Genomic DNA, 115343 nt, shown 5'->3' with positions numbered 1-115343 from the left:
TTCGGTTACCTGGTGTTTCTTCATGATGCGGCGCAGCTTGTAGTCCTGCTGGCAGTAGTGGTAGATTTCCGTAATGAGCGCGGGGTTCTGCAGGTCGTCGCGGTAGGCCTGGATCAGGCGGTAGGATTCTGCGGAGCGCCGCAGGGAGTGGCGCATTTCGGCTGCGAACAGCAGGCTGATGATGATAAGCAGGATAAGGATGATGATGGACATAGATAGCACCTCGGTTTTGTCGCTAGAGTTTCAAGGGGAGGGGAGATTCAAGGGGCATGGCTGAGTTCTTCACAGATCTGCTGGTATTCTGCCGTATAGATGCTGTCCTTTTCCCAGATGAAGGTGAAGTCATGTTCCATGGAAAAGTTCTTGAGCGGGATTTCCCGCAGGCGGCCACTGGCTAATTCTGCCTGCACGGCGCGGCGGTAGAGAAAGGAAATGCCGCAGTCATGGGTGAGCAGGCCGATGATGGTGTGCATGTTTTCGACTTCCATGTTGTGGATGAAGTCTGTGGTCTTGAGGCCATGCAGGGCCAGATTGCGCTCGAGGATTTCCCGTGTGCCGGAGCCCTTCTCCCGCAGCAGCAGGCGCTCCCCGAGCAGATCGTGGAAGGTGGCGGGCTCGCCGGAGGGGAAAACGTGGCTGCTGGCACAGACGCCGATATAGGGCTCGGTGCTGTAAGGGCGGCAGAAGTAGTCCTGGGGCGGGAAGTAGCCCTCGACCAGGGCCATCTGGATGCGGCCGGCAGTCAGCTGGGCCAGAAGCTCCTGGGTGTTGCCGAAGCGCAGCCGGATGTTGATGCCAGGATGCGCCAGCTGATAGGCGGCCAGCGGCGATATGATGGCATACTCGCCAACGGTCATCGTGACGCCGAGCGACAGTGTGCGGATGCCGGATTGGCTGCTGAGGAGCTCAGCGGAGAGAGCGACCTCGTCGTTCTCCATGGTCTTGCAGCGCTCGTAGAGTATCCTGCCAGCGGCAGTGAGCTCGAGTTTTTTGTTCGCATAGCGGAAGGCCTTGATTTGATAATAGTCTTCCAAAAAGCGGATGTGCTGTGAGACGGCGGGCTGAGTGATATTTAGGAGCTTGGCGGCCTGTGTGTAGTTCATGGTCTGGCAGACGCAAAGAAATGTCTTGATGCGGAAATCGAGCAATGGCCTCCTCCTTTCTGTGGGGATGTGCAGGTATCGATAAGATTATGTTATAGGTACATCATAACATATAATTTTACATTTTTGAGAAATCTTTTTATAATACAGGACATCAGCTGAAATCAAAGGCCTGTTTTGAGGTGTATCATGACATTCTTGCAAAATAATTCACTCGGTATCATAATCTGTTTTCTCATTGCACTGCCAGCCTGGCTGCTGGGACAGCATTTCCCCGTGGTGGGCGGTGCTGTCCTTGCCATTCTGGCCGGCATGCTTATTGCTGCGGTCTGGAAGGACCATGGCCGCGCCCAAGGGGGCATCAGCTGGACGTCCAAGGTGGTGCTGCAGTCGGCGGTGGTGCTGCTGGGCTTTGGGATGAACCTCGGCGTCATCATCCAGACGGGGCTGTTTTCGCTGCCGATTATCGTAAGCACCATCACGACTTCCCTGGTGGTGGCCTGGGTGCTCATGCGCCTGTTACGGATTTCGCGCAACACGGCCGCGCTGATCGGTGTCGGCTCCTCCATTTGCGGTGGCTCGGCAATCGCTGCGGCGGCGCCTGTCGTCAAGGCGGACAGCAACGAGGTAGCGCAGTCGGTCGCCGTCATCTTTTTGTTCAATGCGCTGGCCGCGCTGCTGTTTCCAATCCTTGGCCATCTGCTGGGCTTTGACACGACGGCTGGCGAAGCCTTTGGCATCTTTGCGGGGACGGCCATCAACGATACTTCGTCCGTAACGGCTGCGGCGGCCACTTGGGACAGCATGTGGGGGCTTGGCACGCAGACGCTCGATGAGGCCGTGACCGTCAAGCTGACGCGGGCCCTGGCCATCATTCCCGTGACCATGCTGCTGGCATTCGTCGTTGCGCGCAAAGAGGCGGCAAAGGCGCAGGGCGGCTCGCTGGCTACGTTCAGCTTCTGGCGGGTGCTTCCCAAGTTTATCCTGTATTTTTTGCTGGCGGCAGTATTTACGACAGTCTGCTTGCAGCTTGGGGTAAGCGGCGAAGTCTTTGCACCGCTCAAGGAGCTGGCGAAATTCCTCATCGTCATGGCAATGGCGGCCATCGGCCTCAATAGCGATATCGTAAAACTTGCCCGCTCGGGCGGCAAGCCCATCCTGCTCGGCGCCTGCTGCTGGGCAGCCATCACGCTCGTGAGCCTTATCATGCAGCATTTCCTGGGCATCTGGTAAATCGCAAAACAAAGAAATTTTGACTGGTCAAATGACCAGTCAATTTTTTTTGTCATGGAAGTGACAATGCAGCCGTATAAGACAGGATTTTTGCCAGCAGCCACGAATACTATAGGAAAACAAGGGGAAATGGCATAGCAAAGAGAGGCTTATCATGAATTGGCTCGAGGATTGCAAAGAGGCGCTGACCGCAATGGCAGAGCTATATGTGTTCGTACAGATTATCGATTTCAAAGCGGATAAGATTTATTCCATAAAGGCGAATCGCGAGGTGGATGCCGTCCTGCAGGCGGACATGCCGCTGCAGGATAGGCTGGCGCGTTTGATGGCTAAGGCGACCGTGCGCGGGCAGCATCAGCCGGTGGAAAGTTTCATCGATTTGCAGACATTGCCGCAGCGCATGTGCGGCAACAAGCGGCTGTCACTGTCTTGCTATTGCGCGGAACACGGCTGGGGACGCGGGGATTTTATCCGCATGGGCGATGCAGATCCCCTCACGCGGGTGATTTTCGCGCTGGAGGACATCAACAGCCAAAAGGAGCATGAAGGGCTGATGCAGCAGACGGTGGATCTTTTGGCGGAAAGCTACAGTGCCATCTACTATGCCAACCTTTTGGATCAGTCGGTGCAGCCTGTCCGCATGAACGAGGTCGCGCAGTGGGTGGTGAGCCGTCAGAAGGAGAAGCTGTCGCCGCGCTCCTTGATGAAGACGTATATCGATTCTTTTATCCATCCCGACGATGCCGCCGATATGATGCGGCTTATCGATCTTGACTATCTGCAGGAACGGCTCAAAACCGAACCGTGCATCTTCCACGTATATCGCACGCATACGCAGGGGGTGGATACGTATTATCGCATGAAAATCATGAAGCTGGCCGAGCGGCAGATCCTTGTCTGCGCGTTTGAGAATATCGACCAGGAAGTCAAGGGGAAAATCAAGCTGGCGCAGGAACAGGAACGCTACAATATGCTGATCAACGGCCTGTCGCGTGAGTACAGCTCGGTATGGTATATCGATGCGGCGCTCGATACCGTGTCGCTGGTGCGCAGCAATGCCAACTCCCAGACCACGAAGGCGGTCCTCGCAAGCGTCAAGGATGTCAGCTATGAAAAGGTCATCCGCGCATATATCGATACGTTTGTCGTGCCTGAAGACCGCGAGCGGTTGTACCAGCAGACCAGCATCGCGGAGCTTTTGCGGCAGATTCCTGACGATGATGTCTACCGCATCGATTATGCGCGGCAGAACCTTGATGGGCAGCAGTGCCACTTCCAGGCCTGCTATGCGCGCGATATAAATGCCACGGGAAGCCAGTGCTTCATCGCGGGCTTCCGTGATGTGCAGTCGATGTTCATGGCCGAGCAGCGCAAGCAGAAGGAACTGGCCGAGGCGCGCCGCGTCGCTGAGGCCGCCAATGCTTCGAAGACGAACTTCCTCTTCAATATGAGCCATGATATCCGCACGCCGATGAATGCTATCATGGGCTTTCGCGACCTGCTCGAGAAATATCAGGACGATCCTGCGCGCCGCAAGCGCTATCTGGATAAAATCAAGGGCGCGAGCAAGGTCTTGCTGTCCATCATCAACAATGTGCTGGAGATGGCGCGCATCGAAAAGGGCAAGCTGGCCTTGGAGGAGGCGGCCTATAATGTCCATGAATTCGCGGCGAGCCTCTATGTGGTCCTTGAGGATATGATGCAGGCCCGGAAGATTACGGTCACGTATGAGCTTAAAGTCGAACATTCTTGTTTGTATGGCGATACGACGAAGTTGCGGGAGATATATCTAAATATCCTCTCCAATGCCTGCAAATATACGGAGCCGGGCGGCAGGGTCACGGTGGTCTGTGAAGAACTGCCGGCGGCAAAGCCCGGCTGGGGCCTCTTCCGTTCGACGATTACCGATACGGGCATCGGTATGGCGGCGGATTTCCTGCCGCATGTGTTTGACGAGTTTTCGCGTGAGAACAACACGACGAGCACCAAGATCGAGGGCACAGGCCTTGGCATGTCCATCGTAAAGCGGCTCGTGGCCTTGATGGATGGCACCATCGAAATGCAGAGCGAGAAGGGCGTGGGCACGACCTGCATCGTCAGCATCCCGCATCGCTTTGCTGCGGCCGCCGAAATATCCGGCGAGCAGATACCGGCCGCGGCGGTCAGCTCACTTAAAGGCGTGCGCATCCTGCTGGCCGAGGATAATGAAATCAATGCGGAAATCACGATGACCATTCTGCAGGAAGCGGGAATCCTCATCGAGCATGCTGTGGATGGCAGGATTTGCGTGGATATGCTGCGGGAGGCGCCGGACGCTTATTATGACTTGATACTCATGGATGTCCAGATGCCAAATCTCAATGGCTATGAGGCGGCGCGGCAAATCCGCGCGCTGCCCGATGCGGCCAAGGCCGGCATTCCCATCCTGGCCATGACGGCCAATGCCTTTGAAGAGGATCGGCAGGAGGCACTCAAAGCCGGCATGAATGGCCATCTGGCCAAGCCCATCGAGACGAAGTTCCTGCTGCAGACGCTGGCGGATCTCTTTCACGCGGAGTCTTCAATCGGCGGGGTCTGAGCTGCTGTCCGATTTGACAGACGGCAAGGCTTGTGATAGCCTAAAAAAGATGGACGGTATTCCGCATAGGAAACTGTACTGCAAGCCTTGGATTTGCGCCTGGGAACGGCGCAGTGCATCACCGAAAGAGGTGATGAGTATGAAGATTGGTTTTATCGGAGCCGGCAAGGTCGGCTTTTCGTTAGGGAAGTATTTCCACGAGCAGGGATTTGCGCTCGCAGGCTATTACAGCCGGACGTTTCAGTCTGCCGCGGAGGCAGCAGCATTTACGGCATCAGACGCTTACGAGGATCGAAGCGAGCTGGTCAAAGCTAGTGATGTGCTGTTCCTGACTGTTCCCGATGGGGCCATAGCCGCAGCCTATGCGGCAGTGTGCCAACAGCCAATCCAAGGAAAGATCATTTGTCATTGCAGCGGGGCGCTGACGGCTGCGTCAGCCTTTCCCGATATCGAGCAGCGCGGAGCCGCAGGTTTCGCCGTTCATCCGCTGGTTGCGGTCAGCAGTCGCAAGACTTCTTACCGTGAGCTGGCGGATGTTTTTTTTACGCTTGAGGGAACGGCGGCCAGATTTGCAGAGATGCAGGCATGGCTTATGCGTGCCGGCCTGCATGTGCAGCCAATCGCTGCGGCGGCCAAGGCTAAGTACCACTGTGCGGCCGCGATTGCGAGCAATCAGGTGGCAGCGCTCTTTGCGCAAAGCCAGCAGCTGCTCGAAGACTGCGGCTTTACGCCTGAGAATGCGCGGGCGGCACTTGGCCCGTTGTTTCTCGGCAATGCGCGCCATGTGGCTGAAGCTGGCCCGGTGGCGGCACTTACCGGTCCCGTGGAGCGCGCTGACCTGGGCACGGTGAAAAAGCATTTAAAAACGCTGCCGGATGATGATGACAGATTGCTGTACCTGCTGCTGTCGGCGCGCTTGCTGCGCATCGCGAGGCAGAAGCATCCTGCGCGTGATTACCAGTCCATCCAGACGTTTATCGATGCGGAGACCGCAAGGCTCCGACAGAAAGGATGATTCCAATGAAGAACACCGTAGCAACTTTTGCCAAGATGAAGGCGCAGGGCGAGAAAATCTCGATGCTGACCTGTTACGATTATTCGACGGCCAAGCTCGAGGAGGCGGCGGGCATCAATGCCGTGCTGGTCGGCGATTCGCTCGGCAATGTCATGCTCGGGCTTCCCGATACGCTCTCGGTCACGATGGAGGATATGATTACCTTTGGCCGTGCCGTAGCGCGCGGCTGCCATGATACGATGGTCGTCATCGACATGCCGTTCATGTCGTATCAGGTCTCGATCGAGCAGGCCGTGATGAATGCAGGCCGCCTGATGAAGGAAGGCCGTGGCAATGCCGTAAAGCTTGAGGGCGGCGCCACAGTCTGCCCGCAGATCAAGGCTATCACGTCGGCGGGCATCCCGGTCATGGCCCATCTGGGCATGACGCCGCAGTCGGTCAATGCGTTTGGCGGCAACCGCGTGCAGGGCAAGAGCGAGGAGGCTGCCCGGCAGATGATTGAAGATGCATTGGCCGTACAGGCAGCTGGTGCCTTTGCCGTGGTGCTCGAATGCGTGCCGGCAAAGCTGGCGGCATTGATTACCGCAAAACTTGATATTCCGACGATCGGCATTGGCGCTGGCGAGGGCTGCGACGGCCAGATTCTCGTCTATCAGGATATGCTGGGCCTGTTCAGCGACTACACGCCGAAGTTCGTCAAGCATTTTGCCGAGCTCGGCGAGAAGATGCAGGCCGCGTTCAAGGCCTATGATGAAGAGGTCAAGGCGGGGACATTCCCCGATGCGGCCCACTCGTTCAAGATTGACGATGATGTCATGGAGCGCTTGTATTGACAGCAAGGCGCATGGCGTGAAGGTACCGCCCGCCAGGGGTTGCCCCTGGCGGGCTTTTGTTGTCCTATTGACTATTCGGCGGGGGCAGTGTTTAATATAGCAGGGGGGATTTATTTGGAAAAGAATCTTACGACCGGCAGTGTCCTGCGGAATATTTTCCTTTTTGCACTGCCGTTTTTCTTTTCATACTTCCTGCAGACGCTCTATGGCATGGCGGATCTGTTCATCATCGGCCAGTTCGAGGGAGCGGCCAGCATCACGGCCGTGGCCGTCGGCAGCCAGGTCATGCATATGCTCACGGTCATGATCGTGGGGCTGGCGATGGGCACGACGGTCTGCATTGCGCAGGCTGTCGGTGCGCGCGACGGGGCGCGCCGTGCGGCAGTCATCGGCAATACGGTCGTCTTGTTCTTGTGCGTGTCGGTGCTGCTGGCGGCAGGCTGCCTGCTGCTGACCGATCAGATCGCGGCGTGGATGAAGACGCCTGCGGCGGCCGTAGCCGATACGGAAGCATACCTGGGGGTGTGCTTCCTGGGCATACCACTGATCACGGCCTACAATATCATCAGCGCGGTTTTCCGCGGGCTTGGGGATTCGCGCCGCCCGCTGTATTTCGTGTCCATAGCCTGCGGTGCCAATATCGTGCTCGACTATCTGTTCATGGGGCCGCTGCATCTGGGGCCTGTGGGCGCGGCCCTGGGCACGACGCTTTCCCAGGCCGTCAGCGTGGTGGTGGCCCTTATCTATATGCGCCGCACCCGGGCCGTGGAAATTGACCGGTCCGCCTGGCGGCCTGAATGGCAGGTCCTTGGCAGCATCCTGCGCATCGGCGTGCCCGTAGCCTTGCAGGATGGCTTTATCCAGATTTCGTTCCTCGTTATCACGGTCATCGCCAATATGCGCGGGCTCACCGATGCGGCGGCAGTCGGCATCGTCGAGAAGTTCATCAGCTTCGTGTTCCTCGTGCCCTCGGCGATGCTGGCGACGGTATCGGCTCTGGGCGCACAGAATATTGGGGCGGGGAAGAGCGCGCGGGCGCGGCAGACCCTCTGGTATGCCCTCGTCATCTGTGCGGTCTTTGGTGTGGCAGTATCTGCGGTCACACAGTTCACGGCCGCGGCGGTCGTCGGCTGGTTCACGCTGGATGCGGCGGTCATCACCGCTGGTGCGGCTTACCTGCAGGGCTATATCTTCGATTGCATTTTTGCCGGCCTGCATTTTGCGTTCAGCGGGTACTTCTGCGCTTGCGGCCGCTCGGAATTTTCGTTCCTGCATAATGTCATCGCCATTGTCACAGCGCGGATACCACTGGCGTATCTCGCCTCGGTCTGGTATCCGGACACCCTGCTGCCGATGGGCCTGGCAACCTGCCTGGGCTCGGTGGTATCGGTGGTCATCTGCGTGGCCGTCTACCGCTGGCTGCAGGCCCGGAGCTTGCGCCTGCATACGGGGCTCTCATAGAAGGAAGGTATATATGGTAAAAGAAATCATACACGATGAATTTTTCTTGCAGCAGAAATCGGCCAAGGCCGTCAAAGAGGATATCGCGGTGGCGCAGGATTTGCTCGACACCCTGGCAGCGCATCGCGAGCACTGCGTGGGACTCGCGGCCAATATGATCGGCGTAGCCAAGTGCATCATTGCCGTGAATACGGGGGCAGGGAATCTTGCGCTGCTCAACCCCGAAATCGTCAAGCATTCGGCCAAAACCTATAAGACGACCGAAGGCTGCCTGTCCCTTTCGGGCGAGCGCGAGACGGAGCGCTATGAGACCATCGAGGTCAAGTACCGCGATATGGCCTTTGCCAAACAGCGGCAGAAGTTTTCGGGCTTTACGGCCCAGATTATCCAGCATGAGATCGATCACTGTCAGGGAATATTGATTTAATCGCAGAAAAGAAGGTAGGATATTTGATGAAAGCAATGGTACTAAGCAGCGGCGGCGTGGATTCGACGACGGCATTGGGGCTGGCCATCAAGAAATATGGCCGCGAAAATGTCATCGCCCTGTCGCTGTCCTATGGGCAGAAACACGAAAAGGAAATCGAGGCGGCCAAGAAGGTGGCCGCGCATTATGGCATCGAGCAGCTGTTTTTGGACCTCAGCAAGATTTTCCAGTACAGCAACTGCTCGCTCTTGAAGCAGTCGGACGAGGAAATCCCCGAGGAAAGCTATGCGGAGCAAATCAAGGAGACGAAAGGCGAGACGCCGGTCAGCACCTATGTGCCGTTCCGCAACGGCCTGTTCCTGTCGACGGCAGCCAGCATCGCGCTGAGCAAAGGCTGCGGCATCATCTACTACGGCGCCCATGCTGACGATGCAGCAGGCTTTGCCTATCCCGACTGCTCGCCGGTATTCAACGAGGCGATGAACAAGGCCATCTGGGAAGGATCGGGCCATCAGCTGAAAATCGAAGCACCGTTCGTGAACATCAACAAGGCCGAAGTCGTGAAGATCGGCCTGGAGCTTGGCGTACCCTATGAGCTGACCTGGTCATGCTACGAAGGCGGCGACAAGCCCTGCGGCAAATGCGGCACCTGCATCGACCGCGCGGCTGCCTTCCGCAAAAACGGCGTTGCCGATCCGGCTATCGGCTAAAGAGATTTATGTTTAGCTAGGGAAATAATCCTGTGTCCACCTCATTGGAAAAAATCTGATGGGGTGGACTTTTTTTTATAAGTTGGCATGGTTTTTGCACTCTATTAGCTTGAAAACCAAAAAAGGAGTTGATAGAAGTGTATGAAGTTTTGACGATGGGAGAACCGATGGGGTTATTGGCTGCTGAAGAGGAAAAACAGCTCAAGGATGTGTCGCGATTTACGCGATATATCTGCGGAGCTGAGGTGAATTTTTGCATTGGCCTGGCTCGTCTTGGCCATATCCCCGCCTACGTATCGCGTATTGGCAAGGATCCTTTTGGCCAGCACATTCGCGAGTATCTGGGGGATAGTGGCATTGCCGAAGATTATCTTTGGACCGATGACACGTATCTGACGGGAATGCAGTTGAAGGCGAAGAATGCCAAAGGTGATCCCGAGGTTATCAACTATCGGCATGATACCGCATTTGCGCATTTTAAGCCGGAAGATTTAGCGAAAATCAATTGGGACGGGGTACGTCATGTGCATCTGACAGGAATTCCTGCAGCGCTGTCGATGAATTGCCTTACGGCAACGGAGCTGTTGATGGGGATGGCCCATGCAAGAAATGTGCGGATTTCGTTCGATCCGAATTTGCGGCCGGCATTATGGCCGGATAAAGCTGAGATGGTGACCATCATCAATTCGTTGGCACAAAATGCCGATATAGTCCTGCCAGGGATAAACGAAGGCGATATCCTTACGGGGTCGCGTCAGCCAGAAAAGATTGCCGATTTCTATCTTGAACGAGGCGTCAAGACTGTCGTAGTGAAACTAGGGGCAGAAGGCGCTTATGTGAAGACAGCCCATGAGAAAGGTTTTGTCGTACCTGGTTATCCTGTCAAGAAAGTCGTTGATACGGTCGGAGCAGGCGATGGCTTTGCCGTTGGCGTCGTGAGCGCACTGCTGGAGGATGAGCCGCTTTTTGATGCGGTGCAGCGTGGGGCCGCAATTGGAGCACTGGCGGTTATGTCAGCTGGAGATAACGAAGGCCTTCCTGATCGGAAAACCTTGACAGAGTATATGCGAAAATTACATTGAGAAAAGAGGCTGGATCATGGATAGATATGATAAAATTGAAACGATGCAGAAAATTAGCAATCAGGGGATAATAGCAGTTGTGCGCGGACAAACGCTCGAAGAAGGGCTTAAGATAGCTGATGCCTGTATTGCTGGAGGTGTAAAGGTGATTGAAATGACGTTTACGACTCCCTTGGCGCACGAGGCAATAGCTAAGCTTCAAAGAAAATATCAAAAAGATGAAGAGGTCATCATTGGTGCGGGAACCGTTCTTGAGGCAACCACGGCACGGCTGGCTATATTAGCAGGTGCAAGATTCATTGTGTCACCTGCGTTTGATGAAGAAACGATCCGTTTGTGCAATCTTTACCGGGTGGTATCTTGTCCGGGTGTAATGACACCTGGAGAGGCTGCGAAGGCATTAGCGGCAGGCGCTGATATTATAAAGATTTTTCCTGGCGATATCGTCGGGCCCAAAATCATCAAGGATATTCATGGACCCTTGCCACAGGCAATGCTTATGCCTTCGGGTGGTGTAGCCGTCGATAATGTTGCCGATTGGTTGAGAGCTGGCTGTGTAGCTGTATCTGCTGGTGGAAGTCTTACTAAAACTGCTAAAAGCGGCGATTATGCTGGTGTTACAGCCATGGCCCAGAAATTTATCGAGGCTGTTCGTAGGGCGAAAAATGAGCTGCACAAACAATTTCATATTCGAACAGCATGAAATACAAACATGAAATATAAATGTCAGAGCTAAAGAAATAATATAAAAAGCGAGACAATACGCTGTAAAATCACGGGGAAATAAAAGAATTTAAAGTTGGCATGCTATATGCATTTAGTAATGGATGTAAGACGAAAAAAGTCGAGATGTCAATGGCAGAGGAGGGGTTGGATATTGCAGGAAATTATCGATACACATAATCATCTTTGGCAATACGAAGACAACGATTTTTTTTCCTGGATTCAGGAAGGCATGGATGTTTTACGGCAGGATTTCTCAATCAATCAGTTAGAACAAACCTTGCAGGCAAATGGCGTGGCTGGGTCATTACTGGTGCATGCTGTAGCAAGGCTTGATGAGTCAAAGGTTTTGCTGGCTTTGGCCGAGAAACATAATATGGTTCGCGGTGTGGTAGGCTGGTGTGATATCGTTGCAGGTGCGGAAACGGTAAAGGCACAGATACAGGAACTCCGTGCTTGTGGCAACAAGCTCAAGGGAATCCGCTATCTTTCGCAAGGTCTTCCCCCAGAGCACTTGCTGAGCGATTCGTTTGTGGAAGGCGTGCGTGAGGTCGGACGGGCAGGGCTGGTTTATGAACTGCTTGTTACAACAGAGCAGCTTGACGCAGCGGCAGAGCTTGTAAAGCAAGCGGAAGAGACAAATTTCATCTTGGAGCATATTGCAAAACCTCCCATCAAAGCACGGGAAATACATCCTTGGGCCGAGAAAATAAACGGCTTAGCAGCTTCACCACGTGTGGCTTGCAAGATTTCCGGAATGGTTACCGAGGCCGATTGGCAGCAATGGAAACCTGCAGATTTTGTGCCATATCTGGATACCGTTTATGAAGCGTTTGGGCAGGAACGACTGATCTTTGGCTCGGATTGGCCGATGCTACTAGTGGCAACTGATTATGGTGGGGTCAAGGGAATTATCACAGCTTGGGTAGCAACACATAAAGAAATTGATTCAGATAAGATATTTGCTGGCAATGCCCGCCGGATTTATCATCTGGATTGACTGAATGAAATAGGAGGAATGTGTATTATGATTACGATGAACAAAATCAAGCGCGTAGATCTGAAGGTGCCTTCATTGATTTTGGGGTGCTCAGGTATGGCGAATATGTATCATCGGATGACGAATGCCGAGGCAATCGGGATTGCGGAAGGTGCCATTGAGCTTGGCTATCGCGGCTTTGATGTTGCTCCGCATTACGGGGCAAGTTTGGCGGAAATCCGCCTGGGACTGGCATTGCGTAACTTAGAGCGCGATGACTTCGTCCTTTCGACGAAGGTAGGACGGCTGCTGTATCCGCGGCAAGAAGAGGGCTTACAGAATGGCAATGAATTTTATGATGAGAATCCGATGAATCGAGTCTTCGATTATTCTTATGATGGTATCATGCGTTCGTATGAAGATTCGATTCGACGCTTGGGCACGCGCCGGATTGATATCCTGTATGTTCATGACATTGGTACCTATGCCCATGGCAAGACTCCGGAGGAGCGTCAGCATTTCAAGACACTTTGTGATTCAGGCTTCAAAGCGCTCGAAGAGCTGCGGAAAAACGGGCAGATCAAGGCCTTTGGCATTGGCGCAAATGAAGTGGATATTATGGTTGAAGCCATGGATTATGCGGATATGGATATCATGCTGGTCGCTCAGCGCTATAATCTTTTGGAGACACATCATGAAGAATTCTTCCAGAAATGTGAGCAGCGTAATGTATCGGTAGCGGTAGCGGCACCGTATGCATCGGGGGTCCTGGTGAAGAAAAGCATTACCGAGGGTCATTACGAATATGGCAGTGTGCCGAAGGAAATCTTCGATCGTGTCATGGAAATCCGCAAGGTTTGCGATGAATATGATATTCCTATCGGTGCAGCCGCCTTGCAGTATCCGCTGCGCAATAAAAATGTAGTGGCGGTTGTCTGCGGAGCTACTTCGCAAAAACAAGCAGCGAGCAATTGGGAATGGGCGCAGACAGATATTCCTGAAGGGGTATGGAAAGCGCTTTCCGATATTGGTATCAACTGACAATGAGCTTTCATGCTTTGCTAGGATGACAAAAGGAGAGATATGATATGTCAAAAAAATGGAATCAGCTTCCCAATGGTTATTTGACGAGTACTCCGTTCTTGCAGTTTGTCCTCATGACGATGCTTTTCCCTCTGTGGAGTGTCGCAAATGCTTTGAATGATGTTTTGATTACACAGTTTAAGTCTATTTTTGAATTGAGCAATTTTGCCAGTGCCTTTGTCCAAAGTGCATTCTTTGGTGGCTATTTTGTCATGGCTATTCCCGCCGCGCTCGTCATGAAGAAGAAATCCTATGTATCGGCTATCCTTTGCGGTTTGGCCTTCTACATTGTCGGTTGTCTGTTGTTCTTCCCAGCATCGCATATGGCAACCTATACGATGTTCCTCGTAGCAATCTTTGCTATTGCCCTTGGCTTGAGTTTTCTGGAAACTTCGGCTAACACCTATGCTACGATGATTGGGCCGGAGAAGACATCGACTTTTCGTATCAATTTAAGTCAGACTTTTACACCGATTGGCAATATTTGCGGTATTCTTCTCGGTAAGTTCTTGATTTTCCAGGAAGGTGAAAGCCTTTCCAGCAAGATGGCTGCTATGTCGCCAGATCAGATTGCTGCCTTCCGTCTCGAAATGCTGCAGCATACGTTAGTTCCCTATAAATATATTGTCCTGATTCTTGTCGCATTGTTCCTCGCCTTTGTATTTATCAAATTCCCGTCCTGTAAACCGCAGGTCAAGGAAACGGCAGAAGCAGTCAAGAATAAAGTCAACCTGCTCTCGATGAAAACGGCAAAATTCATGATGGGAGTGCAGCGTTTCCGCCGCAGCCTGCTCGCTATGTTCCTCTATAATGGCATGCAGGCAGCTGTTTGGTCGTTTACGATCCGCCTGGCACTTTCCTTAGATGGCTCGATGAATGAACGTGTGGCAGCGAATTACATGATTGCCAGCTTTATCGTGTTCTTCCTGGGCCGTGTCGTGGCAAGTACGCTGCTGACGAAGATGTCGGCCAATAAACTTCTGTTCATCTATTCGGTATTGGGCTGCCTCTGTCTGGCTTATGTCGCAGGCGTCAATGATTTCTCGGTCATGTATCCAGTAATTCTGGTCAGTGCTTTCATGGGGCCGGTCTATCCGACAATTTACGATACGGGACTTAAGACTGTACCGGCAGAGTATCGTGAATCAGCAGCTGCTGCGATGGTCATGTCAATTGTCGGTGGTGCTATGATGCCGCCAATCCTGGGGCTGGTAGCCGATGCTACAGGTATCCTTCATGTGGGTTATGTCATTCCATTCCTTTGCTTTGTCGTGATTTCCTGGTTCTTCTACACAGAAATGCATATTGAAAATGAGAAACATGAAACGGAGCTGAAGGAAGTACATCAGCTCTAAGCAGAGAAGGAATAGGTGATTGGCATGTTACTGGGCATTCCCGCAATTTTGCCCCCAGATCTTTTGAAAGTTCTGTGCGAGATGGGGCATGGTGACCGCATCGTTATTGCAGATGGCAATTTTCCTGCGGCATCTGTCGGAAAAGATCATATCGTTATCCATTGTGACGGTCATGGCATTCCGGAAGTCTTGGAGGCAATCCTGAAACTCATGCCGTTGGATCAGTATGAAGAAAAGCCTGTGAGTCTGATGGAGGTCGTTCCAGGCGATCCGGTAAAGACCCCGATATGGGATACGTATAAGGAAATCCTGGCGAAATACGATTTGCGTGGTGCTGAGGGGATTCGCACCGTAGAACGATTCGCCTACTATAAGGAAGCCGCGAAGGCATATGCGATCATCACTACAGGCGAACGCGCACAGTATGCCAATGTCATGTTGCAAAAGGGCTGTGTGTTGGAAGGTAAAAAATAGCAGGTGTTTATAATTCTGTGATTTTCTGGCAAAAGGCAGCACACTGATGAGGTGTCTGCCTTTTTGCTATGTTTATGATGTGTTAGAATAAGGAATGGATCAATTTTTCCGATAGTATAAAGCAAAGGAGTTCTGGTACCATGTCTCTGATTTTGTTCGTTGCACCAACCTTAGCCATCGATAAGAAGGCAAAAAGTATTATCAAACAGCGGAATTTGGATATAGATGTCATTTATTCACAGGATGCCAAGGTAATCATGGATGTAGCGCCTTTTACAGAGACACAGATTATCATCGCCCGTGGTGGTATGGCCAAAACATTGGAGGCACAGGGCAAACATACTATTGTGCATATTGGGGCAGCGTTCCATGATGTCATGCAAGCCATTGAGGAACTGGTGCAAAAAGGCTGCCGTCGGATTGCGGTAGTTATGCGCAGCAATATCATTCACGATGTACGGAGGCATTTCCGGTTAGGAGATATTTATGTGGAAGTTATTCCCTGTGACAGCCGCGAGGAAATCAATGCAACGATTGAACGGCTGGCTGCTGAACAAAGTGTAGACGGAATTGCAGGCTGCAATATTGCAGCGGCCTATGCATCAGAATGTGGCTTTCGTCATACACTGATTGATTCAAGCCGTGAGGCAATAAGCAGTGCGATTGATGAGGCGCAGCTTATCCTGAAGAACAAAGAACAACAGACGCTGCGCTTGCAACAAGTCGATGCAGTCATCCAGAATATAACCGAAGGTGTTGTTGTCCTGAGTGAGGAGGGCGAACCTGTTTTTTCCAATCGGTTGAGCCATAAAGTCTTTGGCGAGAATTTTGCGGCATGGAAAGATGAAGTACTGCCAAGACTCCAGGGAACAAATGGCGAACAGATTCTCGAAGTCGGCAAGACGAAAATCCTTTGTCATAGGATTCCCTTGCTGGTCAATCAAAGGACGCAGCGTCAAATCGTGATTTTCCAGGAAGTAGAACACATCGAAAAAAATGCGCGCACGGTACGGTCATCGCTATATCAAAAAGGCCTTTATGCGAAAATGCATTTTTCCGATATCATGACGTATGCGGATACGATGCAGCGGACTATTCAGCTGGCAGAGCGTTTTGCACGTACCGATGCGAATGTCTTGATCCTGGGGGAGACAGGTACCGGTAAAGAGGGGATGGCGCAAAGTATCCATAATGCGAGCCGCCGGGCAGATAAGCCGTTTGTCTCTGTGAACTGTGCCTCGATTCCGCCGAATCTGATGGAAAGCGAGTTCTTTGGCTATGTGGATGGTGCTTTTACAGGCGCTCGTAAATCGGGGAAAAAGGGATTGTTTGAATTGGCTCATCAAGGTACGATCTTTCTGGATGAGATTGGTGAATTGCCGCTTGATATCCAGGGCAGATTATTGCGTGTCCTGCAGGAGCATGAAATACGCCGTATCGGTGATGAACGGATATTGCCGCTCGATATTCGCATTATCTGTGCAACAAATCGCGATTTGGTGAAGATGGTGCAGGAAGGGACGTTCCGCGAGGATTTGTATTACCGCATCAATGTATTGCGTTTGCCACTGCCACCGTTAAGAGAGCGTCATGGCGACGCAATACCGTTGCTTGACTACTATTATCGTGCCTTTACCGATGGCCGTTCTTGGGAGAAAGCAGTAACGCCAAAAGCCAGAGAGTTACTGAAACGCTATGATTGGCCAGGCAATATCCGTGAGTTACGGAATGTGGCTGAGGTTTTGTCCTGCTATGACGATATGCTCGTAGATGAATCACAGATGCAAGCTTTTTTGTCTGGCGCGTTAAGGCAGGAGGATACGGATAAGCCGGATCAAGAATCGATTGTCTTGCCATTGAAAACGACTTTGCCCGAGGCGGAGCGTGAGATCATCCGGCAGTTGTTGTTACATTACTCACCAGAGGAGGTATGCGCACAGCTAGGAATCAGCCGTGTGACTTTGTGGCGGAAAGCCAAGCCAAAGGAATAAGACAAAAACTTAATCGTATGCATTTCAAAAATGAAACAAATATGTTCAGAACAAGCGTAAAAGGAAGCAACTCTTCTGTTTTACGCTTGTTTTTTTTGGCACGAAAAATGCATATCTTTAGGGTAGTGATATTTAGAAAGGATGATCAGTGATGAAAGCAATTCGTATCAATGAGCCTGGTAACGTTGAATTATTTGATATGCCGATGCCTGTGCGCAAGCCAGGTGAAGCCCTGCTGAAAATCTTGTATGGTGGCATCTGCGGCAGCGATCTTGGCACCTATCGGGGGACCTTTGCCTATGCTGGCTACCCGCGTATTCCCGGTCATGAGTTTTCCGCACAGATTGTAGAAATCGATGCGAATGACCGTGGCTTGGAAAAAGGCATGATCGTTACCTGCAATCCCTATTTCAATTGTGGAACATGTTATTCTTGTGAGCGGGGGTTAGTGAATTGCTGTGAACATAATGAAACCATGGGAGCACAGCGTGATGGGGCCTTTCGGGAATACATTACGATGCCTGTAGAACGCATTTATGATGGTCAAGGATTATCTCCGCGGCAACTAGCACTGATTGAGCCTTTCTGCATCAGCTATCATGGTGTAAGCCGGGCAAATATCCAGCCGGGAGAAAAGGTCCTGATTGTCGGTGCAGGTACGATTGGCGTGCTGGCAGCGGCAGCAGCACGGGCCGCTGGCGCGGAGGTATATATTTCCGATATTGCTGATAAGAAACTTGACTATGCAGTAGAGAAGTTTGGACTGGCGGGAAAAATCCTCAATGATTCGCCGGAGCATTTTCATGAGGCTGTAGCGAAAATCACTAATGGTAATGGTTTTGATGTAACGATTGAGGCTGTGGGCTTGCCGGCAACATTTTTGCTCTGTATTGATGCAGCGGCTTTTGGCGCTCGTGTTGTCCAGATTGGTGTGGGCAAGAAGAATGCCGACTTTGATTTCACGTTGTTGCAGAAGAAAGAACTCAATGTGTATGGCTCACGCAATGCGTTGCAGAAGGATTTTCTCGCATTGATTGATTTGGTCAAAGCAGGTAAGGCCAATATAGAATGCGTCGTGACGAATGAATATGAATTTGCTGATGCCCCTAAAGCCTTCCAGGAGTTTTCGGAGCAGGCAGCATCGATGCTCAAAGTCGTTATTCATTTTGCTGACCCTGAATAAGAAGGAGGGGTTTTGGATGAAAAAGATACAGGAAGTCTATCAAAGACAGGCGTATCCTGTTCGTGTTCTGCAGATTGGTGAAGGAAATTTTTTGCGGGCATTTGTCGACTATGGCATTGATTTGGCTAACGAGAAACGTGGATTTAATGGCAGTGTTGCCGTTGTCATGCCGCGGGCAAAGACCAATACACGGTTTGCTGCCCAGGACAATATTTACTCGGTTTGTGTCCGAGGGAAAAAAGCAGGGAAGACCTATAAGGAAAATCGCGTGATTTCTTGTCTGGATCGTGTAGTCAGTGCTTATTCGGATTATAAGGAATTCCTGCAGCTGGCGGAGCTGCCTTCCTTAGAGTTTGTTATCTCGAACACGACAGAAGCTGGCATTGTATATAGTGATGATGATGCGTATGAAGATAAGCCGCCCAAAAGTTATCCGGCAAAATTGACAAAATTCTTATTTACGAGGTTTGAGCATTTTTCGGGGGCAAAAGAAAAAGGCTTGGTCATGCTGCCGGTAGAACTTATTGACCACAATGGGCAGATGCTTAAGAAGTGTGTAAAAGCGTATGCGAAGAAATGGATGCTTGGGGACGCTTTTGCAGCATGGCTTGATGAATCCTGCCTATTTGTCGATACGCTGGTTGACCGTATCGTTACTGGCTATCCGCGAAACGATGCTGCCAAGTATGAACAGGAGCTTGGTTATGAGGATGCCTTACTGGATCAATGTGAGCCGTTTGCCTTTTGGGCCATTGGTGAGCCTTCACTGGAAAAACGGTTCCCAATTGCGACAGAGGATTTTCCTATCGTATTTACCAAGGACGTGGATGCCTATAAACGCCGTAAGGTACGTATCTTAAATGGCGCACACACTTCGATGGCGCTGGGGGCCTATCTGGCAGGCCTTGATTATGTAGGCGAATGTATGAAAGATGCCGATATACGCCGGCAGCTTGAGCAGCTGGTTTATCAGGAAATCGTACCAGCCTTTCACAAAGAAGATGATTCGTTGCGTGATTTTGCTGCATCTGTGTTTGAGCGGTTTGAAAATCCATTTGTGAATCATTCCTTGCTCGCGATTTCCTTGAATTCCATTGCCAAATGGCGGGCTCGTGTACTGCCAAGCCTGATGGATTATGAGCAAAACACCAAGGTGCTGCCCAAATGGTTAACCTTTTCCTTGGCGGCCTTGCTGGCCTTTTATCATACGGTGGAGAAAGGCAATGGCTGTCTGATTGGTTATCGGAACGGCAAGCCGTATGAGATACACGATGATGCCGAAAAACTTGATCGTGTGGCCAGTTGGGCAGCACTGCCCGATGAAGTATATGTCAGGAAATTTTTGCAGGCAGATGATTTTTGGGGCATAGACCTGCGGACAATTCCTGGTTTTTATGATGCGGTATTGCATCATTATGAGTTATTGCAGCTGATGGGCATAAAGTCGTATATCAAGAAATTGGGAGAGTATATGGCATGAAAAAGTATTTGCAGATTCATCCGCAGGATAATGTCGCTGTGGCCATCGAATCACTTCAACCGGGCGAAGCGATTGCAGCAGGTGCTAAAACCATCACGGTCAAAGAAAGTATCCCCGCTGGGCATAAAGTAGCGATTGCGCCAATAAGCAGGGGAAGTGATGTGGTAAAATACGGTTTTCCGATTGGCGCTGCGAAAGTAAATATTGAACCAGGTGAGTGGGTTCATACCGAACGGCTGCAAAGTAAGTTGGCGGGACTTGTCGATTATCGTTATGAACCCAATAAAAACAGTGCATGGCAGCCGGATGGTTTTGCGCCTAAGGAGAAAAGTTTTTGGGGTTATGAGCGTCCGGACGGCCAAGTAGGGATACGTAATGAAGTCTGGATCATACCGACAGTTGGATGTGTCAATGCCATTGCCAGGGAAATAGAATCGCGGGCTCAAGCAATGCTGACGGGCAAAGAGCATATTGATGGCATCTTTGCCTTTAATCATCCGTATGGCTGTTCGCAAATCGATGAGGATTTGGAGAAAACGCAGCAGTTTTTGGCAAGTCTCGTCCATCATCCCAATGCTGGTGCGGTATTGGTACTATCCTTAGGCTGTGAGAACAACACGCTTGCCAGTATGCAAAAAGCTATTGGCAGTTTTGCTGCGGGCAGGGTAAAGTTTTTGGTATGTCAGGATTGTGAAGATGAAATCGAGGCAGGGGTAGCGGCAATTCGTGAGTTGATTGACTATGCCGATAAATGCCAGCGTACTTTGCAGCCGGCAAGCAAGCTGGTCATTGGCCTAAAATGTGGCGGCTCGGATGGCTTTTCAGGCATTACGGCCAATGCCTTGGCAGGGCAGGTGTCCAACATCGTTGCTGCAGCTGGCGGAACAGCAATCTTGACCGAGGTGCCCGAAATGTTTGGGGCAGAAACCTTGCTGATGAATCGGGCCGTTAATGGAAAAATCTTTCAGAAGATTGTGCAGCTTATCAATGGCTTCAAGGAATACTATATGCGCTATGGAAAACAAATCAATGAAAATCCATCGCCGGGCAATAAAGCTGGTGGCATAACCACGCTGGAAGAAAAATCCTTGGGTTGTGTGCAAAAAGGAGGCGTGGCGCTGGTTACGGATGTATTGGCTTATGGACAGAGAGTGAAAAACAAGACGCAAGGATTGCTGCTGCTTGAGAGTCCTGGCAACGATCTGGTGGCAGCAAATGCTTTGGCCGCAGCGGGTGCGCAGTTGATCTTGTTCACGACAGGGCGTGGTACTCCGTTTGCAGCGCCTGTGCCAACGGTGAAGATTGCCAGCAACTCGAAGTTGGCAACACGGAAAAAGAACTGGCTTGATTTCAATGCAGGGATGCTGCTGGAAGGTGCATCATTAGAAGAACTGGGAGAACGATTTTGGAATTATATGCTGGCAGTTGCTTCTGGACAGGAAAAAACAGTATCGGAGCATCTGGATAAGCATGAATTGGCAATCTTCAAAGACGGAGTTTGTTTATAGAAGAATTTTGACATGTCAAGTGAGTCTCTGGTTGATGGGCGAGCAATCTCTGCTTTTTTATGAGAGCGAAATTTTTTTTGCAAAAGTCTATAACACTTTGGCTACCTCGGGGATATAAAGAACAAATAGCAAAACAAACCAAACCGCACAGCGGGATATGCAAGGAGGAATTTATCATGAAAACGCGTATTATGACTTTGCTGGCTGTTCTGATGATGGGGCTTTCGAGTATCTGCATGGCACATGTTTCGGGAGGAAGCATCGATGGCATGATCAATACTTCAGTAGGGCCGAAGGTTGCGATCTATACCTGTGAAGGGTATTCGGTCGGCACCATCGTGGAATACCCGGGCGATTATCCGCTCGAAGACCATGATGTCATCGAGGCACTCAATGGCGGCTATCTGACGCAGGTCGGTTATGTAAGCGTCAAGGATTTGCGCACGGGTTCGAGCGGTAATGTATTCCGCATCGATGCAGTAGGCCTGAGCGAATATACGGCGAAGGCATGGCTGGCAAATGGCGGGTCCTTCTAAGCGCGAGATGGGCAGCAGCTGCAAAAGACTTGACAAGTCAAACGTCAATGGTTAAACTAAGCTTACAAGTCGATAATGCCGTGCAGGACTGACGGATTAGTGGAATCGACCACATGTACTGCAAGGTTTAACAAGCCGACCGTCTGGGCAGAGAGTTTTTGTCCAGACGGTTTTTTGTTTGGATGAAAGCTCTTTTTCTCGTTGCTGCGCAGGCAGCAGAAAGGATGGTTTTCATGCGGAATCGTTGGCTCATTGCTTTGGCTGCGGTGGGAATCCATATTTCCATCGGCAGCGTCTATGCCTGGAGTGTCCTGACGCGCCCGATTATGGCACAGCTGGGGGCTACGCTCGCGCAGACGACATGGGCGTTTTCCCTGGCAATCCTGTTTCTTGGCATGTCGGCAGGTTTCTTGGGCCGGTTTGTGGAAAAACATGGGCCGAAGAAGAGCGGGCTGCTGGCCATGCTGTTCTTTGGCACGGGCATGTTCGGTACAGCGCTGGCGCTGCACTTGCACAGTTTGTTGCTCTTGTATCTTTTCTATGGCGTCATCGGTGGCATCGGCCTTGGTGTCGGCTATATCACGCCGGTATCGACGCTCGTCAAGTATTTCCCGCAGCACCGCGGCTTTGCGACGGGGCTTGCCATCATGGGCTTCGGCTTTGCCGCGCTGATTGCCGGCCCTGTCATGCAGGCGCTGACGGCAAAGGCCGGCCTTGTGGACACTTTCCTGCTGCTGGGCGCAGCCTACATGCTGCTGATGGGGGCGTCAGCGCTTTATCTGAAGCCGCCCGTGCAGCCAGCTGGCATGGCAAAGGTCACGCAGATCCAGCATGGCGCCACGGCTGCTGAGGCTGTGAGGACCTGGCCGTTTGGCATGCTCTGGTGGGTGTTCTTTGTCAATATCACTTGCGGCATCGGCCTGCTGGCGGTGGCTTCGCCGATGGCCCAGCAGGCCGCGGGCATGGATGCGGCGCAGGCGGCGTCGATGGTCGGCCTCATCGGGCTCGTAAATGGCGGCGGGCGCATTGTCTGGTCGACGCTTTCGGATTATTTGGGGCGCGGGCTTACCTATATGGCCTTTTTCGCGCTGGAGGCCGGTGCTTTTTACTTGCTGGCGGGCACAAGCGATGCGCTGGCGTTCCAGCTGCTCGTGTTTTTGATCATCAGCTGCTATGGTGGCGGCTTTTCGTGCATGCCGGCTTATCTTGCCGATATCTTCGGCACGCGTGAGTTAAGCGCGATCCACGGCCGTGTGCTGACGGCCTGGGGCATTGCTGGCGTGGCCGGTCCGACCATCGTTTCGTGGTTCTGGGAGCATACGCACAGCTATACGGCGACGCTGCTGTTCTTTGCCGGCTGCTTCGTGCTGAACTTCCTGCTGGCGACGGTGCTCAAGCTGCATGGCAGCCGTACCTCCGGTGTGGTCAAGACCGCAAATACTTAAAGAAATATCGTGGGCCTCCCTTGGCAGGACTTTCGGATCCGGACGCGAATACTAGCGTATGACAGGAAAGATTTTATTGCTAAGGGAGGTTTTTTTATGGGAATCTTGGAGTCCATGGGCAAGCGCCGCACCTATTACCAGATCAATAAGGAGCTGCCGGTCACGGCAGAGAAAATCCGCGAGGTGGTGGAGCAGGCAACAGAGCTGACGCCTGATGCGTTCAATATGAGGTCGGCGCGTGTCGTGGTGGCGCTCGGCAGGAAGCAGGATGTGCTTTGGGACGTGATTTACGATGCCTTTGATGGCAAGGTAGCACGTGAGAAGATTGACGGCTTCAAGGCTGGCGCGGGTACGGTGCTCTATTTCTACGATGAGGATGTTGTAAGGAACTTGCAGGGGCAGTTTCCCATGTATGCGGAAAACTTCCCGCTATGGGCGCAGCAGGCTAACGGCATGCTGCAGTTTGCTGTCTGGACAGCCTTGCGTGACCTGGAGGTCGGGGCTAGTATTCAGCACTACAATCCGGTCATTGACGAGGCCGTGCATACCCTGTTTGCCCTGCCGGCTTCCTGGAAACTCATCGCCCAGATGCCGTTTGGCGGCATCGCTGCCGGGCCGGAGCCTAAGGAGAAGGAAGACATCGCGCAGCGGGTCAAAGTGCAGACGTGACTTCAAGGGGCCTGGCCAAGCTGACGGCGGAAGAGAAAAAGCGCATCGAAAGTTTCATGGACGAGATAAAGGGCGAAGCCTATGAGCGGGACAGCCGGCTGTTCAGCCAGAGCTGGTTCAATGCGCCGCTCATCCGTATGTCGGAAAATCAGACGCTGGCTGGCGGCAAATCATATACGTACTATTTCACGCCGGAATCCTCGCTGCCGATCGTGAAAAGCGGGCATTCGATAGAGCTCGCCTCGGTGTTCAATCATCCCGAGATGACCGCTGACACGGGCAGGATATTGGATCAGACCTTTGCCAAGACCATGCGCAAAATGTGGGTCCAGTTCGCCAAGACAGGCAATCCGTCCCTTAGCGCAGACCTTTCGCCCGATGGCAGGGCAAAGGTTTGGCCGCTCTACGACCTGAAGCAGAAGCAAGTGATGGTCTTTGACGAGAACAATATCCATCCGGAACGCGAAGCCTCGCGGAAGATCGTGGATTGGGACAGAACCTATTTCCTTACCAAATACTATGTATTTTGACCAGTAAGACTGGGAAAGGAGAACTATCATGAGGCAATGGATGCGCATGCGTATCATGAAGCTTTTGGCAGGCATCGTGGTGTTAGGCTTTATGCTCGGGACTGGCGGGCTGGCCAGTTGCAGCGAAAAGACGAAGGCTGACCTCGTGGTTTATGGCAAGATATTCACTTCGGATAACAACAAGGTGGCAGAGGCTTTTGCCGTGAAGGATGGCAAATACATCTATGTAGGCGATAAGAAAGGCGCTGCCGCACTGGTCGAAGCAGGAAGGACCGATGTGGTGGACTATACGGACAAGGGGCTTGTGATGCCTGGCTGCGGCAACGGGCATGCCCATTATCCGATAGCTTATGCCATGACCGAAATCGGAGCGCAGGTTGGCGATAGTGATGATGCAAACAAGTTTTTGACAGAAATCCTTCCCGCGGCTGTCAAGAAGGCCAAGGCCGCAAATTTCAAGGCTGTTTTCGGTTTAGGGTGGAACCTCGATACTTTCAAGGGCAATATGCCTACCCGTCAGCAGATCGATGCGGTTTGCAAGGATCTGCCGGTATTCTTTATCGATGAGGAAGGCCATAAGAGCCTGGTGAACACGCTTTCCCTGGTCCATGCAGGCATTATGAAGGAAGATGGCACTGTACTGAAAAAGGAAAATGACATAAGAGGCGGCGAAATCGTGATGGGAGCTGACGGCACGCCTACAGGCTATCTGAAGGAGCAGGCAGCCACTTATGTAAGGGCATTCCTGGACGGTGATAACCTCTTTACGGCTGACAGAGCCAGGACAACCTTGCGCAAGGTTCAGGATACCTTGTTGTCAGAAGGATATACGATGTATCTCGATGGGTATTCTTCGTATTTCCGCAACAATAACCTGTATAAGGCCGCCAGCGAGATGGACAAGGCCGGAACTATGCATTTTGTGCTGGGCACCGCCTATGAGATCGAAAGCTGGATGGATGTGGATGCAGAACTGGCCAAGGCGGTTGAAGCCCAAAAATATGCGTCCAAGCATGTAAAGACAAACTGGCTGAAATTTTACATGGACGGTACCGTGGAAAGCGGAACCGGCTTTATCGATCCGCCCTATACGGATGGGCATCAAGGGCTGGTCAACTGGACGGAAGATGAATTTACCCGCATTACGCGCAAGGCGAATGAAAATGGTTTGACCATGCACGTGCATGCACTGGGCAATCAGGCAGTCCATCGTACCATAAACGCCTTCGGCAATGGGGGAAAGGATGAAATGCGCAATACGCTGGTGCATCTGCGCAACGTCAATCCGCCGGATTACGAGCGGATGGCAAGACATAACATACAGGTCACCGCTGGTTTGCTTTGGCACCACACGGCGGATGCGTCACTGCCTGATTTATTGCGCAGCCTTCCCGCAGGCATGGGGGACAAGGGGTATCCGATGAAATCTTATTTCGATTATGGGATAAACATGTCCTCACACTCGGATTTTCCGGCTCTCGCTGCTAGTCCCGATGATCCGTTTGGCATTATGGAGATTACAGTGACTGGTGCCTATTACCCTGAGAAGTCAAAACCCTGGTGGCCGGAAGAGCTGCTGACCCGTGAGCAGGCACTGACGGCTTTGACCATCAACTGCGCCAAGCAGATGTTTCTTGAGAAGGAAAGAGGCAGTATCACCAAGGGCAAATATGCAGATTTTCTCCTCGTCGACAAGGATGTGCTGACTTGCCCGGTGACAGAGATCCATAAGGCCAGACCCGAGGCAACCTATTTCGAGGGCAAAAAAGTTTTTGCGAATCCAGCTGCGGCACCGGTCGATTATGCCGATAAGAACAACTGGATGAAGCAGCCCAAAATCACAAAGGACGTAGACACCATATATATCTATCCTACGGAATATGCTGACGATTCGGCAGGCGCGCCGGTCTTTGCTGACATCAACGAAAAAGCCATGCGGGAGCCTGCGCAGGAAACGTATCTGCTGCAGGGAACGGCTTATGAAGACGCTACCAATGTGTTTGTCCCGTATTACCGGCAGGTCAATATGGCGGCCGCCAGCGAAATGACGCCCGAAGCGTTGCGCGCGGCCTTCGACAGCGTTCCCAAACAGGATGTCTTTGCCGCCCTTGACTACTACTTTGCCAATCTGAATGGCGGCAGGCCCTTTATTCTTGCAGGACACTCGCAGGGCTCGGCGATGCAGAGCCTTGTGCTGGCAGAATACATGAAGGCGCATCCAGAGTATCAGCAGCGCATGATCGCCGCGTATGTCATTGGTTTTTCGATTACTAAGGAGTATCTTCAGGCAAATCCGCACCTGCATTTTGCGGAAAGAGCCGATGATACCGGCGTTATCGTCTCGTGGAATACCGAGGGGCCGGCCAATGCCGGCAAGAAAAACCTCGTGGTCCTGCCAGGCGCGATCAGCATCAATCCATTGAACTGGAAGCGGGATGAAACCTATGCGCCGGCAGCGGAAAACCTCGGCGGTTACATCTATAACGAAGCAACCGGAAAAATCGAGCAGGTTCCAAAAGCTGCCGATGCCCGGCTGGATTTGAAGCGGGGCGTCGTAATAACGAAGACCAATGCCATGAAGCCCATATATGAAATGTTCGGCATTACGGTTTTCGGCCCTGCCAGTTACCACAATGGCGACTATGCCCTTTATTACTACAACATCAAGGATAACGTCGCCAGGCGGATAGCGGCATATAAAAGCCATGCGGAACAGAGAAGGGGCTGAGCAGATGCTCCATCAAGCGGACGCCGTGGCCCTTAGTGACTTTCCTGGCGTAATATGGTATGATAAAAACATATAATCGTATAGATAAATGAGATAGTAGGGCGGGAAACCGCTACGGTAAGGACATCCATAATCCGGCAACTGCGGGTTATGGATGTCTTTTTGTTTTAGGGAGGAATTTTTTATGACCGATGAATTGTTTGCCAGGACACCGATACCGAAGGCGTATATGACGCTGGCCCTGCCCGTCGTCATGAGCATGGTGGTGCAGCTCGTCTACAGCATGGCCGATACGTTCTTTATCGCCTTGACGGGTGACACGGCCTTGATTGCGGGCATATCGGTCTGTACGCCGCTCTTTACGCTGCTGCTGGCCTTTGGCGACCTGTTTGGCCTTGGCGGCAGCTCGGTGATTGCGCGGCTCTTTGGCGCTGGGCGCAAGGCGGATGGCAAACGGCTAAGTATTTTCTGCTTTTATGGGGCAATCGGCTTTGGCATCGTGGCAGCAGTTGTACTGCTATCCCTGCGCGAACCGATGCTGGCGCTCCTGGGGGCGAAAGGAGAGGTCATACCGTATGCGGCGGCATATTATTCGTGGTTTATCGCTGGCGCACCGTTCGTGATTTTCTCACTGGTGCCGACGAACCTCTTGCGTACGGCCGGCTGCCCGAAAATCTCGATGAATGCTTCCATCCTCGGTGCCGCTGTCAATATCGCGCTGGACCCTGTGCTGATTTTCGGGCTTGAGCTTGGCGCAGCTGGTGCGGCACTGGCAACGGTCATTGGCTATATCTGCTCGGATATCTATGCCGTGTGCTATATCCGTCGTCATTGCGCAGAGCTTTCGCTTGATTTGCCAGCACTGCGCATCAGCTGGCACGAGGCGGCTGGTATATTTTCGATTGGCCTGGCAGCAGCCGTGACGAATTTTACGCAGACTTTTGGCATTGCCCTGACGAACCGCAGCCTGCTGCCCTATGGCAGTGATGCGATCGCCGTCATGGGCATCGTCATGAAAATCATCATGATTGTGGCTCTGGTGGTCGTGGGGCTGGCTTTCGGCGGGCAGCCGCTTATCGGCTATACCTATGGCGCTAAGGACAAAGCGCGCATGAAAAAGGTCATTGCCTTTGCTTTGCAGGCCGTAATCGGGACGAGCGTCGTGCTGGCCTTGGGGCTCGCATTTTTTGCCCGGCCAGTGGTGCATGTTTTCCTGGAGCAGCCTGCGCTTGTCGAGCTGGGCGTCGAGATGCTTTACTGGCAGCTGCCGGCCATTATCTTCATGGGCATCGGCCTGGTGCTCATCTGCACGTTCCAGGCCACAGGCAAGGGGCTGCCGTCGCTTATGCTGTCGCTTTGCCGGCAGGGGATCGTCTATGCTCTGGCACTTGCCATCCTGCCCTTGTGGTTTGGCTATACGGGCGTCATCGCTGCGCAGCTGGCGGCCGATATCGTGACGGTTGTCATTGCGGCCGTTTTATATCGTATAAGTCTGGCAAAATGACAGGCAGCAACAGGAAAAGTGGTTGAAGCCATATTATGTGAAAGTAAAATTGACGATATCAACCGAAGATGTTAAACTTTATAAGTAGCAACATTAGTGATAATTGTTAGATATTTCGCAATCAAAGGGAAGAAGGTACATGGATCGAATCAATCAGCATACGGCTCCGGTTTATGAGGCACTGCTCGAACTGCGCAAGCGGCGGGTGGTTCCTTTTGATGTGCCGGGGCATAAGCGTGGACGCGGCAACCCAGAGCTGCTGGATTTTCTGGGGGAGAAATGTGTGGGTGTCGATGTCAACTCGATGAAGATGCTCGACAACCTCAGTCATCCGATATCAGTCATCCGCGAGGCCGAAGAGCTTACGGCAGATGCATTTGGGGCGCAGCACGCCTTCTTTATGGTCAATGGCACCACCTCAGCTGTCCAGGCGATGGTGCTGGCCACAGTGCGCGCTGGCGATGAGATCTTGCTGCCGCGCAATGTCCATAAGAGCGTCATCAATGCATTGGTGCTCTGCGGAGGTATTCCGGTCTATGTGCCGGTGCGCGTCAATCATCAGATTGGCATTGCCACGGGGATGGCCCTAAGCGATGTGGAAAAGGCGATTCGCCAGCATCCGCGGGCTAAGGCCATCTTTGTCAACAATCCGACCTATTACGGCATCGCCTCGGACCTCAAGGGCATCGTGCGCATAGCCCATGCAGCTGGCATGACGGTGCTGGTCGATGAAGCCCATGGCACCCATCTCTACTTCGGCAAGAATCTGCCGATTTCGGGCATGGCAGCTGGCGGCGATCTGGCAGCCGTTTCGATGCATAAGTCCGGCGGCAGTCTGACCCAGAGTTCCATCCTGCTCTGCGGCCAGGGCGTCGATGCCGAGTACGTGCAACAGATCATCAACCTCACCCAGACGACCAGTGCCTCGTATCTTCTGATTTCAAGTCTTGACCTTTCTCGCCGCAACCTGGCGCTCCATGGCTGCGAAGCCTTCGAGAAGGTCAGCTCCATGTCCGAGTATGCCCGGTCAGAAATCAATGAGATTGGCGGCTTTTATGCCTATGGCCGCGAGCTTATCGACGGTGACAGCGTCTACGATTTCGATGTGACGAAGCTGTCGGTATTCACGCAGGGCATCGGCATGACGGGCATCGAGGTCTACGACATGCTGCGGGATGAGTATGACATCCAGATTGAGTTTGGCGATATCGGCAACATCCTGGCCTATATCTCCATCGGCGACCGCATCCGCGACATCGAGCGGCTGGTCGGGGCGCTCGAGGATATTGCGGGCCGCTTCGCCAAGGACAAGCGCGAGCTCTACTGCGGCGAGTTTATCGCCCCAGAGCTCGTCATGAGTCCCAAGGAGGCCTTTTATGCCAAGGGCGAGCGGCTGCCGCTGAAGGATACCGTGGGCCGCATCTCGGGGGAGATGCTCATGTGCTATCCGCCGGGCATTCCTATCCTGACGCCGGGCGAGCGCATCACCGAAGAGATACTTACCTATATCGAGTACGCGCGGGAAAAAGGCTGTTCCCTGCAGGGAACGCAGGATCCGGAGTGTCGGGAACTGCGTATTTTGACGGAAACTTGACAAGTCAGCCTGACATGTCAAGTTGACCGGTCACTTTGACTTGTCAATGGGGGAGGAACCGAAGTAATGGAAATATGGTTTTCACAGATGGATACGGAAAACGTCAAGACTTCCGTGCGCGTAGATAGACAGCTGTTTTCCAAGCAGAGCGAGTATCAGCGGATCGATGTCTTTGAGTCCAACGAATTTGGCCGCATGATCGTGCTGGACGGCGAAATCATCTTCTCGGAGGCAGACGAATTCATCTACAACGAAATGGTCGTGCATGTGCCCATGGCCGTACATCCCGAAGTCAAGAACGTACTGATCATCGGCGGTGGCGACGGCGGCGTGGCAAAAGTACTCACGCAGTACCCCGAGATTGAGTCGATTGATGTTGTCGAGCCTGATGAGATGTTCATCGAGGTATCCCGGGAGTTTTTCCCCGAGACGGCCAAGGGCTTTGACGATGCACGCGTCAAGATCACGAATATGGACGGCCTGCGTTTCTTGCGCCGTTGCCGGGATAAATACGACCTCATCATCAACGATTCTACCGACCCCTTCGGCCATACCGAGGGGCTGTTCACGCGGGAATTCTATGGCAACTGCTACCGGGCACTGCATGACGATGGCATCATGGTCTATCAGCACGGCAGCCCCTTCTACGATGAGGATGAGGCGGCGTTCCGCGCAATGCACCGTAAGGCCTATCAGAGCTTCCCGGTGAGCCGCGTCTATCAGGCCAGCATCCCGACCTGCCCGGCAGGCATCTGGATGTTCGGCTTTGCATCGAAGAAATACCATCCGCTCAAGGATTTCGATGCCAAGCGCTGGAACAAGCGCGAATTGAAGACTTGGTATTATACCACCCATTTGCATAAGGGCGCCTTCATGCTGCCCAAGTACGTAGAGGATATCCTGTCAGAGGAGGAGACGAGAAAATGAGCAAATTGATGATTATCGGCTGTGGCGGTGTGGCAAGTGTTGCCATCCATAAGGTGTGCCAGAACGATGGCGTTTTCGATGAACTGTTGATTGCCAGCCGCACGGTGTCCAAGTGCGATGCACTGAAGGAGAAACTGCAGGGCCAGACGAAGACGAAGATCACGACGGCGCAGATCGATGCCGATGATGTCGAGGCTTTAACCAAACTTATCAAGGAATATCAGCCCGATGCCTTGCTGAACGTGGCCCTGCCATATCAGGACCTTACGATCATGGATGCCTGCCTGGCTGCTGGCGTTGACTATATCGATACGGCAAACTTCGAGCCCGAGGACACCGAAGACCCCGAGTGGCGCAAGATTTACGACAAGCGCTGCAAGGAGCTGGGCTTCTCGGCTTATTTCGATTACTCCTGGCAGTGGGCCTATGAGGACAAGTTCAAACAGGCTGGCCTTACGGCCCTTTTGGGCACGGGCTTTGACCCGGGCGTCACGTCGGTCTTTGCGGCTTATGCCAAGAAACATTACTTCGATACCATCGACACCATCGATATCCTCGACTGCAATGGCGGCGATCACGGCTATGCCTTTGCCACGAATTTCAATCCCGAAATCAACCTGCGCGAAGTATCGGCGCCGGGCTCCTATATGGAAAATGGCAAGTGGGTGGAGATACCGGCCATGAGCATCAAGCGGGAATACGACTTCGAGGGCGTGGGCAAGAAGGATATGTACCTCTTGCATCATGAGGAGATCGAGGCCCTGGGCCGCAACATGCCAGAGGTCAAGCGCATCCGTTTCTTCATGACCTTTGGCCAGAGCTATCTGGATCATATGCGCTGCCTCGAAAACGTCGGCATGCTTTCGACGACGCCGATAAACTACAACGGGCAGGAAATCGTGCCGATCCAGTTCCTCAAGGCCCTGCTGCCGGATCCGGCGTCCCTGGGCCCGCGCACGAAGGGCAAGACGAATATCGGCTGCATCTTCACGGGCAAGAAGGATGGCAAGGAGCGCTCCATCTACATCTATAACGTCTGCGACCATCAGGAGTGCTTTAAGGAAGTGGGCTCCCAGGCCATCTCCTATACCACGGGCGTACCGGCAATGATTGGTGCAATGCTTGTGGTGACTGGCCAGTGGAAGAAACCGGGCGTCTTTACCACCGATGAGTTCGACCCGGATCCGTATATGGATGCCCTCAATAAGTGGGGCCTGCCCTGGAAGGTCGTAGAGAATCCGGTGCTGGTTGACTGATAGGGAACGAAAGCATGTCCATAACGATCAAGCAGGTGCCGACGCCGGCCTATGTGGTCGACGAAGGGGCACTGGAAAAGAACTTACAGATATTGAAGGACGTCAAGGAGCAGGCTGGCTGCAAGATCCTTCTGGCCCAGAAATGCTTTTCGATGTTTGCCGAGTATCCGCTGATCGGCCGCTATCTTGACGGCGCAACGGCCAGCGGACTCTATGAGGCAAGGCTCGGCCATGAGGAGATGGCAGGCGAGAACCATGTGTTTTCGCCTGCTTACCGGCCCGAGGAGATCGAGAAGATCGCGGCCATCTGCGACCATGTCATCTTCAACTCCTTCAACCAGCTGCGCCGCTTCGGGCCGCTGGTCAAGCGCATCCAGGAGATGCGCGGGGTGGAGCATGGCATCGGCCTGCGCATCAACCCCGAATGCTCGACCCAGGATCATGCCATCTATGATCCCTGTGCGCCGGGCTCGCGCCTCGGCGTCACGGCGGAGGCCTTTGCGGAGGCTGTGTCGGCCTCTCCCGAGCTTTTTGATTTGCTCGGCGGCCTGCACTTCCATACCCTCTGCGAGCAGGACAGTCCGGCGCTGGCGAAGACGCTGGCTGCAGTGCGTGAAAAGTTCGGCAGCTGGCTGAAGCGCGGGAATATCTGCTGGCTCAATATGGGCGGCGGCCATCATATCACCCGTGAGGATTACGACCGCGGGCTGCTCATCGAGCTGGTCCGGAAGGCCAGGGAGGAATATGACGTCGATGTCTATCTGGAGCCGGGCGAGGCCGTAGCACTCAATGCCGGCTATCTGGTGACCGAGGTGCTCGATATTGTCAGAAACCACGGCACGCAGATCCTCATACTCGATGCGTCAGCGGCCTGCCATATGCCCGACGTGCTGGAGATGCCGTACCGGCCGCCGCTCAAAGACGCCGGTGAGGCGGGAGAGAAAGCCCATACCTACCGGTTGTCCTCGTGCACGTGCCTGGCGGGGGACATCATCGGCGATTACTCCTTTGACCGGTCCATCGCCAGTGGCGACCGGCTCTATTTTGAAGATATGGCCATCTACTCGATGGTCAAGAACAATACCTTCAACGGCATGGCGCTGCCTGCAATTTGGCGCATGGATAAAGATGGCGCCTGCACGCTGGTGAAGAAGTTCGGCTATGAGGATTTCAAGGGAAGGCTGTCGTGATATGTTGATAAGAAATACTACGCCCACCGCGGATGGCTTTCATATGCCCGCGGAGTTTGCCCCGCACGCGGGCACGTTCCTGATCTGGCCGGTGCGCCCTGGCTCCTGGACCCATGGCGGCCGGGACGTACAGCCGGTGTTCGTGCGGCTCATCGAGGAAATCTCGGCCGTGGAGGAGCTCTATCTGCTCGTCGATGACGCGCATCGCGTCCAGGCGGAGGCGATGCTTTCCCATCTGCCTCAGCAGCATATCCATTATCTGCCGATACCCACGGATGATGCCTGGGCGCGGGATATGGGGCCGACCTATGTCACTGGCGGCAGGGAACGCCGCGGCATCAATTGGTGTTTCAATGCCTGGGGCGGTGACGTTGACGGCCTGTATCCCGACTACGCCCGGGATGATGCGGCGGCACCGCTGATGGCAGCGGCGCTGGGGGATACCTGTTACGATGCCGGGGACTTCGTGCTCGAGGGTGGTTCCATCCATGTGGATGGCGAAGGCACAGCGGTGGTGACCGAGGCCTGCCTGTTGAGTGCGGGACGCAATCCCCAGCTTACCAAAGGGCAGATTGAGCAGAAGTTGAAGGACTATTTGGGCGTAACCAAAATCATTTGGCTGCCCCGGGGCATCTACAACGATGAGACCAACGAGCATGTCGATAATGTCTTTGCCTTTGTCCGGCCTGGCGAAGCCGTGCTGGCCTGGACCGATGACGAAAAGGACCCGCAGTATGCACTGAGCCAGGCTGACCTTGCCGTTCTCGAAGGGGAAACGGATGCCAAGGGACGCCGGCTGGTGGTGCACAAGGTGCCCATTCCTGAGCAGCCTGTCTGCATCACGGCCGAAGAGGCAAACAGCTTTGCCTTTGCTGATGGCGAAGATATGCGCGAGCCTGGCGAGCGCCTTGCGGCCAGCTATGTCAATTTCTATATCTGCAACGGCAAGGTCATCGTGCCGCAGTTCGGCGATCGGATGGATGCGGAGGCTTTGCGCATCCTGGGCGATTGTTTCCCCGAGCGCAAGGTCGTGGGGTTGCCTGCCCGGGCTGTTATTGTCGGCGGGGGTAATTTCCATTGCCTGACCCAGCAGATACCAGCAGTATGATTTGATCAACGAGGTGATTCGATGCGAAATGTGACCGTAGCTGCCGTGCAGATGCAGATGACGGCTGACGTACAGGAAAATATCCAGAAGGCCGATGCACTGGTGCGGCAAGCGGCGAAGCAGGGGGCCAATGTCATCCTGCTGCCCGAGCTTTTCGAGCGGCCCTATTTCTGCCAGCAGCGGCAGTATGAATTCTATGACTTTGCCACAACGGCCGAGGAAAATCCGGCGGTGCAGCATTTTAAGCAGGTTGCCCGCGAGCTTGAGGTCGTACTGCCCATCAGTTTCTATGAAAAGGATGGCACGCGCTTCTTTAACAGCGTGGCAATGCTCGACGTCGACGGCAAAGTGCTCGGCATCTACCGCAAGACCCATATCCCTGACGACCACTACTATCAGGAAAAGTTCTACTTCACACCGGGCAATACAGGCTTTAAGGTCTGGCAGACCCGCTATGGCAAGATCGGTGTCGGCATCTGCTGGGACCAGTGGTTCCCCGAGGCGGCCAGGGCCATGGCCCTCTTAGGCGCCGAGCTGCTGCTCTATCCGACGGCCATCGGCTCTGAGCCCATCCTGGGGGCGGACAGCATGCCCCATTGGCGCCGCTGCATGCAGGGCCATGCGGGCTGCAATCTCGTGCCAGTCGTCGCGGCCAACCGCGTGGGCGTCGAGGAGGTCGAGCCCAGCGAAGAAAACGGCGGCCAGTCGTCGGCACTGAGTTTCTATGGCTCATCCTTTATCGCCGACAACACAGGTGCCCTGCTGGCTGAGGCCAATCGCAACGAAGAGACGATACTGACGGCGGCCTTCGACCTTGACCAATGCCAGCAAGACCGCATGAGCTGGGGCGTTTTCCGCGACCGCCGGCCGGAGTTATATGGTGAGCTCGTCAAATAAACGGAATATATAGAACGCAAAGTGGGCAGTTTGACAAGTCAAATTGACAAGTCAAGTCGCCCGCTTTTATTTTTGTAAGGATTCACTGCTTTTTGCATTAGGTAGGGATAGGAGTAAAAGTTACTACCAATCGAAAGAAAGAACTAGACGCACCGTGGGGTCTAGCGGTATAATAAAAAGCGGACTATGTAAAAATCGTGACGCAGGTCACGCTTAGATATTTTGAGGAGGTTTTTCCAAACCATGAAGAATACGAAACCTATTTACACGATTGGTCATCGCAATCCAGATACGGACTCCATCTGCTCGGCTATCGGCTATGCACATCTGAAACAGGCTCTCGGGCAGAACGTTGTTCCGGCCCGCGCTGGCAAGGTCAATGCCGAGACGAAGTATGCACTCGAGCATTTCAAGGTCGAGCAGCCGCTGCTTCTGACGGATCTCTACCCGCGTGTCAAGGATATCACGATGGATTGCCAGATCGTCGTCAAGCAGCATGATACGCTGCGCCATCTCGGCGAGGTCATGCGTGAGCATGAGCTCAAGTCCGTTCCCGTTACGGACAGCAAGGGCCTGCTGGTTGGCATCGTTACGGTTTCGGATCTTGCCAAGCGTTATTTCCAGGAGCTTTCGATGCAGAACCTCTCGGAGATGCGCGTGCGCTATCGTGACCTCATCGCTGCTACGGACAGTGAGGTGCTCGTATCCGGCGACGAGGGCGAGTTCATCCAGGGCTGCGTCCGCATCGCAGCTGGCAGCATCGAGACCATCAAGAAGGTCATCGATAAGAAGGATATCGTGCTCGTCGGCGACCGCCATGATGAGACGATGCTCGACATCATCGCCCAGGGCGTTTCCTGCATGATCATCACGGGTGGCGGCCGCCTGTCCGGTGAGGTCATCGAGACTGCTGAGGCCAAGGGCATCTTCGTTCTTTCGACGCCGTATGATACGTATACGGTAGCCCGCCTGATCAACCAGTGCGTGCCGATCCGCCGCATCATGCACGAGAATCCGGTCTGCTTCAAGCCGCTTGATATGCTCTCGGATATCAAGGGTACGATGGAGGAGACGAACTACCGCAACTATCCGGTTATCGAAAATGGCCGCCTCGTCGGCATCATTTCCCGCGACAACATGGTCATGCCGGAGCGCGAGCAGGTCATCCTCGTCGACCACAACGAGCGCGGCCAGGCCGTTGAGGGCATCGAGGAGGCCAAGGTCGTCGAGATCATCGACCATCATCGCCTGGGCGGCATCCAGACCAGCGAGCCAATCTACACCCATGCGGAGCCGGTTGGCTGCACGGCAACGATCGTGGCCAACATGCACTGGCAGAACGACGTCGAGATCCCGGCTTCGATTGCAGGTCTGCTGCTCTCGGCTATCCTTTCCGATACGGTGCTGTTCAAGTCCCCGACTTGCACGGAGTACGACAAGAAGACGGCTGAGCGCCTGGCTGAGATCGCTGGCGTCGACATCAACGAGTACGGCATGGCAATGCTCAAGGCTGGTTCGGGCATCGGCGATATGACGCCGGCAGAGATTGCCAAGAACGACCTCAAGGAGTTCCAGATCGGCGACTACCGCATCATCGTCAGCCAGATTTCCGTCATGGACACGAAGGAAGTCATGGATCTTGAGCCGCAGCTCATCGAGGCTATGTCTGGCATCTGCGAGAAGGAAGGCTTCGACATGAGCCTGGTCATGGTCACGGATATCCTCGAGGAGGCAACGTACCTCCTCTATGCTGGTTCGCCGAAGACGCTGATCGGCGAGGCGTTCAAGAAGGATGCCAGCGGTACGCATGTCTACCTGCCGGGTGTCATGAGCCGCAAGAAGCAGATCATCCCGCCACTTTCCGAGGCGGTAAAACGCATCGCCAAATAAGCGGTAAAGAATCGAATAGAAATCAGAGGCTGTCGCATTTATGCGGCAGCCTCGTTATTCCCAGATCAGAGATACACAGGAGGACACATTGGATATTTTTGAAGGTTTGAATCCCGCCCAGAAGAAAGCTGTGGAGCATACGGATGGCCCGCTGCTCATAATGGCAGGTGCCGGCTCCGGCAAGACGAAGGTGCTGACCTGCAAGATCGCCAATTTGCTGGCGCAGGGGGTACAGCCGTGGAACATTCTGGCCATCACGTTCACCAACAAGGCGGCGACCGAGATGCGCGAGCGCGTGGACCGCATGATCGGTGAGGGCGCGAAGGATGTCTGGCTCAGTACGTTCCATTCGTTTTGCGCGCGGTTCCTGCGCCGCGAGATCGAGGCGACAGACCTTTATAAGAAAAACTTCGTCATCTATGATTCCAGCGACAGCCAGGTCGTCATCAAGGACTGCTTAAAAGAGCTCAATCTCGATCCGAAGCAGTATGCGCCCAATTCGATCCAGAATGCGATTTCAAATGCCAAGAACCAGCTCATGGGGCCAAAAGCCATGGAGCGCGATGCCGATAACTTCTTCCAGAAGAAGGTCGCCGAGGTCTACAAGCTCTATGCACAGAAGCTGCGCACGAACAATGCTCTGGACTTTGACGATCTGCTGATGGTCTCGGTCATCCTGCTCGAAGAGAACGAGGAGATCCGCACGAAGTATCAGCGCCGTTTCAAATACATCCTCGTGGATGAGTATCAGGATACCAATGGCGCGCAGTACCAGCTGACGAAAATCCTGGCGGCGCAGCATCATAATCTCTGTGTCGTCGGTGATGCCGACCAGTCCATCTACGGCTGGCGCGGTGCCGATATCCGCAACATCATGGATTTCGAGCAGGACTACCCCGAGGCCAAGACCATCAAGCTCGAGCAGAATTACCGCTCGACGAAGAATATTCTCGCGGCGGCCAATGCAGTCATCGAGCATAACGTCAACCGCAAGAAGAAGGACCTCTGGACGGAGAATGCGACAGGGGAGAAGCTCACGAGCTACGAGGCCCGTGACGAGCGCGACGAGGCGCAGTTCATCGCCACCACGATTTCCAAGCAGAAGACCATCTTCAATGCTTCCTATGGCGATATGGCCATCCTTTACCGCACGAATGCCCAGTCCCGCGTCATCGAGGAAACGTTCATGCGCGCAGGCATCCCGTATACGATGGTCGGCGGCCTCAAGTTCTACGACCGCAAGGAAATCAAGGACATCCTTGCCTACCTGCGCGTCATCTATAATCCGCTGGACACCGTGAGCCTCCTGCGCATCATCAATGTCCCCAAGCGCGGCCTCGGTGCCACTTCGCTGGCGAAGCTCACGGATTATGCCGATGAGAACGGCCTGTCGCTGTTCGATGTCATCTCGAATGCTGAGGTGCTCGACACGATTCCCGGCATCACGGTCCGCATCAAGAAGCCGCTGGAGCTCTTTTCGACCTTCGTCTTCCAGTTCATGGGCTATCAGAACAATATGCATCTGGATGACCTTATCGAGAAAGTACTGGATGAGTCGGGGTATCTGGCTGAGCTCAAGGCAGAGAACAAGCCCGAGAGCGAGTCGCGCATCGAAAACCTCAAGGAGTTCATCGGTGTGGCCAGGGACTTCGAGAAGACTGAGGCAAATGCCAATCTCGAAACCTTCCTGTCGCAGCTCTCGCTGGTTTCCGATATCGACAATGCCGATATCGAGGATGACCGCGTGACGCTGATGACTCTCCACTCGGCTAAGGGCCTGGAGTTCCCCGTGGTGTTCATGATTGGCATGGAGGAGGGGCTGTTCCCGCACTCCCGCACGCTGATGGATGACAACGAGATCGAGGAGGAGCGCCGTACCTGCTACGTCGGTATCACGCGTGCCCAGCGCAAGCTCTATCTGACGAATGCCCGCCAGCGCACGATCTACGGCAAGACGAATGCGTTCCCGCCGTCGCGCTTCCTGCAGGAGATCCCCGATGACTACGTCGAGCGCCTCGTGCCGCGGGCCAATGCCTATGGCTTTGCCAACGCGAACCATTATGGTGCTCAGCAGCAGAGCGGCTTCATGAGCTTCCGCCCCAGCGCGAGCCAGATGGGCAATGGCGTGCATTTCAGTGGCAAGCCCCAGTCCGCCCTTGAGGCCATGGCAGCCCTGCAGAAGAAGAACGTCAACGTCCAGCCCAGCGGCGGCGTCATCCGTCCGGACACGAGCATCCAGTGGAAGGTCGGCGACAAGGCGCGCCATGGCAAATGGGGCGTCGGCACCGTCGTATCGGTCAAAGGCAGCGGGGAAGAGGTCGAGCTCAAGATTGCCTTCCCTGGCCAGGGGGTCAAAGGTCTCATGCAGAAATATGCGCCAATCACCAAGGCATAAGATCATACAGGATTTCCAGAAGGTATCCGCTGCAGTCAGTATAGCTGCAGCGGGTATTTTTTTGTGTGTTTTGGCGCCGGGATGCATAGCAGGCGCGGGGTCCCGCGGGGAAAAGACAAAAAACAGAAAATTTTTTCATTTCGCATGTATTGTACAATTGACAGGAAAAAACTCGACGTAGTATATTTCAATTAAAGATTGATTAAAACGGACGTAAGTCCTTGCGAAGAGGGAAGAGACAAGGAGAAGAATATGGAGTATAAGATTGGACGCAGTCAGGCCGTGCCGGTGGATGATGCCATCGAGCGGGCGTGTCAGGGCATGACGCAGGCAAAATTCGTTTGGTTCACGACGACAGTGGATGCTTTTGCTGAGACCGCCAGCAAGATGCAGGCGCGGTTCCCGCAGAGCATCGTCATGGGGACGACTTCCATTGCCGCTTTTTCCCAGGCAGGTATCTTCCACGACACGCTGGAAGTCCTGGCGATTGCAAGCGGCATCGAATGCGTAGGCAATGTGCTGGAGGAGGCTGACCGCTGCCCGCTCAAATATGTGGGCCGCGTGCAGGAGGCAGTCCGGAGGCTCGGGACGCACCGCGCCGATGATACGATCTGCCTGACGGCCACCAATGGCTTGATTTCCTGCGAGGAGTCGGTGCTGGCAGTGCTGAACTCGGTGCTGCGCAAGGAGAACATCCCGGTCTTCGGCGGCACTGCTGGTGACCGGGGCCTGGCCGAAAAGACGCTGGTATCGCTGAACGGCAAGGTCTATGACAAGGCCAGCGTGTTCGTGCTGCTCCGCAACCTCGGCGGCAGCATCCATCTCTACCGCGAGAATATCTACAAGCCGATCTGCGAGCCGCTGACGGCCACCGCGGTGGATGCTTTCCATCGCAAGGTCATGGCCTATGATGGCTGCCCGGCATCGGAGATGGAGGCGAAGATGCATGGCCTGTCGGCCTCGCAGATGGACCGCAGCTTCCTCGACAGCAATCCGGTGGGCCGCATCATCGGCAAGGATATGTATATCATCGCCAACGATGACATGGATACAGACCGCCGGACGATGAAATATCATGCGCGCATCTATGAGAACGACCAGATCGTCATGCTGCAGCCGGACGACTATCGTCAGGTCAACCGGGAGACCATACAGAAGATCCAGCGCGAAGTGCCGCATCCGTCGCTGTCGATCATGGTCAACTGCCTGGCGCGCACGCTGCTCTTCGAGAGCGAGGGCTATGCGGATGAATTCTTCCGCAGCATGGGCACGGCACTGGGCAGCTATGTCGGCTGGGGCGGCTATGGCGAGCAGATCTATGAGCAGCATTTCAATCAGACGATGATTGCAGCGGTATTTGAGTAAGGAGCATATCATGGGATTCTTTAATTTCGGAAAAAGCAAAGAGCCGCTGTACAATCAGCGGGCTGCAGAAAAGAAACAGCAGCAGGTGGCAGCGCCGAAGGCCGTGAAGGCCGTGGCACGGACCGCTGCGGCAGCACCGGCAAGACCGGAGCGGGTGGATGAGCAGATCGCCTACGGCATCGATTACCTGGATGAGCGCATGAACGAGCTCACCCAGGCCGAAGCTGGCATTGCAGAATATGTCCACAAGATGAACGAAACCTATGCGGGCATCGGCCAGGTGAACGAGGACTTCGCCTCGCTCAACGACCACTTCAACAGGCTGGAGGACTATGCGCAGAATATCTCCACCATCATGGAGAAGTCGCAGTCGGTAGTCAGCGATGCGGGCGACAGCGTGGGATCGCTGGCGGGCAAGATGCAGGAAATCGAGGGCAAGCTCGATGAGATCACGGCGGTCTTCCAGCAGCTGGAGGAAAAATTCACCAATATCAAGAAGATGTCCGAAGGCATCGAGGGGATTGCTACTCGCACGAACCTCCTGTCGCTCAATGCCTCCATCGAGGCAGCCCGCGCAGGCGAGGCTGGCCGCGGCTTCAGTGTCGTAGCGGAGAATATCCGCGAGCTGGCAGCCTCGACCAAGGGCCTGGTCGAGGGCATCGATACGAATATCAATTCGCTGTATCAGTCCATTGCGGAGCTGAACCAGGCCATCGAGCAGACCCGCCAGAAGACGTCGGAGAATGCCTCCTTTGTCGGCAAGGTGCAGGCCAGCTTTGATGATGTGACCAAGAGCACGGAAAGCGTTGGCGACTACAGCCAGCGCATCGTGGCAGGCATCCACAAGACCAGCAGCATGATGGACTCGGTAGCCGATGGTGCCAGTTCGGTAGGTGGACTGGTCGCTTCGATGCGCCAGAATATCCACGGCCTCAAAGAATTGATGAGCGAGAAGAACGTGATTGCCTGCAGCATGATCGATTTCCTGCGGCAGGTCAAAGTCCTGATGAAGGAACGCCATTGATGACAAGACGATAACGATAGCAGGCAGCGCCCCCTTTTCCTAGGAAAAGGGGGCGCTGTGCGTGCTGTGTATACATTCTTTGGTTATATTGCGAAAATTAGCAAAATAACGTATAATAGGACTAGGGAACTAGGGGGGACAGCTGCCGTATCAGGCGGATCTGGGATCGATAAAGATTCTGCGAATGGAAGACCACTGTGAAAGTGAGGGGTAGTTGTGGAAAAGTTTTATCGATGGCTGTTGTCGACCTCTTGGACTGACCGTCTGCGGGCATATGCGTTCATCGAGAAGGACCTGCGCATGCGCGCCGAATGGGTCCTGGATGATGACAAGTGGGAAGAGATGAAGCTTCTGACTGGTCAGATCATCTCTATCCATTTCAAGCGGTACCCAGCGAAGAACATCATTGAATTCACCGAACGGCTCAAGGATCTCTATGTCATGCTGTTAGGGGCTATGTGGAAAGAGAAAAGTCCGGGGCATTGCGTCAGCATGAAGCTGCTCATGGACATCTACGATGACGATGATATTGCAGCCCGCCAGCAGATCCGCAACCTTTTCGGCCGCCGCGCCTACGATGAGGAGCGCACGGTGCTGGAAAATCTTTTCCATTGCTACGAGTCAATGATGGACGCTGTCCAGAGCCGCTATGTAAATCTGATGGCCTGAAAAGCAGGAGATTGGGCAAAAACAGCGAATACCATGTATTATCAAGTAAACTTGGAGGGATAATCATGGTAAAACGCATTTTAGCAGTAACAGCATTAGCAGTATCCGTGGCTTTTGCCGGCGGTGCATCAGGCACCGCCGGTAATTTTGATGGCATGGCTGTGGCCAGTGCCGCAACTGCCGATGAGCAGTTCACGGGCAATTGGTACGATGCAAAGGGCAACTTTGTCGTCAGCATCCAGCCGGGTGTCATCAACAGCTGCCGGATTGTCCGCACCTATGATGTCAAGGAGGGTACGCCGGGCTCTGGCCATTTTGTCATCCTGGAGGCCAATGGCGAGCATGACCTGTTCATCGAATGGGAGGGCGGCGACTGGCAGAACAACAACTATGTCGAGCCGCATATCACGATTGACCACGGCCAGAAGCTGACGCGCAAATGAGGAGTGGGGACAGGCAGGCTAAGATTTTTTGACCTGTCAAGAAAAATCCCTTTACACAAGCGCTGCTACATGGTATACTAAACAAAGTTAATTTAAGTTATCTTACGTTAAAGAGTGGGTGCAAACCCACTCTTTAATTCTTATGTAGGAAGCAAAATATGGGAGGTGGATGTATGGCAGCAAAGAATATCGAGGCAGCAGTCGAGGAGATCGTCAGCGAACTGCTGGCAGGCCAGGACGTCATCGAACTCGTTGATGTCGAGTATGTCAAGGAGCACACGGATTGGTATTTGCGCGTCTACATCGATAAAGACGGTGGCATTGATATCGAGGATTGTCAGGAACTCAGCGAGAAGCTGGAGGTACAGCTGGATGAGCGGAATGTGATTCCTGACAGCTATATCCTGGAGGTATCGTCCCCAGGCATCGACCGCGTGCTGCGCAAGCCGCGTGATTACGAGCGTGAGCAGGGCAAGAAGGTAGATGTTACCCTTTACGCTCCTATGGATGGCAAGAAAGAATGGACCGGCGTGCTCACTGGTTTTGACGGCAAGGCGGTCACGCTGGATGAGACGACGGTCATCGAGCTTTCCAAGGCGGCACAGATTCGCCTGCATATCGACTTTTAAGGCGGTTGCCTTTATATAAAATTGGGAGGATAAGATTTTGGCAAGAAGAACTACGAAAGCGAAAGCTAGAGACAATGGGCAGGAGTTCCTGGACACCCTGCGCGAGCTGGGCAAGGAGAAAGGCATCGACGAAGAGGTGCTGTTTGAGGCCATCGAGGCTGCGCTGATTTCCGCTTACAAACGCAACTTCAGCTCGGCCCAGAATGTCCGGGTGACGCTTTCACGTGAGACGGGACATTATCACGTATACGCAATCAAGACGGTTGTCGAGGATACCGAGGACGATATCACGGAGATCTCGCTGGCTCAGGCCCGCACGATCCGTCCGGAGTACGAAGTCGGCGATGTCATCGAGATCGAAGTGACGCCGGCCAACTTCGGCCGCATCGCAGCCCAGACGGCAAAACAGGTCGTCGTGCAGCGTATCCGCGAGGCTGAGCGCGGCATCATCTACGAGGAGTTCCAGAGCCGCGAGAGCGATATCCTGACGGGCCTTGTCCAGCGTGTCGAGAACCGCAATGTGTTCATCGACCTGGGCAAGACCGAGGCCGTGCTGACGCCGGCAGAGCAGATCCCGACGGAAGTCTATGAGCACGGCGACCGCATCAAAGCCTACATCGTCGAGGTCAAGAAGACGAACAAGGGCCCGCAGATCGTTGTTTCCCGCACCCATCCGGGCCTTTTGAAGCGCCTCTTCGAGCTTGAGGTGCCGGAGATCCAGGAAGGCATCGTCGAGATCAAGTCGGTGGCCCGTGAGCCGGGCAACCGCTCGAAGATTGCTGTCTGGTCGAAGGACGAGTCCGTCGATCCGGTTGGCTCCTGCGTGGGCCATCGCGGCATGCGCGTACAGGCTATCGTCGACGAGCTCGGCAGCGAGAAGATCGATATCGTCAAATGGAGCGAGGATCCGGCCAAGTTCATCGCCAATGCACTGAGCCCGGCCAAGGTCGTCTCGGTGGCCGTCAACGAAGAGGAGAAGGTTTCCCGCGTTGTCGTTCCGGACTACCAGCTGTCGCTGGCCATCGGCAAGGAAGGCCAGAATGCCCGTCTGGCAGCAAAGCTGACGAGCTGGAAGATCGACATCAAGAGCGAGTCGCAGGCCGCTGAAGAGCAGCTGGACGAGAACATGAACGAGGTCGAGGTCGAGAGCGACGAGTCTTTCACGGCAGAAGGTGAATGAGTTTGAAGACGAGGAAAATTCCCCAGCGGATGTGCCTGGGCTGCCAGGAAAGCCATCCGAAAAAGGAACTGATCCGTATCGTGCGCAGCCCGGAGGGCGAGTATTCGGTGGATACCACCGGCAAGAAAGCCGGCCGCGGCGCGTATATCTGTCCAAAACAGGAATGCTTTGAGGCGGCCCGCAAAAGCCGGGGCCTCGAGCGTTCCTTCAAGAATGCTATCGATCCTGCCGTTTACGAAGCGCTGGCGCAGCAGCTGCAAGCGCTGGCTGCGACGGCGAAGACAGAGGAATGACCATGGCATTTACCAAAGAACAGCGCATCACGAATCTTCTGAGCATGGCCCAGCGGGCTCGCCGGATCGTTTCCGGCGCCTTTGCTGTCGAGCAGGCGATGAAGAAAAAGCAGGCAGTATATCTGCTTGTCGCGGCGGATGCTGCTGATGAATCGAAAAAGACCTATAAAGGTTTAGCTGAGAAATATAAGGTTCCCTATGCAGAAGGGCTGGACCGGGAGATGCTCGGTACCTGCCTCGGCAAGGAATACCGCGCCGCAGCAGCGCTGACGGATGCGGGCTTTGCCAAGAAACTGCACCAGTTGATGGAGGAATCGCTATGATATAATCGGGGGTAGATCGATGTCCAAATACAGAGTTTTTGAATTGGCAAAAGAATTCCACACGGAGAGCAAGGTTGTCCTGGATATCCTGAAGAAGGGCAACTTCAAAGTGGCCAATCATCTGAGCAGCGTCGGCGACGAGGAACGCAGCGCTGTCAAGGCACATTTCGAGAAGAAGGCTGCTCCGGCGAAGAAAGAACAGCCAAGGGCACAGGAAAATCGCGTGGAAAAACAGAACAATTCCCATAACGACCACAATCATCATGGCAGCAATGGCAACCAGCACCATAACAACAATGGCGGCAGCCGTACGGAAAGCAGCCAGAACCGGTCGGCAAATCACAACAACAACGGTGGCAGCAGCCACAACGACCATAACAACAACAATCGTGGCGGACGCAACAACGACCGTAACGAGCGCGGCGGCCGCAATGAGCGCAACGATCGCAACGGCCGTGGCAATGGTGGCCGCAACGACCGCAATAACCGCAACAACAACCGCAATGAACGCAATGACCGCAACAACCGCCGCGGCGGCCGCAACAACAAGCGTGGCGGCCAGCAGCCGCAGGCGCCGAAGGTCGAGATCGCTCGTCCGAAGCACATCAAGCTGCCGGAGAGCATCGCCGTAAAAGACCTGGCATCGAAGATGAGCTACACGGCGGCAGAAGTCGTCAAGAAGCTCTTCATGATGGGTGTCATGGCGACCATCAACCAGGAAATCGACTTCGACACGGCAGCTCTGGTTGCTTCGGAGTTCGGTGTCACCTGTGAGGAACTGCCGCCAGATGTAGACCCGACGGAAATCCCGGAGATCGAGGATGATCCGAAGTCCCTGAAACTCCGTCCGCCGGTCGTCACGGTCATGGGTCACGTTGACCATGGTAAGACGTCGCTTCTCGACTGCATCCGCAATACCCATGTGCAGACGCACGAGGCTGGCGGTATCACGCAGCACATCGGTGCTTATCAGGTCAACTGCTCGGGCAAGAAGATCGTCTTCCTCGATACGCCGGGTCATGAGGCCTTCACGGCTATGCGTGCCCGCGGTGCCCAGATCACGGATATCGCGATCCTCGTAGTCGCTGCTGACGACGGTGTCATGCCGCAGACCATCGAGGCGATCAACCATGCGAAATCCGCTGAGGTTCCTATCATCGTGGCTATCAACAAGATCGACAAGCCGGGCGCTAATCCGGACCACGTCAAGCAGGAGCTCATGGAGCATGGCCTCGTGCCGGAGGAATACGGCGGGGATACCATCATGGTTCCGGTTTCGGCCAAGAAGCAGATGGGTATCGATGACCTGCTGGAAAACGTCCTGCTGGTCGCTGAGGTCGAGGAGCTCAAAGCCAACCCGAACCGCGAGGCCCGCGGTGTCATCATCGAGGCCAAGCTCGACAAGGGCCGCGGCTCGGTGGCAACGGTCCTCGTCCAGAGCGGTACGCTGCGCATCGGCGATTCCATCGTCTGCGGCACGACCTATGGTAAGGTTCGTGCCATGGTCGATGACCGCGGCAACAACGTCAAGAAGGCTGGCCCGTCGGTACCGGTCGAGATCCTCGGTCTCAACGATGTACCGGCTGCTGGTGATATCCTGGCAGTCCTCGAGGAGAAACAGGCCCGCAGCATCGCCGAGGCCCGTGTCGAGCGCGAGCGCAACCAGCTCATGAAGAGCAAGAAGGTTTCCCTCGATGCTCTGTTCCAGCAGATCCAGGAAGGCGAGATCAAGGATCTCAACATCGTGGTCAAGGCTGACGTCCAGGGTTCTGTCGAGGCTCTCTGCGGCTCGCTCTTGAAGCTCAACAAGAACGACGAGGTCCGCGTCTCCATCGTCCACTCCGGTGTCGGTGCTGTCAACGAGTCCGATGTCATGCTGGCTTCGGCAGCCAACGCCATCATCATCGCCTTCAACGTCCGTCCGGATGCCAATGCCCGCAAGGTCGCTGATAACGAGGATGTCGACATCCGCACCTACCGCGTCATCTATGATGCCCTCAACGATGTCAAGGACGCTATGAGCGGCATGCTCAAGCCGAAGTACAAAGAGGTCATCCAGGGCCGCGTCGAGATCCGTCAGGTCATGAAGTTCTCGAAGGCACTCGTTGCTGGTTCCTATGTCCTCGAAGGCAAGATCTGCAACAATTCCAAGATCCGCATCATCCGCGACAACATCGAAGTGTTCGATGGCGAGATCGATTCGCTGCGCCGCTTCAAGGATGAGGTCAAGGAAGTCCGCGAGGGCTACGAGTGCGGTATCTCGATTGTCGATTTCCGCGACTTCAAGGAAGGCGACATCATCGAGGCCTACACGATGGAAGAGATCGCTACGTCGATCGCCGAGGCCAACAAGGCTGCTGCTGAGAAGCGCAAGGCTCAGGCAGAGGCCAAGGCTAGGGCTGAGCAGGAAGATTGATGATTTATCGTTTACATAAAGGAGGCGAATGCCGATGAGTCAGCTTCGGGTAGAAAAGGTCCAGGAGCTTATGAAGCAGGAAATCAGCCAGATCATCCTGCGTGAACTGAAGGATCCGCGCATCGGATTCGTGACGGTCACTTCGGTGGAATGCACGGGTGACCTCCGTGAGGCGAAGATCTACGTGAGCCTCATGGGCAGTGAGCAGCAGGTCAAGGATTGCTGGACGGGGCTTACAAGCAGCCTCGGCTTCATCCGCCGCGAGATCGGCAAACGCATCCGCCTGCGCTTCACGCCGGAGCTTTCCTTTGAGCTGGATAAGTCGCTGGATTACAGCGCCCATATCCAGGAGCTGCTGCTGAAGATCAAGGCAGAAGAGGAAGCTAACGGCAAGCATTCGGATGAGGAGCAATAACAACAGATGAAAATTTCATTGAGGGAAACTGCGGCAGTCCTGTCGGCGGCGCAGAAGGTTGTCATCACGGCCCACACGAATCCCGATGGCGATGCCATCGGCTCATCGCTCGGCTTGATGCACTTCTTGAAGGGCCTGGGCAAGGACGTGCAGGTTCTCATCGATGATGATATCCCGGCAATATTTGATATGTTGCCGGGATATGAGCTTTTAGGGAAGCCGGAGGAAGGGCAGAACATCGCAGCCGACGTCTTGGTGGCGCTGGATGTGAGCCTTGACCGCATCGGCATGGTGAAGGATGTCGTCGATGCTGAAGTCCTCAACATCGACCATCACATCACCAACGATGGCGCGGCGGATAAGCTCTATCTCGATGGAACCTGTGCGGCAACCGCAGAAATAATCTATCAACTGGTGAAGGAGATGAACGGTTCGTTCAGCCGCGACTGTGCCATGTGCCTCTATACGGGTCTGGCAACGGACTCGGGCTGGTTCCGCTACTCCAACACGACACCGGAAACTTTGCGCGCTGGTGCCGAACTTCTGGCAGCTGGTGCCGAGCCGAACCTCATCTCGGAGGGGCTCGAGCGCCGTCCGTATGAAAGCCTCAAAGGCCTGGCGGATGCCCTGCAGCATATGGAGCTATTCCATGATGGCCGCGTGGTCGGCGTATTCCTTGATTTTGCCACGCTGGAGACTATCGGATCGGCCGAAGGGCTGGTCGATATGATCCGCAAGGTCGAGGGGACAGAGCTGGCTGTTGTGCTCAAGGAGAAAGAAAAGGACAGCTGCCGTGTGAGCATGCGCTCGAAGGGACTGGATGTCACGAAAATCGCCACGCAGTTTGGCGGTGGCGGCCATGTGCGCGCGGCGGGCTGCTCGATTGCCAGGCCGTTTGCCGAGGCAAAAGCTGCACTACTGGCAGCTATCGCTGAGGCCATGGAGCCGCAGGCATGACGGAGATGAAGCCGGCAGCGCCGGTCATCCCCGACATTGGCGGGTTTCTCAACGTCCTGAAGCCCCCTGGCATGACTTCGCATGATGTCATCGGTTTTGTGCGGCGCGTGCTGCACGTCAAGCGCGTCGGCCATGCGGGCACGCTCGACCCGGCAGCGGCAGGTGTCCTGCCGGTTGCTGTCGGAGCGTCTACACGTTTGATCGAGTATCTCGAGCTTGCGGATAAGACGTATCGTGCCGAGGTAAAACTCGGCCTGGCAACGGACAGTGGCGACGATACAGGCGAGATCATCGAATCGATGCCAGAGTTCACGCTGCCGGATGCGGAGACAATCGAAGCTGCACTGGCAAGATTCCGCGGCCGTATCACGCAGGTTCCGCCGGCACATTCGGCCATCAAGATTGGCGGCCGCCGGGCCTGCGACCTGCTGCGTGAGGGCAAAAAGGTTGACATGTCATCGCGTGAGGTGACTATCCACCGGCTCGAACTTTTGGCGTGCCGTAAGGATACTTTGCTGATCGATACGGACTGTTCGAAGGGGACGTATATCCGCAGCCTGTGTGCCGATCTTGGCGTAGTCCTTGGCATTCCGGCGACGATGGCCTTTCTCGTGCGCCGCCGTGTCGGCGACTTTGCCTTAGAAGATGCGCTGACCCTTGAGGAGCTCAAGGAAAGGGGAGCCAGCGCCCTGCTGGCTCCGTCAGATTTCCTGAGCCATCTGGAGCGTTACGACCTGAATCCTCTGCGGGAAAAGGCCTTCTGCAATGGCCTTGCCACCGGGGAGCGCCAGCATATACCCCAAAGCGATACGCTCAAGGTCTATGCAAGTGGCAGGTTTATCGGCATCGGCCGGTTTGACCGGTCAAATAAGGAAGTCGTGCCCGTCAAGGTACTCAAACCGTGAATGAAAGCCACGCATCCTGGCAGGATGCGGGGCTTTTTGCGTGGGCAAAAGGATTTTTGCCTTTTTTGTCTAATTTTTCTCATAGAAGGAAAGCATGACAGGAAGAGTTCTATGGCGATAGGATGGGCAGGATCATGGGCAAATTCAAAGATAAGATTGAAAAGAGCAGCGACAGCGTCTTAAATATGCTTGCAAATGAAAATCCCTTTGACGTGCTTTATTCAGCACGCAATTCCGGGAAATGGAAGGTCTGTTATGATGCGCAGGGCAATATCAGCAAAATGTCCTGGAGCGACTCGTTCAAAACAATGCTCGGCTATGCGGACGATGCCGAATTTGCGGAAGTTATGTCCCATTGGACGGAGTATGTTTTGCCGGAGGACAGGGGACGCCTGCTGAAGCATATCGGCAAGGTCGACAAATGCCAGGAACACGAAGCCGTTTTCCATGTTGAATTCCGCATGTGGCGCAGGGACAAGGTGACGCGGTGGTTTCATATCGCTGTGAGCAAGCTCAAGGACAGGGATAGCTATCCCTGGCAGGCCTTGGGGATAATCACGGATGTCACGGAGCAGAAGCGGCTGGAACTGCAGCGCCAGATGTATAAGGTGCTGGCGCAGGAATTCCTGACGACCTATATCATCGATGCTGTGAACCATAAGCTGCGCGTTGTCCGCAACGAGGGCAAGGCTGAAAATGCGAATGCGGAGCTCGCGGCCTTCGATGGCGGCTCCTATGAGGAGTTCATCGAGAAGCTCTGCGATAAGCATATCGTCCCCGAAGACCGTGCCCGGATCAAGCGGGATGTCGCAATCGATTCGCTGATGGATAAGACCCAGTCTGGAAAGCTCTATCAAATCAATTTCATGCTGGTGGATGAATGCGGGAAGCGCTGCTACTATCAAGGGACGTACTCGCGCATCCTCGATGAGAATGGCAACGTAGCCTTTTTCTATGGCTGCCGGGATGTCAGCGAGATTGTCGAGAAGGAGAAGAAAAAGCAGGAGGAGATACAGGAGCGGCGCCGGCAGCTGGCCGAGGCCTATGAGACCCAGGAGGCACAGCTCGAAGAGATCCGCGTGCTCAATGATGAGCTCGAGATAGCCAAGGATGCGGCGAACGCGGCGAACAAGGCCAAGACGGCCTTCCTCTTCAATATGTCCCATGACATCCGCACGCCGATGAATGCCATCATCGGCTTCACGAACCTCATCGAGAAGAACATTGACGATAAGGAACAGGTGCGGGACTATCTGAAAAAGATACAGGCCTCCAATGAGTTCCTGCTCTCCCTCATCAACAATGTGCTCGAAATGGCCCGCATCGAAAGCGGCAAGGCGACAATCGACGAATCCTATGGCAATGCCCGCGAGATCTATCAGGCAATCTGTGCGGTATTCGAGGCGCAGATGAAGGAAAAGAAGCTCACGTTCAACCATACCATCGATGTGGAGCACGAAGACCTGCTGGTGGATTTCACCAAGTTCCGGGAAATCATGCTGAATCTCATCAGCAACGCCTACAAATACACTCCCGAGGGTGGCAGCGTATCGATGGATATCCGGGAAATCCCCTCCCATGAGGAAGGCTATGCGCTCTATCAGGTCACGATAGCCGACACGGGCATCGGCATGCCGGAAGATTTCCTGCCACATCTCTACGAGGCCTTCTCGCGGGAGAAGACGACAACCCAGAGCGGCATCATGGGCACAGGCCTTGGCATGCTGATCGTCAAGGAGCTGGTAGACCTGCTCGGCGGTACCATCAAGGTCACGAGCAAGCTCGGCGCCGGGACGACCTTTGTCGTGACGTTCCCGTTCCGCATCACCGAAAAGATCATGATCCATACCGGCAAAAAGGAAAACGCCGTGCGGGATTATACGAAATTCCAGGGGCTGCGGATCCTGCTGGCCGAGGACAATGAGCTCAATGCGGAAATCGCGGTGGCGATCCTGACCGAAAAAGGATTTGTGGTTGATTATGCCGAAGATGGCGTAGAAGCGGTGGATAAGGTGGAGCATTCAAAGCCCGGGGACTATGATCTGATACTCATGGATATCCAGATGCCGCGGATGAATGGCTATGAGGCAACGCGGACGATCCGCAAGCTCAAGGAGCCCTATAAGTCAGGGATCCCTGTCATCGCGATGACGGCCAATGCCTTTGATGAGGACAAGCACCGGGCTGTCCTGGCGGGCATGAACGACCATGTGGCCAAACCCTTTGAGGTGGACAAGCTGTACGATACCATTGAGATGGTGCTGCTCGATCCCAACCGCTATGTCCATAATGACGCCCTGGAGGCCTTCCGGGAAAAGTACCAGAAGCTTGGCTGCCTATGCGGGTTCTTTGTCTATCGGGCGGGGTTTGATGAGCAGATCATCTATGCCGATTCCGACACGGCAGCGATCTTTGGCTGCGCGACGACGGTGGAGTTCATGCAGTTTGTCGGCGGCTCCTTCAAGACGATGGTACATGTTGAGGATGTTTTTGCCGTACAGCAGGCCATCGAAGAGCAGCAGAGCAAATCGCAGGATAACATGGACTACATCGACTATGACATCGTCCGCAAGGACGGGGCCATCCGGCACGTGGCGGATGTAGGGTATAAGGTGTTCAACGGGACAGAGTATGTCTATTACGTCTATATCGCCGATGTCACTGAGCTGGACATGGACTGACAGAACGGGATAAGTGTAGTATAATAAGTTGGTGCAAATATTTAGTAAAAGGTGATAGTCCATGAGAGTTTTCTCGAAGCTGGCAGCTTTGAGCAGAGAATACAAGAATATTGTCGTGGCCCTGGGCATGTTTGACGGCGTGCATATCGGCCATCAGAGCATTGTCCGGCGGGCTGTGGAGCTCGCTCGGGAGATCGACGGCACGGCCGTGGTCTTCACGTTCAGCAATCATCCGCTGGCCGTCGTCGCGCCTCAGGCACTGCCCAAGCAGATCGGCAACAATCTGCTGCGCGAGCGGCGCCTGGCGGAGCTGGGGGTCGATGTGCTCGTCTCGATTCCGTTCACGAAGGAGTTTGCCAGCAAGAGCCCGAAGGCCTTCCTCGAGCTCCTGCAGCAGCTCTTTGCGCCGCGCTATGTGGTCACAGGGCCGAACTACACGTTTGGCAGCAAGGGCAGGGGCACCCAGCGCCAGCTGCTGCGGGAAGGCCCTGCCTACGGCTTCCAGGCCGAGGTCTGCCAGGCCGTGCTGCGCGATGGCCGCGCAGTCAGCAGCACCCGCATCCGGGCCCTGGTTGACAAGGGGGCACTGCAGGAGGTCAACGACTTCCTGGGCTATCCCTTCACGGTGGTCGGCCGCGTCATCCATGGCGACCGGCGCGGACGCACGCTGGGCTTCCCAACGGCGAATCTTGCCATTCCCGACGAGCGCGTGATGCTGCCCAATGGCGTCTATGCCTGTGATGTCATCCATGCAGGCAGGCATTATGCCGGCCTTGCCAATATCGGCGACAATCCGACCTTCGAAGGCTGCAACCGACGTCTGGAGGTCAATATCCAGGACTTTTGCCAGGATATCTACGATCAGGTCATCGAGGTGCGGTTCCTGGCCAAGCTGCGCGAGCAGCAGAAATTCGCGGGCAAGGAGGAGCTCATCGCGCAGATGCATCGCGACCGCGAGAATGCGCGCCGCTACTGGCGGGGATAATTGCATTTTTCCATTTACAAGCGGCTGCATTCTATGCTATACTATCAAAGGTAATTTTTACCGCTGACCTCAGCTCAGCCTGCGAAGTACTCCGACGCACGCTTAGCTGATGGCTGAAAATCTTATTTTACAGGAGGAGTTTTCACATGTTGACTCAGGAAGCAAAACAGGAAATCATGCAGAAGTATGCCGTTCACGAGGGTGACACGGGTTCGCCGGAAGTACAGATCGCTGTTCTGACGGCTCGCATCCAGTACCTCACGGAGCATCTGAAGGAGCACAAGAAGGATCATCATTCCCGTCGTGGCCTGCTCAAGATGGTTGGTCATCGCCGCCGTCTCCTCAGCTACCTCTACAAGACGGACATCGAGCGTTATCGTTCCATCATCGCTAAGCTCGGCATCCGCGCTACGATTGGCTAATCGTCAGACGATTCCTGACAAAAAAGCGGGTTTAATCCCGCTTTTTTTACTTTGGAAAAGGATATTTTTCCAATACGTCGAAATGGATACAGTATATTGGAATAAACGACATACGCTATACTAGGAGGAAATGATTCATGCAGAGTTTCGAGATGGAACTGGGGGGCCGCAAGCTCATCATTGAGAACGGCAAGATGGCCAAACAGGCAAATGGTGCGGCACTGGTTCGCTATGGCGATACGGTCGTGCTCGTCACGGCTACGGCATCTGCCGAGCCGCGCGAGGGCGTTGACTTTTTCCCGCTGACGGTAGACTATGAGGAAAAGATGTATGCAGCAGGCAAGATTCCCGGCGGCTTCATCAAACGCGAGGGCCGTCCGTCGAGCGACGCGATCCTCTGCGCACGCCTGATCGACCGTCCAATCCGTCCGCTGTTCCCGAAGGGCTTCCGCAACGACGTGCAGATTGTCGCGACGGTGCTGTCGGTGGAGCAGGACAATGCACCGGAGCTCGCAGCTATGATCGGTGCTTCGGCAGCCCTGACGGTTTCGGATATCCCGTTCATGGGCCCGATTGCCGGTGTCCGTGTCGGCCGTGTCAACGATGAATTCGTTATCAACCCGACGGAAGAGCAGCGCAAGGTTTCGACGCTGAACCTGACCGTTGCCGGCTCGAAGGATGCCGTCATGATGGTCGAGGCTGGTGCCAACGAGCTGCCCGAGGAAGTCATCCTCGACGCTATCCTCTATGGCCATAAGGAAATCCAGCGCATCGTTGCTTGGCAGGAAGAGATCCAGCAGGCTTGCGGCAAGGAGAAACGCGAAGTCAAGCTGTTTACGGTTCCCGAGGAACTGGAGAAGGCCATCAGCGACTACGCCAAAGACCGTCTCGACGAAGCAACCCGCAATCCGGACAAGCTCGACCGCGATGCCCATATCGCAGACATCAACGCCGATGTCATGGAGCATTTCCTCGTGGACTATCCGGACATGGACAAAGAGATCGCCATGGCTCTGCATGACCTCGAGAAATCCATCGTCCGCCATATGATTACCCATGAGAAAATCCGTCCGGACGGCCGTGAGGTCGAGGAAGTCCGCCCGGTAAGCTGCGAAGTCGGCCTGCTGCCGCGCACCCATGGCTCGGGTCTCTTCACCCGTGGCCAGACCCAGGTGCTCACGGTCACGACGCTCGGCTCGCTCGGCGATGAGCAGATCATCGATGGCCTCGGACCGGAGACGAAGAAACACTACATCCATCACTATAACTTCCCTGGCTACTCGGTCGGTGAGGCTAAGCCAATCCGCAGCCCGGGCCGCCGCGAGATCGGCCATGGTGCCCTGGCTGAGCGCGCTCTCGTGCCGGTCATTCCTTCCATTGAGGAATTCCCGTACACGATCCGCCTCGTATCGGAGATCCTCGAGTCCAACGGCTCGAGCTCCATGGGCTCGGTCTGCGGCTCGACCTTGTCGCTGATGAATGCCGGCGTACCCATCAAACGTCCGGTTTCCGGCGTCGCTATGGGCCTCGTCAAAGAGGGCGATGCCTATACGATCCTCACGGATATCCAGGGCATGGAAGATGCGCTCGGCGATATGGACTTCAAGGTCGCTGGTACGACGGAAGGTGTCACGGCTATCCAGATGGATATCAAGGTTGCCGGCATCGACCGCAACATCCTCTCGTCGGCCCTGCAGCAGGCAAAGCGCGGTCGTGCCTTCATCCTCGGCAAGATGCTCGAGTGCATCGCCGAGCCGGCTGCTGACCTCTCGCCTTATGCACCGCGCGTGGAGACCATCAAGATCAAAGTCGACAAGATCCGCGACGTCATCGGTACGGGCGGCAAAGTTGTCAAGAAAATCATCGATGAGACTGGTGTTGAAATCGACATCCACGAAGACGGCAATATCTTTATCTCCTCCGTTGATGCGGAAGGCATGAAGAAGGCCAAGCAGATGATTGAAGACATCGTTCGTGAAGTCGAAGTCGGCGAAGTCTACACGGGCAAAGTAACGCGCCTGATGAAATTCGGTGCCTTCGTCGAAGTGCTGCCGGGCAAGGAAGGTCTCTGCCACATCTCCCAGCTTTCGAGCCGCCGCGTCGAGAAAGTCGAAGACGTGGTCCAGATCGGCGACCAGCTCCAGGTCAAGGTCGTCGAAATCGACGACAAGGGCCGCGTAAACCTCAGCCACAAGGCTTGCCTCTAAGACAATAGAATATAAAACTCCGCAGGTTCTACTCGAATCTGCGGAGTTTTTGTTTTGGAAGAAGTTGAAATAGGCTTTATTGTTGTTTAGCTTTGCTTTGTACTCAAGCTATATTTGATAATCGGAAAACTCATTGGTGACACTATATGTATATACAACGTAAAGATTATTTGTTATACATGCGGTTGAGCGGGTTTTCCTTGAAGATGTTGCCCTGTTCGATGTAGCGGTGGACCATCTTTTCGGATTTGTGGCGGGTCTGGCGCATGATGGAGAGGGCGTCGACGTCGTGCTGGGCGGCGCTGGTGGCGAAGCCGCGGCGCAGGCTGTGGCCGGCGAATTGCTTCTCGTCGAGTCCGGCCAGCTTGGCGTACTTTTTGACGATGAGGGCCACGGATTTATCGGAGAGCTGCGTGTTGCGCAGGCTGTGTGCCTTGGTGAAGGGCCGGAACAGCGGGCCTGTGTGGATCTGGGCGGCATCGAGCCAGGCCTTGAGGGCCCGCACGGCACAGATTTCTTCATCGGGGGCGTAGGGGATGGCGATGGTGGAGCCGCGGCCGTATTGGTCGCCCTTGGACTGGGGCACGAAAATCATGAGGCCCTGGGGCGTGAAGGTCAGCTCCTCGACCTGGATGCGCACGAGCTCCGAGCGGCGGAAGGCGCCGGCAAAGCCGAGGAAGATCAGCGCGCGGTCGCGCAGGGAGACAAGGTCGTTAGCCTCAAAGCAGTCTGCCAGCAGGTAGAGGGTCTCCATGAGGATGGGGGATTTGCCGCGCTGGAAGGTGCCCTTCTCGCGGCGGATGGCAGCCATGGCGGCCCGCACGATGCCGTCCTTGGCGGGATTGTTCTTGCCGCCGTAGCCAGCCGCGATATGGTTCTCGGATATGGCAGTGACGCGGCGGGAGACGGTGTTGGCCTTGGCGTCATCCGCCAGGTCGTTGATGTAGTTGACGATGGTCTCGGGCAGGGCGGGCAGGTCGCGCTCGCCCTGGTGCTGGCACCAGTCGGAAAAGTCGCTCCAGTCCGAGGAGTAGGCCTTCAAGGTGTTGTCGGCCTTGGATTTCTCGAGACGCCGCTTGGCCTTGGCCGAGAGGCGCTGATTGCTTTCGATGCGCTGGTTTTTGACCAGCATGAAATTATCTTTGGGTTTCATAGTTCATCCGTCTTTCTGCAAATATTAACTCTATTATATACGAAAACTGCGGAGGCGTCACGTTGGGAAGTATGTGCGAAAAGGCAGAAAAAGGTATATAATGATAGAGATAGTATCTTAGATTGAAAGTGAGGTGCGGCGATGGAATGGCTGCGCAGTATGATAAAAAGAAAAGTGGTTTGGCTGGCGCTGACCATGGTAGTGGTCAGTCTGAGCTGCTTTTTGCTGATGGTCCAGCACGAGGCGCATTCGGGCTTGCTGCTGTCGCCGCCCTCTGAGCTCACGGCATCGAGCCGCGAGGAGCCGCTCTCCTATTCGCCGATGCTCTCGTGGAGCAAGGATACGGAGGCTGTTTATTACGAAGTGGAGTTCTTTGCCTCTAAGCCGCTGCTGCTGTCGGCGACCAGTGATTCGGAGGCGGCGATCTTCCGCAGCTATGCGATATTCCAGAATCACTACAATCCGCCGCTGCGGCAGTTCGCTGCCGGGTATTTAGGCAAGGAGCCGCTCTACTGGCGGGTGCGGGCCGTGGATTTCAATGGCAATCCCTGCACGCCCTTCAGTGAGCTGGCGGAGCTCTGGACGAGCGCTGAGGTTGCACCGCTGCAGGCGCCGGTGCCGTTGACGGATTACAACAACGGCAATGGGTCGGTACTGCTCTATCCGGTGTACCATTGGCTGCCCCTCAGCGAGGTCACCGGCGGCTACGAGGTGGAGATCTATGCGGGCAATCCCGCCAAGCCGGAGGAGGCACAGCTGCTGGATACGCTGCGCAGTGATGTGGCCGAGCTTTACGATCCGAATCCGCGGTATAGCGACCGGGATCTCTACTGGCGGGTGCGGGGCCTGGATCAGGAGGGCGAGGCGGTCACGCAGTGGTCGCAGCCGAGCCGGTTCCGCACGGCCCCCTCGGACGATTGGCAGGTGGCGGTGCTCGGCGACAGCATCTCCCATGGCGGCGGTCATTATTCGTATGGGCCGGAGGACTTTGAGTTCAGCTGGCTCAGAAGTCTTGGCTTTGCCGCCATCAACCTGTCGGAGTCGGGGGATACGGTGCAGATGACCCTCAGCCGCTTTGAACGTGACGTGCTGCCCTTCCATCCGCAGTATCTGCTGATCCTGACAGGGTCCAACAGCCTGCGGGCAGGCGAGGAGCCGGATGTGGTCATTTCGTGCCTGCAGGAGATGCAGCGCCGCTGCCGGGAACATGGGATCCGGCCCATACTGCTGACACTGCCGGCCATCAATCCGGACAACATCCAGCATGTGTTCAAGGAAGAGACTGTACCGGATTGGTACAACCGTTTTGCACGGGTGAACTCGTTCATCCGCACGCAGGTGCATATCGATGTCGCTGCTGCCTTTGAATGCCCCGAGCGGGTGCTGCCCACAGTCTATGCGATGGATGGCCTGCACCCCGATGTGATGGGCAAGCGTCTGATGGGCAGGGCGGTCAGTGCCGCCTGGCCCAAGGCAAAGGCACAGGCAGATAAAGAATGGGAGAAGCATCATGTACGCGAGAATCCGTGATTACTGTAAGGCCCATCCCCGCCTTTGGCAAGGCTTTTTGCTGGGGGTGGTGATATTTTTGCTCGGGGCTCTGCTGGTGCTGGAGCTTCTTAGCCGTGGCGCGGCGATGATTTTCAATCATGAGATGCAGAATCAGGACATGCTCAAGGGAACGATAACCGCCGACAGGATTCTGGCGGATTTGACCGGTCATGTGGTGTTCGAGCATCTGGTCTGGAAAAATACTGAGGGGCAGACCATCCTGGAAGTTCCCTCGGGGAGCCTCCAGGTGCGTCCCTGGGACATCGTGACGAAAAATGTCAAGGCTACGACGCTGCAGGCAGTCACGTTGAACGATGCGCAGGTTTCTGTTTATCTGTCCGATGATATGCAGGTAGACTTCGTGCGGCAATCGCGGGCCATGAATAAGATCGAGGATGAGGATGACGGTGAGGACTGGCGTGACAAGGTCAGTCTGGCTGGCATGAGTGAACAAGAGCGGAAAGCCATTGGCGAGTGGCGGCGCAAACGGCAGGCAGCACGCCTGCATAAACGCTGGGACAACTTCAACCGGCAGGGCCGCAAGATCCATACGGTGCTGTCGCTTGACAATTGCCGCATGGAGGTATTCTTCAAGAATCGCCATTACCTGATGGATCATGTCGAACTCGAAGCCGATATCAATACTGCGGACAAAATGACAATCTGGCTAAAGACTGGCGGTTTTGGCGGCACGATGATAGGCAATGGCATCACGCTGGAAGGGGAGATCGATTTCCAGGCAGAAAAAGTGCCAGTTTGTGATCTGTATATGAAATTCATCGACGTCGATCCCTCCTCGCTGGATATGGGCATCAACATCCATGATAAGATGACGCTGGATACCCATCTGGAAGGGCCGCTGGCAAATCTTTCGGGAGAAGGTCATGTGCAGATGGATACGCTGCATATCCCAGGCCTTGACTTCACGCATGTGTTTGGTGATTTGTACTACGATGGCCAGTCGCTGCTGTTCAAGGATGTCCACGCCGATGTTTTTGGCGGAATCCTGCAGGCGGAAGGGACGTATGATCTTGATACGCGCTACTACATGCTGCAGGGTCATGGGAAAGATCTGCAGACTGTGCGGGGGCTGCCGGGCAGCAAGCTTTATTGCAGCGTCGATATGGATGTGAATGTGTATTCGCGTGGCAGCGCGCGTGAGACGACGGTCTGGGGCGCTTTCGAGTCGAAGCCTGGCTCTTATAAACTGCTGCCGTTTAACCGGCTGTCGGGAAAATTCACCAATGAGTACCGCAGCCTGACGTTTACGGATGTCGTGATGGAGCTGCCGGGCTTTACCGCGAAAACGGATTCCCTGAGCGTCAAGAATGGCCGCCTGGCATTTGCGCCCATCCGTCTCACCGATGCGCAGGGGCAGCCCCTTACCGTTATCGAGAAATATTGACAGGATTTGAAAAATGGTCTTTGTTTATGCTATCATAGGGATTGTTAGACGTAGAGGAGGACTGTGGTTTGCTGGTTTTGTCCAGAAAAGCAAAAGAAGAAATCATGATTGGTGACAAGATTATGTTGACAGTCATCAAAGTCGCAGCAGGCAAGATCAAGGTCGGAATCACGGCACCTGAGCATATCAAGGTGCACCGGCTGGACAACAAATTGGTGACGCAGCAGGAAAGTGGAGAGGATTCTCATGAAATTTGATACGCAAGCGGGCTATGCATTCATGCATCTTTATCTGAGCCTGCATCCTAAGAAATCGCCGGCATATGATCCGACGGAGGAGGGCTATATCTCTGATGTCGAGGAATCACGCCTGCATCATTTTGCCGAGTTCATTCGCTTCAACGAGCGCGTCCGCGCCCAGCAGCAGTCTCTGCGGGCGGAGACCGAGAGCCAGGGAGCTGGCTGGCAGGACTTCACGCAGCACTTCATGGAGAATGTCCACGGCGATATCGAGTTTGATGCCAAGGAGCTCGCCGCGGCCTTTGAGAAATTCAAGGCAGATGTGCATCGCATCTGCAGCCGTCCACATACGCAGCTGGAAATCGAGATTGCCAAGTCACTGGAGTGACAGAAAACAGCCCTTCGCAGAAGCGAAGGGCTGTTTTTATGATCTATTGTTGCGCCGCTGCTCGTGCAGTGCCGCACATTTTTCGACAATGAGGCGGACGACCCAGGAGGCTGGCCGGGTGGACTTGGTGTGGAACCACTGCTCCACGGTACGGCTCGGGGCGCCGAGCAGGCGCTCACAGTCCCGCGGAGTGATTCCCCAGAGCTCACGCATGAGCTTCATGGGTTCGTCGGCGCAGGCGATGCGGTCGAGCTCGACTGCCTTCTTGAGTTCCTGGACGTCGACGTCGAAGCCGGTCTGGCGCTGGAACCAGTTGGGAATGTCCTCACGGGTAACCTTGGGCATGAATGGCACTTCCTTTCTTGTTTTGCATTCCATATGTTTTATATTCGACGGCTTGGACGTGAATCCTCTTATTTTTCTTTTGCGTGCAGACAAAACGGCGTATTTATGGTAATATAGTGAAGATAAAATTTTGTAAGGAGATGCCCTCACACAATGAAAACCACGATTATCGGCATTGCCGGCGGCACGGGTTCCGGCAAATCGACGTTTACGAATCGCCTCAAGAAACATTTCGGTGATGATGTTACGGTAATCTATCACGACAATTATTACCGTCCGCATGATGACCTGTCCTTCCAGGAGCGTCAGCATATCAACTATGACCATCCGAAATCTTTGGAGACGGATCTGCTCATCGAGCAGCTGACAGAGCTGCGGCAGGGTCGCAGCGTCGAGTGTCCGGTCTATGATTTTGCCCAGCATACGCGCGCCAAAGAGACGACCATCATCAAGCCGAGCCGCGTCATCATCGTCGAGGGTATCCTGATCCTGCAGGATGAGCGCCTGCGTGACCTGTTCGACATCAAGATCTTTGTCGAGGCCGATGCCGACGAGCGCATCCTGCGCCGCGTGCTGCGCGACATCAACGAGCGCGGCCGTGATCTCGAGAACATCATCGAGCAGTACCTCGAAACCGTAAAGCCGATGCATTATCTCTATGTCGCACCGACGAAGAACGTAGCCGATATCGTCATCAACAGCGGCCTCAACAATGTCGCCTTTGATATCATCAAGACGAAAATCCAGGCCTTGTTAGCCGCAAACGAAAGCGAATAATCTTTGCCTCGAGGCTTAGTACTTACTCCTGCCAGCAGTCAGGAAACTGACCAGCTGGCGGTTTTTTTTATTGTTTCGATGGTACGCTGCAAATTATTTTTGACAGGTATGGATTAAATGATGCAGACGCAGCAAAAAGGAGATTTGTTCAAAAAAATCATCATTGCCTAATACAGGCGTTAACAGTTCCTGGGCTTTTTTTAAGCGGTAGCGGATGGTGTTGGGATGCTGATACAGGGATTTAGCTGTTTTAGAGATTTCACCATGGTGCTGAACATAGGCCATCAGAGTACTGAGCAGATTGGATTTGCTGCTTTGGTCATATTCCTGCAGGATTTGCAGGACCTGCTGCATCAGCTCTGTGGTGCTTTCGTTGCGGCTGGCTTCGAACAAGAGCCGGTGGAAGCCAAGTTTTTGGTAATGGGTGGTTTTTTCATGAGTCTGCAGACAGATATAGCAGGCATCGATGCTCTGTTGTATTGCCTCGGGCAGCGCTGTGCAGGTAGGTAGCGTATCGCTGACACCCAGGTAGAACGCATCGATGTTGATGTCGTAGCTCGATAGCAGTTTCTGGCTCAGCAGCCAGGCATCTTGGGCAAGATGTGCGTCATTGCCGGAGTATAACAGCAGCAGGCCGTTCTGATATTTTAGATAGGAGACATAGAAAAGATGGCTGGACCGGTATTGCTTATAAAGCAGGCGGTTCATACAGTTGGCAATTTCCCGGGGAGATCCGGGGTTCTTCTTGTCGATCAGATAAAAGGCTGTCACATAGGGGAGAAAGGACGGATTGATTTCCCGGGCAATTGCTTCAATGGTATGCGTGGCAAGAGTGGGGGTAAGCAGGTCATGAATTTTCTCTTCAAAGAATAAGTGGCGCTGCTGGGTTTTCATCAGATCGTTGAAGTTGATGATAATATCTTCCATGAAGGCATGGTTGAACAGGAACAGAGGGATTCCCTCCGCTTCGGCAAAGTCCAGGACTTCTGCAGGGAGATCTTGAAAAAAAACAGTCTTGATGGCAATGGCTGTGATGTTCCTGGCTGCAAGTTTCTGGAAGCTCTTCAGGATCAGTTCCGGTTCATCTTTGGCAAAAAATAAAGAAGTAAGCACCAGATCTTCGGAATTGAACACATCGAAATTCTTGTTGCACCATTCATATTCCAGGATGTCAACATTACGGACTTCCCGGTATAAGCCTGTGGCACCGGCAATCAGTTTAAAATTCTTGAATATGGGAAGTTTCAATAGTTCGTTCAAATGCAGCATAATGTATTCTCCCTTGTGACAGATTGGTGTTCCTTACAGACATCATAGTATGATTTGGTGAAAGTTACAATGTTTTTGTCTAATTATGCTAAGTTTTTCATTTTGTGAGAAAAAATCGCAAGTTTTTTGGTGAAATGTACATAGATTTCGCTGCGATTCTCTTCTATACTGAAGGCATAGCAAAAAAACAAATATAAAGCAGAGCTGCTTATCCCGCCAGTCAATCCTTGTGACTGGTGGATAGGCAGCTTTTTTTGTGAGAAATGCTGGAACAACAGAAAGAAGGAGTAAATCATGAGTAGATTCATCAGTAAGCGATATGAGCATATGGAACCTTATATCCCCGGAGAACAGCCGAAGGATCGGAAGTACATCAAGCTAAATGCCAATGAAACGTCTTGTCCGCCAGCACCGGAAGTACTGGAGGTACTTCGCAGCAAGCGCATGCAGGGGCTGGGACGGTATACGGATCCATCTTCGCGGGAATTGAAGCAGGCATTGGCAGAGGTTCACAAGGTCAAGACGACAGAGATTCTGACAGGTAATGGCTCGGATGAGATACTGGGACTGATATTTTTGACATTTTTTGAGAGTGCAGCGATCTGCTATCCGGATATTACTTATGGCTTTTATGAGACGCTGGGCAAGTGCTTTGCGATTGACTGTAGGAAGATGAAGCTGAATCCGGATTTTACGGTGGATGTAGAGGCTTATGTGAATACAGACCGTCATGTGATTCTGGCAAATCCCAATGCTCCCACGGGGTATGTGCTGCCTGTCCGAGAAATCGAACGGATTGTGGCGGCCAATCCCCAGCGGTTGGTAGTAATTGATGAAGCTTATGTAGATTATGGCAATGAAAGCTGCGTCCCGCTGATTCATAAATATGACAATCTGCTGGTGGTGCAGACCATGTCGAAATCCTATAACCTGGCCGGTGCCCATGTGGGCTATTGTTTTGGTTCCGAAACACTGATCCGGGATCTGGATGGAGTGAGGTCAGCCTTTAATCCCTTCAATCTCAGCGACATCAGCATGGCTGTAGCAGCGGCGGCAGTCAAGAACCAGGATTACCTGAAAGCCTCAGTTGCCCGGACTATGGCAGCTCGGGATTATGCCATTACCGAGTTACGGAAGCTGGAGTTCTACGTGATGGAATCTCATGCGAATTTTATCTTTGTGACCCATCCTTTGCTGACGGCTGAGGAATATAACCAGAACCTGCGGGCGTATGGAATCCTGGCTCGTCATTATAAGAATCCGGAACGGATCAGGAATTTCCTGCGCATCACAGTCGGTACGATGAAGGAAATGCAGGCGGTAATTGCGGCTACTCGTCAGATCCTGCTGAAGATGGCTGCCTAAGGCCGAGAGGTATACAGATGAAGATTTTGTTTTGTGATTATCCACAGGAGATGGAGCAGGATTTCTCCTGGCAGCAGCAGCGCTTGCAGGAACAAGTACCTGGAGCACAGATACGGCTGGCAGCTTACCGGTCACAAGAACAGCTGCTGCAGGAGCTGCAACATATAAAAATCCTGCAGACGGCATTTATTCCTATGACAAGGGAAGTATTTGCAGGGGCGCCGGAGTTGCAGATGATTTCTGTCAATGCAGCTGGTTATGGCAATATTGATTTGCAGGCTGCGAGAGATTTTGGCGTTACGGTGACGAATGTATCCGATTACTGTTCAGAGGAGGTGGCAGAACATACCATGGCATTGTTGCTGGCGCTGGCCCGTCATTTGAAAGCCTATGATATGCAGGTCGTCCGGCAGCATAGCTGGAAATTCCAGGCAGAAAACAATTTGCACCGCCTATCGGGACGCTGCCTTGCCTTATTCGGCTGGGGGCATATCAGCCGTCGGGTGGCAGCTTTGGCCCGTGCCTTTGGACTGAAAGTGGCAGTGGTATCTCGGCATTTGACAGCAGAAGAAGCAGCGGTTCATCATGTGGTGCGGATGCGGGGCTGGGAGGCCCTGGAGTGTGCGGACATCCTGGTCAATCATATGCAGGAAGCACCTTCGAATTATCACTATTTCAATCGTGAGTTATTCTGCCGGATGAAGCGGGCGCCTATTTTTATCAACATGGGGCGGGGGAGCGCGGTAGCAGAGGCGGATTTGGCGGAGGCACTGGATAGGCATTGGTTGTCGGCAGCCGGCCTTGATGTGCTGGCTGCCGAAGAGCCGGATTTGACCTGTTGTCCGTTGTTGGGGCGGGATAATGTTATCTTGACGCCCCATGCAGCCTTCTTTTCGGAGGAGTCCGTACAGGAACTGGCAGCCCGTTCCGTTCAGCATATGGTGGATTTTGTTCATGGACATAGAGACAGGCTGCATGATTTAGCAGGATGAGAAAATAAGGAAGGAAAGCAACGATGCTTATGGCTGGAAGAGGCCAGGTATCGTTGCTTTTTTAGAAAGAAGGTATATTTATGGAACGGACTTTGGATTTGCATATGGAAGGAAAACACGGCAGCTATGCTTGGAGCAGGATTTTGAAATTCCTGTGTTGTTCCGGCTTTGGTTGTTTTATGTTCTTGTTCCCGTTAGAGGCGGATGCAGGTGGGTTCAATACGACGCTCAGTATTCTGACAGATTTTATCGACAAGAGCATCCAGGCGAATGTTCCTTGGCTGCTGACCGCCATTGTGGCAATATCGGCTGGCAGTGCTCTTCTGGGAATCTTCTGGAAGCCAGCAGCGCTTTGCCGTATTCCCTGGCTGGCTGAGCTGGTCTTTGTTTCAAAACCTTATGTGCTGACCCGGCTCATATCCCTGGCTGTAACCTTATCGGTAGTCCTCGGTGCAGGACCAGAGATAATCCGCAGTGAAGATGTGGGCGGCAGTATGGTAAATCTCTCCCAGACACTGATTGCCATTGCCTTGGCGCTGAGTTTTGTGCTGCCGTTTCTGACTGATTGCGGCATCATGGAATTTTTGGGAATCCTGTTGAAGCCGCTGATCCGTCCGCTGTTCCGGGTGCCAGGCCGTGCTTCGGTGGATTTGATTGCCTCCTGGCTGGCTTCGTCCAATACGGCAGTCCTTATTACGAGCAATCAGTATCACAGCGGTTTTTATAGCAAACGAGAAGCGGCTTCTATTATGACGAATTTTTCATTAGTGTCGATTCCTTTCTGCATGGTGGTAGCGGAAACTTTGCAAGTAACAGAATATTTTTTGTTGCTATATAGTGCCGTTACGGCCGTTGGCCTGTTTTTAGCAGTAATCGGCGTTCGCATCCGTCCGCTGTCAGCCATCCCTGACAGTTACTGCGGCGAGAAACGCATCAATGAAGAGGTCCCCTTGGATGCAGCTTTATTCAGATGGGCCTGGTCTGCAGCTTTGGCACGTGCCGGCCAGTTTCATCTTACGGATGCAATATATGCTGGCAGCAAGATGACGGTGGGCATTTTGCTGGATTTGATTCCTATTGTCATTGCCTGGGGGACGATAGGAACGCTGCTGGTCAATGAGACTCCCCTCATGCAGTGGATTTCCTATCCCATGGGGGCATATATGAGCCTGCTCGGAATTGAAGGAGCATTTGAGGTGGCTCCGGCTTCACTGGTGGGTTTTATCGATATGTTTATCCCCGCTTTGATTACCAGCCCGGATCTGCCAGTGGGCACCCGCTTTATTGTAGCTGGTCTGTCCTTGGTCCAGATCATTTATCTGACGGAGGTGGGCAGTATTATTGTCAAGGCTGGCGTAGGGCTGGATTTCAAGCGCTTGTTCCTTATCTTTCTTGAACGTACACTGTTGGCGCTTCCATTGCTGACGCTGGTTTCATATCTTTTATGAGTGAAGAGGAGGATTGTGGTTATCATGGAATTCGATGTCAATCTTGCGGGCAGGATGGAAGAAATCACCAAGGCGTTTGTCGCTGTGAAAAGCGTCAACGGTACAGCCGGTGAAAAAGCTGCAGCAGATTTCGTAGAAGGATGGCTGCGCCGCATTCCGTATTTTGCAGCCCACCCGAAACAGGTTATCCGTCAGGAAATCAAGGGCGATAAGCTGCAGCGCAGCAATATCTTTGCCTGGGTTCATGGAAAGAAGCGGGAAAGCACAGATACCATCTTGTTGCATGGACATATGGACACCGTTGGCACGGAAGATTATGGCAAGCTGGAAGCCTATGCTGTCGATTGTGATAAACTGCTGGCAAAACTACTGCAGCTGGACCTGCCGTCCGGCTTGAGGGAAGAACTGGCAAGCGGTGACTGGCTGCCAGGCCGCGGTGCCTGTGACATGAAGAGCGGTGACGTGGTGTTTATGGTCCTGCTGGAGTATTTGAGCCAGCATTTGGAATGGTTCTCCGGTAATCTGTTGCTATCGATCAACCCTGTGGAAGAAAACCAGCATACGGGGATGCTCGCAGGGCTGTCCTTGTTGGTGAAGCTGCAGCAAGAACAGGGCTTCCATTACCTGTTTGCCATCAACAATGATTATATTTGTCCGCTATATGAAGGGGATACGCATCGGTATATCTATACGGGGGTCGTTGGCAAGCTGTTGCCCTGTTTCTATATCCGCGGGCATGAGACGCATGTGGGGCAGTGCTTTGAGGGAGTGGATGCCTCGGTGGCCATGGCGGAAATTGTAAGGGCACTGAACTACAATACGAACTACTGTGATGGTTACCAGGGGGAATTTACCCTGCCACCGTCGGTGCTGAAACTGAAGGATCTGAAAAACAGCTATAACGTTCAGACAGCGCAAGAGGCGTTTGCTTATTTTAATTATATGGTTCACAGCAAGTCCGCTGTCCAGATCCTGGCGGAAATGAAAGCGGTGGCGCAGAAGGCTTTGGACACTGTTACGACAAGAATCCAGGCGGGGGCAGCAGCCTATGCGGAGTTGTCCGGACAGGCAGCCTTGTCTGCTGGCTGCAGGCCAGTCCGCGTGTTAACTGCAGAAGAATTGACAGCGCTGATCAAGGAAAACGAGGCTGATATTGAGGAGACGCTGCAAGCACGGGCGGCCGAGCTGCAGGAGGATGGCATGGATCTGCGGATGATTTCGCTGGAACTAGTCCGGCTGCTGGTCCGCAAAGCGGATTTCTTAGGCCCGGTGGCGGTGGTATTCTTTGCGCCGCCTTATTGTCCTTTCAACACGCTGCGTCAGGAAAACGAAGGGGAACGCCGTTTGTATGAGCAGTTGGCCGGTATTGTGAATGATTTTGGCCAGGAAACTGGCGAAACTTATGAAATCAAGCAGTTCTTTCCGAGTCTTTCCGATAGCAGTTATTTGACGATTCAAGATGATGAAACTTCTGTTGCGTGTCTGCAGAAGAATATGCCGGCCATGGCAAAGCTTTACCCCCTACCGCTAGAATCCATCCGGGCTTTGCACATTCCGGCTTTGAATTATGGCTGCTATGGCAAAGATGCCCATAAATGGACGGAACGGGTATATAAGCCGTATTCCTTCCAAGTGCTGCCGCGGCTGCTATTGAAGACCTTTGCCGAATTTTTAGGATAAATCCCTTTGCGAAACAGGAGTGAGAACTATGTTTGTAAGAAATGGTACTGGTGTATTGAAGCGTGTGTTATTGTCCAGGCCGGAGTATTTGAAGGCTGCCCCCATCAATGAGATTGCCAAGAAGTGGGACTTAGAGCTTGATGTGGAAAAGATGATGCAGGAACATGAACTGCTTGTGAAGGCATATCATGAAAATGGCATTGCGACCGAGTTTCTGCCGGCTGCCGCCGCCCGCCCCAATTCTGTCTTTGCCCGGGATTTCGGTGGCTGTGTGAGGGAAGGGTATATTTTAGGCCGGTTCAAAGAATCCCTGCGGGATTTAGAGCACGTTGATTACAGAAAGAAAATGGCCGAGCAAGGGATTCCGGTGCTGGTGAAATGCGAGGAGGGACTGTTCGAAGGCGGAGACTTCATGTTCCTTGATGCGCATACCATTGCCTTGGGAATGTTTGCCCGCACGGATGCAAAAGGGTATGAAGAAATCCGCGCCGGTCTGCGTCCCTATGGCTATGAAGTCATCCCTGTACCTGGCAAGACGGAATATCTGCATCTTGATATGTGCTTCAATCTGGTGGATGATCATCTGGCTGTGGCATATGCGGATGGTTTGCCAGAGGAATTCCTGAAAAAATTGAAACAATTGGAGATTGAAATCATTCCTGTGGAGGAGGCGGCCATATTCCGTCATGGCTGCAACCTGCAGGCAATTGGCGATCATCGGGTATTTTCGTTGAAACAGAATGAAGCAGTCAATGAAGCGCTGGATAAGCGCGGCATGAAAGTCATAGAGCTGCCTATTACGGAAATCCTGAAGGCGGGAGGTGGTCCCCATTGCATGACTTTTCCGTTAGAAAGGATCTGATGGTATGGATTCATCATTGGCCAATGCTATGGGACAGCTGCTTTTTCTGCTGCTGTCAGGGTATATCCTGAAAAGAAAGGCCATACTGAGTTCGCAGGGCATTAAGGAAATATCTTCGCTGGCAGTCAATATCACTTGTCCCTTGCTTGTGATTGCTTCGGTATCGCAAATGCAAACGACCGATATGGCTATGATTCTGTCGTATATCGGTTTCGGGGCAGGAATCTATATCCTCTTGCCTGTACTGGCCTGGTTCTTTACGAAAAGACTGGGGGTGTGCTCCCGAGAGGCGGGCACCTATCAGTTCATGCTGATCTTCTCGAATACTTCATTGTTAGGTTTTCCTATTGTGCAGGCTATGTTTGGGATGGAAGCAGTTTTCTACACAGCGGTGCTGCATATTCCGTTTGATCTGCTGGTTTATTCCTATGGCATGTATCTGATGAACCAGCAGACCGTGTATAAGCGGTTTTGTTGGCAGAGATTGTGGAATCCGGGGCTGGTGCTGACCGTTTTCGCGCTGTTGCTTTATGTATTGCAATGGCATTTGCCACAAGTCTTAGCGGATGCTTGCTATCTGCTAGGCAATATCACAACGCCTTTGTCCATGCTGATTATCGGTGCATCCTTGCAGCAGATCCATATTCGGGAGCTTTTTCGGGAACGCCGCCTCTATTGGGTGGCGTTTCTACGATTGCTGGTGATTCCGGCAGGTGTTTATCTGTTGATGGTATGTTTTACGGATTTTGATTATGTGCTTGTCGGAATTGCAGTAATTACATTTGGGATGCCCGTTGGCTCCATGATCGTTATGCTGGCCAATGCTTTTGAAGCAAACATCAAATTATCCGTTGAATCGGTATCGTTGACAACAGCAATCTCCTTTGTTACCATCCCTTTTCTGAAATGGTGGCTCTTGTAGGGCAGAACTTGAAGCCGGCTGGGGGGAACAGTTCGTTTGCCAGCGAGAAAATCACGAATAGATGGTTGACAATTGCCGTAATTGTAGTATGAATACAGAATACTTCCTGTTAACCTATAAACATTATGATTGTAACGTTGTATACTATGCATAGGTCAAGGGAAAGGAAGGATTCTGTATGAAAAAGTGTTTGGGTGTTGTCATAGGTGCTGCTGTCTGGGGGGCGCTGCTGTATGTGCAGGGGACGCCGGTCATCGATGAGCAGATTGCTGAAGATGTGGTGCGGTCTGTGCATCCCGATACGGCGTTCTGCGAGACGGAGCGCATAGGGGCGGGGGATACGGAAAGTTTCCACGTGGCCTATGTCACTGCGGATATGCACCAGGGCGAGGTGACCTTTGCCAAGGATGGTCATGTCCTGCTGGCAGAAGAATAAAAAAGAATGAACGCTGACAGGAAAATGCGAAAGGCCGCCATCAGGCGGTCTTTTTTGTGTATGGGGAAAGTTTTTGACCAGTCAAGTTGACAAGTCAATTTTGACTGGTCAGCTTGACGTCTGGCAGGTGATGGCGGCGCGGCTGTCGAATCCTAACAGCGAAAGAAGGTGAGTCTATGGGAAAAACAGGGTTTTGGCAGCGCAACGATTTATCGCTGCTTTTTCTGCTATCGATTTTTATGAATGGCTTTGAGACAGGCGGTTATCAGGCGGCAATTCTCTATATCGGGCAGGAGTTTGATTTATCGATAGGCCAGCAGGGGATTCTGGCCTCGGTGCAGCTTTTTGCGACGATGATAGCGCCATTGCTTTTGGGGGCGCTGGCTGACCGCATCGGGAAAAAGATCATGCTGGTGCTCTTTACGGCGACACGGGTGCTGTCGGCAGCCGTCATCATGCTCGCGACGGAGTCGCTGCTGTTTGCCGTGGGCATTTTTACGCTTGGCTTTGCCTGCAGCATTGTCCAGTATGTCGCGATTGCCGGCATGCAGGATGCTTATCCGCTGACGCGCAACCGGCGCATGGGCTACATTACGGCGATGTTTGCGCTCGGGGCTGTGGCAGCGCCGCTGGCCGTAGGTATCTCTATGGGGGGGCCGGGCGGCTGGCGCAGTTTTTTCCTGCTGAGCGGGCTTATCTTCCTGCTGTTGACCGTTGGCCTTGTGCGTACGGAGTTTTCGCCGCGTGAACTGCTGGCGGTAGATGTGCAGGATGTCAGCAGCAAAGGCATGTATGGCAAAGGCGTGGCTTTCCTCTGCCTGATCATGTTCCTCTATGTTGGCGTTGAGAACGGCGTGTGCTTTTTCCTTAGTAATTTTATGCTGGATACGCTTGCTTCTGCCCGCGGCTATCTGGCGTTATCGTTGTTTTGGCTCGCGATGATTCCGTCGCGGTTTCTTTGTGGCCTGTTTGCCAAACATCGCAGCCGGCTTATCTATATTGCCCCGCTGGGGGCGGCATTGATGCTGGCGCTGCTGACTGTGGCGCAGAGCGAGCTTATGGCCTTTGTGGTAGTCTTTGCGCTCGGCTTTTTCTGTGGCGGCGTCTATCCGAACGTGCTTACCTATGTGGCTGACTTTGCCGGCGGCCGTACGGCGACAGTGACAGCTGCCATTACGGTGGCAACGGGCGTCGGTGCGACGATCATTTCGGCGATTTTTGGCTTCCTGCATGCTGGCTTTGGGTTTACGGGGGCTTTCCTGATCCTGGCATTGCTCTTAGGCATGGATGGTCTTGTGGCCTGGTTTGTCCCGCGCTTGCGTCCGTGAGGACAGGTTTGCTATTTTGTGCTACAATAGGAAGGCAACTATCAATGTTTTGGAGATGACGTTTTGAAGGTAATCAATTTCTATGGCGGCGCTGGCATCGGCAAGAGCACGATTGCGGCCGATATTTATTCCAAGCTTAAGCGCAGAGGCTATAAGACAGAGCTCGTTGGCGAGTTTGCCAAGTGGCTTTGGTATCAGAATGCGACGGATATCGTTGAGGATCAGCTCTATCTCTTTGCGGAGCAGGCGCATCGGACGCGCACGCTGGCGCGCTACGATATCGACTTTGCTGTCTGCGATTCGCCGCTGCCCCTCAATATCATCTACAACCGTGAGCCGACCGAGGCGTTTGATGCGCTGGTCATGCAGGAGTTTGGCCGCTATGACAACATCAATTATCTGCTGCGGCGCAACGATGAATTCCTGTCGATCGATGGCCGCAAGGAGACGGATCTCGCGCAGGCAAAGGAAAAGGATGCGCAGGTCGTTGCGATGCTGGATAAGTGGGCAGTGCCCTATACGGTCATCGCTCCGTGGGAGACGGATAAGGTAATGATGGATTTGAATCTCTGGAAAGGCTGACGGATTATGACTTTAGATGAATTACAGCCGGGACAGGGAGCGTTCATCACGCGGGTGGACGGCAGTGGTGCGCTGCGCCATCATCTGCTCGATATGGGGCTTACGCCGCATACCGAGGTGACGCTGCAGAAGGTAGCACCGATGGGGGACCCGCTGCAGCTCAAGGTGCGCGGCTATGATTTGACCTTGCGCCGCGATGAGGCCCGCAGTATTGCCATCGAGGGTGTACACCAGCAGGAAGATGAGGCCTATAGCGAGCAGCGCAAGCGCGATATCGACCATCCAGGCGTCGGTGAGCTAGGTTATGCGCCGCAGCAGCACCGCCATGATCCGGCGCCGATACCGAAGGGCGCGCCCTTGGCGTTTGCCTTGGTCGGCAATCAGAATTGCGGCAAGACGACATTGTTCAATCAATTGACGGGAACGCATCAGCATGTGGGCAATTTTCCCGGCGTGACCGTTGACCGCAAGGATGGGCAGATTCGCGGCCACCGCGAGGCGCGTGTGACTGACCTGCCGGGCATCTACTCGCTGTCTCCCTACTCCAGCGAGGAGATCGTCACCCGCGATTTCCTGCTGCAGACCCATCCCGATGGCATCATCAATATCGTCGATGCGACGAACCTTGAGCGCAATCTGTATCTGACGATGCAGCTCATGGAGCTCGGCATCCCGATGGTGCTGGCGCTCAACATGATGGATGAGGTGCGTGATAACGGCGGCTCGATTCTCATCAATGAGCTTGAGGCCGTGCTCGGCATTCCCGTCGTGCCGATTTCAGCGGCCAAGAATGAGGGTGTCGATGAGCTGGTGGATCATGCGCTGCATATGGCGCGCCATCACCGGCAGCCGATGCGCATCGACTTCTGCAAGGATAGCGAGGCGCAGGGCGATCCTATCGCTGCGGTGCATCGCGCCATCCATGCGACGGCGCATATGATTGAGCCCGAGGCGCGGAAAATCGGGATGCCGCTGCGCTTTGCGGCGACGAAGCTCATCGAAAAGGATGGGCGGATGGCGGACAGCCTGGCTTTGCCGCAGGAAAAGCAGGAGATGTTTGCACATATCATCACCATCCTGCAGGAGGAGACGGGGCTGGATGCCGAGGCGGCCATGGCCCATATGCGTTTTGCCTTCATCACGAATCTTTGCGCGCAGACGGTGGTACGCCCGCATGAGAGCCGCGAGCATCAGCGCAGCGTGGCGATCGACCGCATCCTGACCGGCCAGTATACGGCCATTCCCAGCTTTGTGGCCATCATGGCCTTTATCTTCGTGATGACGTTTGCTGGTATCGGCGCACTGCTGACCGATGGCATGGCGGTCGTGGTCGGCGGCGTAACCGATACGGTGGATGGGCTGCTTGCGGCGACCGGCGTGAATCCTGTCGTCCATGACCTCATCATCCACGGAGCCCTCGAGGGCATCGGCAGTGTCATCAGCTTCCTGCCGACCATCGTGACGTTGTTCTTTTTCCTGTCTATCCTCGAGGATACGGGCTACATGGCGCGCGTGGCGTTTGTCATGGACCGGCTGCTGCGCCGCATCGGCCTGTCGGGGCGCAGCATCGTGCCGATGCTCGTCGGCTTTGGCTGCTCGGTGCCAGCCATCATGGCAACGCGGACGCTTTCCAGTGAGCGCGACCGCAAGATGACGGTGCTCCTGCTGCCGTTCATGAGCTGCAGTGCCAAGCTGCCAATCTATGCGCTGCTCATCGGTGCCTTTTTCCCGCGCGAGTATCAGGCCGTTATCATGATTGCCCTTTATTTTACCGGCATCGGTGTGGGCATCCTGTTTGCGCTGCTGCTGCGGCGGACGCGGTTCCGCGGCGAGCCGGTGCCCTTTGTCATGGAGCTGCCGAATTACCGCATCCCGTCGGCCAAGAGCGTGGCACGGCTCATCTGGGATAAGGCCAAGGGCTTTCTCATGAAGGCGTTCACCATCATCTTCCTGGCCTCCATCATCATCTGGTGTCTGCAGATGTTCGACCTGCGGCTAAACGTTGCCGAATCGCCCGAGCAAAGCCTGCTGGCTGCCATCGGCAAGCTCGCCGCGCCGATTTTCGCGCCGCTGGGCTTTGCGGATTGGCGTGTGGCTACGGCACTTATCACAGGCTTCATGGCGAAAGAAACGGTCGTATCGACGCTTACAGTACTGCTCGGTGGCGATGCGTCGCTGCTGGCGGGGCTGCTGACACCGCTGACGGCCGTGGTGCTGCTGGTGTTCGTGCTGCTCTACACGCCGTGCGTGGCGGCGATTTCGACCATGCGCCGCGAGATCGGCGGGCGCAATGCGTTCCTGACTGTCATCGTGCAGTGCGTGATCGCCTGGCTGGCTGCCTATGCAGTCCGGCTGCTGGCACTGCTGATATCTGCCTGAGAGAAGCGATGGATCTTTGCGGGATCCATCGCTTTTTTCGTTCCTCCCTTACGGCAGAATCCTGCCCTGGAGCAGACTAGATTTCATATCGTGGCAGGAAGATGGCACCTGCTGGGCGAATAAGATAAGGAAGGACTAGCATGGTTATCTGAGGTGAATGGAATGATTATACAAGCACAGGTCATGGGCTATATCGTGACGAATTCCTATTTTTATATAGACGATGAGACAAAGCACGGCTTCCTGATCGATCCTGGTGCCGAGCCGGAGAAACTGCTCGCCATCATCCGGGAGCAGGGCTTCACCATCGAGAAGATCCTGCTGACCCATGGGCACTTCGACCACATCGGTGCGGTGCCGGCCCTGCAGCAGGAGCTGGCGGTGCCGGTTCTCATGCAGGGAAATGGCCGCCAGTATGCCGAAGATCCGGTTTGGAACCTTTCGGCCCAGCTGGAGGAGCCGCTGACCTTGTCTGGGGTCACCTATATCGCGGACAATTCCGATGTGGAGCTTAGGGACAAGCCGGCCTTCGGCCTGCATATGGTGCCTGTGCCTGGCCATACGGCCGATGGCTGTATCTACTATAGCGCGCAGGACAAGATCGCTTTTGTCGGCGACTCGGTTTTCAAGAGCAGCTATGGCCGCACGGACCTGCCTGGCGGCGACGAACGCCAACTGATGCAGGGGATTGTCAGGCATATCCTGTCACTGCCGCCGGATACGGCGCTGCTCTCGGGACACTCCGAGCCGACGACAGTGGCTGCCGAGCGGCAGATGCCCTGGTATCAGGCCCTGCTGTCTGACAGCTGAGACGCTATGCGAAGATGAAGGAGAAAAGGGATGGTTACGATTCGTGTTCTGGTAATGGAACCTTCCGCGACCGCACGGGACACGGTATTGGCAGGGATAAGGAGCCGGTTGGCAGGCGCCCAGCTTGAAGGGGCAACGGAGATGGACGACGCCATCATGAAGATACGCATGTTCAAGCCGGACGTCATCGTGCTGAATCTCTTCCTTGGAATCCAGCAGACTGACAACCAGATGTTCCTCTCGCTGGTGGTGCATATGACAGAAGCACCCGTGGTGACCTACGGCATGCTCGCCAAGACCAGGAGCTGTGCCGAGTCGATGGGGGCATTTTCCTACCTGGCCAAGCCAAAACCGGGAGCGGACAAGACAATATTCTTCGATGAGCTGGCAGCCTCTATCCGGGCGGCCTGCGAGAAAAACGGGACAAAGGGGCAGAGCATCGGCCGCAGTGCGACGGTGGCCCGGGATATCTGGCCGGCACAGCGTCAGGCGCCGCCCAAGCCTGACGCTGTGCCCCTGAGTGATGGGGCAGCACCGACCGGCACGCGCCCGGCAATCCGCCATACGAATGTGCCGATACGCATCATCGCCATCGGCTCCTCGACAGGGGGAACCAAGGCGCTGTCGGATATCCTGCCGTCGCTCCGGCCGCCGCTGCCGCCCATCGTCATCGCGCAGCACATCCCGCCGCTCTTTTCCGAGCGGCTGGCCGAGCGGCTCAACAATGAGTGCCGCCTGCATGTCAAGGAGGCGGAGGCTGGCGATATCGTCCGGTCCAATACGGTCTACATTGCCCCAGGGCATAAGCACATGACGCTGAAGCGCATCGATGGCGGCTTCCAGCTCGACTGCCAGCCCGGAAGGCCTGTGCACGGTGTCTGTCCATCGGCCGATGTGCTGTTTCACTCGGTGGCCCAGGCGGCGGGCGACACGGCGCTGGGCATCATCCTGACCGGCATGGGCCGCGACGGGGCCGAGGGGCTTTTGGACATGCTGCGCTGCGGGGCGCGGACAATCGGACAGGACAAGCTGAGCTCGGTGGTCTATGGCATGCCGAAAGCGGCCTTTGACATCGGGGCCGTCGAGCAGCAGGTGCCGCTTGCGAAGATAGCCAGGACAATCCAGGAGCTTTGCAGCAAGGATTGATGGCAGCTGAATGGAAATAAGGAGCATAGAAATGAACGATATAACCAAGGAAAAGGGCCAGCCGGCATGGCAGAAATCCGTCGGCGCGGTTCTGGCCTTATCGGATGATTATACCTCTGTGTACTGTGTCAACATGCAGGACGGTGCCATGACAGCCTTTACGACCCAGGATGTATTCCGTCAGGCGATGGACAGGCAGGATACGGAGGCACTGACCTATGCGGAGGCATTGACCTGCTATGCCGAGCGCCAGGTCTATCCGCTTGATCGCCTGCGCGTCCGGGCAGTGGCCTCGCTGGCTTATGTCAGCAAGATGCTCAAGGACCAGCGCACGTATTCGATTTCCTTTAGCCTGTACGTTGACAAAGAGATACACTTTGCCGAAATGAAATTCGTACGACTCGAGGAGAAGGATGGCAAACTGGTCTCCGTCGTGCTCGGCATCCGCGAAAACGATGAGCGCATTGGCGGCACGCTGGTCCACCAGCATATCATCAAGGAGGTCGACGCCATCTATTTCTGCGATCTCAACCAGGATATCCTGCGCGTCTACAAGCGGCCCCAGATGGTGCCATTGCCCGATGGCCGGCTGACGACATCGTACAGCAGTGTCATGAAGCGCCTGCTGCCATTGGTCAGCAGTGACCAGCGGACGATGATGCAGAATCTTGCCGATCCGCAATTCGTCAAAGACTATATTGCCGATGAAGAAAGCCGTGAGTTTGTCTATGAGCTGCCGGATTACGAAAAGCCGTGGCGCAGGGCTTTTTTCCAGGTGTATGACCGCGGTGAGGATGGCAAAGCCTCGCGCATCATCCTTTCGATTGCACCGATTGATTACAATCGCGCGAAGGAATTCGAGCTGGCCAAACGGCTGGAGCATCAGCGGGAAAAGCTTGCCAAGCAGCATGAGCAGCTCGAACTGGCTTTGCAGCAGGCCAATACGGCCAACCAGGCCAAGACCCATTTCCTTACGAATATGTCACACGATATCCGTACGCCGATGAACGCCATCATGGGCTATACGGCACTGGCGGCGGCGCATCTGCAGGATACGGAATGCGTGCGCAACTATCTGAACAAGATTTCGACGGCCAGCGATCATCTGCTGTCCATCATCAACGATGTGCTCGACATGAGCCGCATCGAAAGCGGCAAGATGGCGCTGAACGTATCGGAAAACAGCTTTGCCGATATCGTGCAGGAGCTGACCTATATCCTGCAGCCCGATATGGATGCGCGGCAGCTGACTTTCTGTGTCGATACCGAAAGGATTGCCAACGAGCGCATCTGGTGTGACCGCCTGCGGCTCAATCAGGTCCTGCTCAACTGCTTGTCCAATGCCGTGAAGTTCACCGAACCCGGCGGCACGGTAGCTCTTGAAATCGCGCAGGACAAGCAGGCTCCGAATGGCTATGGCAGCTTTACTTTTGTCATCCGCGATACCGGCATCGGCATGGCGCCGGAGTTCGTCGCGCATATCTTCGAGCCGTTCACGCGCGAGCGGACGAGCACGCAGAGCCGCGTGCAGGGGACGGGCCTGGGCATGGCCATCGTCAAGAATCTCGTCGATATGATGGGCGGCGATATCTCGGTCTGGAGTGAGCCCGGAACGGGAACGGAAATCACCATCAACCTCTTGCTGAAGCTCACGGCCGTGACCGGTCAGGCAGGTATTGCCGGGCATCTGCAGCAGGTGGAAGAGATGCTGGCGGGGGATGCGGGGCAGGCGAAGAAAAGCGGTACATCGCTCGAGCACAGCAGCACGGTCCTGCAGCAGCAGGATCTGCGGGGAAATATCCTGCTGGTCGAAGATAATGAAATCAATGCCGAAATCGTCTATGCGCTGCTCGAAAATACCGACATAAAGATCGACCTGGCCGAAAATGGGGCCATCGCCGTTGATAAGATAAAGGCGGCGCCTGAGGGCGGCTACGATTTGGTGCTCATGGATCTGCAGATGCCCGTCATGAATGGCCTCGATGCTTCGCGGGCCATCCGCAGGCTGCCCAGCAAATGGACGCAGGATATTCCTATCCTGGCGATGACGGCCAATGCGTTTGATGAAGACCGTAAAGCCGCGATGGAAAGCGGTATGAACGATTATATCTTAAAGCCCATTGACCTTCCGAATCTGTTCGAGAAATTACATGAATATCTCGATTGAAGCGCGAAAACGCAGAAAATAAAAAATGCCCGGCAGAGGAAAGCCTCTGTCGGGCATTTTTGTGCTTAATCAAGCATGAGCGAGGTTATCGTCCTCGTCATAGACCGGCGTTTGCGCCGTTGCAAGCTCGGAAAAATCGAACTGCGGCAATTTTTTCTCGGACAGGTTGCGAACTTTTGCCAGGATATCCTCATCAGCAGCAAAAGGACGGCATTCTTCGAGGCTGCGCTCCATCTGCTGGAGTTCCGGCACGTAGAAGCCAAGCTTATCGGCTACGTATTTGAACGCATAGAAATTCTTCGTAAGTTCACACCATTCAAGATTTTTCATATCAACACTCCTTAGTACATCTTTTTTCCCACATACCATGCTGCCGGGATGCTCGGATGATCCATAAAAAGCAGCATGTGTGTAAGTATACGCAGGATTATTTGACGTGTCAATATGATTTTTGTAAATAATTGGAAACAATTATGTTCGCTATGAAATGAAATTGCTTCATTTTAAGAATTTATTTTGGTTCATATTGATGATTTCGCCCATGAGCTGCTTGCCGAGAATATCGGGATGCAGTCCGTCAACCGAGAATTTGTTGTCCATGAAGCGGTGCGTCGGGTCATAGAAATAGGGTTCAAGGTCGATGTAGTAATCCTGCTGGCGGATCCAGCCATTGATGCGGGCGAGTTTCTTCTGCCAGTTCGGATCGGTCGGTGCCTGGAAAGCGAGCTGGATATTGGGGGGATTGACCGGCATCAGGGTCAGGAAAATCGGCCGGATATCGTTCTTGAGGCATTTATCGCGGATAGTCGCCAGATCATTGACTACGGACTCAGCACTGATCGTGGTCGAGCGCAGGCTGTTGGTGCCTGTAAGGATCAGCAGGTTCAAGGGGCGGAACGGCAGGACATCGCTGTCGAAGCGGTCAAGGGTCATCTTTGACGTGTCACCGCTGCGGCCGAGATTCAGATACGGGAAGTCAAAATAGGTCGTATAGCTGTACTCGAGCGCGGCTGGTGAGTTCGAGACGGCACCGCCGCCATGGGTGATGCTGTCGCCGAGCACAGCGACGGGGACGCGCTCAGGCAGCTCGGGCATCGTGAAATGCTCGGTATCGGACCAGGTGCCTAACGTATAGCCCTGCTGGTTGACAGCGCGCACGCGCCAGTAGTAGTCGCCGGCATAGGGGCGTGCATATTCATCGTAGCAGGCCGCGCCGCTTACCGTATTGCGCCAGACCGCATCGGCATCGGCCGTCGTGCCATGCGCCTCAGCTGGCGGATGGATCAAAAGCTCGACTTCATAGCGGGCGGCATCGTGCAGCGGGATCCACTGGTAGACCGGATAGACCGGCATCTGGAAGTTCGGCATCTGGTCAAAGGTGTTGGGCAGCGGGGCCGTAGGCTGCGGCAGGTCAGGATTGATATGCAGTTCCTCGGCCTTGGAGAATTCGCCCATGGGATTGTGATGGATATCGAGCGCGCGCACGCGCCAGTAGATGAATTTGCGGTTGGCATACTTCTTGAGGTCGGCCTGCCAGCCATTCGTAAAGATCTGGTTGGTGCTCTCGAGGTGGTTGGCCTTGTCATGCGTGATGCCGCCCTCCTGGGCCGGCTTGCCTGCGAGCAGCTCGACCTCGTAGCAGACGGCATTCGGGATGGCATGCCAGACGAGGAACGGCATGAGGCTGGCCGGATGGTCCTCGGTATAGTGATAGATGGTGACCGGTGAAGCCGGTGCCTTCGCGTAGATGGGATTGTCGATCGGCTCGGACGGCGGCGTAAGCTGGCCGAACATGCCATAAGCCGTGACGCGGTAGGTCGTCGGGATGCCGCTGCGCGGCACCTCAAACGTCGAATCGAACGTATACCCGCTCGCAAAGAAGTGATACTCCGGCTCGCCTTCTACAAGACCGGTCGTGCGCGAATAGGTCTCTACCTTGTAAAAGCAAGGATAGGGCAGCGGGTCCCACGATAACACCATATGGCCATCGGTTTCGTGGAACGAGGTCTGCAAGGTCATATTGCGCAGACCGAGCAAATCGGTCTTTTCGGCCATGAAAGCGGAAAACGCTGTAAAACAAAAAATGATAAACACAAAAAGGAAAAATTTCTTCATATATAACACCAGATAGCAGGATTTTCTTCAAAAATTAGCGTAAAATAGTAAAGGTACAAAAATGTACGCTGTTTATTATATCATATTTCTGAGGTGATAGGTATGGAAAAGCACGGTTTAGTCATCGTTCATACGGGAAATGGCAAAGGCAAGACAACGGCGGCGCTCGGCCTGGCCGTCCGCGCCTGGGGAGATGGTTTTCGCGTCCTTATACTGCAATTCATCAAGGGCGGCTGGAAGTACGGGGAATTGAAGACCATCGAGACGCTTGCGGCTGCGGATGGCCGCATCGAAATCCGCCAGTGCGGGCTTGGTTTCACAAATACCGATGCCCATGAGCAGGCTGAGCATTTGCAGGCGGCAGCTGATGCACTTGCGATGGCCAGGGAAGCGATTACGGGCGGTAAGTACGACCTTGTCATTCTCGATGAGATAAATTATGCCGTCAAGTTCGATCTGATCACGGAGCAGCAGGTACTCGATTTGCTCGCCTGCCGTCCGCCCGAGCTGCACGTCGTGCTGACGGGACGTGATGCAGCCCCGAAGGTCATCGAGCAGGCAGACCTTGTGACCGAGATGAAGGAAATCAAGCATCCGTATACGCAGGGCATAAAGGCCCAGATCGGCATCGAATTTTGAGCCGCCGGGTATCTTGTGCATGTAACTCTGTAAATTATTTAACGTAAATTGCTTGAATTAATCGCATGTATGCAGTAGAATTGTAACTATGTAACGATATATTGTCGGCAAATGTATTGATACAAAAGACAAAATCTATCGCAGATTAGGAGAGTTGAAAAATGAGAAGTGACATCGTCAAAAGAGGCGCTACGCGCTGTGCCCATCGTTCCCTGTTTCATGCGAATGGCTATGGCCCTGAGGATTTGCGCAAACCGTTGATCGGCATCTGCAATTCCTTCAATGAAATCATTCCTGGCCATATCCATCTGCGCGAAATCGCAGAGGCGGCCAAGCTCGGTGTCGCTGCGGCCGGTGGTACGCCGGTGGAGTTTCCTGCCATCGGTGTCTGCGATGGTATTGCTATGGGCCATACGGGCATGAAATATTCGCTGGCCAGCCGCGAGCTCATCGCCGATTCCGTGGAGTCTGTCGCTATGGCGTCTGGTTTTGACGGTCTCGTGCTGATTCCGAACTGCGATAAGGTCGTGCCAGGCATGCTGATGGCAGCCGCCCGTCTCAATATCCCCTGTGTCGTCGTCTCGGGCGGTCCGATGCTGCCGGGTCGCTTCCATGGCCGTGATGTCAGCGTCAGCCAGGCCTTTGAGGCGGCAGGCAAGTTTGCTGCCGGCGAGATGGCAGCTGAGGAGATGGAGGAGCTTGAGGCAAAATGCTGCCCGGGCTGCGGTTCCTGTGCGGGATTGTTCACAGCCAATACGATGAATTCGCTCTCGGAGGTCCTGGGCATGGCCCTGCCGGGCAATGGCACGATTCCCGCTGCCTACACGGGCGCACGCCGCCTGCTGGCCAAGCGCGCGGGTGCTGTCATCATGGATCTCATCGAAAAGGATATCAAGCCGCGCGACATCCTGACGCGCAAGGCCTTTGAAAATGCGATTACGGTTGATATGGGCATCGGCGGCTCGTCGAATACGGTACTGCATCTGACGGCGATCGCTCACGAGGCGGGCATCGAGATTCCGGCGCCGCTGTTTGATGAGATTTCGCGTCGCACGCCGTATATCACGAAACTCAGCCCGGCCGGAACGCATCATATGGTCGACCTTGACGAGGCCGGCGGCATCTCGGCCGTCATGCATGAGCTCGCGAAGAAAGACCTCATCCACCTCGATGCGCTGACGGTCACGGGGCCGATGGGCGACCGCATCAAGGATGCCAAGGTGCTTGACCGCAAGGTCATCCATAGCGTCGAAGAGCCGTACCGCAAGGAAGGCGGCATCGCGATCCTCAAGGGCAATCTGGCGCCGGACTATGCTGTCGTCAAGGCATCGGCCGTCAAGGAAGATATGCTGACTTATGAGGGCAAAGCCAAGTGCTACAACTCGGAGACTGAGGCCTGCGATGCCATCATGGCCGGCGAGATCGTCGATGGCGATGTCGTGGTCATCCGCTACGAGGGCCCGAAGGGCGGCCCGGGTATGCAGGAGATGCTAAACCCGACGGCTGTCATCACGGGCCGCGGGCTAAAGGTCGGCCTCATAACCGATGGCCGTTTCAGCGGTGCCAGCCAGGGCGCCTGTGTCGGCCATGTCTCACCGGAGGCCATGGAAGGCGGCCCGATTGCCCTGATCGAGGACGGCGATATCATCGTCATCGACATCCCGAACCGCAGGCTCGAGCTCAAAGTCAGCGACGAGGAGCTCGCTGCGCGCAAGGCCCGCTGGCAGCAGCCGGAGCCCAAGATCAAGCATGGCTATCTGTCAAGATATGCAAAACTCACCACATCGGCCAGCACTGGTGCTGTACTCAGATAACGTTGACAAGTCAGCTTGACAAGTCAACTCCTGACAAGTCAAGCTGGCCGCCCAGTCTGACCAGACAAAGCACTACAAGCCTTCCCTTTGCGGGAAGGCTTGTATTTGTTGAGGGAATTCGCTATAATAGGGAACGTTGAAAACGATAGTTTGAGGTGTATAGATTGCATATAGTATTGATAGAGCCGGAAATCCCTGGCAATACGGGCAACATCGCCCGTCTCTGCGCAGCGACGGGCATCGAGCTGCATCTGGTCAAGCCGCTGGGATTCTCGACGGACGATAAATATCTGAAGCGTGCCGGTCTTGACTACTGGCATCTGGTCAAGGTGCATTATCATGAGAACTTCGATGAGGTACTCGCGATGTATCACGGGCATAATTTCTATTATCTGTCGACCAAGGCGCCGCGTGCGCATACGGAGGTTCACTACACGGAGGATGACATGCTGGTCTTCGGCAAGGAGTCGGCAGGTATCCCCGAGACAATCCTTGATGCGAACTGGGAGAACTGCGTGCGCATTCCGATGATCGCCGAGGCGCGGTCGCTGAACCTTTCCAATGCCGTGGCAATCGTTGCCTATGAGGCCATGCGCCAGATGGACTTTGCCAATCTGGCCGAGAACGGCCCGGGCCTGCGCATGTGGAAACAGGCTTGAGGCCTTGCGAGTTACTGCTGGATAGAATAGATGGGAATGAATACATTGATAGATAAGAATTTCGTTGCCGCCTGCCGTGAGTTCCTGCAGGCTGAGCAGGTGCTGCTCGATGAACCGATGCGCCTGCATACGACCTTTGAGATCGGCGGCCCGGCTGACTGCCTGATCTTTCCGGCCAATATGGCCGAGACGCAGCGCATCTTGAAACTGGTCAAGGAATACAAGCTGCCCCTTACGCTCTTGGGCAACGGCTCGAACATGCTGGTGCGCGACAAGGGCATCCGCGGCGTAGTGGTGAAGTTCGCGGAGCCGATGTCCTCGATCCGCTGCGAGGGCACGCGCATCATCGCCGGTGCCGGTGCGCTGCTGAAGGATGTCTCCGAGTGCGCAGCGGCCCATGGCCTGACTGGTCTCGAGTATGCCTGCGGCATCCCCGGCAGCATCGGCGGCGCGGTCTTCATGAACGCCGGTGCTTACGATGGCGAGACGAAGAATGTAGCCGACTGCGTGCGGGCCGTAGATGCTGAGGGCAACATCCACGAGTTTTCCAAGGATGAGCTCGAGCTTGGCTACCGCCACAGCGTCTTCCAGACAAATGGCGAAGCCATCTGCGAGGTCGAGCTGCAATTGCAGCCAGGCGACGAGCAGGAAATCCGCGCGAAGATCGCCGACTACACCCAGCGGCGCGAGAGCAAGCAGCCGCTGGAGATGCCAAGTGCTGGCAGCACGTTCAAGCGTCCCGAAGGGTATTTTGCGGGCACGCTAATCGACCAGACGGGGCTCAAGGGCCTGACGGTCGGCGGTGCACAGGTATCGACGAAGCATGCCGGGTTTGTCGTCAATGCCGGCGGTGCGACGGCAGCCGATGTGGTGAACCTTATCCATGAGGTGCAGCGCCGCGTCAAGGAAAAGCATGGCGTTGAGCTGCAGCCAGAGGTCCGCATGCTCGGCGAAGAGTAAAGCAGAACAAAAGCAAACGGAAAGCCTTCCCTGTATGCGGGAAGGCTTTTGTAGTGGAAAAAATACGGCGAGGAGGAAGTTGCTGGCAGGATGGCGAATATTCGTTATAGGAGATGTGGAAGGAGGGTGTCATGAAGAAGGAAGGAAAGGAACTGCGGGCTATCCTGTCGGCGCTGTCGGACCTTTATATATCGCTGCAGGTCATCGATCTGACGACGCTGGCCAGCGAGACGGTCAAGACGGATTTCCCCTTGCAGGAAATGGGGGCAGGGGCGGCGTTCCAGGAACAGTTCTATGAGATTATACGGCAGGTCGTAGCCCCCGACTATCTGCAGCAGATGCTTGACTTCGTGACGCTCGGTACGCTTGCCAGCCGCCTGCAGGATAAACGGCAGATCGCGGTCGTTTTCCGCAATAAGCAATTCCAATGGCGGCGGGCCTGTTTCATCCGCATCGATGAGGAGGAACCGCTGCTGCGCGTACTTTATGCGGTAGAGGATATCGAAAATGAAAAGGCACGTGAACATATCACAGCCGAGATTGCCAGTGTCCTTTCCGAAAGCTATTCTTCTATCGTCTATGTGAACGTTGCTGATGCGCGGGTCTATCCGCTTTGGATCAGCCATGTCAGCGAAAAGTTTGCCCGCTTTTTGCGGCAGCGGCCTGTCGCCTATGATGTGTTCCGTACTTATATCGATACCATGGTGTATGCGGAAGATCAGGCCGGGATGCGGCGTTTCCTGTCGCGGAAGTATATCTTTGACCGCCTGGACCGCGAAGGACAGATCGTTTACTCCTATCGTACATTGCGTGACGATACCCTTGTCTATTATCAACTTAGAATCGCGGCCTTTGATGAACGGCGCAAGCTTATCTTTGCGTTCGAAAATATCGACCAGGATTTGCGACGCCAGCAGAAGCTCATGTCGGAGCTCGAGCAGCGCAGTGTGCTTCTGCGCGGCCTGTCCAAGGAATACAGCTCTGTCTGGCTCGTAGATGCGCGGACGGAGACGGTCTCCATGGTGATGAACAACAGCAATTCCGAGACGACAAATGCCTTTATCAAAGCGCTCAAGGGCAAGGATTATTACAAGATCACGAACGAGTATATCGACCGCGTTATCGTTCCTGAACAGCGTGAGGAGATGCGCCGCAATTGGCATTTGGGCAATTTGCGCGATAAAGTATGCAAGGATAAGATCTATACGCTGAATTATACGCGGCTGACCTATGAGGGCAAACGGCAGCATTATCAATGCTGCTATATCAAGGATGCAGATGCGGATAGCTATGAATACTTTATCTGTGGGTTCCGCAATATCGAATCCACGATCCAGCAGGAGCAGGAAAAGCAGCGTGAGCTCGATGCGGCGCGCAAGGCGGCGGAAGCTGCCAACGAAGCCAAATCAAGATTCCTGTTCAACATGAGCCATGATATCCGTACGCCGCTCAATGCCATCATCGGCTTTACGGAAATGGCCGATCGGGCGCCGGAGGACCTTGCCAAGCAGGCCAAGTGCCGGGCGAAGATCCTTTCGGCCAGCAATCAGCTGCTGTCCATCCTCAATGATGTGCTCGAGATGGCCCGCATCGAAAACAATCGGATTGTCATTGATGAGCAGCTGGTCGATATGCAGGAGTATTTGCGGCTCTCGACGACCATTTTCGATGTGCAGATCGCGGAGAAGCAGCTGACCTTTGAGAAACACAATGATTTTCAGCATCGCTATCTCTATGTGGACAAGACCCATGTGTCGGAAATCTTCATCAATATCATCGGCAATGCCATAAAATACACGCCGCCTGGCGGCCGCATCGTAGCGTGCTTGCGTGAGCTGCCTGGCAGAAAAAGCGGGGAATGTATCATCGAAGTGGTGACCCGCGATACAGGCGTCGGCATGACCAGGGAGTTCTTGCAGCATGCGTTCGATCAGTTTGCCCGTGAACGGACGTCCTCGACCAACGGTGTGCAGGGCACAGGGCTCGGGCTGGCAATAGTCAAGCGGCTGGTCGGGCTGCTGGGCGGAACCATTTCTATTGCGAGCACTCTGGGCGAGGGGACGACGGTGACTGTCCGTCTGCCGCATCGCATCGGGACGGCGGCTGAAATCGAGCAGCAGAGCATGAAGCGCAGCGACGATGCGCAGCTGGCCGGCCGCCATATCCTGCTGGCAGAGGACAACGAGCTCAATGCAGAGATTGTCATCGCGCTGCTCACAGAGGTTGGCTGCAAGGTCGACTGGGCACAGGACGGGCGGATATGTGCCGAAAAGCTGCAGGCAGCATTGCCCGGAAGCTATGACCTCATCCTGATGGATATCCAGATGCCCCATATGGATGGCTATGAGACGACGCGCTATATCCGCCGCCTGCCCGACAAGCGGCAGGCAGGAATCCCGATTCTGGCCATGACGGCAAATGCATTCAAGGAGGATGTGGATAATGCACTGGCGGCAGGGATGAATGGCCATTTGGCAAAACCTATCGATATCCCCAAGCTCATGCAGACATTGAAGGTTTTATTGCACTAGATAGGGAAGGAGAGGATCGTTATGCGGTTGGAATTCTTAGGTGCAGCACATACGGTAACAGGGTCCTGCTATTTGCTTTCTTCGCGGGAGAACAAGTATCTGATCGATTGCGGCATGTTCCAGGGCTCACGGCGCATCCGTGACCTGAACTTCGAGGAATTTGATTTCAGTCCGGCAGAGATCGACGCGGTGCTGCTGACCCACGCGCATATCGACCATTGCGGCTTGATCCCGAAACTCGTGCGGGAGGGGTTCTCGGGCAGCGTCTATGCTACGAAGGCGACCTGTGACCTGGCGCGCATCATGCTGCCAGACTCGGCCCATATCCAGGAGTATGATGCGGAGCTCACGAACCGCAAGAACCAGCGGCGGGGCGAGACGCCTGTGCAGCCCATCTACTCCATGGAGGATGCCGAGGCGGCCATCGAGCACTTCGTGCCGATGCCCTATCAGGTGAAATTCTCCCTGGCTGACCACATCGATGTGACCTTCTACGATGCGGGCCATATCTTAGGTTCAGCTATTGTCGAGATCGTTGTCAACGAAGATGGCAAGACGACAAAGCTCGTTTTCTCGGGGGACCTCGGCCAGCCGGATCAGCCCATCATCAAAGATCCCACGGTGCTTACGGGGGCAGACTTCCTTGTCGTCGAGTCGACCTATGGCGACCGCGTCCATCAGATCTACGACAAGGAGACAGCGCTGCTGGAGATCGTCAACGACACGATGGACCGCGGCGGCAATCTGGTCATCCCGTCCTTTTCCGTCGGCCGTACCCAGACCTTGCTCTACTATTTTTACAACCTCTGGAAGAGCGGGCGGCTGGATGGGGACATCCCCATCGTGCTCGACAGCCCGCTGGCCATCAATGCCACGCGCATCTTCATGCAGAACTTCCAGGATTTTGACGAAGAAGCTGTCAGGATGTTCGGGCAGAGCGGCAAGATGATCGAGTTCCCGCAGGTCCGCATCTGTGAGACGGCGGAGGAGTCGCGAGCGCTGAACAGCTCCGAAAGCTCGCAGATCATCATCTCGGCCTCGGGCATGGCCGATGCAGGCCGTATCCTGCACCATCTGAAGCACAATCTCTGGCGGCCGGAGTCCACCATCCTGTTTGTCGGCTATCAGGCCGAGGGCAGCCTGGGGCGGCGCCTGGTCGACGGCATCAAGCGCGTGCGCGTACTCGGCGAGGAAGTGGCCGTCAAGGCGCAGATCCAGATGCTCGATGGCTTTTCGGCGCATGCCGATGCCAATCAGCTCATGGATTGGATCGATAAATTCCAGAGCCCTAAGCCGGCAAAGGTATTCATTGTCCATGGTGAAGCCCAGGGGCAGGAGGCCTTGAAGAGCCGCATCCAGAAGGAATGCGGCGAGGAGGTCTACATCCCGTTCCGCGGCGATGTGGTCAAGATCACCGGCCGGGCCTCGGAACTCCAGCCCTCTTCCATCCCCTCCGTCTCGGTGGAGATGGAGATGGAGGAGCAGCTGCGCATCTTCGATGCTGAGTACCGCAGCCTGCGGCGCAAGGTCATGCAACTGGTCATCCGCCAGCCCAAGACGATGGAGCCCCTCATCAAGACCATCACCAAGGGATTCAACTATATGAAGAAACTCTTTGCACCATTTAATATTTGATTTTTTATACAAAAAACGCCAAAAAAGTGTATAATATAACATTGACCATATGATTTCATACTGATAAGATAAATATAACTAATACAATCGGGCAATGAAATTATCCGTGGTTGGGGGTGTTATGCACAATATGGAACAAATAGAACAAATCGAGTGTGTCAAGAAAATCACCAACGCTTGGGAACCGAAGCTTTGCCGTGCTCCGGTCAACGGAGAGATTCCGGTAACGATGGAAGTCTATCATGAAGGGGCCAAAGAGCCGGAACGCCAGAAGATAAGTCTGGAGCAGGCCTTTGATTATATCAGCAGCATGGCTGCCGTCATGGATATCAAGGCGATGCTGCGGGATCTCGATCATATCACAATCCGCAGCGCCGAGGATGACCGCCTGATCTACCGTGTCACGGCACGTTATGGATATGCCGAGGAAGAATTCGTTCCGTCGGTCATTTGATTGGATACGCTGGGATTGCGAGCTGCACTTGGTCTGCAGCTCGTTTTCTTTTGCCAGCGCAACAAGGATTTTTGCCAAGAATGACGAAATTATATGGTGATTGGAATGTTTGTTAGGAATATTGTGGAAAAGGAATGAGCTTAGTATGCGATTATTCCCGTATAACCTGCAGGATGCGAGCAGAATCGGAGCCTGTCTGGAGCAATTCGCGCAGGAATGCCCGCCGGAATATGAATCGATCCTGTGCCTGATATTCTCTGCCGATGACAAGACGGAGCACATCGAGACGATGACGCAAGCCATCCATGCGCGGCTGCCGGCGGCGCGGATTGCTGGCTGCACCTCATCGGGCGAGATTGTGAATGGCGAGCTGCGGCTGGATTCCATACAGGTAAGTTTCCTGGTCTTTGCGCGGGCAAGCGTGGCGGTCCATCTTTTTGACTGCGGCCAGCTTACGATGGATGAGGCGGCAGAGATGTTGCCGGAACTTTTAGAAGGAGAGCCGTTAGCTGGTGTGGGCATCCTGACGACGCTCAAGACGCTTGGCGATATCCATGTCTTTACCGATGTGCTGTCGGGCCTTCCGGAGGAAGTGCCGGTCTTTGGCGGTTCATCGGATTCGTATATCAATAAATCTTCATATGTCAACGATGAATACACCTGCGTTTTTGATGGGACGTCCTATACCAATCAGGGCATCCTTGTCATCCTGTTCCGCGGGCAAGACCTCCATATCCGTGTCAAATCGTATAATGGCTGGAAGCCATTGGGAGCCGAGGCGGTTATCACCGGCATGGACTGCTGCAATGTGGTTACGCAGGTCAACCATAAACCCGTCGTATCGCTTTATGAGAAGTATCTTGGCATTGCACCGGGCGAAAAATTCTTCCGTGCAATCCTTCCGTTCCCGGTGATGATCGAGCGTGATGAGCAGCCCGTGGCGCGCATGGCGATTTCTTATCAGGCCAATGGTTCCATGCGCTTTGGCGGCGATTTTTCCCTGGGGGAACATGTGCGGCTGGGCTATGGCGATCCCATCAATATGCTGCAGGAGGGCTTCTGTAATATCGAAGGGCTGCGAAATTTCCAGCCCGAAGGCATCCTGCTCTTTTCGTGCATTGTCCGGCGCATGTATCTGCGCGATGATGTGCGCATCGAGCTGCAGCCGTTCCGTGATATCGCTCCTTCGGCGGGCTTCTATACGTATGGGGAGCTGCAACGCTTTGACGGGCATTCCCAGGTACATCTGCTGAATGGCTCGCTGGTGACGATCTGTTTCCGCGAGGGGCAGCCCGCAGCTGCTCCAGCAGCGATACCTTCCCCGCAGAAACTCTCGTTTCACGACGAACGCATTTCGCTGATTACGGGGCTGGCGCATTTCGTTTCGGTCACCAGTGCCGAGCTCGAGCAGGCCAATCAGGCGCTGACGCTGCTGGCGGATACCGACCGGCTCACGGGGCTTTTGAATCGCGGGGCTGTCGAGCAGATCCTGATGAATGAGATTGAGCGCAGCGATACGAGCAGCGATCTTCATCTGGGTGCAATCATGGTCGACCTCGATCACTTCAAGCATATCAATGATACGTTCGGGCACGAGGCTGGCGATGAGGTACTGCGGCAGGTGGCCAAGATCATGCAGAATGCCCTGCGCAGCTCGGACTTCGTGGGCCGCTGGGGCGGCGAGGAATTCATGCTCGTGCTGCCGGGCTGCCATATCGATGACGCGATCATGGTGGCCGAGCGCATCCGCCAGCGCATCGAGGCAGATACCAGGCTTCCCGACGGCCGGCATGTCACGGCAAGCCTGGGCGTGACGGTGGCGGGCAGCAGCGATACGCTCGATGGCCTCTATGGCCGTCTCGACGAAGAACTGTATAAAGCAAAGCATCGCGGACGCAACTGTGTGTCGGCCGCACGCTAAGAGCAGCAACTTTTAGGAGGAATCTATGGATATTCAATGGTATAATCTCGTCATTTGGTACTTTGTCAGCATCAACGTCATCGCGGTTATTGTCTATGGTGCCGACAAGCTCTGTGCTATGCGCCAGTGGTGGCGTGTACCGGAGTTTACATTGCTCGGCCTGGCTTTTATGGGCGGCAGCATCGGAGCGCTTGCAGCCATCCAGCTGTTCCGTCATAAGACGCAGCACATCAAATTCCGCTATGGCATACCGCTTATCATCCTGTTGCAGCTGGCGGGTTTTGCTTATATTTGCTGGGCGGTACAGACCGGAAATGTTTGATTTGTCCACTCCAAGCGAAAAATAAGGTCATATGTCCTTGAAATTTTTGACTTTTGCCTTGCATTTCTTGACATGTCAAGTTATAATGATAAACAAAGCAGACGAGAGCTGCTCAAGGACAAGAGAATACATTACCTTTTAAAATGCGTACCGCGATGCGCATAAGGGAAGCAATATACAACGCTATAAGTTTATCGTAAAGCTGGGGCTTTCTTATGCATACGCATAGGAGAGCCCCTTTTTTGCTAGGCGCGACAAAAAGGCAATGGATATCCCTTGAAAGTTTATGCATAAGTAATGTATAATTATGATTGTCAACATGTTAAGGAGTGATTGACTTGGGAAAAAATAATGTATCCTTGCGAGGCAAGAACGTCCTGGGCCTGGAGGATTTCAGCCCGGAGGAGATTCGTCTCGTACTTGAGACCGCGAAGGAAATGAAGAATATCATCCACCGCGATATCAAGAAGGTACCGACACTGCGCGGAAAATCCATTGTCACGCTGTTTTACGAGCCGAGCACGCGCACGCGCACGTCGTTCGAGCTGGCCGGCAAATACCTCGGTGCCGATGTGGTAAATATCACGGCGGGTACCAGCTCCATCGTCAAGGGCGAGAGCCTGCGCGATACCCTCTACACGGTGGAGGCCATGGGCGTCGATGCCATCGTTATGCGCCATAAGGCCGAGGGTGCCGCTGAATATGCCGCCCGCGTCGTAAGCCCTGTGATCCTGAACGCCGGCGATGGTGCGCATGCACATCCGTCCCAGGGCCTGCTGAATCTCTTCACGATCCAGGAGCACAAGGGACATCTCGAGGGGCTCAAGGTCGCCATCATCGGCGATGTGCTGCACAGCCGTGTGGCGCGCTCGGATATCTACGGCATGCGCAAGATGGGCATGGAAGTCCATATCGCAGGGCCGAAGACGCTGATTCCGCGCTTCCTCTATCAGGAGCCGGGCGTCATTGTCCACGAGCGCATCGAAGATGCCATTGCCAATGCTGATGTCATCGAGGTGCTGCGCATCCAGCTCGAGCGCATGAAGGGCGGCTTGTTCCCGACGACGCGTGAGTATGCGCGCATCTTCGGCCTCAACGACATGCGCCTGAAGCTCGCCAAAGACGATGTGCTCATCCTGCATCCGGGCCCCATGAACAAGGGCTGGGAAATTTCTCCGTTCACTGCCTATGGTGACAACTCAGCCATTCAGGAACAGGTCCAGAATGGTGTCGCAGTCCGCATGGCACTCTTTACCTTGGTATTGACGGGAGGAAAACAGGAATGAAACTTTTGATAAAAGGCGGCCGTGTCATCAATCCGGCCGAGAAATTCGATAAAATCGCCGATGTACTCGTCGAGGATGGCAAGATAAAGGCAATCGGCGAAAACCTGGAAGCTGCTGGGGCAGAGGTCTACGATGCCACGGGCAAAGTCGTGACGCCGGGCCTCATCGACCTGCATGTACATTTCCGTGAGCCGGGCCAGGAGGCCAAAGAGGACTTTGAATCGGGCGCCAATGCTGCGGCAGCTGGCGGTTTTACGACGGTCTGCACGATGCCGAATACGAAACCGGCAGTCGACGATGCCGCCATGGTACGCAGCCTCGAGAAACGCGCCGAGGATGTCGCCAAAGTCCATGTGAAAATCATCGGTGCCGTGACGAAGGGGCAGGAAGGCAAAGAGCTCGCTGAGCTTGGCGATATGATCGAAGCTGGGGCCGTGGCCTTCTCCGATGACGGCCATTACGACCAGAAGGCCAAAGTCCTCCTGAATGCCTTTGACTATCTGCATACGTTTGACAAGGTCATTGTCAACCACGACGAAGAGACGTCGCTCGTCGAAGACGGCGTCATGAACGAAGGCCATCGCAGTGCAATGCTCGGCCTCAAAGGGCGTCCGACGGTCGCGGAGGATATCGCCGTAGCCCGCGACATCATGCTGGCCGAGTACGCTGGTTCCCGCGTCCATGTGGCCCATATCAGCTCGGCCCGCGCCGTGGACATCGTACGACAGGCCAAGAAACGCGGCGTGCGCGTCACCTGCGAAGTCACGCCGCAGCATCTGACCATGACCGACGAATGCGTCAACCTGTTTGACACGTCAACGAAAATCAATCCGCCGCTGCGCGCTCAGAAAGACTGCGAGGCACTGCTCGAAGGCTTGAAAGACGGCACCATTGACGCGATTGTCACCGACCATTCCCCGCATGCGCAGGAGGACAAGGACCGCGAGTACATCTATGCACCGAGCGGTTTCCCAGGCCTTGAGACGTCGCTGGGCATTATGCTGACGGATCTATATCATCAGGGAAAACTTGACCTTACGACCATCGTTTCCAAGATGACCTGTGAGCCGGCTAAGGTATTCGGCATGGATGCTGGTACGCTGGCAGTTGGCAAGAACGCCGACATCACGGTCATCGATCCCGAGCTTACCTGGACGGTTGACGAAAAGAAATTCTACACGAAGGGCAGCCATAGTCCGTTCATCGGCCGCGAGCTCAAAGGCAAAGCGGTACTGACGGTCGTTGCTGGCAAGATTGTCATGCAGGATGGCGAAGTTCTTTAAATATATGAGGTGATTTCATGAAAGGTAAATTGATCCTGGAGGACGGTACCGTTTTCCACGGCAAACTTTTGAATAACATCAAGGCAACCGGTGAGGTTGTTTTCAATACTGGCATGACGGGCTATCAGGAAAGCCTGACCGACCCATCCTACTGCCGTCAGATCCTGACGCTCACGTACCCGATGGTCGGCAACTACGGTATCGCGGACCTTTTCATGCAGTCGCGTAAATCTTTTGTCAACGGCTTCGTCATCGGCGAGCTTTGCGAGATGGGCAGCAACTGGCACTATGAGACGAGCCTTGCAGACTTCTTGACGAAGCAGGGCGTTCCGTGCCTCTACGACGTGGACACCCGCGCCGTAACCCGCAAGATCCGCTCGGCCGGCACCATGAAGGGCATCATCGTGTCCGAGGACGCCGCCCAGACCGAGATCGATGAGCTCTTCGCCGTGCCCATCAAGAAGGATGTGGTCATGGAAGTCACGACGCCTGAGGCATACACCATGGAGGCCGAGGCCGCTGATGCACCGCATGTCGTCGCCATGGACTTTGGCGTCAAGCAGAATATCTTAAAATCGCTGCACGACCTTGGCTGCAAGCTCACGGTGGTGCCGGCCCATACGACAGCAGAAGAAGTCCTGGCTTTGCAGCCGGACGGCATTTTCCTCTCGAATGGCCCTGGCGACCCGGCTGACGTTCCGGAAATCGTCGCCGAAATCAAAAAGCTCATCGGCAAGAAACCGATTTTTGGCATCTGCCTTGGCCATCAGCTGCTCGCGCGTTCCTTGGGCGCAAAGACCTATAAGCTCAAGTTCGGCCACCGCGGCTGCAACCAGCCCGTAAAGAACCTCTTGACGGGCCGCGTGCAGATTTCCTCCCAGAACCACGGCTATGCCGTCGACGAGGAATCGCTCAAGGATCTGCCGCTTGAAGTCACGCATATCAATGTCAACGACGGCACGGTCGAGGGCATGCGCCACAAAGACCTGCCGATTTTCTCGGTACAGTACCACCCGGAGGCATCGCCGGGACCGGATGACAATATGTATCTTTTCGATCAGTTTTGGACGATGCTCAAGGGGGAATAAACTGTGCCAAAGAAAGAAAATCTCAAAAAAGTCATGGTCGTCGGCTCGGGGCCGATCATCATCGGCCAGGCAGCAGAATTCGACTACGCCGGCTCGCAGGCCTGCCGTTCGCTCAAAGAAGAGGGACTGGAGGTCGTTCTGGTAAACTCGAACCCGGCTACCATCATGACGGACTCGCATATTGCTGACCGTGTCTACATCGAGCCATTGACGCCAGAATTCCTCGAGGAAATCATCTCGAAGGAGCGCCCGGATGGCTTACTCGCCACGCTGGGCGGCCAGGCTGGCCTGAACCTTGCGGTGCAGCTGGCTGAGCGCGGGGTACTCGAAAAGTACGGCGTCGAGCTTCTCGGTACGCCGCTTGAGGCTATCGAAAAGGCCGAGGACCGCGAAATGTTCAAAGAGACGATGCAGAAACTCGGCGAGCCGATTCCTGAGTCCACCATTGTCGAGGATGTGCCGTCGGCAGTCGAATTCGCCAACGAGATCGGCTACCCGGTCATCGTGCGCCCGGCCTATACGATGGGCGGCACGGGCGGCGGTATCGCGGAGAACGAAGAAGAGCTCATCGATATCGTCATCAAGGGTCTCAACTACTCGATGATTGGCCAGGTCCTCATCGAGCGCAGCGTGGCCGGCTGGAAGGAAATCGAGTACGAAGTCATGCGCGACGGCAATGACAACTGCATCACCGTCTGCAACATGGAAAACTTCGACCCGGTCGGCGTCCATACGGGCGACTCCATTGTCGTGGCACCGTCCCAGACGCTGACGGACCACGAATATCAGATGCTCCGCAGTGCTTCCTTGCGCATTATCCGCGAGCTCGGCATCGAAGGCGGCTGCAACGCGCAGTATGCCCTAGACCCGAACAGCAACAAATACTACGTCATCGAGGTAAACCCCCGCGTCAGCCGTTCGTCGGCACTGGCTTCGAAGGCGACGGGCTATCCGATTGCCAAGGTTTCGGCCAAGATTGCCATCGGCTATACGCTGGACGAAATCACCAATGCGGTCACGCAGAAGACGAAAGCCTGCTTCGAGCCGGCCCTTGACTACTGCGTCGTCAAATTCCCGCGCTGGCCGTTTGATAAGTTCGTCTATGCAGACCGCACGCTGGGCACGCAGATGAAGGCAACGGGCGAGGTCATGAGCATCGACCGCCACTTCGAAGGTGCCATCTTGAAGGCCGTGCGCTCCCTGGAGATCGGCGTGCACCGCCTGCATATGGATAAGATGGATGCCTGGGATGACGAGCGCGTCAAGAAGAACCTCGCGCGCATCAACGACGAGCGCATCTTCGTTATTGCCGAGGCACTGCGCCGCGGCATCGCCACCGTCGATGAAATCCATGCCATCACGAAAGTTGACAAATGGTTCATCCATAAAATCAAGAACATCACCGACGTCGAGACGACGCTTACGAGCGAGCCTCTGACGCCGAAACACATGCTGGCGGCCAAGAATGTGGGCCTTGCCGATGTCTCCATTGCCGAGATCACGGGCAAATCCGTCGACGAGATCCGCACGACGCGCAAGAGCATGGGCATCCTGCCGGCCTACAAGATGGTCGACACCTGCGCCGCTGAGTTCGAGGCCGCTACGCCGTACTACTACTCGACGTTCCGTGCTGAGCAGGATGAGGTACAGACGTCGAACGCCCGCAAGGTCATCGTGCTTGGCTCGGGTCCGATCCGCATCGGTCAGGGCGTCGAATTCGACTACTGCTCGGTTCACTCGGTCTGGGCACTGCGGGAGATGGGCATCGAGGCCATCATCATCAACAACAACCCCGAGACGGTATCGACGGACTTCGATATCTCCGACCGCCTGTACTTCGAACCGCTGACCACCGAAGATGTACTTAACATCATCGACAAGGAAAAACCAGAAGGCGTCATCGTCCAGTTTGGCGGCCAGACGGCCATCAACCTGGCGGCTTCCCTGCAGAAGGCTGGCGTCAAGGTATTCGGTACGTCGGTTGACGATATCGACCGAGCCGAGGACCGCGAGCGCTTTGACGAAGTTCTCACCCAGACCCAGATTCCGCGACCCCAGGGCATCAGCGTCACGAACCTTGAAGATGCCATCACGGGTGCCGCCAATATCGGCTATCCGGTCATGGTCCGCCCGTCTTATGTCCTCGGCGGCCGCGCCATGGAAATCGTCTACAACGAAGACGAGCTGCGCGACTACATGAGCCGTGCCGTAAAGGTCACGCCGGATCATCCGGTTCTCGTCGACCGCTACATGCAGGGCACCGAGGTCGAGGTCGACGGAATCTCCGATGGCGTCGATGTCGTCATCCCGGGCATCATGGAGCACGTCGAGCGCGCCGGTGTCCACTCGGGCGACTCCATTGCCGTCTATCCGCCCCAGACGCTGCCGTCGAAGGTCATCTACACGATTATCGACTATACGAAACGGCTGGCAGTTGCCCTACATGTCAAGGGCCTCCTAAACATCCAGTTCGTCGTCGCCGATGGCGAGGTCTACATCATCGAGGTCAACCCGCGCTCCTCGCGTACGGTACCGTTCCTCTCGAAGGTCACGGATGTCAAGATGGTCAATCTGGCCACGCGCATCGCAATGGGGAGCACGCTCAAAGAACTTGGCTACAAGTCCGGTCTCGTACCGCCGAAACCGTATGTCGCTGTCAAGGCACCGGTCTTCTCCTTTGCCAAGATGACCGATGTCGATATCGCCCTCGGACCAGAGATGAAATCGACGGGCGAGGTCATGGGTATCGATTACCATTATGCCCGCGCCCTCTACAAGGCTATCATCGGCTCGGGCACGCATGTGCCGACGAAGGGCTGCGTGCTCTTCACCGTAGCTGATAAAGATAAAGAAGAGATGAAACAGCTGGCCAAGGCGTTCTCGGAGCTTGACTTCCAGATTGCCGCTACCGAAGGCACGGCCAAGACCATCCAGTCCATGGGTATCGATGTCGAAGTCGTCGGCAAAGTCCACGAGCGCAGCACCGATATCATCGAACGCATCAAGAGCGGCAAGATCAACATGGTCATTAACACGCTGACTCAGGGCAAGCACTCCGTAAAGGATGGCTTCAAGATTCGCCGCGCAACAGTCGAGCATGACATTGCCTGCCTGACCTCGCTCGATACGGCCTGGGAAGTCTTGCGCGTGCTCTCCTTCATGCGGGAGCGCCGCCTCGTTTACAGCCTGGCCATTCAGGATTATGTCGGTGGTGGTGATGGACTTGCCTAAGGAAAAAGTAACGGTTGACGCCAATATCGTAAGCCAGCAGGAGCTTTACGACCAGGTATTCCAACTGGTGGTAAAGGCCCCTGAGGTGGCTGCGCTTGCCGAGGCTGGCCAGTTTGTACAGCTGCGCATCTTGAACAGCAACTGTCTGCTGCGCCGCCCGGTCGGCATTGCCGCTGCCGATAAGGAAAAGGGCACCGTGGCCTTTATCTACCGCGTGGTGGGCAAGGGCACGAAGGCCATATCGGAGCTAAAAGCCGGCGATACCATAAATGTTCTTGGACCTCTTGGTCATGGCTTTGATACTGCAGCGAAAAAACCACTGATTGTGGGTGGTGGCATGGGACTTTCCCCAGTGCTCTTTTATGCAGCTACCATGCAGGGCAAAGCCGATGTGCTTATGGGCGGCAAGACCTGCGGGGAACTCTTCTGGCAGGAGCTGTTTGCCGGCAAGGTGCAGGATATCTTTTGCACCACCGATGATGGCAGCCTTGGCACGAAGGGCTTTACCACGACGCTTTTGCCCGAGCTTTTGGCAAAGAAGGACTATGACATTGTGGTCGCCTGCGGCCCTGAGATCATGATGAAGGGCATCGCTAAGATCGCCAAGGAACACGGCGTGCGCTGCCAGGTATCGCTGGAAAAACGCATGGGCTGCGGGCTGGGGGCCTGCCTGTCCTGCTCCATCGATACCACGGACGGCAAGCGCAAGAAGGTCTGCAAGGACGGCCCGGTATTTGAGGCAGGGGAGGTGTTCGCATGAGCCAGCAGCTACAGGAAAGAGACCAGCGGCTCCATACGAATCTTGCTGGCCTTGCCATGAATACGCCGGTCCTTACGGCCTCGGGTACTTTCGGCTTTGGCGAGGAGTTTGCCGACTTTGTCGACCTCTCGCGCCTGGGCGGCGTCATGGTCAAGGGCACGACGCTGAAGCCTCGCCGCGGCAACGATGGCGTGCGCATCACCGAGTCGCCGATGGGCATGATGAACTGCATCGGCCTGGAAAATCCCGGTGTTGAGGTATTCTTAAAAGATACGCTGCCGCGTATCGGCCAGTATGGCATGAACGTCATCGTCAACATCTCGGGCAGCACCGTCGAGGAATACGGCGTACTGGCTGAGATGCTCGATGTTGAAGGCGTCGCCGCCATTGAGCTCAACGTCTCGTGCCCCAATGTCAAGGAAGGCGGCATCGTCTTCGGCACGGACCCGAAAGCGGCGGCCGCCGTGGTACGCGAGGCCAAGAAACATACAAAGAAACCGGTCATCCTGAAGCTTTCGCCCAATGTCACGGATATCGTGACGATGGCCAAAGCCTGCGAGGATGCCGGTGCGGATATCCTGTCGCTCATCAATACGCTCATGGGCATGGAGATCGACATCCATACCCAGCGGCCGACCCTTGGCAATATCACGGGCGGCCTTTCTGGCCCCTGCATCAAGCCGGTCGCTGTGCGCATGGTCTGGCAGGTCGCGCAAGCCGTAAAAGTGCCTATCATCGGCATGGGCGGCATTTCCTGCGAGGAAGATGCCGTGGAATTCTTCCTCGCAGGTGCCAGCGCGGTAGCTGTCGGTACGGCAAACTTTGCCGACCCGGCCGTGACTATGAAGATTTGCGATGGACTCAACGATTATTTGGCCAAACGCAATCTTGGGAGCATCCAGGATATCGTTGGCAAGGTCCAGATTGGATAAATTAGCGAAAAACGAAAGGAGCACGTTGTGGCAGATAAACGTTTGATTGCAGCGCTTGATTTCCATACGCTGGAGGATGTCAAAAAGCTCGTCAATACGCTCGGAGATAGCGTATCCTATTATAAAGTCGGCATGGAGCTTTTCTACAGCGTCGGCGGCGACGTCGTAAAATGGCTCAGGGCCCAGGGAAAAGATGTATTTTTGGACCTCAAACTGCATGATATTCCCAATACGGTAGCGGGGGGGCTGTGCTCCTTGATGGATTTGGGTGCAACGATGCTCAATGTGCATGCAGGCGGCGGCTACACCATGATGAAGGTCGCCGCTGAGCGTCTGCATGCGGAAGCCGATAAACGCGGCATCCCCTGTCCGAAGCTGATTGCTGTAACAGTACTTACGAGCATCAATCAGGAAGACTGGGAAGGGCTCGGCCAGGAACTGCAGATAAAGAGCGCTGTCGTGCGCTATGCAAAACTGGCGAAAAAAGCGGGGCTTGACGGTGTCGTGGCCTCGCCGCAGGAAGCTGCGCTTATCCGCGAAACTTGCGGTCCGGATTTCCTGATCGTAACACCGGGCGTACGGCCCGAGGGCGCAAGCGTCGATGACCAGAGCCGCATCGCAACGCCGGCTAAGGCTTTGCAAAATGGTGCCAGCCATCTCGTTATCGGCCGCCCAATCCGCGCCGCGAAAGATCCCCAGGCTGCAGCCGAGGCCATCCTCAAAGAAATGGAGAGTGTAAGATAAATGACAGAAGCAGAAGTTAAAGAATTGCTCGTAGAGAGCCATGCCATCATGGACGGACATTTCGTCCTGACCTCGGGCCTGCACAGCCCGCACTATGTAGAGAAATTCAACGTACTCCAGAAACCGGAGTACACGGAAAAACTCTGCAAGGCCATGGCCGAAAAATTCAAGGATGCCAACATTGAAACCGTCGTCGGCCCGATGACGGGCGGCATCCTGCTTGCTCACGAGACAGGCAAGGCTTTGGGCACGCGGGCAATCTTTACCGAGCGCGTCGATGGCAAGATGACCTTCCGCCGCGGCTTTTCCCTGCATGAAGGCGAACGCTGCCTGATCGTCGAAGACATCGTAACGACCGGCGGCTCCATCAAAGAAGTCATCGAAGTGGTCAAAGCCCACGGCGGCATCCCCGTAGCGGTCAGCATGCTCGTCGACCGCAGCGGCGGCAAAGCAAACTTCGGCGACGTTCCCTGCGAAGCACTTCTCCACATGAACGTCGAGACCTACAAACCCGAAGAATGCCCGCTCTGCAAACAGGGCCTCCCGATGACTAAGCGCGGGAGTACGGGAAAATAAGGATATTTCTTTGGATATTTTTAGTCTTCGTAGCAGCAAATAAAAAAATCCCCAGCGCACGCGGATATGTGTGCTGGGGAAAAGAAAAAGCCTTAGGTAGCGACCCTAAGGCTTTTTCTTATTGGACGTGACACTCTATTGGCAGTATCACAAACCTCTTAGCTGGATTTATTATATCATGGTATTGCATTTCCTTCAAGCAATATCATATAATAGATCATGCTGCGCACCTCATACCTGCAGAAGGAAGGAGGTGGCTTCTATTGGTAGAATATATTACAAACCTCTTTTTGTCTGTCGTAGCAGGTGTACTTAGCTACTACATTTGCAAGTGGCTGGATAGACATTGACGCAGCAACAGCACAAATGCTTAGGATCGCAACCTGAGCGCAGGCCCGGCCGTATGGTCGGGCTTATTTTTTACGGATTGCACCGCTTGCATGGGACATAGCCTGCGGCGATAGCGTCATCCCGGTTGCTGAACTCGACGAACCTTTCCGGATGCTTTATTGTGGAACAACTGGAGTAGTGGAACTTCATCGACTTCGGGTTGCCAAGGTAGTCTGATGCCAGGGCGGGGGTAGCTATTGATACGCAGATAGAAGCCAGCGTGGCTAATGCTATTTTTTTGAACATGAGAGGTACTCCTTTGGGAAAAGTCTTGGGACGTGACTCTAAGGCTGATTTTTATAGGATGTGCGTTGCTGAGCGGTTTATTCAATAGTAGTGCCGCGAAAGGTCGATAAGGCCCGTTTTCAGCAGGTGCAGGAATTCTGGCTGGGAGATGTGCTCAGCGGTTACGGAAAAGAGCATGCCGTTTACCGACCAGTGGGCTGCATAGCCATCCTGCTCTGCTTTGGATAGGGCGGGGACTTTAGCGATGGCAGTTTCGATGCCATCGATGTTTTGTTTTTCCCATTTGACGCCGTAGATGCCGCTGATGTCAGCGGTTTTCTGCGTGGCAGCTTTGGCACTGCGGATGGCGAGCTTGGTCTGCGGATTCGTGCTTGACGTATACCGGATATCGGCAAGGTCTTTGTGGTAGATGAACACGCTGCTCGTGTAGTAGCCGGAGATTTCTGGCAGGTAGAGCGGCGTAAAGTCGGCTGCCTTGCCTGCGGCAAGGACGTTATCGTATTCGATCATGGGATTTGGCAGGCCGACGGATGCAGCTGCGGCCGAACCGCTGCCCGTCGTTCCGAGCAGTAAGGCACCAGTCGTCAGGCAGACGGCTGCTGGTCTGGCAAAATACGCAATCCAGTTTTCTTTCACAGTAATCACTCCTGTATAAAAATAAGATGGATAATCGCTATCCCTGCAAAGCTGATGTTCCTTCTTTCGGTACTAAGGATAGCACACCGCGATATGGATTTCAACGCGAAAAGTTTTGCTTACGCATGCGCTGCTTATAACGACTATGGTATAATAGGGAAAGAGGACATTTGAAATAGACGAGTTTGTTTTTATTCATGGAGGAATAAATCATGCGGATTTTGAATGATTCTACTGCCAGCCTGACTGGCAGTATCGCGAAGGCGTCCTATACGGCTGTGGCGAAGAAACCATCGCTAGCGAAAGATAAAGTAGCGCTGGATACGGCAGAGATTTCGGATGAGGCGCGGGTCATGCAGGAAAAGCGGCAATTGGCAGAGCCGGCTGACTTACAAGATTGGAGCGATGTAATCGATCGCGGCAATGGCAAGTTCACGGCACGTTTTCACAGCGCTGCCGAGATTGCAGGCATCGTAAAGCGCGGCTATCTTATGGTGAAGGGACAGCGCGTGACGCTTGACAAGCAGCAGCAAAAGGAGCTGCTCGCCGCAGGCAGGCAAATGGAAAAAGACCGGCAAAATGTCATGAACCAGTTCATGCTGGAAGAGCAGCTTGCAAGTGCCCGCCAGTCCGCCGATAGCTGGAAGAAGGCGGCGCAGCAGCAGTCCCGTGTGATGCAGACGGCGATGCGCATCATGCATGGCCGTCATGTTTCGGGGGCCGATGAAAAGGAACTGGCCGAGGCAGCGCCGGAGCTTTATAGTATGGCCAAATCGGCCGGGACACTCGAAAAGCTCAAAGAAGACCGTGAGCAGCGCGAACGCGACCGCAAGCTGTCAGAAGCCAATGAGCGCCAGCGCGCGGAGGAAAACGAACCCAGGGACTATTCCACCAAGCCGCTCAGTGCGTATCCAACCTATGCGACAGAGCTGACGATCGACTTTAGTGGCGATGTGCCGCAGGCCGGGGCAGCTGGCGAAGTGACTATCCCGCCAGCAGAGGCATAAGAAGCGAGGCGAAAGGACCGAGAATGACTGAAGAAAACGAATGGGACAATATCCTGCATATCCGCACGACCGGCAGGGACGATAGCATAGCCGATTTGACGCGCTATCCTTATGAGCCCACCGATTACTGCGTATTGGAGCGGCTCGCTGGCAGCGGCTATTTTTCCAAACGCAATACGCTTTTGGACTATGGCTGCGGCAAGGGACGCGTGGATTTTTTTCTGGCCTATCAGACCAAGTGCCGCTCCATTGGCATCGAGTACAACGAACGCCTCTACGCGCGGGCGGTGCAGAACAAGGCCAATGCCGTAGCGGGCGGCAGGGTGAGCCTGACGCTTGTCGATGCCACGGAATACGCTGTGCCCGCAGCTGTTGACCGCGTGTTTTTCTTCAATCCGTTCTCTGTGGAAATCCTGCGCATCGTTATGGATCATCTGCAGGCGTCTTATCAGCAAACGCCGCGGGAAATGCTGCTGTTTTTCTATTATCCTTCCGTTTTTTACCGCCAGTATCTGGCAGCCGAGAGCAGGCTGTCCCTGCTGGCGGAGATTTTCTGCGGGGATTTGTTCAAGGAATCGGATGGGCGCGAGGAAGTGCTTGTCTATCAGTTTTCCTGCCCGAATGATAGTTTTTGACGAAAGCAAATGGAGGAGAGCCAATGAATGAGAACATCGTAAAACGCAACGAACTGCTCGCGCAGACGGTAATCAAAGGGCTGCAGTCGCGCAACATGGAAGGCTTTTATGCCGCGAGCAAAGAAGAAGCGCTGAAAATTGCCCTGGAGCTTATTCCTGCGGGCAGCACCGTCACGATGGGCGGCGGCATGAGCGTGCATGAAATCGGCCTGCCAGCGGCTCTGGAGGCGGGAAACTACAACTTTATCGACCGCGATAAATTCGAGGACCGGCGGCAGGCGATGCTGCTGGCCTATGATGCCGATGTTTTCCTCACGAGCACCAATGCGATGACCAAAGATGGCGTGCTCGTCAATATCGATGGCAATGCCAACCGCGTATCGGCCATCGCCCAAGGCCCGAAGAAAGTTCTCTTCATCGTCGGCCTCAACAAGGTCTGCGGCGACCTCGACGGGGCGATGAAGCGTGCCCGCAACGTGGCAGCGCCCATCAATGCCCAGCGCTTTGGCCTCGATACGCCCTGTGCCAAGACCGGCGCTTGCTTTGACTGCAAGAGCCCGGACACCATCTGCTGCCAGTTCCTCATAACGCGCTATTCGCTGCACAAGGGCCGCATACAGGTTATCCTCGTCAACGACGATCTCGGCTTTTGATAGCGAATGAATGACCAAGGGCAATCGCCAGCCGTATGACGATTGCCCTTTTTCTGTCAAGGAAAAGTAGTCCTCGCGGGCGTTTCGTGGTATAATATTTGTTTGTAGACTCCTAGGAAAGCGGGTGTGTGAGTTGAAGGATGAGACAATCGAGAAGGTCGACGCTGAGATTGACGGCTGGCAGTATATGCAGGCTTTGCCGGAGCACTGGCATGGTTTTACGCTTGACCGGTCAAAATCGATTGACAAAGACAGCTACGATCTTTACCGTTATGTCAATGAAGAATTGCATAAAAGCGCCATCGTTTATTTTCATGAGGAAACCCACGAGTACAAGGTGCGCCTCAAGATTGGTCTCATTGAGTTCTGCCGCATCGAGTTCATCACGGCCAAGCTCGCAGACTTCGAGCAGCTGTTGGTCAAGCAGTTCGAGCAGATGCTCATGGATATGATGGAGTTCAATCCTGCCGCGCTTAGTTCGATTGTCCGCGATAAGAAAATCATGGAATGGGAAAACGGTGCCAAGCTGCCTGAGACATTGGAAGGATTTACGCTCTTTATCCGGCCGGCGCAGCCAGTCAAGATCAACAATGGCTCGTATATCGTCATCGATTATGTCGACTTTGCGCTGGAGAGCAGCTTTACGGTTTACTATAATATTTATCGCGATGAGTTCTTTGCCGAAGCCCGCATCTGGAATATTCCCGACGTCAACTACGACTTTGACTCCAATGAGCTGCCCGAGCTCGAGGAAAAACTCCATCAGCATATGCTGCCGCGTCTGCGTGAGGTGCGTGCGCGCGCGCAGAAAGAGGCAGCTGACCATGCGGCTAAGGCACAGAAAGAGGAGGGAGAACCGCCCGTATGATTATCATTGATAAAGCCATCTTGCATATTCTCGATTTCAATTCCGGCATGACCGTCTACTCCGATGAGGAGCTTACGGTCAAGGACAGCATCGAGACATTTCTCTATAAACATATCGAAAAATCCTGGGGCAGCCAGGACGCGAAGCCAGGGACGTTTTATGATGACAGTGCGTTCCAGCAAAAGCTCAATGACTATCTGTCCGGCGAGATGAGCTTCGTGCCTTTTTCCAAGGAAATCACGCATACGCTGGAGGAGGCCTTCACCCATGCAGAGGAAATGGCCTCGGCCGATGTGATTGTCGCTGACGTGCGCATCGACGACCAGCGGCAGATCGTCGTCTTCAAGTCGAACAGCCATATCGGCTACACGCATCAGGTCAACCAGACCGAAAACGGCATCAAGAACGAAATCATCAATCATTATTCGATCATGCCCAGTCTCACGCAGAAGATGGAGGAGTTCGCCTTCGTCAATACGGAGACCAAGGCAGTCTCGGTCTGTGCGAAAAAGTATACGATCGATGGCAACAGCATTCAGGTCTTTCCCGAAATCCTGCTCGAATGCAGCCTGACACCTTCGCCGAAGGAAGCCATCAAGAATCTCAGCAAGACGGCAGCTAAAGTCGCCGAGGCTTACGGGCAGGACAAGGTCGCCACCGAAGCGGCCGTCAAGAGCTATGTGGCCGAGAACATGCAGGAAAGCGATGAGCTCGACCTGGTCGAAGCCGGCAAGGAAATCTTCAAGGAGAATCCTTCGATGCAGGCGGACTTCGATACGGCCATAAAGGACGCAGGCTTTACCGAGCCCGTCAAGATGGATCAGGAAGCCACGCTCAAGAAGATGTGCAAGCATAAGCTCAAGACCGATACGGGCATCGAGCTGACCATCCCGACGGATTACTTCGATAATACCGAGTTCGTCGAGTTCAACAACAACGACGACGGGACACTGTCGATTACGCTCAAGCATATCTCGAACATCATCAACCGCGGATAAGGAGCGATTATGCAGGTAAATGGCGATTTAGCAAATATAAAAACCTACATATTGGATAAACTCAAGGCTATCTATGAGCTCTCCGTGCCCATCGGGCAGCTTTCGACCAAGGAGCTCAATGAGCACATGCTCGAGATTACCGACATCCTCGAGCGCGAGGTCGCTGTCTATATCAACCGGCAGGGCAGGATCGTACAGGTGTCGCTTGGCGATGCCGATACGGTCGATTTGCCCGAGTTCCAGCGGCAGGCACGCAGCGACCGCCGGCTTTCCGGTATCCGCTGCATCCATACGCATCCAAGCGGCGATGTGCGGCTTAGCGAGCCGGACCTGTCCTCCCTGCGGCGGCTGCGCTTCGACTGCATGGCAGCCATCGGCCGCCACCATAAGGAAGGCGTCATCGGCTCGCTGGGATTCTTCACCGGCGAGCAGAACGACGAGGGGGTCGAGGAGCTGTCGCAGCTCGGTCCGGTCAAGGCAAAAGTGCTTGACCAGATCAACCTCAATATGCTCGTGACAGTCGTCAACAAGAAACTTGGCGCGCAGAATCTGAAGAATACCGATGCAGAAGAGGAACGTGCCATCCTCGCAGGTGTCGAGCGTCCGGGCCAGCAGCTCTGGACCATCGAGGAGTCGATGGCCGAGCTTGCCCGGCTTGCCGATACGGCTGGCGCCAAGATAGTCGGCCAGTTCACCCAGCGCAAAGAAAAGCCCGATGCGGCCTTTTTCCTCGGCAAGGGCAAGGTCTCCGAGATTGCGATGGAGATCCAGAACACCAATGCCAACCTCCTGATCCTGGATGACGAGCTCACGCCGTCCCAGCAGCACAACCTCGAGCAGACCCTGGGCATCAAGGTCATCGACCGCACGGCGCTGATTTTGGATATCTTTGCCCAGCGCGCCCGTTCGCGCGAAGGCAAGCTGCAGGTCGAGCTTGCGCAGCTGAGGTACAATCTGCCGCGCCTTGGCGGCCAGGGACTCGTGCTCTCGCGTCTGGGCGGCGGCATCGGCACCCGCGGCCCCGGCGAGACAAAGCTTGAGGTGGATCGCCGCCGGATCTATGCCAAGATCCACGACATCGAAAAGCAGATCGAGGGGCTCAAGAAAAGCCGCCATCTCCATCGCGCCCGCCGCAAGGAATCGCGGATTCCGCTCGTCGCGCTTGTCGGCTACACCAATGCGGGCAAATCGACGCTGCTGAACAAGCTCACGGGCTCGGAGGTCTTTGCTGAGGACAAGCTGTTTGCAACGCTTGACCCGACGACGCGTCATCTCGTACTGCCCGAAAAACAGGAAATCCTGCTGACCGATACCGTAGGCTTTATCCAGAAACTGCCGCATACGCTCGTCACGGCCTTCCGCGCGACGCTCGAAGAGGTGCAGGAGGCTGATATGCTGCTGCATGTCGTCGATTGCAGCAATGTGAATTTCGAGCAGCAAATCGCTGCAGTTATCGAAGTGCTGAAAGAGCTTGGCGCCGAGACGAAGCCGACGCTTTATGTGTTCAATAAGGCCGACCGCATCGATAACGACAATCTGCGCCAGCAGATGCTGCATGACCGCGAGGGCATCTGCATCTCTGCGCGCACAGGCGAGAATCTTGCGGCCCTGCAGGCTAAAATCGAAGGCTTTTTCCAGGAAAACCAGATCAAGCTGACCCTCCTGATTCCCTACGATAAAGGCGGCATGATTACGGAGCTGCATGCGCTTAACGCCGTACGTTCCACCGAATACGTCGAGCAGGGGACGCTGGTCGAAGTCAGCCTGCCCGTTTCCGAGAAAGATAAATATCTACCATATAGTAAGGAGTAATTTTCGTGTCATTTTCCCAGAAGATACTTGACCTCAAGAAAGAGGTACTAAAAGAGACCCAGCCGCTTTTCGCTCATGTCGATGAAGTAGCTGAGGCCAACACACTGAAGGTACTTGATGCCATGCGTGAATGCAAGGTATCCGATGCACATTTCAACACGACGTCGGGGTATGCCTATGATGATATCGGCCGCGGCAAGCTCGAGGAGCTCTACGCGCACATCTTCGGCGCTGGGCGCGCGCTCGTACGCACGCAGTTCGTCTCGGGCACGCATGCGCTCGCGACAGTGCTGTTTGGCATCCTGCGTCCTGGCGATGAGCTCGTATCGCTTACGGGCAAGCCCTACGATACGATGCAGACTGTCATCGGCTACGACAATCCAAGCCCCGGCTCCCTCAAGGAATTCGGTGTGCTCTACAACGAACTGCCGATGATTGACGGCAAGGTCGATATGGCAGGCATCAAGAACGTCATCACCGACAAGACAAAGATGGTGGAGATCCAGCGTTCGCGCGGCTACAGCATGCGCAATCCGCTCTCGATCGAAGACATCCGCGCCATCACGGCCGAAGTCCATCGCATCAAACCCGACTGCATCTGCTTTGTCGATAACTGCTATGGGGAATTCGTCGACACGCTCGAACCAACCCAGGTCGGCGCTGACATCATGGCTGGCTCCCTGATCAAGAACCCGGGCGGCGGCATCGCACCGACGGGTGGCTATATCGCCGGCAAGGACAAGCTCGTGGAGCTGGCCTCCTACCGCTTGACCGCACCGGGCATGGGGGATGAGCTGGGCGCAAGCCTTGCCAATAACCGCCTGCTGTTCCAGGGCCTGTTCCTGGCACCCCATGTCGTTGCCCAGGCCATCAAGGGCGCACTCTTTGCCGCTGGCATGTTTGCCAAGCTCGGCTATAAGACGCTGCCACTTCCAACCGATGTCCGCGGCGATATCATCCAGGCCATCGAGCTTGGCTCGGCGGAAAAACTCATCGCCTTCTGCGGCGGCATCCAGAAGTATTCGCCGGTCGATTCCTACGCAGCGCCCGAGCCGTGGGATATGCCTGGCTACGCCGACCAGATCATCATGGCCGCTGGCACCTTCGTCCAGGGCGCCTCGATTGAATTCAGCGCCGACGGCCCGATGCGGGCTCCGTACAATGTCTATCTGCAGGGCGGCCTGACCTTTGAACACGCTGTAATCGGCGTAATGGGCGCTGCGCAGGCCGTGCTCGATGTTGACAAGTCAAATTGACCGGTCAAATGACAAGTCGATTTGACTTGTCAAAAAAATCCCCACCAACTGAGATTGGTGGGGATTTTTACATATTGCAAGGGCTGTAGTTTACATCTGACGGTAAACGCCGATGACTTTGCCGAGGACATTGACGTCTTTCTCATAGAACGGTTTCATCGTATCGTTTTCGGGCTGCAGGCGGAAGCAGTCTTTTTCGCGATAGATGCGTTTTACCGTAGCGCCTTCTTTATCGACGAGGGCAACGACGATATCGCCGTCGTTGGCAGAATCCTGCTGGCGGACCATGACGAAGTCGCCGTCGTAGATGCCGGCGTTGATCATGCTCTCGCCCGATACTTTGAGCATGAAGGTCTTGTCAGCCGTACCAAGGAGATTCTGCGGGAACGAATAGACATCCTGCACATTATCTTCTGCGAAGATCGGCATGCCAGCCGTGACCGTGCCTACAAGTGGAACGGCGACGTTCTTGCCCCAGGGCTTCTCATCCAGGATGTCGATGGCACGCGGCTTGGTCGGATCGCGCTTGATCATGCCGTTTTCCTCCAGGCGGGAGAGGTAGCCATGCACCGTCGAGCTGGACTTGAGGCCTACGGCCTTGCCGATCTCTCGGACCGAAGGCGGGTAGCCCTTTTCGAGCAGGAACGACTTGATGTATTGGAAGATTTCTTTCTGGCGCTCACTGGAAGTCTGCGTCTTACGCATAATTATTGCCTCCTAACAACGAAACTAACTATTCTTATGTTCTATTGTACCATATATATGTTCGCTATGGAACTGATTTTCGCAAAATTTTTCATTTTTTACGGGAAGATGGTATAATCAAGATATGACTTACAATCGATTGCTAGAAATGGGGGAGTTCCATGGGCTTCATTTCCTTTGCCCAAACGAAAAAAATAACTGCCGTTGTTGCCGGCAGTATGATGGCCGCTGCTGTTTATACACCAAGCATTTCGCTGGCGGCACCGATTCCCTTGCGTGGCATCGTCGAGGGTTTCTATGGTACACCGTGGCAGCAGGCTGACCGTCTGGATATGCTCGCCTTCTGTGGCCAGCATTCCCTCAACGCCTATATCTATGCGCCCAAGGATGATACGTATCATCGGGCCAAGTGGCGGGAGCCCTATCCAGAGGCCAAGATGCAGGAACTGGCCGAGCTGATAAAGGCCGCTAAGGCACAGGATGTCCGCTTCATATTTGCCGTGTCGCCAGGGCTGGATATCCATTTTTATGGCCTCAAGGGCTATCAGGACCGTCTGGCTATGGAGCGCAAACTGCAAGCCATGTATGATCTGGGCGTGCGGGATTTCGCTATTTTCTTCGATGATATCAAGGACAAGGATGGCCAAGGACAGGCGGAGTTCCTGAACTGGCTGTCCGAGCATTTTGTTGCGGCCCATAGCGACGTCCAGCCGCTGCTGACGGTACCGACGGAGTATTTCTACGGCGATATGCAGACAGATGGCGCGAAGAAGCCCTATACGCAGGCCTTCTCGCAAACTTTGCGGCCCGAGATCCTCGTGCTCTACACAGGCGATGGCGTGGTGCCCGACGGGCTGAGTGATGCACAGCTGCAGCAGGCCAATGATCTGTATGGCCGCTCGCTGGGTGTCTGGTGGAACTACCCGGTCACCGACTACATGGAAAACAAACTGGCCTTGGGGCCGATGGAGAAACTGCCTGGCAAGACGGCACTGCCAGCCATCTTCTTCAATCCGATGAAATATGAGCAGCTTTCCAAGATCGCTCTGGCGACTGGCGCCGACTATGCGCAGCAGCCGCAGATCTATGATGCTCAGGCGGCTTGGGAAAAGGCTATTGCGCAGCAGTACGGTAAGCTGGCACCTGCTATGACAGCTGTGGCCGACGAGTCCCAGCATCTGGAGAACAACTGGGCCAAGATCGGGCCTGCCGATGGACGGAAGCTGCGGCAAGCCATCGATGCGTATTGGCAGAGCGGCCGCGCCGAAGATGCACAGACGGTCAGGGAAAAGCTGGCGCGCCTCCGCAAGGCGGCAGACACCTTGCAGCTTTCGCTGCCGGAGAGAACGCTGGCAGAATGCCGTCCCCAGCTTGAGCAGCTGATCCGCATCGTCGACGCAGATCTGACAGGGATGCGCTTGCGCGAGCAGCCAGAGGATCAGGCGCTGAAAGCGGCGTTCAACCGCCAGCGTGCGGCGGTTGCCAAGTACGACGCGCAGGCGCGCATCGCCGAGACATCCGCGCGTGCTTTCGTGGATGAACTGGCGCATTCGCTTGGTATGGACTAAGGAGGTTTATGATGAACTACCAGAACTATTTCTGCGTGGCAGCTTCTGCAATGGCAGCTGCCTATGGCTTTGCGGGGCTCATGCCAGCTGCGGAAGCAGGGATTGCTGTCCAAGGCGAGCAGGCAACGGCTGAATATTGGACGGCACGGCAGCCCGAAGGGGAGAAAGTTCTCCTTTCAGCGGAGGACATCCAAAAACTCAATGACTCTCTGCGGGCCCGCAATGATACCTTACGCGATCTGGTCGATTTCCCGGCCACGCTGACTGGTCAACAGGTCAAAAACCGCATCTTTGCCGCCATGCAGGATTATTGGCCGGGCGAAAAGCCTGAGGACTATGCAGGCAACCATATCCTTACCCCTGCGGAATGGGAATACGTCCGTCAGAACTGCAACATCGACAGTCTGTCCGAAAAAGTAGAAGTACAATACGGTGTGACTACGCAGCGCGGCGATATACGCCTGCTGCCGACCAGCGATGGCTGGTACAGTGCTCCCAACGATATCCATTACGATAACCTCCAGGGCACGGCAATCGATCCGGCCCAGTCTGTTGCGGTGCTGGCGGTCAGCCGTGACGGCAATTTCTATTTCGTCCAGTCCAAGGATTATCAAGGCTGGCTGGCGGCTGCCAACGTCGCGCTGACCGACTACAAGACATGGCTGAACTTCGTAGAGCCCAAGGATTTTGTGGTTGTCATCAGCAACAAAAAGAAAATCGCTGGCAGCGGGGGAGCGGAAGAACTTTATCAGATGGGGGCCACCATTCCCTGCATCAAAGATAGCAACGGCCGCTTAGCCCTGCAGCTTCCGTCGAGAAATGCCGCCGGCAGGCTCGAAATCGCCACTTCGCCTGTGCAGCTTGACAATACCTTGCATAAAGGATATCTGCCCTACAGCTATAACAACACCATCCGCCAAGCCTTCCGTTTCCTCGGCGATGTCTATGGCTGGGGCGGTCAGGACGAAAGCGTCGACTGTTCCTCCTTTGTCCAGAACGTCTATCGCAGCATGGGCATCCATATCCCAAGAGACGCCGATCAACAGGAGGCCGCTATGCCAGTCAACCGGCCATTTGCCGGCTTGTCAACAACCGAACGCTATAACGAAGTCAAACAGGCAAAGCCTGGGACACTTTGCTTTAAACCCGGCCATGTCATGATGGCCATCGGTCAGAACGACGCCGGCGTGCCGATGGTCATCCATTCAGCCAGCAGCTATTACGATTATAAGGTCGATGCACAGAAACACTACATCCGCCAAGTCATCGTATCAGATCTGACATATCAAAACAGTCAAGGCACCCAAACCATCGATGGCATATCCAGCATCGGCAGCATAAAATAAAAAATTTTCAGCGTGAAAAAAATGGGGCGCTCAGAGCCGTTCTGAGCGGTTTTAAAAGCATCGTGCATATAAGTGTTTATGCATCAGCAGATAAAACCGCAGGAACAAGCTCTGAGCGCCCTTATATTTTTACTCGATAATTTACTTCCGATAATTTATACTTATCGGAAGTTATGCGGCGCAATAATCAAATAAAGCCAACAAAAAGCCGTCAGCCCATTGTTATTA

The 115343-nt window shown here is 54.5% G+C and carries 101 protein-coding genes and 1 riboswitch (1 of these 102 running past the window's edge); of the genes, 91 read left to right on the top strand and 10 right to left on the bottom strand.

All coding sequences use genetic code 11. The features are described 5' to 3' along the window. On the bottom strand, window positions 1–213 hold the 5' portion of the coding sequence (locus FZ041_RS05020; protein ID WP_149188765.1) for a hypothetical protein. The gene continues 177 nt to the left of window position 1, outside the view; only the first 213 of its 390 coding nucleotides appear in the window; it begins with the start codon at window positions 211–213; its stop codon lies off the left edge, out of view. 47 nt (window positions 214–260) lie between these two features. Then, window positions 261–1148, bottom strand: a complete 888-nt coding sequence (locus tag FZ041_RS05015) for a LysR family transcriptional regulator (protein WP_149188764.1) — start codon at window positions 1146–1148, stop codon at window positions 261–263. A 144-nt stretch (window positions 1149–1292) separates the two neighbouring features. Here FZ041_RS05015 and FZ041_RS05010 point away from each other — a divergent pair, with 144 nt between their 5' ends. From FZ041_RS05010 to FZ041_RS04780, 47 genes are all read left to right on the top strand, one after another. Continuing rightward, the gene (locus FZ041_RS05010) at window positions 1293–2336 is read left to right on the top strand and encodes a YeiH family protein (RefSeq protein ID WP_149188763.1); all 1044 of its coding nucleotides are present in this window, start codon (window positions 1293–1295) and stop codon (window positions 2334–2336) included. Window positions 2337–2490: 154 nt separating this feature from the next. Continuing rightward, window positions 2491–4914, top strand: a complete 2424-nt coding sequence (locus FZ041_RS05005) for a hybrid sensor histidine kinase/response regulator (protein WP_255449250.1) — start codon at window positions 2491–2493, stop codon at window positions 4912–4914. Continuing rightward, a complete protein-coding gene (locus FZ041_RS05000; protein WP_369407311.1) occupies window positions 4823–5929 on the top strand; it encodes a Rossmann-like and DUF2520 domain-containing protein in 1107 nt (368 codons plus the stop codon). The genes FZ041_RS05005 and FZ041_RS05000 overlap by 92 nt, the downstream gene beginning before the upstream one ends. A gap of 5 nt (window positions 5930–5934) precedes the next feature. Continuing rightward, on the top strand, window positions 5935–6762 hold the full coding sequence (gene panB, locus FZ041_RS04995) for a 3-methyl-2-oxobutanoate hydroxymethyltransferase (RefSeq protein WP_149188761.1): 828 nt from the start codon (window positions 5935–5937) through the stop codon (window positions 6760–6762). Window positions 6763–6876: 114 nt separating this feature from the next. After that, window positions 6877–8223, top strand: a complete 1347-nt coding sequence (locus FZ041_RS04990) for an MATE family efflux transporter (RefSeq protein ID WP_149188760.1) — start codon at window positions 6877–6879, stop codon at window positions 8221–8223. Window positions 8224–8236: 13 nt separating this feature from the next. Continuing rightward, a complete protein-coding gene (locus FZ041_RS04985; RefSeq protein ID WP_075428128.1) occupies window positions 8237–8650 on the top strand; it encodes a peptide deformylase in 414 nt (137 codons plus the stop codon). A 26-nt stretch (window positions 8651–8676) separates the two neighbouring features. Further along, a complete protein-coding gene (gene queC / locus FZ041_RS04980) occupies window positions 8677–9360 on the top strand; it encodes a 7-cyano-7-deazaguanine synthase QueC (RefSeq protein WP_149188759.1) in 684 nt (227 codons plus the stop codon). A 137-nt stretch (window positions 9361–9497) separates the two neighbouring features. Then, window positions 9498–10442: a sugar kinase gene (locus FZ041_RS04975; protein ID WP_149188758.1), complete on the top strand. Its 945-nt coding sequence runs from the start codon at window positions 9498–9500 to the stop codon at window positions 10440–10442. Between the two features lie 16 nt (window positions 10443–10458). Then, window positions 10459–11145, top strand: coding sequence for a bifunctional 2-keto-4-hydroxyglutarate aldolase/2-keto-3-deoxy-6-phosphogluconate aldolase (locus FZ041_RS04970; protein WP_173433158.1), 687 nt, complete (start codon window positions 10459–10461; stop codon window positions 11143–11145). 174 nt (window positions 11146–11319) lie between these two features. Then, entirely contained in the window at window positions 11320–12165 is an 846-nt protein-coding gene (locus FZ041_RS04965) for an amidohydrolase family protein (protein WP_177207203.1), read from the top strand. 27 nt (window positions 12166–12192) lie between these two features. Next, entirely contained in the window at window positions 12193–13185 is a 993-nt protein-coding gene (locus FZ041_RS04960) for an aldo/keto reductase (RefSeq protein ID WP_187626314.1), read from the top strand. A 47-nt stretch (window positions 13186–13232) separates the two neighbouring features. After that, a complete protein-coding gene (gene fucP / locus FZ041_RS04955; RefSeq protein ID WP_149188756.1) occupies window positions 13233–14582 on the top strand; it encodes an L-fucose:H+ symporter permease in 1350 nt (449 codons plus the stop codon). 24 nt (window positions 14583–14606) lie between these two features. After that, entirely contained in the window at window positions 14607–15056 is a 450-nt protein-coding gene (locus FZ041_RS04950; protein ID WP_149188771.1) for an RbsD/FucU family protein, read from the top strand. 140 nt (window positions 15057–15196) lie between these two features. Then, entirely contained in the window at window positions 15197–17047 is a 1851-nt protein-coding gene (locus FZ041_RS04945; RefSeq protein WP_149188755.1) for a sigma 54-interacting transcriptional regulator, read from the top strand. Window positions 17048–17198: 151 nt separating this feature from the next. Next, entirely contained in the window at window positions 17199–18230 is a 1032-nt protein-coding gene (locus FZ041_RS04940; RefSeq protein WP_149188754.1) for a zinc-binding alcohol dehydrogenase family protein, read from the top strand. 16 nt (window positions 18231–18246) lie between these two features. Further along, entirely contained in the window at window positions 18247–19710 is a 1464-nt protein-coding gene (locus FZ041_RS04935) for a tagaturonate reductase (RefSeq protein ID WP_149188753.1), read from the top strand. Further along, entirely contained in the window at window positions 19707–21218 is a 1512-nt protein-coding gene (locus FZ041_RS04930; protein WP_149188752.1) for a UxaA family hydrolase, read from the top strand. Before FZ041_RS04935 ends, FZ041_RS04930 begins: the two co-directional genes overlap by 4 nt. A gap of 176 nt (window positions 21219–21394) precedes the next feature. Beyond that, window positions 21395–21754: a hypothetical protein gene (locus FZ041_RS04925; protein ID WP_075428118.1), complete on the top strand. Its 360-nt coding sequence runs from the start codon at window positions 21395–21397 to the stop codon at window positions 21752–21754. A gap of 74 nt (window positions 21755–21828) precedes the next feature. After that, window positions 21829–21910, top strand: a riboswitch (ZMP/ZTP riboswitch). A 77-nt stretch (window positions 21911–21987) separates the two neighbouring features. Continuing rightward, entirely contained in the window at window positions 21988–23199 is a 1212-nt protein-coding gene (locus FZ041_RS04920) for an L-lactate MFS transporter (RefSeq protein ID WP_149188751.1), read from the top strand. Window positions 23200–23295: 96 nt separating this feature from the next. Beyond that, window positions 23296–23868, top strand: a complete 573-nt coding sequence (locus FZ041_RS04915; protein WP_149188750.1) for a nitroreductase family protein — start codon at window positions 23296–23298, stop codon at window positions 23866–23868. After that, a complete protein-coding gene (locus tag FZ041_RS04910; RefSeq protein ID WP_149188749.1) occupies window positions 23865–24398 on the top strand; it encodes a carboxylesterase family protein in 534 nt (177 codons plus the stop codon). The genes FZ041_RS04915 and FZ041_RS04910 overlap by 4 nt, the downstream gene beginning before the upstream one ends. 28 nt (window positions 24399–24426) lie before the next feature. Continuing rightward, a complete protein-coding gene (locus FZ041_RS04905) occupies window positions 24427–27126 on the top strand; it encodes an amidohydrolase family protein (protein WP_149188748.1) in 2700 nt (899 codons plus the stop codon). Between the two features lie 184 nt (window positions 27127–27310). Then, on the top strand, window positions 27311–28630 hold the full coding sequence (locus FZ041_RS04900) for an MATE family efflux transporter (protein WP_149188747.1): 1320 nt from the start codon (window positions 27311–27313) through the stop codon (window positions 28628–28630). Window positions 28631–28769: 139 nt separating this feature from the next. Continuing rightward, on the top strand, window positions 28770–30224 hold the full coding sequence (locus tag FZ041_RS04895; protein ID WP_149188746.1) for an aminotransferase class I/II-fold pyridoxal phosphate-dependent enzyme: 1455 nt from the start codon (window positions 28770–28772) through the stop codon (window positions 30222–30224). A 66-nt stretch (window positions 30225–30290) separates the two neighbouring features. After that, the gene (gene speE / locus FZ041_RS04890; protein ID WP_149188745.1) at window positions 30291–31151 is read left to right on the top strand and encodes a polyamine aminopropyltransferase; all 861 of its coding nucleotides are present in this window, start codon (window positions 30291–30293) and stop codon (window positions 31149–31151) included. Continuing rightward, the gene (locus FZ041_RS04885) at window positions 31148–32407 is read left to right on the top strand and encodes a saccharopine dehydrogenase family protein (protein ID WP_149188744.1); all 1260 of its coding nucleotides are present in this window, start codon (window positions 31148–31150) and stop codon (window positions 32405–32407) included. Before speE ends, FZ041_RS04885 begins: the two co-directional genes overlap by 4 nt. A 14-nt stretch (window positions 32408–32421) precedes the next feature. Beyond that, entirely contained in the window at window positions 32422–33597 is a 1176-nt protein-coding gene (nspC, locus tag FZ041_RS04880; RefSeq protein ID WP_222931136.1) for a carboxynorspermidine decarboxylase, read from the top strand. A 1-nt stretch (window position 33598) separates the two neighbouring features. After that, window positions 33599–34705, top strand: a complete 1107-nt coding sequence (gene aguA, locus FZ041_RS04875; RefSeq protein ID WP_149188743.1) for an agmatine deiminase — start codon at window positions 33599–33601, stop codon at window positions 34703–34705. Between the two features lie 21 nt (window positions 34706–34726). Beyond that, window positions 34727–35602, top strand: a complete 876-nt coding sequence (gene aguB / locus FZ041_RS04870) for an N-carbamoylputrescine amidase (protein ID WP_149188742.1) — start codon at window positions 34727–34729, stop codon at window positions 35600–35602. A gap of 243 nt (window positions 35603–35845) precedes the next feature. Beyond that, the gene (locus tag FZ041_RS04865) at window positions 35846–37492 is read left to right on the top strand and encodes a putative manganese-dependent inorganic diphosphatase (RefSeq protein WP_149188741.1); all 1647 of its coding nucleotides are present in this window, start codon (window positions 35846–35848) and stop codon (window positions 37490–37492) included. 88 nt (window positions 37493–37580) lie between these two features. Further along, window positions 37581–39887 carry a DNA helicase PcrA gene (pcrA, locus tag FZ041_RS04860; protein WP_149188740.1) on the top strand — a complete coding sequence of 769 codons (2307 nt, stop codon included), beginning with the start codon at window positions 37581–37583 and terminating at the stop codon, window positions 39885–39887. Between the two features lie 252 nt (window positions 39888–40139). After that, complete coding sequence (locus tag FZ041_RS04855; RefSeq protein ID WP_075444860.1) at window positions 40140–41252, top strand: FIST signal transduction protein; 1113 nt, start codon at window positions 40140–40142, stop codon at window positions 41250–41252. Between the two features lie 10 nt (window positions 41253–41262). Further along, window positions 41263–42276: a methyl-accepting chemotaxis protein gene (locus FZ041_RS04850; RefSeq protein WP_149188739.1), complete on the top strand. Its 1014-nt coding sequence runs from the start codon at window positions 41263–41265 to the stop codon at window positions 42274–42276. Between the two features lie 216 nt (window positions 42277–42492). Beyond that, window positions 42493–42945, top strand: a complete 453-nt coding sequence (locus tag FZ041_RS04845) for a hypothetical protein (RefSeq protein WP_143092172.1) — start codon at window positions 42493–42495, stop codon at window positions 42943–42945. A gap of 65 nt (window positions 42946–43010) precedes the next feature. Continuing rightward, the gene (locus FZ041_RS04840) at window positions 43011–43388 is read left to right on the top strand and encodes a hypothetical protein (protein ID WP_149188738.1); all 378 of its coding nucleotides are present in this window, start codon (window positions 43011–43013) and stop codon (window positions 43386–43388) included. Between the two features lie 173 nt (window positions 43389–43561). Next, the gene (locus FZ041_RS04835; RefSeq protein WP_075444853.1) at window positions 43562–44017 is read left to right on the top strand and encodes a ribosome maturation factor RimP; all 456 of its coding nucleotides are present in this window, start codon (window positions 43562–43564) and stop codon (window positions 44015–44017) included. A 37-nt stretch (window positions 44018–44054) separates the two neighbouring features. Then, window positions 44055–45197: a transcription termination factor NusA gene (gene nusA, locus FZ041_RS04830; protein WP_075444851.1), complete on the top strand. Its 1143-nt coding sequence runs from the start codon at window positions 44055–44057 to the stop codon at window positions 45195–45197. 2 nt (window positions 45198–45199) lie between these two features. Then, entirely contained in the window at window positions 45200–45490 is a 291-nt protein-coding gene (gene rnpM / locus FZ041_RS04825) for an RNase P modulator RnpM (RefSeq protein WP_304621470.1), read from the top strand. Window positions 45491–45492: 2 nt separating this feature from the next. After that, a complete protein-coding gene (locus FZ041_RS04820) occupies window positions 45493–45813 on the top strand; it encodes a L7Ae/L30e/S12e/Gadd45 family ribosomal protein (protein WP_075444847.1) in 321 nt (106 codons plus the stop codon). 19 nt (window positions 45814–45832) lie between these two features. Beyond that, window positions 45833–48229: a translation initiation factor IF-2 gene (infB, locus tag FZ041_RS04815; protein ID WP_149188737.1), complete on the top strand. Its 2397-nt coding sequence runs from the start codon at window positions 45833–45835 to the stop codon at window positions 48227–48229. Between the two features lie 34 nt (window positions 48230–48263). Beyond that, the gene (gene rbfA, locus FZ041_RS04810; protein ID WP_075444843.1) at window positions 48264–48644 is read left to right on the top strand and encodes a 30S ribosome-binding factor RbfA; all 381 of its coding nucleotides are present in this window, start codon (window positions 48264–48266) and stop codon (window positions 48642–48644) included. A 6-nt stretch (window positions 48645–48650) separates the two neighbouring features. Next, complete coding sequence (locus tag FZ041_RS04805) at window positions 48651–49601, top strand: DHH family phosphoesterase (RefSeq protein ID WP_149188736.1); 951 nt, start codon at window positions 48651–48653, stop codon at window positions 49599–49601. 35 nt (window positions 49602–49636) lie between these two features. Next, window positions 49637–50506 (top strand): tRNA pseudouridine(55) synthase TruB, encoded by an 870-nt coding sequence (gene truB, locus FZ041_RS04800; protein WP_149188769.1) that lies wholly within the window; start codon window positions 49637–49639, stop codon window positions 50504–50506. A gap of 134 nt (window positions 50507–50640) precedes the next feature. After that, window positions 50641–53187 carry a response regulator gene (locus FZ041_RS04795; protein WP_187626313.1) on the top strand — a complete coding sequence of 849 codons (2547 nt, stop codon included), beginning with the start codon at window positions 50641–50643 and terminating at the stop codon, window positions 53185–53187. 61 nt (window positions 53188–53248) lie between these two features. Next, window positions 53249–54172 carry a riboflavin biosynthesis protein RibF gene (gene ribF / locus FZ041_RS04790; protein WP_149188734.1) on the top strand — a complete coding sequence of 308 codons (924 nt, stop codon included), beginning with the start codon at window positions 53249–53251 and terminating at the stop codon, window positions 54170–54172. 146 nt (window positions 54173–54318) lie between these two features. Next, entirely contained in the window at window positions 54319–54594 is a 276-nt protein-coding gene (gene rpsO, locus FZ041_RS04785) for a 30S ribosomal protein S15 (RefSeq protein WP_075428091.1), read from the top strand. 137 nt (window positions 54595–54731) lie between these two features. After that, window positions 54732–56801, top strand: a complete 2070-nt coding sequence (locus tag FZ041_RS04780; RefSeq protein WP_149188733.1) for a polyribonucleotide nucleotidyltransferase — start codon at window positions 54732–54734, stop codon at window positions 56799–56801. Between the two features lie 166 nt (window positions 56802–56967). Here the strand turns inward: FZ041_RS04780 and FZ041_RS04775 are convergent, their stop codons facing one another. After that, entirely contained in the window at window positions 56968–57954 is a 987-nt protein-coding gene (locus FZ041_RS04775; RefSeq protein WP_075444826.1) for a site-specific integrase, read from the bottom strand. A gap of 159 nt (window positions 57955–58113) precedes the next feature. Between FZ041_RS04775 and FZ041_RS04770 the strand changes: the two genes are divergently transcribed. The 4 genes from FZ041_RS04770 (at window position 58114) to FZ041_RS04755 (ending at window position 61537) form a co-directional block, all read left to right on the top strand. After that, window positions 58114–59484, top strand: a complete 1371-nt coding sequence (locus FZ041_RS04770) for an SGNH/GDSL hydrolase family protein (RefSeq protein ID WP_255449248.1) — start codon at window positions 58114–58116, stop codon at window positions 59482–59484. Further along, window positions 59465–60910 (top strand): hypothetical protein, encoded by a 1446-nt coding sequence (locus FZ041_RS04765; RefSeq protein ID WP_149188731.1) that lies wholly within the window; start codon window positions 59465–59467, stop codon window positions 60908–60910. The genes FZ041_RS04770 and FZ041_RS04765 overlap by 20 nt, the downstream gene beginning before the upstream one ends. Before the next feature lie 68 nt (window positions 60911–60978). Continuing rightward, window positions 60979–61167 (top strand): carbon storage regulator, encoded by a 189-nt coding sequence (locus FZ041_RS04760; protein WP_149188730.1) that lies wholly within the window; start codon window positions 60979–60981, stop codon window positions 61165–61167. After that, window positions 61157–61537, top strand: coding sequence for a hypothetical protein (locus FZ041_RS04755; protein ID WP_149188729.1), 381 nt, complete (start codon window positions 61157–61159; stop codon window positions 61535–61537). The genes FZ041_RS04760 and FZ041_RS04755 overlap by 11 nt, the downstream gene beginning before the upstream one ends. 36 nt (window positions 61538–61573) lie before the next feature. Here the strand turns inward: FZ041_RS04755 and FZ041_RS04750 are convergent, their stop codons facing one another. Then, complete coding sequence (locus FZ041_RS04750) at window positions 61574–61915, bottom strand: hypothetical protein (protein ID WP_255449247.1); 342 nt, start codon at window positions 61913–61915, stop codon at window positions 61574–61576. 120 nt (window positions 61916–62035) lie between these two features. Between FZ041_RS04750 and udk the strand changes: the two genes are divergently transcribed. Next, window positions 62036–62659: a uridine kinase gene (gene udk / locus FZ041_RS04745; RefSeq protein WP_149188728.1), complete on the top strand. Its 624-nt coding sequence runs from the start codon at window positions 62036–62038 to the stop codon at window positions 62657–62659. A 93-nt stretch (window positions 62660–62752) separates the two neighbouring features. On the opposite strand, the gene FZ041_RS04740 is transcribed toward udk, so the two are convergent. Beyond that, entirely contained in the window at window positions 62753–63928 is a 1176-nt protein-coding gene (locus tag FZ041_RS04740; RefSeq protein WP_149188727.1) for a PucR family transcriptional regulator, read from the bottom strand. A 294-nt stretch (window positions 63929–64222) separates the two neighbouring features. Here FZ041_RS04740 and FZ041_RS04735 point away from each other — a divergent pair, with 294 nt between their 5' ends. The 13 genes from FZ041_RS04735 to FZ041_RS04675 all read left to right on the top strand — a co-directional run bounded on the left by FZ041_RS04735 (window position 64223) and on the right by FZ041_RS04675 (window position 80045). Further along, entirely contained in the window at window positions 64223–65293 is a 1071-nt protein-coding gene (locus tag FZ041_RS04735; RefSeq protein WP_149188726.1) for a pyridoxal phosphate-dependent aminotransferase, read from the top strand. Between the two features lie 17 nt (window positions 65294–65310). Beyond that, window positions 65311–66285 (top strand): NAD(P)-dependent oxidoreductase, encoded by a 975-nt coding sequence (locus tag FZ041_RS04730; RefSeq protein WP_149188725.1) that lies wholly within the window; start codon window positions 65311–65313, stop codon window positions 66283–66285. An 80-nt stretch (window positions 66286–66365) separates the two neighbouring features. After that, a complete protein-coding gene (locus FZ041_RS04725; RefSeq protein WP_149188724.1) occupies window positions 66366–67733 on the top strand; it encodes a YjiH family protein in 1368 nt (455 codons plus the stop codon). 24 nt (window positions 67734–67757) lie between these two features. Further along, window positions 67758–69413, top strand: coding sequence for a M20/M25/M40 family metallo-hydrolase (locus FZ041_RS04720; protein WP_149188723.1), 1656 nt, complete (start codon window positions 67758–67760; stop codon window positions 69411–69413). Window positions 69414–69441: 28 nt separating this feature from the next. Beyond that, the gene (locus tag FZ041_RS04715; RefSeq protein ID WP_149188722.1) at window positions 69442–70275 is read left to right on the top strand and encodes a dimethylarginine dimethylaminohydrolase family protein; all 834 of its coding nucleotides are present in this window, start codon (window positions 69442–69444) and stop codon (window positions 70273–70275) included. A gap of 4 nt (window positions 70276–70279) precedes the next feature. Then, window positions 70280–71197 (top strand): AEC family transporter, encoded by a 918-nt coding sequence (locus tag FZ041_RS04710; RefSeq protein ID WP_149188721.1) that lies wholly within the window; start codon window positions 70280–70282, stop codon window positions 71195–71197. A gap of 178 nt (window positions 71198–71375) precedes the next feature. After that, window positions 71376–71633, top strand: a complete 258-nt coding sequence (locus tag FZ041_RS04705) for a hypothetical protein (RefSeq protein ID WP_149188720.1) — start codon at window positions 71376–71378, stop codon at window positions 71631–71633. Window positions 71634–71809: 176 nt separating this feature from the next. Then, entirely contained in the window at window positions 71810–72961 is a 1152-nt protein-coding gene (locus FZ041_RS04700; RefSeq protein WP_149188719.1) for an MFS transporter, read from the top strand. Between the two features lie 63 nt (window positions 72962–73024). Then, window positions 73025–73543, top strand: coding sequence for an AAA family ATPase (locus FZ041_RS04695; protein WP_075444806.1), 519 nt, complete (start codon window positions 73025–73027; stop codon window positions 73541–73543). A 6-nt stretch (window positions 73544–73549) separates the two neighbouring features. After that, complete coding sequence (gene feoB / locus FZ041_RS04690) at window positions 73550–75922, top strand: ferrous iron transport protein B (RefSeq protein WP_149188718.1); 2373 nt, start codon at window positions 73550–73552, stop codon at window positions 75920–75922. Window positions 75923–76084: 162 nt separating this feature from the next. Continuing rightward, window positions 76085–76732 carry an MBL fold metallo-hydrolase gene (locus FZ041_RS04685; RefSeq protein WP_149188717.1) on the top strand — a complete coding sequence of 216 codons (648 nt, stop codon included), beginning with the start codon at window positions 76085–76087 and terminating at the stop codon, window positions 76730–76732. Window positions 76733–76762: 30 nt separating this feature from the next. Then, complete coding sequence (locus FZ041_RS04680) at window positions 76763–77878, top strand: chemotaxis protein CheB (protein ID WP_149188716.1); 1116 nt, start codon at window positions 76763–76765, stop codon at window positions 77876–77878. A gap of 31 nt (window positions 77879–77909) precedes the next feature. Then, the gene (locus FZ041_RS04675; RefSeq protein ID WP_075444798.1) at window positions 77910–80045 is read left to right on the top strand and encodes a hybrid sensor histidine kinase/response regulator; all 2136 of its coding nucleotides are present in this window, start codon (window positions 77910–77912) and stop codon (window positions 80043–80045) included. 69 nt (window positions 80046–80114) lie between these two features. On the opposite strand, the gene FZ041_RS04670 is transcribed toward FZ041_RS04675, so the two are convergent. Together FZ041_RS04670 and FZ041_RS04665 are read right to left on the bottom strand one after the other, a co-directional pair. Further along, entirely contained in the window at window positions 80115–80375 is a 261-nt protein-coding gene (locus FZ041_RS04670) for a hypothetical protein (protein ID WP_149188715.1), read from the bottom strand. A gap of 168 nt (window positions 80376–80543) precedes the next feature. Next, window positions 80544–82160: an SGNH/GDSL hydrolase family protein gene (locus FZ041_RS04665; protein WP_149188714.1), complete on the bottom strand. Its 1617-nt coding sequence runs from the start codon at window positions 82158–82160 to the stop codon at window positions 80544–80546. Window positions 82161–82262: 102 nt separating this feature from the next. On the opposite strand from FZ041_RS04665, the gene cobO reads away from it, so the two are divergent. The 17 genes from cobO to pyrE all read left to right on the top strand — a co-directional run bounded on the left by cobO (window position 82263) and on the right by pyrE (window position 102995). Beyond that, window positions 82263–82799: a cob(I)yrinic acid a,c-diamide adenosyltransferase gene (cobO, locus tag FZ041_RS04660; protein WP_149188713.1), complete on the top strand. Its 537-nt coding sequence runs from the start codon at window positions 82263–82265 to the stop codon at window positions 82797–82799. Window positions 82800–82960: 161 nt separating this feature from the next. After that, window positions 82961–84613, top strand: coding sequence for a dihydroxy-acid dehydratase (ilvD, locus tag FZ041_RS04655; protein WP_149188712.1), 1653 nt, complete (start codon window positions 82961–82963; stop codon window positions 84611–84613). Between the two features lie 164 nt (window positions 84614–84777). Next, complete coding sequence (gene trmL, locus FZ041_RS04650) at window positions 84778–85272, top strand: tRNA (uridine(34)/cytosine(34)/5-carboxymethylaminomethyluridine(34)-2'-O)-methyltransferase TrmL (protein WP_149188711.1); 495 nt, start codon at window positions 84778–84780, stop codon at window positions 85270–85272. A 30-nt stretch (window positions 85273–85302) separates the two neighbouring features. Next, window positions 85303–86232 (top strand): UDP-N-acetylmuramate dehydrogenase, encoded by a 930-nt coding sequence (gene murB / locus FZ041_RS04645; protein ID WP_439653962.1) that lies wholly within the window; start codon window positions 85303–85305, stop codon window positions 86230–86232. A gap of 131 nt (window positions 86233–86363) precedes the next feature. After that, window positions 86364–88763 (top strand): hybrid sensor histidine kinase/response regulator, encoded by a 2400-nt coding sequence (locus tag FZ041_RS04640; RefSeq protein WP_187626312.1) that lies wholly within the window; start codon window positions 86364–86366, stop codon window positions 88761–88763. A gap of 21 nt (window positions 88764–88784) precedes the next feature. Next, complete coding sequence (locus tag FZ041_RS04635; RefSeq protein ID WP_075444759.1) at window positions 88785–90398, top strand: MBL fold metallo-hydrolase RNA specificity domain-containing protein; 1614 nt, start codon at window positions 88785–88787, stop codon at window positions 90396–90398. A gap of 130 nt (window positions 90399–90528) precedes the next feature. Further along, entirely contained in the window at window positions 90529–90852 is a 324-nt protein-coding gene (locus tag FZ041_RS04630) for a hypothetical protein (RefSeq protein ID WP_149188708.1), read from the top strand. Between the two features lie 145 nt (window positions 90853–90997). Next, on the top strand, window positions 90998–92773 hold the full coding sequence (locus FZ041_RS04625; RefSeq protein ID WP_149188707.1) for a sensor domain-containing diguanylate cyclase: 1776 nt from the start codon (window positions 90998–91000) through the stop codon (window positions 92771–92773). 25 nt (window positions 92774–92798) lie between these two features. Next, on the top strand, window positions 92799–93095 hold the full coding sequence (locus FZ041_RS04620; RefSeq protein WP_075444753.1) for a DUF1294 domain-containing protein: 297 nt from the start codon (window positions 92799–92801) through the stop codon (window positions 93093–93095). Between the two features lie 338 nt (window positions 93096–93433). Continuing rightward, window positions 93434–94381 (top strand): aspartate carbamoyltransferase catalytic subunit, encoded by a 948-nt coding sequence (locus tag FZ041_RS04615; RefSeq protein ID WP_075444751.1) that lies wholly within the window; start codon window positions 93434–93436, stop codon window positions 94379–94381. After that, window positions 94378–95664: a dihydroorotase gene (locus FZ041_RS04610; protein ID WP_149188706.1), complete on the top strand. Its 1287-nt coding sequence runs from the start codon at window positions 94378–94380 to the stop codon at window positions 95662–95664. Before FZ041_RS04615 ends, FZ041_RS04610 begins: the two co-directional genes overlap by 4 nt. Before the next feature lie 17 nt (window positions 95665–95681). Then, window positions 95682–96752, top strand: coding sequence for a glutamine-hydrolyzing carbamoyl-phosphate synthase small subunit (gene carA, locus FZ041_RS04605; RefSeq protein ID WP_149188705.1), 1071 nt, complete (start codon window positions 95682–95684; stop codon window positions 96750–96752). A 3-nt stretch (window positions 96753–96755) separates the two neighbouring features. Next, the gene (gene carB / locus FZ041_RS04600; protein WP_149188704.1) at window positions 96756–99983 is read left to right on the top strand and encodes a carbamoyl-phosphate synthase large subunit; all 3228 of its coding nucleotides are present in this window, start codon (window positions 96756–96758) and stop codon (window positions 99981–99983) included. Next, window positions 99970–100743, top strand: coding sequence for a dihydroorotate dehydrogenase electron transfer subunit (locus FZ041_RS04595; protein WP_149188703.1), 774 nt, complete (start codon window positions 99970–99972; stop codon window positions 100741–100743). The genes carB and FZ041_RS04595 overlap by 14 nt, the downstream gene beginning before the upstream one ends. Further along, window positions 100740–101675 carry a dihydroorotate dehydrogenase gene (locus FZ041_RS04590; RefSeq protein WP_149188702.1) on the top strand — a complete coding sequence of 312 codons (936 nt, stop codon included), beginning with the start codon at window positions 100740–100742 and terminating at the stop codon, window positions 101673–101675. The genes FZ041_RS04595 and FZ041_RS04590 overlap by 4 nt, the downstream gene beginning before the upstream one ends. 27 nt (window positions 101676–101702) lie before the next feature. Continuing rightward, window positions 101703–102419 (top strand): orotidine-5'-phosphate decarboxylase, encoded by a 717-nt coding sequence (pyrF, locus tag FZ041_RS04585; RefSeq protein ID WP_149188701.1) that lies wholly within the window; start codon window positions 101703–101705, stop codon window positions 102417–102419. Then, window positions 102420–102995: an orotate phosphoribosyltransferase gene (pyrE, locus tag FZ041_RS04580; RefSeq protein WP_149188700.1), complete on the top strand. Its 576-nt coding sequence runs from the start codon at window positions 102420–102422 to the stop codon at window positions 102993–102995. A 420-nt stretch (window positions 102996–103415) separates the two neighbouring features. Here pyrE and FZ041_RS14770 read toward each other — a convergent pair whose 3' ends face one another. Further along, on the bottom strand, window positions 103416–103535 hold the full coding sequence (locus FZ041_RS14770; RefSeq protein WP_255449251.1) for an Ada metal-binding domain-containing protein: 120 nt from the start codon (window positions 103533–103535) through the stop codon (window positions 103416–103418). Window positions 103536–103712: 177 nt separating this feature from the next. Beyond that, complete coding sequence (locus FZ041_RS04570) at window positions 103713–104267, bottom strand: hypothetical protein (protein ID WP_149188699.1); 555 nt, start codon at window positions 104265–104267, stop codon at window positions 103713–103715. A 212-nt stretch (window positions 104268–104479) separates the two neighbouring features. Between FZ041_RS04570 and FZ041_RS04565 the strand changes: the two genes are divergently transcribed. From FZ041_RS04565 to FZ041_RS04535, 7 genes are all read left to right on the top strand, one after another. Beyond that, entirely contained in the window at window positions 104480–105274 is a 795-nt protein-coding gene (locus FZ041_RS04565; protein ID WP_149188698.1) for a hypothetical protein, read from the top strand. A 23-nt stretch (window positions 105275–105297) separates the two neighbouring features. Next, window positions 105298–105909, top strand: a complete 612-nt coding sequence (locus FZ041_RS04560) for an SAM-dependent methyltransferase (protein WP_149188697.1) — start codon at window positions 105298–105300, stop codon at window positions 105907–105909. Window positions 105910–105932: 23 nt separating this feature from the next. After that, complete coding sequence (locus FZ041_RS04555; RefSeq protein ID WP_075444728.1) at window positions 105933–106562, top strand: lactate utilization protein; 630 nt, start codon at window positions 105933–105935, stop codon at window positions 106560–106562. A 133-nt stretch (window positions 106563–106695) separates the two neighbouring features. Then, window positions 106696–107430 (top strand): hypothetical protein, encoded by a 735-nt coding sequence (locus tag FZ041_RS04550; protein WP_075445819.1) that lies wholly within the window; start codon window positions 106696–106698, stop codon window positions 107428–107430. Further along, a complete protein-coding gene (locus FZ041_RS04545) occupies window positions 107427–108428 on the top strand; it encodes a nucleoid-associated protein (RefSeq protein ID WP_149188696.1) in 1002 nt (333 codons plus the stop codon). The genes FZ041_RS04550 and FZ041_RS04545 overlap by 4 nt, the downstream gene beginning before the upstream one ends. Window positions 108429–108437: 9 nt before the next feature. Beyond that, window positions 108438–110240, top strand: a complete 1803-nt coding sequence (hflX, locus tag FZ041_RS04540; protein ID WP_149188695.1) for a GTPase HflX — start codon at window positions 108438–108440, stop codon at window positions 110238–110240. Window positions 110241–110245: 5 nt separating this feature from the next. Beyond that, window positions 110246–111496, top strand: coding sequence for a methionine gamma-lyase family protein (locus tag FZ041_RS04535; RefSeq protein WP_149188694.1), 1251 nt, complete (start codon window positions 110246–110248; stop codon window positions 111494–111496). A gap of 90 nt (window positions 111497–111586) precedes the next feature. Here the strand turns inward: FZ041_RS04535 and lexA are convergent, their stop codons facing one another. Then, window positions 111587–112201: a transcriptional repressor LexA gene (gene lexA / locus FZ041_RS04530; RefSeq protein ID WP_149188693.1), complete on the bottom strand. Its 615-nt coding sequence runs from the start codon at window positions 112199–112201 to the stop codon at window positions 111587–111589. Between the two features lie 161 nt (window positions 112202–112362). Between lexA and FZ041_RS04525 the strand changes: the two genes are divergently transcribed. Both FZ041_RS04525 and FZ041_RS04520 read left to right on the top strand, forming a co-directional pair. After that, complete coding sequence (locus FZ041_RS04525) at window positions 112363–113769, top strand: protein O-GlcNAcase (RefSeq protein WP_255449246.1); 1407 nt, start codon at window positions 112363–112365, stop codon at window positions 113767–113769. A gap of 11 nt (window positions 113770–113780) precedes the next feature. After that, window positions 113781–115115, top strand: coding sequence for an NlpC/P60 family protein (locus FZ041_RS04520; RefSeq protein ID WP_187626311.1), 1335 nt, complete (start codon window positions 113781–113783; stop codon window positions 115113–115115). Window positions 115116–115343: the final 228 nt, after the last annotated feature.

The sequence above is a fragment of the Pseudoselenomonas caprae genome (assembly GCF_008271345.1).
Classification (GTDB): domain Bacteria; phylum Bacillota; class Negativicutes; order Selenomonadales; family Selenomonadaceae; genus Selenomonas_A; species Selenomonas_A caprae.
Note: the sequence above shows the minus strand (reverse complement) of the source record. Positions and strands in the feature narration are given on the sequence as shown.

What these genes read in the sequence shown, in the direction of transcription:
- FZ041_RS04925 (WP_075428118.1), top strand. Translation starts at nt 21,395, where the DNA reads ATGAAAACGCGTATTATGACTTTGCTGGCTGTTCTGATGATGGGGCTT.
- FZ041_RS04850 (WP_149188739.1), top strand. Translation starts at nt 41,263, where the DNA reads ATGGGATTCTTTAATTTCGGAAAAAGCAAAGAGCCGCTGTACAATCAG.
- panB (WP_149188761.1), top strand. Translation starts at nt 5,935, where the DNA reads ATGAAGAACACCGTAGCAACTTTTGCCAAGATGAAGGCGCAGGGCGAG.
- FZ041_RS04590 (WP_149188702.1), top strand. Translation starts at nt 100,740, where the DNA reads ATGAGCCAGCAGCTACAGGAAAGAGACCAGCGGCTCCATACGAATCTT.
- FZ041_RS04620 (WP_075444753.1), top strand. Translation starts at nt 92,799, where the DNA reads ATGGATATTCAATGGTATAATCTCGTCATTTGGTACTTTGTCAGCATC.
- carA (WP_149188705.1), top strand. Translation starts at nt 95,682, where the DNA reads ATGAAAGGTAAATTGATCCTGGAGGACGGTACCGTTTTCCACGGCAAA.
- FZ041_RS04710 (WP_149188721.1), top strand. Translation starts at nt 70,280, where the DNA reads ATGGATTCATCATTGGCCAATGCTATGGGACAGCTGCTTTTTCTGCTG.
- FZ041_RS04640 (WP_187626312.1), top strand. Translation starts at nt 86,364, where the DNA reads ATGAAGAAGGAAGGAAAGGAACTGCGGGCTATCCTGTCGGCGCTGTCG.
- FZ041_RS04765 (WP_149188731.1), top strand. Translation starts at nt 59,465, where the DNA reads ATGTACGCGAGAATCCGTGATTACTGTAAGGCCCATCCCCGCCTTTGG.
- FZ041_RS04735 (WP_149188726.1), top strand. Translation starts at nt 64,223, where the DNA reads ATGAGTAGATTCATCAGTAAGCGATATGAGCATATGGAACCTTATATC.
- FZ041_RS04970 (WP_173433158.1), top strand. Translation starts at nt 10,459, where the DNA reads ATGGATAGATATGATAAAATTGAAACGATGCAGAAAATTAGCAATCAG.
- FZ041_RS04775 (WP_075444826.1), bottom strand. Translation starts at nt 57,954, where the DNA reads ATGAAACCCAAAGATAATTTCATGCTGGTCAAAAACCAGCGCATCGAA.
- FZ041_RS04985 (WP_075428128.1), top strand. Translation starts at nt 8,237, where the DNA reads ATGGTAAAAGAAATCATACACGATGAATTTTTCTTGCAGCAGAAATCG.
- feoB (WP_149188718.1), top strand. Translation starts at nt 73,550, where the DNA reads ATGACTTTAGATGAATTACAGCCGGGACAGGGAGCGTTCATCACGCGG.
- FZ041_RS04555 (WP_075444728.1), top strand. Translation starts at nt 105,933, where the DNA reads ATGAATGAGAACATCGTAAAACGCAACGAACTGCTCGCGCAGACGGTA.
- FZ041_RS04740 (WP_149188727.1), bottom strand. Translation starts at nt 63,928, where the DNA reads ATGCTGCATTTGAACGAACTATTGAAACTTCCCATATTCAAGAATTTT.
- FZ041_RS04920 (WP_149188751.1), top strand. Translation starts at nt 21,988, where the DNA reads ATGCGGAATCGTTGGCTCATTGCTTTGGCTGCGGTGGGAATCCATATT.
- FZ041_RS04685 (WP_149188717.1), top strand. Translation starts at nt 76,085, where the DNA reads ATGATTATACAAGCACAGGTCATGGGCTATATCGTGACGAATTCCTAT.
- FZ041_RS04705 (WP_149188720.1), top strand. Translation starts at nt 71,376, where the DNA reads ATGAAAAAGTGTTTGGGTGTTGTCATAGGTGCTGCTGTCTGGGGGGCG.
- FZ041_RS05005 (WP_255449250.1), top strand. Translation starts at nt 2,491, where the DNA reads ATGAATTGGCTCGAGGATTGCAAAGAGGCGCTGACCGCAATGGCAGAG.
- FZ041_RS04820 (WP_075444847.1), top strand. Translation starts at nt 45,493, where the DNA reads ATGGCATTTACCAAAGAACAGCGCATCACGAATCTTCTGAGCATGGCC.
- FZ041_RS04595 (WP_149188703.1), top strand. Translation starts at nt 99,970, where the DNA reads ATGGACTTGCCTAAGGAAAAAGTAACGGTTGACGCCAATATCGTAAGC.
- FZ041_RS04915 (WP_149188750.1), top strand. Translation starts at nt 23,296, where the DNA reads ATGGGAATCTTGGAGTCCATGGGCAAGCGCCGCACCTATTACCAGATC.
- cobO (WP_149188713.1), top strand. Translation starts at nt 82,263, where the DNA reads ATGGAAAAGCACGGTTTAGTCATCGTTCATACGGGAAATGGCAAAGGC.
- FZ041_RS04750 (WP_255449247.1), bottom strand. Translation starts at nt 61,915, where the DNA reads ATGGAATGCAAAACAAGAAAGGAAGTGCCATTCATGCCCAAGGTTACC.
- FZ041_RS04935 (WP_149188753.1), top strand. Translation starts at nt 18,247, where the DNA reads ATGAAAAAGATACAGGAAGTCTATCAAAGACAGGCGTATCCTGTTCGT.
- FZ041_RS04565 (WP_149188698.1), top strand. Translation starts at nt 104,480, where the DNA reads ATGCGGATTTTGAATGATTCTACTGCCAGCCTGACTGGCAGTATCGCG.
- FZ041_RS04720 (WP_149188723.1), top strand. Translation starts at nt 67,758, where the DNA reads ATGGAATTCGATGTCAATCTTGCGGGCAGGATGGAAGAAATCACCAAG.
- FZ041_RS14770 (WP_255449251.1), bottom strand. Translation starts at nt 103,535, where the DNA reads ATGAAGTTCCACTACTCCAGTTGTTCCACAATAAAGCATCCGGAAAGG.
- pyrE (WP_149188700.1), top strand. Translation starts at nt 102,420, where the DNA reads ATGACAGAAGCAGAAGTTAAAGAATTGCTCGTAGAGAGCCATGCCATC.
- FZ041_RS04865 (WP_149188741.1), top strand. Translation starts at nt 35,846, where the DNA reads ATGAAGAATACGAAACCTATTTACACGATTGGTCATCGCAATCCAGAT.
- FZ041_RS04675 (WP_075444798.1), top strand. Translation starts at nt 77,910, where the DNA reads ATGAACGATATAACCAAGGAAAAGGGCCAGCCGGCATGGCAGAAATCC.
- FZ041_RS04545 (WP_149188696.1), top strand. Translation starts at nt 107,427, where the DNA reads ATGATTATCATTGATAAAGCCATCTTGCATATTCTCGATTTCAATTCC.
- FZ041_RS04895 (WP_149188746.1), top strand. Translation starts at nt 28,770, where the DNA reads ATGGATCGAATCAATCAGCATACGGCTCCGGTTTATGAGGCACTGCTC.
- FZ041_RS04635 (WP_075444759.1), top strand. Translation starts at nt 88,785, where the DNA reads ATGCGGTTGGAATTCTTAGGTGCAGCACATACGGTAACAGGGTCCTGC.
- FZ041_RS04905 (WP_149188748.1), top strand. Translation starts at nt 24,427, where the DNA reads ATGAGGCAATGGATGCGCATGCGTATCATGAAGCTTTTGGCAGGCATC.
- udk (WP_149188728.1), top strand. Translation starts at nt 62,036, where the DNA reads ATGAAAACCACGATTATCGGCATTGCCGGCGGCACGGGTTCCGGCAAA.
- hflX (WP_149188695.1), top strand. Translation starts at nt 108,438, where the DNA reads ATGCAGGTAAATGGCGATTTAGCAAATATAAAAACCTACATATTGGAT.
- FZ041_RS04625 (WP_149188707.1), top strand. Translation starts at nt 90,998, where the DNA reads ATGCGATTATTCCCGTATAACCTGCAGGATGCGAGCAGAATCGGAGCC.
- FZ041_RS04770 (WP_255449248.1), top strand. Translation starts at nt 58,114, where the DNA reads ATGATAAAAAGAAAAGTGGTTTGGCTGGCGCTGACCATGGTAGTGGTC.
- FZ041_RS04945 (WP_149188755.1), top strand. Translation starts at nt 15,197, where the DNA reads ATGTCTCTGATTTTGTTCGTTGCACCAACCTTAGCCATCGATAAGAAG.
- FZ041_RS04560 (WP_149188697.1), top strand. Translation starts at nt 105,298, where the DNA reads ATGACTGAAGAAAACGAATGGGACAATATCCTGCATATCCGCACGACC.
- ilvD (WP_149188712.1), top strand. Translation starts at nt 82,961, where the DNA reads ATGAGAAGTGACATCGTCAAAAGAGGCGCTACGCGCTGTGCCCATCGT.
- FZ041_RS04885 (WP_149188744.1), top strand. Translation starts at nt 31,148, where the DNA reads ATGAGCAAATTGATGATTATCGGCTGTGGCGGTGTGGCAAGTGTTGCC.
- nspC (WP_222931136.1), top strand. Translation starts at nt 32,422, where the DNA reads ATGTCCATAACGATCAAGCAGGTGCCGACGCCGGCCTATGTGGTCGAC.
- queC (WP_149188759.1), top strand. Translation starts at nt 8,677, where the DNA reads ATGAAAGCAATGGTACTAAGCAGCGGCGGCGTGGATTCGACGACGGCA.
- FZ041_RS05010 (WP_149188763.1), top strand. Translation starts at nt 1,293, where the DNA reads ATGACATTCTTGCAAAATAATTCACTCGGTATCATAATCTGTTTTCTC.
- murB (WP_439653962.1), top strand. Translation starts at nt 85,303, where the DNA reads ATGGGAATGAATACATTGATAGATAAGAATTTCGTTGCCGCCTGCCGT.
- FZ041_RS04665 (WP_149188714.1), bottom strand. Translation starts at nt 82,160, where the DNA reads ATGAAGAAATTTTTCCTTTTTGTGTTTATCATTTTTTGTTTTACAGCG.
- FZ041_RS04755 (WP_149188729.1), top strand. Translation starts at nt 61,157, where the DNA reads ATGAAATTTGATACGCAAGCGGGCTATGCATTCATGCATCTTTATCTG.
- FZ041_RS04840 (WP_149188738.1), top strand. Translation starts at nt 43,011, where the DNA reads ATGGTAAAACGCATTTTAGCAGTAACAGCATTAGCAGTATCCGTGGCT.
- FZ041_RS04805 (WP_149188736.1), top strand. Translation starts at nt 48,651, where the DNA reads ATGAAAATTTCATTGAGGGAAACTGCGGCAGTCCTGTCGGCGGCGCAG.
- FZ041_RS04520 (WP_187626311.1), top strand. Translation starts at nt 113,781, where the DNA reads ATGAACTACCAGAACTATTTCTGCGTGGCAGCTTCTGCAATGGCAGCT.
- FZ041_RS04610 (WP_149188706.1), top strand. Translation starts at nt 94,378, where the DNA reads ATGAAACTTTTGATAAAAGGCGGCCGTGTCATCAATCCGGCCGAGAAA.
- FZ041_RS04940 (WP_149188754.1), top strand. Translation starts at nt 17,199, where the DNA reads ATGAAAGCAATTCGTATCAATGAGCCTGGTAACGTTGAATTATTTGAT.
- FZ041_RS04715 (WP_149188722.1), top strand. Translation starts at nt 69,442, where the DNA reads ATGTTTGTAAGAAATGGTACTGGTGTATTGAAGCGTGTGTTATTGTCC.
- FZ041_RS04855 (WP_075444860.1), top strand. Translation starts at nt 40,140, where the DNA reads ATGGAGTATAAGATTGGACGCAGTCAGGCCGTGCCGGTGGATGATGCC.
- FZ041_RS04700 (WP_149188719.1), top strand. Translation starts at nt 71,810, where the DNA reads ATGGGAAAAACAGGGTTTTGGCAGCGCAACGATTTATCGCTGCTTTTT.
- speE (WP_149188745.1), top strand. Translation starts at nt 30,291, where the DNA reads ATGGAAATATGGTTTTCACAGATGGATACGGAAAACGTCAAGACTTCC.
- rpsO (WP_075428091.1), top strand. Translation starts at nt 54,319, where the DNA reads ATGTTGACTCAGGAAGCAAAACAGGAAATCATGCAGAAGTATGCCGTT.
- FZ041_RS04900 (WP_149188747.1), top strand. Translation starts at nt 27,311, where the DNA reads ATGACCGATGAATTGTTTGCCAGGACACCGATACCGAAGGCGTATATG.
- FZ041_RS04630 (WP_149188708.1), top strand. Translation starts at nt 90,529, where the DNA reads ATGGAACAAATAGAACAAATCGAGTGTGTCAAGAAAATCACCAACGCT.
- ribF (WP_149188734.1), top strand. Translation starts at nt 53,249, where the DNA reads ATGAGAGTTTTCTCGAAGCTGGCAGCTTTGAGCAGAGAATACAAGAAT.
- aguB (WP_149188742.1), top strand. Translation starts at nt 34,727, where the DNA reads ATGCGAAATGTGACCGTAGCTGCCGTGCAGATGCAGATGACGGCTGAC.
- FZ041_RS05000 (WP_369407311.1), top strand. Translation starts at nt 4,823, where the DNA reads ATGGCCATCTGGCCAAGCCCATCGAGACGAAGTTCCTGCTGCAGACGC.
- FZ041_RS04795 (WP_187626313.1), top strand. Translation starts at nt 50,641, where the DNA reads ATGGGCAAATTCAAAGATAAGATTGAAAAGAGCAGCGACAGCGTCTTA.
- FZ041_RS04670 (WP_149188715.1), bottom strand. Translation starts at nt 80,375, where the DNA reads ATGAAAAATCTTGAATGGTGTGAACTTACGAAGAATTTCTATGCGTTC.
- FZ041_RS04680 (WP_149188716.1), top strand. Translation starts at nt 76,763, where the DNA reads ATGGTTACGATTCGTGTTCTGGTAATGGAACCTTCCGCGACCGCACGG.
- FZ041_RS04780 (WP_149188733.1), top strand. Translation starts at nt 54,732, where the DNA reads ATGCAGAGTTTCGAGATGGAACTGGGGGGCCGCAAGCTCATCATTGAG.
- FZ041_RS04950 (WP_149188771.1), top strand. Translation starts at nt 14,607, where the DNA reads ATGTTACTGGGCATTCCCGCAATTTTGCCCCCAGATCTTTTGAAAGTT.
- aguA (WP_149188743.1), top strand. Translation starts at nt 33,599, where the DNA reads ATGTTGATAAGAAATACTACGCCCACCGCGGATGGCTTTCATATGCCC.
- FZ041_RS04725 (WP_149188724.1), top strand. Translation starts at nt 66,366, where the DNA reads ATGGAACGGACTTTGGATTTGCATATGGAAGGAAAACACGGCAGCTAT.
- lexA (WP_149188693.1), bottom strand. Translation starts at nt 112,201, where the DNA reads ATGCGTAAGACGCAGACTTCCAGTGAGCGCCAGAAAGAAATCTTCCAA.
- FZ041_RS04730 (WP_149188725.1), top strand. Translation starts at nt 65,311, where the DNA reads ATGAAGATTTTGTTTTGTGATTATCCACAGGAGATGGAGCAGGATTTC.
- FZ041_RS04960 (WP_187626314.1), top strand. Translation starts at nt 12,193, where the DNA reads ATGATTACGATGAACAAAATCAAGCGCGTAGATCTGAAGGTGCCTTCA.
- infB (WP_149188737.1), top strand. Translation starts at nt 45,833, where the DNA reads ATGTCCAAATACAGAGTTTTTGAATTGGCAAAAGAATTCCACACGGAG.
- FZ041_RS04525 (WP_255449246.1), top strand. Translation starts at nt 112,363, where the DNA reads ATGGGCTTCATTTCCTTTGCCCAAACGAAAAAAATAACTGCCGTTGTT.
- rbfA (WP_075444843.1), top strand. Translation starts at nt 48,264, where the DNA reads ATGAGTCAGCTTCGGGTAGAAAAGGTCCAGGAGCTTATGAAGCAGGAA.
- FZ041_RS04930 (WP_149188752.1), top strand. Translation starts at nt 19,707, where the DNA reads ATGAAAAAGTATTTGCAGATTCATCCGCAGGATAATGTCGCTGTGGCC.
- fucP (WP_149188756.1), top strand. Translation starts at nt 13,233, where the DNA reads ATGTCAAAAAAATGGAATCAGCTTCCCAATGGTTATTTGACGAGTACT.
- FZ041_RS04835 (WP_075444853.1), top strand. Translation starts at nt 43,562, where the DNA reads ATGGCAGCAAAGAATATCGAGGCAGCAGTCGAGGAGATCGTCAGCGAA.